102 protein-coding genes (1 of these 102 only partly in view) are annotated in these 112,368 nt (G+C 72.5%); 42 read left to right on the top strand and 60 right to left on the bottom strand.

The window, feature by feature from the left end:
• The 3 genes in view from ACBI99_RS21490 to ACBI99_RS21480 are tightly spaced (each overlapping or abutting the next) and all read right to left on the bottom strand, a layout consistent with a single transcriptional unit that may run on beyond the window.
• Nucleotides 1-883, bottom strand: the 5' portion of a protein-coding gene (locus tag ACBI99_RS21490; protein ID WP_219507323.1) for a M56 family metallopeptidase. It extends 68 nt beyond the left edge of the window; 883 of the gene's 951 nt are visible here — the first part of the coding sequence; it begins with the start codon at nt 881-883; its stop codon lies beyond the left edge, outside the window.
• Nucleotides 880-1,254 (bottom strand): BlaI/MecI/CopY family transcriptional regulator, encoded by a 375-nt coding sequence (locus tag ACBI99_RS21485; RefSeq protein WP_219507322.1) that lies wholly within the window; start codon nt 1,252-1,254, stop codon nt 880-882. Before ACBI99_RS21485 ends, ACBI99_RS21490 begins: the two co-directional genes overlap by 4 nt.
• Nucleotides 1,254-2,447 (bottom strand): NAD(P)/FAD-dependent oxidoreductase, encoded by a 1,194-nt coding sequence (locus tag ACBI99_RS21480; RefSeq protein WP_375073230.1) that lies wholly within the window; start codon nt 2,445-2,447, stop codon nt 1,254-1,256. The genes ACBI99_RS21485 and ACBI99_RS21480 overlap by 1 nt, the downstream gene beginning before the upstream one ends.
• Before the next feature lie 132 nt (nt 2,448-2,579).
• Between ACBI99_RS21480 and ACBI99_RS21475 the strand changes: the two genes are divergently transcribed.
• Nucleotides 2,580-2,789 (top strand): heavy-metal-associated domain-containing protein, encoded by a 210-nt coding sequence (locus ACBI99_RS21475; protein WP_219507321.1) that lies wholly within the window; start codon nt 2,580-2,582, stop codon nt 2,787-2,789.
• A 78-nt stretch (nt 2,790-2,867) separates the two neighbouring features.
• Here ACBI99_RS21475 and ACBI99_RS21470 read toward each other — a convergent pair whose 3' ends face one another.
• From ACBI99_RS21470 to ACBI99_RS21450, 5 genes are all read right to left on the bottom strand, one after another.
• Nucleotides 2,868-3,173 (bottom strand): hypothetical protein, encoded by a 306-nt coding sequence (locus tag ACBI99_RS21470; protein ID WP_375073229.1) that lies wholly within the window; start codon nt 3,171-3,173, stop codon nt 2,868-2,870.
• A gap of 127 nt (nt 3,174-3,300) precedes the next feature.
• Nucleotides 3,301-3,633, bottom strand: coding sequence for a cupin domain-containing protein (locus ACBI99_RS21465; RefSeq protein WP_219507319.1), 333 nt, complete (start codon nt 3,631-3,633; stop codon nt 3,301-3,303).
• 43 nt (nt 3,634-3,676) lie between these two features.
• A complete protein-coding gene (locus ACBI99_RS21460; RefSeq protein WP_219507318.1) occupies nt 3,677-4,063 on the bottom strand; it encodes a VOC family protein in 387 nt (128 codons plus the stop codon).
• Nucleotides 4,064-4,089: 26 nt separating this feature from the next.
• On the bottom strand, nt 4,090-5,304 hold the full coding sequence (locus ACBI99_RS21455) for an MFS transporter (protein ID WP_375073228.1): 1,215 nt from the start codon (nt 5,302-5,304) through the stop codon (nt 4,090-4,092).
• Complete coding sequence (locus ACBI99_RS21450; protein WP_219507317.1) at nt 5,301-6,530, bottom strand: MFS transporter; 1,230 nt, start codon at nt 6,528-6,530, stop codon at nt 5,301-5,303. The genes ACBI99_RS21455 and ACBI99_RS21450 overlap by 4 nt, the downstream gene beginning before the upstream one ends.
• Before the next feature lie 80 nt (nt 6,531-6,610).
• On the opposite strand from ACBI99_RS21450, the gene ACBI99_RS21445 reads away from it, so the two are divergent.
• The 7 genes from ACBI99_RS21445 to ACBI99_RS21415 all read left to right on the top strand — a co-directional run bounded on the left by ACBI99_RS21445 (nt 6,611) and on the right by ACBI99_RS21415 (nt 13,385).
• On the top strand, nt 6,611-7,504 hold the full coding sequence (locus tag ACBI99_RS21445; protein WP_219507316.1) for a LysR family transcriptional regulator: 894 nt from the start codon (nt 6,611-6,613) through the stop codon (nt 7,502-7,504).
• Nucleotides 7,505-7,517: 13 nt separating this feature from the next.
• On the top strand, nt 7,518-8,570 hold the full coding sequence (locus ACBI99_RS21440) for an ornithine cyclodeaminase family protein (RefSeq protein ID WP_375073226.1): 1,053 nt from the start codon (nt 7,518-7,520) through the stop codon (nt 8,568-8,570).
• A gap of 65 nt (nt 8,571-8,635) precedes the next feature.
• Nucleotides 8,636-9,010, top strand: coding sequence for a helix-turn-helix transcriptional regulator (locus ACBI99_RS21435; protein WP_246645267.1), 375 nt, complete (start codon nt 8,636-8,638; stop codon nt 9,008-9,010).
• 10 nt (nt 9,011-9,020) lie between these two features.
• Nucleotides 9,021-9,437 (top strand): VOC family protein, encoded by a 417-nt coding sequence (locus ACBI99_RS21430; RefSeq protein WP_219507313.1) that lies wholly within the window; start codon nt 9,021-9,023, stop codon nt 9,435-9,437.
• 132 nt (nt 9,438-9,569) lie between these two features.
• Nucleotides 9,570-11,711, top strand: a complete 2,142-nt coding sequence (locus ACBI99_RS21425; protein WP_375073224.1) for a glycogen debranching N-terminal domain-containing protein — start codon at nt 9,570-9,572, stop codon at nt 11,709-11,711.
• Nucleotides 11,712-11,755: 44 nt separating this feature from the next.
• Nucleotides 11,756-12,877, top strand: a complete 1,122-nt coding sequence (locus ACBI99_RS21420; RefSeq protein WP_357589835.1) for a glycosyltransferase family 4 protein — start codon at nt 11,756-11,758, stop codon at nt 12,875-12,877.
• A gap of 73 nt (nt 12,878-12,950) precedes the next feature.
• Nucleotides 12,951-13,385: a DUF2267 domain-containing protein gene (locus tag ACBI99_RS21415; RefSeq protein ID WP_364170867.1), complete on the top strand. Its 435-nt coding sequence runs from the start codon at nt 12,951-12,953 to the stop codon at nt 13,383-13,385.
• Between the two features lie 13 nt (nt 13,386-13,398).
• Here the strand turns inward: ACBI99_RS21415 and ACBI99_RS21410 are convergent, their stop codons facing one another.
• From ACBI99_RS21410 to ACBI99_RS21400, 3 genes are all read right to left on the bottom strand, one after another.
• A complete protein-coding gene (locus ACBI99_RS21410; RefSeq protein WP_375073222.1) occupies nt 13,399-13,983 on the bottom strand; it encodes a hypothetical protein in 585 nt (194 codons plus the stop codon).
• An 86-nt stretch (nt 13,984-14,069) separates the two neighbouring features.
• A complete protein-coding gene (locus ACBI99_RS21405) occupies nt 14,070-14,729 on the bottom strand; it encodes a lytic polysaccharide monooxygenase (protein WP_375073221.1) in 660 nt (219 codons plus the stop codon).
• Nucleotides 14,730-14,977: 248 nt separating this feature from the next.
• The gene (locus ACBI99_RS21400; protein WP_357589840.1) at nt 14,978-15,346 is read right to left on the bottom strand and encodes a peptidase inhibitor family I36 protein; all 369 of its coding nucleotides are present in this window, start codon (nt 15,344-15,346) and stop codon (nt 14,978-14,980) included.
• A 240-nt stretch (nt 15,347-15,586) separates the two neighbouring features.
• Between ACBI99_RS21400 and ACBI99_RS21395 the strand changes: the two genes are divergently transcribed.
• Complete coding sequence (locus tag ACBI99_RS21395; protein ID WP_375073220.1) at nt 15,587-17,980, top strand: glycoside hydrolase family 3 N-terminal domain-containing protein; 2,394 nt, start codon at nt 15,587-15,589, stop codon at nt 17,978-17,980.
• A 5-nt stretch (nt 17,981-17,985) separates the two neighbouring features.
• Here ACBI99_RS21395 and ACBI99_RS21390 read toward each other — a convergent pair whose 3' ends face one another.
• Nucleotides 17,986-22,173: a hypothetical protein gene (locus tag ACBI99_RS21390; protein WP_375073219.1), complete on the bottom strand. Its 4,188-nt coding sequence runs from the start codon at nt 22,171-22,173 to the stop codon at nt 17,986-17,988.
• A gap of 290 nt (nt 22,174-22,463) precedes the next feature.
• Here ACBI99_RS21390 and ACBI99_RS21385 point away from each other — a divergent pair, with 290 nt between their 5' ends.
• Nucleotides 22,464-22,631, top strand: a complete 168-nt coding sequence (locus ACBI99_RS21385; RefSeq protein WP_375073218.1) for a hypothetical protein — start codon at nt 22,464-22,466, stop codon at nt 22,629-22,631.
• Between the two features lie 245 nt (nt 22,632-22,876).
• Here ACBI99_RS21385 and ACBI99_RS21380 read toward each other — a convergent pair whose 3' ends face one another.
• The 3 genes from ACBI99_RS21380 to ACBI99_RS21370 form a co-directional block, all read right to left on the bottom strand.
• Nucleotides 22,877-23,386 (bottom strand): hypothetical protein, encoded by a 510-nt coding sequence (locus ACBI99_RS21380; RefSeq protein WP_219507299.1) that lies wholly within the window; start codon nt 23,384-23,386, stop codon nt 22,877-22,879.
• 556 nt (nt 23,387-23,942) lie between these two features.
• A complete protein-coding gene (locus ACBI99_RS21375; RefSeq protein WP_375073217.1) occupies nt 23,943-25,085 on the bottom strand; it encodes an acyltransferase in 1,143 nt (380 codons plus the stop codon).
• A gap of 274 nt (nt 25,086-25,359) precedes the next feature.
• Entirely contained in the window at nt 25,360-26,286 is a 927-nt protein-coding gene (locus tag ACBI99_RS21370; RefSeq protein ID WP_375073216.1) for an alpha/beta hydrolase, read from the bottom strand.
• A 282-nt stretch (nt 26,287-26,568) separates the two neighbouring features.
• Between ACBI99_RS21370 and ACBI99_RS21365 the strand changes: the two genes are divergently transcribed.
• Complete coding sequence (locus ACBI99_RS21365; RefSeq protein WP_375073215.1) at nt 26,569-27,675, top strand: serine hydrolase domain-containing protein; 1,107 nt, start codon at nt 26,569-26,571, stop codon at nt 27,673-27,675.
• A gap of 441 nt (nt 27,676-28,116) precedes the next feature.
• Nucleotides 28,117-29,193, top strand: a complete 1,077-nt coding sequence (gene manA / locus ACBI99_RS21360) for a mannose-6-phosphate isomerase, class I (RefSeq protein WP_375073214.1) — start codon at nt 28,117-28,119, stop codon at nt 29,191-29,193.
• Between the two features lie 329 nt (nt 29,194-29,522).
• Here manA and pcaC read toward each other — a convergent pair whose 3' ends face one another.
• From pcaC to ACBI99_RS21325, 7 genes are read right to left on the bottom strand one after another with little or no spacing between them, the layout of a single operon-like run.
• Complete coding sequence (gene pcaC / locus ACBI99_RS21355; RefSeq protein WP_357589856.1) at nt 29,523-30,635, bottom strand: 4-carboxymuconolactone decarboxylase; 1,113 nt, start codon at nt 30,633-30,635, stop codon at nt 29,523-29,525.
• Nucleotides 30,636-30,637: 2 nt separating this feature from the next.
• Nucleotides 30,638-31,843, bottom strand: a complete 1,206-nt coding sequence (gene pcaB, locus ACBI99_RS21350) for a 3-carboxy-cis,cis-muconate cycloisomerase (RefSeq protein WP_375073212.1) — start codon at nt 31,841-31,843, stop codon at nt 30,638-30,640.
• On the bottom strand, nt 31,830-32,366 hold the full coding sequence (pcaG, locus tag ACBI99_RS21345) for a protocatechuate 3,4-dioxygenase subunit alpha (RefSeq protein ID WP_357589860.1): 537 nt from the start codon (nt 32,364-32,366) through the stop codon (nt 31,830-31,832). Before pcaG ends, pcaB begins: the two co-directional genes overlap by 14 nt.
• Complete coding sequence (gene pcaH, locus ACBI99_RS21340) at nt 32,363-33,106, bottom strand: protocatechuate 3,4-dioxygenase subunit beta (protein WP_375073211.1); 744 nt, start codon at nt 33,104-33,106, stop codon at nt 32,363-32,365. Before pcaH ends, pcaG begins: the two co-directional genes overlap by 4 nt.
• Before the next feature lie 5 nt (nt 33,107-33,111).
• Nucleotides 33,112-34,257 carry a thiolase family protein gene (locus ACBI99_RS21335; RefSeq protein WP_375073209.1) on the bottom strand — a complete coding sequence of 382 codons (1,146 nt, stop codon included), beginning with the start codon at nt 34,255-34,257 and terminating at the stop codon, nt 33,112-33,114.
• The gene (locus tag ACBI99_RS21330; protein WP_219510499.1) at nt 34,254-34,883 is read right to left on the bottom strand and encodes a CoA transferase subunit B; all 630 of its coding nucleotides are present in this window, start codon (nt 34,881-34,883) and stop codon (nt 34,254-34,256) included. The genes ACBI99_RS21335 and ACBI99_RS21330 overlap by 4 nt, the downstream gene beginning before the upstream one ends.
• Entirely contained in the window at nt 34,880-35,632 is a 753-nt protein-coding gene (locus ACBI99_RS21325; protein WP_357589868.1) for a CoA transferase subunit A, read from the bottom strand. The genes ACBI99_RS21330 and ACBI99_RS21325 overlap by 4 nt, the downstream gene beginning before the upstream one ends.
• Nucleotides 35,633-35,742: 110 nt before the next feature.
• Between ACBI99_RS21325 and ACBI99_RS21320 the strand changes: the two genes are divergently transcribed.
• Together ACBI99_RS21320 and ACBI99_RS21315 are read left to right on the top strand one after the other, a co-directional pair.
• Complete coding sequence (locus ACBI99_RS21320; protein ID WP_375073207.1) at nt 35,743-37,221, top strand: IclR family transcriptional regulator C-terminal domain-containing protein; 1,479 nt, start codon at nt 35,743-35,745, stop codon at nt 37,219-37,221.
• 101 nt (nt 37,222-37,322) lie between these two features.
• Nucleotides 37,323-40,214: an endo-1,4-beta-xylanase gene (locus tag ACBI99_RS21315; RefSeq protein ID WP_375073205.1), complete on the top strand. Its 2,892-nt coding sequence runs from the start codon at nt 37,323-37,325 to the stop codon at nt 40,212-40,214.
• 31 nt (nt 40,215-40,245) lie between these two features.
• Here the strand turns inward: ACBI99_RS21315 and ACBI99_RS21310 are convergent, their stop codons facing one another.
• From ACBI99_RS21310 to ACBI99_RS21295, 4 genes are all read right to left on the bottom strand, one after another.
• Entirely contained in the window at nt 40,246-41,304 is a 1,059-nt protein-coding gene (locus ACBI99_RS21310) for a PP2C family protein-serine/threonine phosphatase (protein WP_375073203.1), read from the bottom strand.
• Nucleotides 41,305-41,469: 165 nt separating this feature from the next.
• Complete coding sequence (locus ACBI99_RS21305; protein ID WP_219510503.1) at nt 41,470-41,802, bottom strand: TraR/DksA C4-type zinc finger protein; 333 nt, start codon at nt 41,800-41,802, stop codon at nt 41,470-41,472.
• Nucleotides 41,799-42,089: a hypothetical protein gene (locus tag ACBI99_RS21300; protein WP_219510504.1), complete on the bottom strand. Its 291-nt coding sequence runs from the start codon at nt 42,087-42,089 to the stop codon at nt 41,799-41,801. The genes ACBI99_RS21305 and ACBI99_RS21300 overlap by 4 nt, the downstream gene beginning before the upstream one ends.
• Nucleotides 42,090-42,174: 85 nt before the next feature.
• Nucleotides 42,175-42,528: a hypothetical protein gene (locus ACBI99_RS21295; protein WP_219510505.1), complete on the bottom strand. Its 354-nt coding sequence runs from the start codon at nt 42,526-42,528 to the stop codon at nt 42,175-42,177.
• Nucleotides 42,529-42,646: 118 nt separating this feature from the next.
• On the opposite strand from ACBI99_RS21295, the gene ACBI99_RS21290 reads away from it, so the two are divergent.
• From ACBI99_RS21290 to ACBI99_RS21250, 9 genes are all read left to right on the top strand, one after another.
• Nucleotides 42,647-43,036 carry a hypothetical protein gene (locus tag ACBI99_RS21290; protein ID WP_219510506.1) on the top strand — a complete coding sequence of 130 codons (390 nt, stop codon included), beginning with the start codon at nt 42,647-42,649 and terminating at the stop codon, nt 43,034-43,036.
• Between the two features lie 42 nt (nt 43,037-43,078).
• Entirely contained in the window at nt 43,079-45,322 is a 2,244-nt protein-coding gene (gene secD, locus ACBI99_RS21285) for a protein translocase subunit SecD (RefSeq protein WP_375073201.1), read from the top strand.
• A 74-nt stretch (nt 45,323-45,396) separates the two neighbouring features.
• Nucleotides 45,397-46,629, top strand: a complete 1,233-nt coding sequence (locus tag ACBI99_RS21280; protein WP_308126024.1) for a PP2C family protein-serine/threonine phosphatase — start codon at nt 45,397-45,399, stop codon at nt 46,627-46,629.
• Nucleotides 46,626-47,528 (top strand): FRG domain-containing protein, encoded by a 903-nt coding sequence (locus tag ACBI99_RS21275; RefSeq protein WP_357589876.1) that lies wholly within the window; start codon nt 46,626-46,628, stop codon nt 47,526-47,528. The genes ACBI99_RS21280 and ACBI99_RS21275 overlap by 4 nt, the downstream gene beginning before the upstream one ends.
• Nucleotides 47,529-47,554: 26 nt before the next feature.
• A complete protein-coding gene (locus ACBI99_RS21270) occupies nt 47,555-48,721 on the top strand; it encodes a glutamate--cysteine ligase (RefSeq protein WP_246646183.1) in 1,167 nt (388 codons plus the stop codon).
• 1 nt (nt 48,722) lies between these two features.
• Nucleotides 48,723-50,498 carry an N-acetylglutaminylglutamine amidotransferase gene (locus ACBI99_RS21265; RefSeq protein ID WP_375073200.1) on the top strand — a complete coding sequence of 592 codons (1,776 nt, stop codon included), beginning with the start codon at nt 48,723-48,725 and terminating at the stop codon, nt 50,496-50,498.
• Entirely contained in the window at nt 50,495-52,486 is a 1,992-nt protein-coding gene (locus tag ACBI99_RS21260) for a S9 family peptidase (RefSeq protein ID WP_375073199.1), read from the top strand. The genes ACBI99_RS21265 and ACBI99_RS21260 overlap by 4 nt, the downstream gene beginning before the upstream one ends.
• A 177-nt stretch (nt 52,487-52,663) precedes the next feature.
• Complete coding sequence (locus ACBI99_RS21255; protein WP_375073198.1) at nt 52,664-52,960, top strand: hypothetical protein; 297 nt, start codon at nt 52,664-52,666, stop codon at nt 52,958-52,960.
• A 481-nt stretch (nt 52,961-53,441) separates the two neighbouring features.
• Nucleotides 53,442-53,909, top strand: coding sequence for a hypothetical protein (locus tag ACBI99_RS21250; RefSeq protein ID WP_219510511.1), 468 nt, complete (start codon nt 53,442-53,444; stop codon nt 53,907-53,909).
• A gap of 623 nt (nt 53,910-54,532) precedes the next feature.
• Here the strand turns inward: ACBI99_RS21250 and ACBI99_RS21245 are convergent.
• On the bottom strand, nt 54,533-55,084 hold the full coding sequence (locus ACBI99_RS21245; protein WP_375073197.1) for a tyrosine-type recombinase/integrase: 552 nt from the start codon (nt 55,082-55,084) through the stop codon (nt 54,533-54,535).
• 355 nt (nt 55,085-55,439) lie between these two features.
• On the opposite strand from ACBI99_RS21245, the gene hutH reads away from it, so the two are divergent.
• Nucleotides 55,440-57,068, top strand: a complete 1,629-nt coding sequence (hutH, locus tag ACBI99_RS21240) for a histidine ammonia-lyase (protein ID WP_219510513.1) — start codon at nt 55,440-55,442, stop codon at nt 57,066-57,068.
• A gap of 109 nt (nt 57,069-57,177) precedes the next feature.
• Here hutH and ACBI99_RS21235 read toward each other — a convergent pair whose 3' ends face one another.
• The 3 genes from ACBI99_RS21235 to ACBI99_RS21225 all read right to left on the bottom strand — a co-directional run bounded on the left by ACBI99_RS21235 (nt 57,178) and on the right by ACBI99_RS21225 (nt 59,476).
• The gene (locus ACBI99_RS21235; protein WP_357584970.1) at nt 57,178-57,690 is read right to left on the bottom strand and encodes a nitroreductase family protein; all 513 of its coding nucleotides are present in this window, start codon (nt 57,688-57,690) and stop codon (nt 57,178-57,180) included.
• Between the two features lie 84 nt (nt 57,691-57,774).
• Nucleotides 57,775-58,215 carry a DUF6196 family protein gene (locus tag ACBI99_RS21230; protein ID WP_219510516.1) on the bottom strand — a complete coding sequence of 147 codons (441 nt, stop codon included), beginning with the start codon at nt 58,213-58,215 and terminating at the stop codon, nt 57,775-57,777.
• 379 nt (nt 58,216-58,594) lie between these two features.
• Nucleotides 58,595-59,476 (bottom strand): LysR family transcriptional regulator, encoded by an 882-nt coding sequence (locus ACBI99_RS21225; protein WP_357584974.1) that lies wholly within the window; start codon nt 59,474-59,476, stop codon nt 58,595-58,597.
• 142 nt (nt 59,477-59,618) lie between these two features.
• On the opposite strand from ACBI99_RS21225, the gene ACBI99_RS21220 reads away from it, so the two are divergent.
• Nucleotides 59,619-60,590: a nitrilase-related carbon-nitrogen hydrolase gene (locus ACBI99_RS21220; RefSeq protein ID WP_375073196.1), complete on the top strand. Its 972-nt coding sequence runs from the start codon at nt 59,619-59,621 to the stop codon at nt 60,588-60,590.
• 138 nt (nt 60,591-60,728) lie between these two features.
• On the opposite strand, the gene ACBI99_RS21215 is transcribed toward ACBI99_RS21220, so the two are convergent.
• The 3 genes from ACBI99_RS21215 to ACBI99_RS21205 form a co-directional block, all read right to left on the bottom strand.
• Entirely contained in the window at nt 60,729-61,214 is a 486-nt protein-coding gene (locus ACBI99_RS21215; RefSeq protein WP_219510519.1) for a pyridoxamine 5'-phosphate oxidase family protein, read from the bottom strand.
• A gap of 148 nt (nt 61,215-61,362) precedes the next feature.
• Nucleotides 61,363-61,824 carry a nitroreductase family deazaflavin-dependent oxidoreductase gene (locus ACBI99_RS21210; RefSeq protein ID WP_375073193.1) on the bottom strand — a complete coding sequence of 154 codons (462 nt, stop codon included), beginning with the start codon at nt 61,822-61,824 and terminating at the stop codon, nt 61,363-61,365.
• 176 nt (nt 61,825-62,000) lie between these two features.
• A complete protein-coding gene (locus tag ACBI99_RS21205) occupies nt 62,001-62,762 on the bottom strand; it encodes an SDR family oxidoreductase (RefSeq protein ID WP_219510521.1) in 762 nt (253 codons plus the stop codon).
• A 144-nt stretch (nt 62,763-62,906) separates the two neighbouring features.
• Between ACBI99_RS21205 and ACBI99_RS21200 the strand changes: the two genes are divergently transcribed.
• Nucleotides 62,907-66,212, top strand: coding sequence for a BTAD domain-containing putative transcriptional regulator (locus ACBI99_RS21200; RefSeq protein WP_375073192.1), 3,306 nt, complete (start codon nt 62,907-62,909; stop codon nt 66,210-66,212).
• Between the two features lie 342 nt (nt 66,213-66,554).
• Here ACBI99_RS21200 and ACBI99_RS21195 read toward each other — a convergent pair whose 3' ends face one another.
• On the bottom strand, nt 66,555-67,427 hold the full coding sequence (locus ACBI99_RS21195; RefSeq protein WP_375073190.1) for an oxidoreductase: 873 nt from the start codon (nt 67,425-67,427) through the stop codon (nt 66,555-66,557).
• A 70-nt stretch (nt 67,428-67,497) separates the two neighbouring features.
• Nucleotides 67,498-68,250, bottom strand: a complete 753-nt coding sequence (locus ACBI99_RS21190) for an alpha/beta fold hydrolase (RefSeq protein ID WP_375073189.1) — start codon at nt 68,248-68,250, stop codon at nt 67,498-67,500.
• A gap of 95 nt (nt 68,251-68,345) precedes the next feature.
• Here ACBI99_RS21190 and ACBI99_RS21185 point away from each other — a divergent pair, with 95 nt between their 5' ends.
• On the top strand, nt 68,346-69,269 hold the full coding sequence (locus ACBI99_RS21185) for a LysR family transcriptional regulator (RefSeq protein ID WP_375073187.1): 924 nt from the start codon (nt 68,346-68,348) through the stop codon (nt 69,267-69,269).
• Nucleotides 69,270-69,548: 279 nt separating this feature from the next.
• On the opposite strand, the gene ACBI99_RS21180 is transcribed toward ACBI99_RS21185, so the two are convergent.
• Nucleotides 69,549-70,295: a TetR/AcrR family transcriptional regulator gene (locus ACBI99_RS21180; protein WP_357584985.1), complete on the bottom strand. Its 747-nt coding sequence runs from the start codon at nt 70,293-70,295 to the stop codon at nt 69,549-69,551.
• A 110-nt stretch (nt 70,296-70,405) separates the two neighbouring features.
• Here ACBI99_RS21180 and ACBI99_RS21175 point away from each other — a divergent pair, with 110 nt between their 5' ends.
• Nucleotides 70,406-71,299: an alpha/beta fold hydrolase gene (locus ACBI99_RS21175; protein ID WP_375073185.1), complete on the top strand. Its 894-nt coding sequence runs from the start codon at nt 70,406-70,408 to the stop codon at nt 71,297-71,299.
• 964 nt (nt 71,300-72,263) lie between these two features.
• Here ACBI99_RS21175 and ACBI99_RS21170 read toward each other — a convergent pair.
• Nucleotides 72,264-72,731 carry a DUF1772 domain-containing protein gene (locus ACBI99_RS21170; RefSeq protein WP_219510530.1) on the bottom strand — a complete coding sequence of 156 codons (468 nt, stop codon included), beginning with the start codon at nt 72,729-72,731 and terminating at the stop codon, nt 72,264-72,266.
• 92 nt (nt 72,732-72,823) lie between these two features.
• On the opposite strand from ACBI99_RS21170, the gene ACBI99_RS21165 reads away from it, so the two are divergent.
• The 3 genes from ACBI99_RS21165 to ACBI99_RS21155 all read left to right on the top strand — a co-directional run bounded on the left by ACBI99_RS21165 (nt 72,824) and on the right by ACBI99_RS21155 (nt 74,410).
• A complete protein-coding gene (locus ACBI99_RS21165) occupies nt 72,824-73,504 on the top strand; it encodes a TetR/AcrR family transcriptional regulator (protein WP_219510531.1) in 681 nt (226 codons plus the stop codon).
• Nucleotides 73,505-73,744: 240 nt separating this feature from the next.
• Nucleotides 73,745-73,969 (top strand): hypothetical protein, encoded by a 225-nt coding sequence (locus tag ACBI99_RS21160; protein ID WP_375073182.1) that lies wholly within the window; start codon nt 73,745-73,747, stop codon nt 73,967-73,969.
• Between the two features lie 69 nt (nt 73,970-74,038).
• Nucleotides 74,039-74,410, top strand: coding sequence for a cysteine hydrolase family protein (locus tag ACBI99_RS21155; protein ID WP_375073180.1), 372 nt, complete (start codon nt 74,039-74,041; stop codon nt 74,408-74,410).
• 132 nt (nt 74,411-74,542) lie between these two features.
• Here ACBI99_RS21155 and ACBI99_RS21150 read toward each other — a convergent pair whose 3' ends face one another.
• The 8 genes from ACBI99_RS21150 to ACBI99_RS21115 all read right to left on the bottom strand — a co-directional run bounded on the left by ACBI99_RS21150 (nt 74,543) and on the right by ACBI99_RS21115 (nt 83,934).
• Nucleotides 74,543-75,283: an enoyl-CoA hydratase/isomerase family protein gene (locus tag ACBI99_RS21150; protein WP_357584995.1), complete on the bottom strand. Its 741-nt coding sequence runs from the start codon at nt 75,281-75,283 to the stop codon at nt 74,543-74,545.
• 857 nt (nt 75,284-76,140) lie between these two features.
• The gene (locus ACBI99_RS21145) at nt 76,141-77,511 is read right to left on the bottom strand and encodes an alpha/beta hydrolase family protein (protein WP_375073178.1); all 1,371 of its coding nucleotides are present in this window, start codon (nt 77,509-77,511) and stop codon (nt 76,141-76,143) included.
• A gap of 250 nt (nt 77,512-77,761) precedes the next feature.
• Nucleotides 77,762-78,349: a helix-turn-helix transcriptional regulator gene (locus tag ACBI99_RS21140; protein ID WP_219517194.1), complete on the bottom strand. Its 588-nt coding sequence runs from the start codon at nt 78,347-78,349 to the stop codon at nt 77,762-77,764.
• A gap of 293 nt (nt 78,350-78,642) precedes the next feature.
• The gene (locus ACBI99_RS21135; protein WP_375073176.1) at nt 78,643-78,849 is read right to left on the bottom strand and encodes a hypothetical protein; all 207 of its coding nucleotides are present in this window, start codon (nt 78,847-78,849) and stop codon (nt 78,643-78,645) included.
• Between the two features lie 592 nt (nt 78,850-79,441).
• Nucleotides 79,442-80,803 (bottom strand): GH1 family beta-glucosidase, encoded by a 1,362-nt coding sequence (locus ACBI99_RS21130; RefSeq protein WP_375073174.1) that lies wholly within the window; start codon nt 80,801-80,803, stop codon nt 79,442-79,444.
• Nucleotides 80,800-81,651: a carbohydrate ABC transporter permease gene (locus ACBI99_RS21125; RefSeq protein WP_375073172.1), complete on the bottom strand. Its 852-nt coding sequence runs from the start codon at nt 81,649-81,651 to the stop codon at nt 80,800-80,802. Before ACBI99_RS21125 ends, ACBI99_RS21130 begins: the two co-directional genes overlap by 4 nt.
• Nucleotide 81,652: 1 nt before the next feature.
• Entirely contained in the window at nt 81,653-82,579 is a 927-nt protein-coding gene (locus tag ACBI99_RS21120; protein ID WP_375073170.1) for a carbohydrate ABC transporter permease, read from the bottom strand.
• 77 nt (nt 82,580-82,656) lie between these two features.
• Nucleotides 82,657-83,934: an ABC transporter substrate-binding protein gene (locus tag ACBI99_RS21115; RefSeq protein ID WP_357585005.1), complete on the bottom strand. Its 1,278-nt coding sequence runs from the start codon at nt 83,932-83,934 to the stop codon at nt 82,657-82,659.
• 248 nt (nt 83,935-84,182) lie between these two features.
• Between ACBI99_RS21115 and ACBI99_RS21110 the strand changes: the two genes are divergently transcribed.
• Entirely contained in the window at nt 84,183-85,187 is a 1,005-nt protein-coding gene (locus tag ACBI99_RS21110; protein WP_357585007.1) for a LacI family DNA-binding transcriptional regulator, read from the top strand.
• A gap of 95 nt (nt 85,188-85,282) precedes the next feature.
• The gene (locus tag ACBI99_RS21105) at nt 85,283-86,062 is read left to right on the top strand and encodes a hypothetical protein (protein WP_375073168.1); all 780 of its coding nucleotides are present in this window, start codon (nt 85,283-85,285) and stop codon (nt 86,060-86,062) included.
• Here ACBI99_RS21105 and ACBI99_RS21100 read toward each other — a convergent pair.
• The 3 genes from ACBI99_RS21100 to ACBI99_RS21090 form a co-directional block, all read right to left on the bottom strand.
• Entirely contained in the window at nt 86,059-86,481 is a 423-nt protein-coding gene (locus ACBI99_RS21100) for a DUF5955 family protein (protein ID WP_375073166.1), read from the bottom strand. The genes ACBI99_RS21105 and ACBI99_RS21100 overlap by 4 nt on opposite strands.
• On the bottom strand, nt 86,478-87,239 hold the full coding sequence (locus ACBI99_RS21095) for an FHA domain-containing protein (protein WP_357585013.1): 762 nt from the start codon (nt 87,237-87,239) through the stop codon (nt 86,478-86,480). Before ACBI99_RS21095 ends, ACBI99_RS21100 begins: the two co-directional genes overlap by 4 nt.
• A 147-nt stretch (nt 87,240-87,386) precedes the next feature.
• Nucleotides 87,387-87,986 carry a TetR family transcriptional regulator gene (locus tag ACBI99_RS21090; protein ID WP_357585015.1) on the bottom strand — a complete coding sequence of 200 codons (600 nt, stop codon included), beginning with the start codon at nt 87,984-87,986 and terminating at the stop codon, nt 87,387-87,389.
• A 54-nt stretch (nt 87,987-88,040) separates the two neighbouring features.
• On the opposite strand from ACBI99_RS21090, the gene ACBI99_RS21085 reads away from it, so the two are divergent.
• A complete protein-coding gene (locus ACBI99_RS21085; protein WP_357585017.1) occupies nt 88,041-88,508 on the top strand; it encodes a pyridoxamine 5'-phosphate oxidase family protein in 468 nt (155 codons plus the stop codon).
• 18 nt (nt 88,509-88,526) lie between these two features.
• On the opposite strand, the gene ACBI99_RS21080 is transcribed toward ACBI99_RS21085, so the two are convergent.
• The gene (locus ACBI99_RS21080; protein ID WP_357585019.1) at nt 88,527-89,288 is read right to left on the bottom strand and encodes an SDR family oxidoreductase; all 762 of its coding nucleotides are present in this window, start codon (nt 89,286-89,288) and stop codon (nt 88,527-88,529) included.
• A gap of 104 nt (nt 89,289-89,392) precedes the next feature.
• The gene (locus ACBI99_RS21075) at nt 89,393-90,256 is read right to left on the bottom strand and encodes an NAD(P)-dependent oxidoreductase (RefSeq protein WP_375073164.1); all 864 of its coding nucleotides are present in this window, start codon (nt 90,254-90,256) and stop codon (nt 89,393-89,395) included.
• Nucleotides 90,257-90,347: 91 nt separating this feature from the next.
• On the opposite strand from ACBI99_RS21075, the gene ACBI99_RS21070 reads away from it, so the two are divergent.
• Nucleotides 90,348-90,929 carry a TetR/AcrR family transcriptional regulator gene (locus tag ACBI99_RS21070; RefSeq protein ID WP_375073163.1) on the top strand — a complete coding sequence of 194 codons (582 nt, stop codon included), beginning with the start codon at nt 90,348-90,350 and terminating at the stop codon, nt 90,927-90,929.
• Between the two features lie 13 nt (nt 90,930-90,942).
• On the opposite strand, the gene ACBI99_RS21065 is transcribed toward ACBI99_RS21070, so the two are convergent.
• The 3 genes from ACBI99_RS21065 to ACBI99_RS21055 form a co-directional block, all read right to left on the bottom strand.
• Nucleotides 90,943-91,764 (bottom strand): alpha/beta fold hydrolase, encoded by an 822-nt coding sequence (locus tag ACBI99_RS21065; protein ID WP_375073161.1) that lies wholly within the window; start codon nt 91,762-91,764, stop codon nt 90,943-90,945.
• A gap of 28 nt (nt 91,765-91,792) precedes the next feature.
• Entirely contained in the window at nt 91,793-92,848 is a 1,056-nt protein-coding gene (locus tag ACBI99_RS21060; protein WP_375073159.1) for a hypothetical protein, read from the bottom strand.
• Nucleotides 92,849-92,961: 113 nt separating this feature from the next.
• A complete protein-coding gene (locus ACBI99_RS21055) occupies nt 92,962-94,590 on the bottom strand; it encodes a carboxylesterase/lipase family protein (RefSeq protein ID WP_375073158.1) in 1,629 nt (542 codons plus the stop codon).
• A gap of 94 nt (nt 94,591-94,684) precedes the next feature.
• Between ACBI99_RS21055 and ACBI99_RS21050 the strand changes: the two genes are divergently transcribed.
• The gene (locus ACBI99_RS21050) at nt 94,685-96,970 is read left to right on the top strand and encodes a HelD family protein (RefSeq protein WP_375073156.1); all 2,286 of its coding nucleotides are present in this window, start codon (nt 94,685-94,687) and stop codon (nt 96,968-96,970) included.
• Nucleotides 96,971-97,036: 66 nt separating this feature from the next.
• On the opposite strand, the gene ACBI99_RS21045 is transcribed toward ACBI99_RS21050, so the two are convergent.
• Nucleotides 97,037-97,483 (bottom strand): MarR family winged helix-turn-helix transcriptional regulator, encoded by a 447-nt coding sequence (locus tag ACBI99_RS21045; RefSeq protein WP_219517217.1) that lies wholly within the window; start codon nt 97,481-97,483, stop codon nt 97,037-97,039.
• A 108-nt stretch (nt 97,484-97,591) separates the two neighbouring features.
• On the opposite strand from ACBI99_RS21045, the gene ACBI99_RS21040 reads away from it, so the two are divergent.
• The 4 genes from ACBI99_RS21040 to ACBI99_RS21025 all read left to right on the top strand — a co-directional run bounded on the left by ACBI99_RS21040 (nt 97,592) and on the right by ACBI99_RS21025 (nt 104,324).
• On the top strand, nt 97,592-100,825 hold the full coding sequence (locus tag ACBI99_RS21040) for an efflux RND transporter permease subunit (protein WP_375073155.1): 3,234 nt from the start codon (nt 97,592-97,594) through the stop codon (nt 100,823-100,825).
• A gap of 118 nt (nt 100,826-100,943) precedes the next feature.
• The gene (gene purB, locus ACBI99_RS21035) at nt 100,944-102,374 is read left to right on the top strand and encodes an adenylosuccinate lyase (protein WP_219519078.1); all 1,431 of its coding nucleotides are present in this window, start codon (nt 100,944-100,946) and stop codon (nt 102,372-102,374) included.
• Between the two features lie 149 nt (nt 102,375-102,523).
• Entirely contained in the window at nt 102,524-103,162 is a 639-nt protein-coding gene (locus tag ACBI99_RS21030) for a GNAT family N-acetyltransferase (protein ID WP_375073154.1), read from the top strand.
• Nucleotides 103,163-103,265: 103 nt separating this feature from the next.
• Nucleotides 103,266-104,324 carry a DUF4037 domain-containing protein gene (locus ACBI99_RS21025; protein WP_375073153.1) on the top strand — a complete coding sequence of 353 codons (1,059 nt, stop codon included), beginning with the start codon at nt 103,266-103,268 and terminating at the stop codon, nt 104,322-104,324.
• Between the two features lie 29 nt (nt 104,325-104,353).
• Here the strand turns inward: ACBI99_RS21025 and ACBI99_RS21020 are convergent, their stop codons facing one another.
• From ACBI99_RS21020 to ACBI99_RS21010, 3 genes are read right to left on the bottom strand one after another with little or no spacing between them, the layout of a single operon-like run.
• Nucleotides 104,354-105,187, bottom strand: a complete 834-nt coding sequence (locus ACBI99_RS21020; protein WP_308126250.1) for an SRPBCC family protein — start codon at nt 105,185-105,187, stop codon at nt 104,354-104,356.
• Nucleotides 105,184-105,504 carry a helix-turn-helix transcriptional regulator gene (locus tag ACBI99_RS21015; protein ID WP_219519086.1) on the bottom strand — a complete coding sequence of 107 codons (321 nt, stop codon included), beginning with the start codon at nt 105,502-105,504 and terminating at the stop codon, nt 105,184-105,186. The genes ACBI99_RS21020 and ACBI99_RS21015 overlap by 4 nt, the downstream gene beginning before the upstream one ends.
• 40 nt (nt 105,505-105,544) lie before the next feature.
• The gene (locus tag ACBI99_RS21010) at nt 105,545-106,306 is read right to left on the bottom strand and encodes a MerR family transcriptional regulator (protein WP_357585039.1); all 762 of its coding nucleotides are present in this window, start codon (nt 106,304-106,306) and stop codon (nt 105,545-105,547) included.
• Nucleotides 106,307-106,371: 65 nt separating this feature from the next.
• On the opposite strand from ACBI99_RS21010, the gene ACBI99_RS21005 reads away from it, so the two are divergent.
• Nucleotides 106,372-107,229 carry a MerR family transcriptional regulator gene (locus tag ACBI99_RS21005; protein ID WP_375073152.1) on the top strand — a complete coding sequence of 286 codons (858 nt, stop codon included), beginning with the start codon at nt 106,372-106,374 and terminating at the stop codon, nt 107,227-107,229.
• Nucleotides 107,226-107,753 carry a GyrI-like domain-containing protein gene (locus tag ACBI99_RS21000; RefSeq protein ID WP_219519095.1) on the top strand — a complete coding sequence of 176 codons (528 nt, stop codon included), beginning with the start codon at nt 107,226-107,228 and terminating at the stop codon, nt 107,751-107,753. Before ACBI99_RS21005 ends, ACBI99_RS21000 begins: the two co-directional genes overlap by 4 nt.
• Nucleotides 107,754-107,772: 19 nt before the next feature.
• Here the strand turns inward: ACBI99_RS21000 and ACBI99_RS20995 are convergent, their stop codons facing one another.
• The 3 genes from ACBI99_RS20995 to ACBI99_RS20985 all read right to left on the bottom strand — a co-directional run bounded on the left by ACBI99_RS20995 (nt 107,773) and on the right by ACBI99_RS20985 (nt 112,100).
• Nucleotides 107,773-108,792, bottom strand: coding sequence for a tyrosine-type recombinase/integrase (locus ACBI99_RS20995; protein ID WP_219519098.1), 1,020 nt, complete (start codon nt 108,790-108,792; stop codon nt 107,773-107,775).
• 67 nt (nt 108,793-108,859) lie between these two features.
• Nucleotides 108,860-110,389 carry a UDP-N-acetylglucosamine 1-carboxyvinyltransferase gene (locus tag ACBI99_RS20990; protein WP_308126251.1) on the bottom strand — a complete coding sequence of 510 codons (1,530 nt, stop codon included), beginning with the start codon at nt 110,387-110,389 and terminating at the stop codon, nt 108,860-108,862.
• A 16-nt stretch (nt 110,390-110,405) separates the two neighbouring features.
• Nucleotides 110,406-112,100 carry an enoyl-CoA hydratase-related protein gene (locus ACBI99_RS20985; RefSeq protein ID WP_375073151.1) on the bottom strand — a complete coding sequence of 565 codons (1,695 nt, stop codon included), beginning with the start codon at nt 112,098-112,100 and terminating at the stop codon, nt 110,406-110,408.
• Nucleotides 112,101-112,368: the final 268 nt, after the last annotated feature.

Raw genomic sequence — 112,368 nt, 5'->3', positions numbered from 1 at the left:
TCGCGGGCCCGGCGAGCAGCAGCGTGACCGTCAGCCCCCCGGTGAGCCGCTCACGGCGGCCGAGCGGGGGCTGCGGGCTCAGCATGCGGCGGATCCGCAGCAGGGCCGTCTCGCCGCCCGCCCCCAGGGCGGCGGCGGGCGCCCGCCCGGTGGCGAGGCGGACCAGGGCGGCGGCCAGGTGGGCGCGCGGATGGCGGCGGGCGGCCACGTCGTCGGCCAGCAGCTCGACCAGCCGCGCTACTTCCGCCCGCGCCTCGGCGAACAGCGGCACCCGGGGGCAGGCCCGCGCGAACGTCTCGGCGGCGGCCAGCAGCAGATGGTGGCGGCCGCGCAGGTGCGCCCGCTCGTGCGCGAGCACGGCGGCGACCTGCTCGGGAGCCAGCGACCGCAGCGCGCCGGTGGTGATGACCGCCTGCCCCCTGCGGCCGGGCACGCAGTAGGCCAGGCGCTCGTCGTGGTCGACGACGAGCGCGCCGAGCCGGTTGTCGTGCCGCCCGAGCAGCGACAGCGCCTCGGCGTGCCGCGCCCGCTCCCGGCGCGCGCCCGCCAGGACGGCCCCGCCCGCGCACGAGCCCCACACCACCACGGACGTGGCGACGGCGAGCGCGGCCAGGACCCGCGCGAGGTCCGGGCGCGCGTCACCGGCGAACATGGCCGCGCAGATCTCCAGCCACCCGGCGAGCCCGTGACCCACCACCGGCCCCGGCACGGCGGCCGCGAACACCGCGAGCAGCGCGGACACGGGCACCGACCCGCAGGCGGCCAGCCACATCGCGATCGCCCGCCGGGGCGCCCGGTCGGCCCAGCCCGCCCGCCGCAGCAGCCGGGGCAGCGCCAGGGCCCCGGCGACGCAGTGGAGCGCGAGGATCACCGCGACGATCACGTGTCGCGTCCCCCCGGGGGGTATACCTGAAGGGCCGCCTCCAGGGCCTTGGCCTCCTCGGGCGTGAGCCGTTCGAGGAAGTGCACCAGCGTGGCGGCCCGGTTGCCGCTCCCGGCCAGCGACGCGCGCATGACCTCGGCGGTGTAGGCCTCCTTGGAGGAGACCACCTCGTAGACGTAGGCCCGGCCGACCGGCTCGCGGCGCAGCAGCCCCTTGGTGTGGAGCTTGTCCATCACGGTCATCACCGTCGTGTAGGCGATGGCGCGCTCCCGGCGCAGGTGGGCGAGCACGTCGCGGACCGTGGCGGGCTCGTTGGTGGCCCACAGATGATCCATGATCGTGGATTCGAGCTCTCCCAGACCCCGCGCCATCACCCCATGCTAGCGGCGAGCACCGACTCCAGCGGTTCGCCGGCCGCGACGGCCCGCTTGACCCGGACGAAGTCCCTCGGCGCGTCGACCCCGACCACGCCGACCAGCGTCCCGGCCCTGGCGAACGCGACGGCGAACCGGCCCTCCTCCGGGTCGCCGGCGGCCACGCGCGCCTCGTCCGCCAGGTGCGGCAGCCCGGCCGTCTGGACGGGGACGCCGTGCACGTGCGTCGCGAACGCGGGCAGCCCGGCGTAGGGCGTGGCGTCCTCCCTGCCGGCGAGCAGGTTCAGCGCGGCGGCGGCGCCCTGCTCGTTGGCGTTCGCCCAGTGCTCGACGCGGACGGACGCGCCCCCGTACCGGGCGTGCGGCCAGCGGGCGACGTCGCCTGCCGCCACCACGCCGTCGGCGCCGGCCGCGAACAGCGCCGCGTCGCACACCACCCCGTCGTCGAGCGTCAGCCCGCTGCCGCGCAGCCAGCCGGTCTCGGGGACCACGCCCGTCGCGGCGATCACCAGGTCGGCGGGGAGCGTGCGCCCGTCGTCCAGCCGCACCCCGCTCACCCGGCCGGCCCCCTCCAGGCCCGTCACGCGGCGGCCGGGGACGAGGTCCACGCCGTTGCTCCGGTGGTGGCCGGCCAGCCAGCGCGAGGCCAGGTCGCCCAGCACGCCGCTCATCGGGTACGGCGCCGCGTCGACGAGGGTGACCGCCAGGCCGAGCGAGCGGGCGGTGGAGGCGACCTCGCCGCCGATGAAGCCGCCGCCGACGACCACGACGTGGCGGTGCCCGGCGGCGAGCTCGGCGCGCAGGGCGAGGGCGTCCTCGACGGTGCGCAGCGTGTGGACGCCCTCGAGGGCGCCGGGCAGCGGGCGCGGCCGGGCGCCGGTGGCGATGACGAGCCCGTCGTAGCGGACCTGCGTGCCGTCGTCCAGGGTGACGAGCCGGCCGGCCGTGTCCAGCCGCATCGCGTTGCGGCCCCGCAGCCAGCGCTCGCCCAGCTCCTCGGCGCCGGGCAGGGTGATCTCGTCGTCGCCCCTGAGCATGCTCTTGGACAGCGGCGGCCGGTTGTAGGGCAGGTGGCGCTCCGCGCCGACGACGACGATCTCGCCCGCGAAGCCGGCGCCGCGAAGGGTCTGCACGGCACGGAGCCCGGCCAGTGACGCGCCCACGACCGTGATGGTGTTCAACGTTGTCATGCCGGGGACTATATACCGGGAGGGGGTATGAGCCATACCCCTGCGGGGTTGGGGTTGCGCCGACGCGCATCGTGCCGTAGGTTCAACCCGGCGATACCCGATGGGGGTATCCGGGACCGAAGGGGAGTCGGCATGAGCAGCAGCATCTACACCGTGAGCGGGATGACGTGCGGCGGCTGCGCGGGCACGGTGAAGACCGAACTGGGCAAGATCTCCGGCGTCACCGCCGTGGACATCGAGCTGGCGACCGGCCGGGTGACCGTGACGGGCGACGGGCCCGTGGACGAGGCCCTGGTGCGCGACGCCGTCGAAGGGGCGGGCTACGAGCTCACCGCCGTCTGACCTGCGGGGCGAGCGCGGGCGGCCACCGGTTGGGTGTGGCCGCCCGCGCCCCTTTCCCGGGCGCCGGCCTCTGGGGCGTCAGCGCGTCTGGACGCGGAGGGAGATGATCGTGCCGGGCGGGATGGTGGCGGACGAGACGGCCCCGGGGGAGACCCACGGGCCGACGTTGTAGACGTAGCCGACGGCGGGGTTGACGTGCAGGACGGTGATCGCCACCTGGTGCTGGCCGGTGCCGCCGGTGCAGTGGCTGCTGGCCGTGGATCCGTTCACGCTGGTGGTGCAGCCGGTGGGCACGGCGTGCGCCGCCGGGGCGAGGCCCGCGAACAGCGCGGTGGTGAGCAGGGTGACCGCGGGAAGGCCGGTGGCCCACTTCCTGGATGGCACGAGGACGCCTCCTGATGGGGGTGCGGGGGGTGCGCGAATCTTCTTTTAGGAAACTTTCCTAAGCGAAAGATAGCCGCGCCCGCCCCGGCGTCAACCCCCGCGATCGATCAGCGCGCCCCCGGGGGGATCAGGGCAGCTTGGCGACGGTCAGCAGGACCGCGGAGTCCTCCAGCGCCTCCAGGTCGTGGCGGGCGTCCGGCACGATGAGCAGGTCGCCCGTGCGCCCCTCCCACGACTGCGCCCCGGCCGACATGCGGACCCGGCCGTGCAGCACGTGCACCGTCGCCTCGCCGGGATTCTCGTGCTCCGCGAGCCGCGCGCCCTGCCGCAGGGCGATGACCGTCTGGCGCAGCACCTTCTCGTGCCCGCCGTAGACCGTGCCGGCCGCGTGACCGGCGGTGGTGCCGGCCGCCCGGTCGGCTTGCTGACGGGCCAGGGCGACGAGCGAGATCTTCTGCATGCCGCCATTATCGCAACCCGCCCCGCCGCCGCCCGGGCGCGGCTCAGCGCTCGGCGTCCTGCGGGTACCAGCGCAGCTCGACGGTGTTGCCGTCGGGGTCGAGCACGTACACCGACTGCGCGGTGCCGCGCGCGCCGAACCGGGGGACCGGCCCCTCCAGCACGGTGAAGACACCGGAGTCGATCACCTCCTGCCAGTCCAGCGGCTCCACCACGAGGCAGAGGTGGTCCACGTTGGACTCACCGCGCGGCTTGGCCACCAGGTCGATGATGGTGGACTCGCTGACCCGCACCGACGGGAACGGCGCCCTGCCCGCCCGCCACTCCTCGACCCGCACCTGTGCCAGGCCGAGCGTCCCCGCGTAGAACTCCAGGGACCGCTCGACGTCGGCGACGTTGAGCACCAGGTGGTCGAAGTCCTTCACGCGCATCTCGTTCTCCCGTTCTCTCAGGTGGATCACTCGCCGGCGGTCAGCACGTCCTCGCGGGCGGCGGGCGCCTTCCCGCGGCCGGTGCCGAGTGTGAGGAGCAGCGAGGCCGCTGTCAACGCGACCCCGAACCACACCACGCCGGCGACGCCCAGCCGGTCGGCGAACAGCCCGCCGAACAGCGCGCCGAGCGCGATGGAGGTGTTGTACGACATCGTGTTGAGCGACATCGCCGCCTCGAAGGTGTCCGGCGCGGCGGCCTGCGTCATGTTGACCTGGCACAGCTGCACCACGCCGAACGAGACGCCCCACAGGACCAGCGCGACGACCGCGCCGACCGGCCCGTCCCCGATCGCGAGCAGCAGGAGCAGCGACCCGACGAGCCCCGCGCAGCCCGCGACGAAGCTGCCGCGCAGGCTCCTGGTCACCGTGTAGCCGGCGATGAAGTTGCCCGCCGCGCCGCCCGCGCCGTAGACCATGAGCACCGCGGTGACGAAGAACGGCGTCGCCGACGCCGCCTCCTCCAGGTAGGGGCGCACGAACGTGTACGCGCCGAAGTGGCCCAGCACGAACAGCATCACGGTCACCAGCACCAGCCGCAGCGGCACGTTCCTGAGCGGCAGCCCGAAGACCTCCCGCACCGAGACGGCGTTCGCCGACGGCAGCGACGGGATCAGGGCGACGACCGCGACGAGCACCAGCGCGCTCAGCCCCGCCCAGATGAGGAACGTGGTCCGCCAGTCCGTGAGGCTCTCCAGCACCGTCCCCAGCGGGATGCCGACGACCGCGGCGATCGAGATGCCGGACATGACGATCGCCGCCGCCCGGCTCGCCTGCCGCTCCGGGACCAGCCGCATCGCCATGCTCACCCCGATGGCCCAGAACACGCCGCTGGCGAAGCCCATGACCAGCCGCGTCACCAGCACCAGCGGGTAGTTCGGCGAGATCGACGTGACCAGGTTGCCCGCCACCAGGATCACCAGCAGCACCGACAGCAGCACCCGCCGGTTGACCCGCCTGGTCCACGCCACGATGAACGGCACGCCCAGCCCGGCCGAGACGCCGTACAACGTGACCATCAGCCCCGCGACGCCCACGGAGATGGCCAGGCTCGCGCTCACCGGGGTGAGCAGCCCGACGGGCATCAGCTCCGTGGTGAGGAAGACGAACAGGCTCGCGGTGATCGCGGCCACCCCCAGCCAGCCTCGCAGGGCCGAAGGGGACGGCGTTTGCGCAAAAGTCATGATTCTTCCTTGTCATCGATCCAACGTCGTGCGGAAAGGCGTTCCAGCGCCCACACCGCGAAGGTCGCGGCCGACAGGGCGCCGCCCAGCAGGCTCACGCCGGTCCAGCCGGCCGCGGTCCAGGCCGCGGAGCCGAGCGCCGACCCGGCCGCGCCGCCGAGGAAGAACGCGGTCATGAAGGCGGAGTTGAGCCGGTTGCGGCTCTCGGGGCGGAGCGCGTAGACGACGTGCTGGCCGGCGTTCAGCACCGCCTGCTGGGCCATCGTCAGCAGGAGCACCCCGGCGACCAGCCACCCCGCCGACACCGGGCCGCGGCCGATCAGCGCCCACGACAGCGCCAGCACCGCCGCGCCGATCCCGCTGACCCGCTGCACCCACCCCCGGTCGGCCAGCCGGCCCGCGATCGGCGTGACGATCACCCCGGCGACCCCGGCCAGCCCGAACAGGCCGATCCCCGCCTCGCTCCAGCCGTACGGCGGGCCGGACAGCAGGAACGTGACCGCCGTCCACAGCGCGCTGAACGCGGCGAACGACAGCGCGCCCATCGCCGCCCGCAGGCGCAGCGCCGGCTCGTCGCGGAACAGCGCGACCGTCGAGCGCAGCAGCGCCGGGTACGACAGCCCGATCGGGGTGTGCAGACGCGGCAGGAAACGCCACAGCAGCACGGCCACGACCGCCACCAGCACCGCGTTCACCCAGTAGATCGTCCGCCAGCCGCCCAGCTCGGACAGCGTGCCGGAGACCGTACGGGCCAGCAGGCCGCCGAGCAGCAGCCCCGCCATCACCGTGCCCACGACCCGGCCCCGCTCGGCCGGCGCCGCCAGCGTGGCCGCGTACGGGACCACGACCTGCGCGGCCACGGACGCGAGCGCCGTCAACGCGGTGCCCGCCAGCAGCACCGGGGCGCTCGTCGCGAGCGCCGACACCACCAGGAACACCGCCGTGGCCGCGAACAGCACCACCGCCAGCCGGCGGCGCTCCACCAGGTCGCCCAGCGGCACCAGCAGGATCAGCCCCAGCGCGTAGCCGCCCTGCGCGGCCGTCACGACCAGCGCCGCCGTCGTGGCGTCCAGCCCCAGCTCCCGCCCGATCACGTCGAGCAGCGGCTGGGCGAAGTAGTTGCCGGCGACCGACAGCCCGGTGGCGACCGACATCAGCAGCAGCAGCCCGCGGCCCAGCCGGGCGGGAGCCTCCCCCGGGGGCGCGTGCCGCGCGGTTTCCGTCATGCCTCAAGGGTGGGGGAGCACCGATCAATGAGTCCAACACATAGTTTTCATAGAGATCGATCGTGATGCATCATGGATCGGTGGAACTGCAGCAGCTGAGATACGTCGTCGCCGTCGCCGAGACGAACAACTTCACCCGCGCCGCCGAGCGCTGCCGCGTCGTGCAGTCGGCGCTCAGCCACCAGATCGCCGCCCTCGAACGCGAGCTCGGCGCCCGGCTGTTCGAGCGGACCAGCCGCCGCGTCCGGCTGACGGCCGCCGGGGAGGCGTTCCTGCCCGAGGCCCGCCAGTGCCTGGAGGCCGCCGACCGCGCGCGGGCCGAGGTCGCCGCCGCCGGCGGCGAGATCCGCGGGCGGCTCGCCGTCGGCGCCATCCCCACCGTCGCCGCCGTCGACCTGCCCGTCGCCCTGCGCGACTACCGCCGCCGCCACCCCCGCGTGCACATCACGCTCATCTCCGCCGGCAGCGAGGACCTCATCGAACGCGTCCGCCGCGGCGGCGTCGACGTCGCCTTCCTCGGCCTGCCGCCCACCACCGAACCCAAGGGCGTGCGCAGCCGCCCGCTCGGCGGCGGCGAGCTCGTCGCCGTCGTCGCCCCCGGCCACCCCCTGGCCGGCGGCGAGGCCGACCTGCGCGCCCTGGCGGGCGAGCCGTTCATCGACTTCCGCGCCGGCCACGCCGGCCGCCAGCAGTCCGACGACGCCTTCGCCGCCGCCGGCGTACGGCGTGAGGTGCCGTTCGAGGTCTCGTCCGGCGACTTCATGGCCGACCTCGTACGGCAGGGCCTCGGCGTCGGCATGCTGCCCGCCGCCTACGCGCCCCGGTTCGCCGATCTGGGCGTCATCCGGCTGCGTGACGCGCCCACGCGGGTCGAGCACCTGATCTGGGACACCCGGCCGTCACCCGCCGCCGCGGCCTTCCTCGACCTCGTCCGCGAGACCCGGCCCGAGCGGGAGGAGACCGGGGCGGGCTGAGATCATCGACCGCATGACCCGGATCCTCACCCGCCGCGACCTGACCGCCCTGCTCGACCCCGCGGCCTGCCTCGAAGCCCTGCGCGACGGCTTCACCCGCGGCGACGCGGCCGTCCCCGGGCAGCGGATCCGCACCGACCTGCCGTTCCCCGGCACCGCCACCGCGCTCGTTCCCGGGCTGCTGCCGGGGATCGACGCCTACACGGTGAAGGTCAACGCCAAGTTCCCCGCCGCCACGCCCGCGCTGCGCGGGGTCATCTGCCTGCACAGCGGCCACGACGGCGAGCTGCTGGCGCTGCTGGACTCGGCGACGGTCACCGCCTGGCGCACCGGGCTGGCCGCCGCGCTCGGCACCCACACCCTGGCCGCCGATCCCGGGGGAGAGGCGGTCGTCGGCGTCATCGGCGCGGGGGCCCAGGCCGACCTCATGGTCACCGGCCTGCGCCGGCTCCGCCGCGTGACCAAGCTCCTCGTCCACGACACCGACGAGCCCCGCGCCCACGCCTTCGCCGCCCGCCACGCCGGCGCCCCCGCCCACTCCGCCCCCGACTCCGCCGCCACCCCCAACGCCGGCGGCCCCGCCCGCCCCGGGGCCGGAGCCGCTCACCCCGGCGGGTTGGCGGTCGAGGTGGCCGGGTCGGCGGGGGAGGTGGCCGAGCGGGCGGGGATCGTGCTGCTCGCGACCTGGTCGCGGGCCCCGCTGCTCCGCCTGGCCGACACGCGGCCGGGTCAGCACCTCACCAGCCTGGGCGCCGACGAGCCCGGCAAGTGCGAGCTGGCCGCCGACGTGCTGGAGGCCGCGCTGGTGGCCGTGGACGACCGGGAGCTGGCCGCCGCCATGGGCGCCCTGGCCGCGGCCGGTCTCCCGGCGGAGGCCGCCGACGCCACCCTCGGCGAGATCCTGCGCGGCGAGCACCCCGGCCGCACCGACCCGGAAGCGCGCACCGTCTACGCCCCGGTGGGCCTGCCGTGGCAGGACCTGGCCCTGTCCTGGCTCGCCTACCAGGAGGCCGGACGCCGCGGGATCGGCCTGGAGGTGGACCTTTTGGACACCCCCACCGGCTGACCTTGTGGGATGCTGGTGGGGTGACGCTGGAGGACCTGGTCCGGCTGCGCCGGGCCCGCGACGCGATGGACCGCGACTACGCCGAGCCGCTCGACGTGCAGGCGCTGGCCCGCGTCGCCCTCATGTCGCCCGGCCACTTCTCGCGCAGCTTCCGCGCGGCCTTCGGCGAGACGCCCTACAGCTACCTGATGACGCGCCGGATCGAGCGGGCCAAGGCGCTGCTGCGGCGGGGCGACCTGACGGTGACGGAGGTCTGCTTCGCCGTCGGCTGTACGTCGCTGGGCTCGTTCAGCTCGCGGTTCACCGAGCTGGTCGGCGAGACGCCGAGCGCCTACCGCGCCCGCGCCCACGACGAGGGCGCCGCCATCCCGGCCTGCGTGGCGAAGATCTACACCCGCCCGATCCGAAACGCCGATTCGAAGCGCACCTCCCGCCCGTAGTGTGGCAGGCATGGACATCAGGCTTTCGCAGTGCTTCATCGCCGTCGACGACCACGACAAGGCGCTGGCGTTCTACCGCGACGCCCTCGGCCTGGAGGTCCGCGCCGACGTGGAGTTCGAGGGGATGCGCTGGGTGACCGTGGGCGCGGCGTCGCAGCCGGGCGTCGACATCGTGCTCGAACCGGCCGTCACCGACCCCGGCGCCTCGCCCGCCGACCGGGAGGCCATCGCCGCCCTGCTGGCCAAGGGCCTGCTGCGTGCCGCGATCTTCGAGACCGACGACTGCGACGCCATGTTCGAGCGGGTCCGCGCGGCGGGCGGCGAGGTGCTGCAGGAGCCGGTCGACCAGCCGTACGGGGTCCGCGACTGCGCCTTCCGCGACCCGGCGGGCAACCTGGTGCGCGTCAATCAGCCGCTCGCCCGCTGACCCCGGGCGCCCCGCCGTAGCGCCTGCCGTATTGCCGGTATTTGCGCAGGTCATGGCAATGGTTCCGCCTGTGCCGCGTGGCCCGTCCGAGCGTGGGTAACGTGCCTGCGCAGGAGCGGAGGGGGCACGAGGGTGAACGCGTGGACCTTTGAGGGGCAGCCGGGGGCGCTGGGCGACACGGTGACGCTGGTCGAGGGGCCGTCGTTCTGCGTGTGCTCCCGGGGCGGCGACATCCTGCCGGGCCAGGCGCAGGGCGTCTACCACGCCGACACGCGGCTGCTGTCGTGGCTGGAGCTGCGGGTGGACGACGTGCCCGTCGAGGCGCTCCAGGTGATCCCGTCGGAGCCGTACCACGCCACGTTCCTCGGCAAGGCCGGGCCGCGCCCGGGGCGGGTGGAGAGCACGCTGCTGGTGGTGCGCGACCGCTACGTCGGCGGCGGCCTGCGCGAGGACCTGACGCTGCGCAACCTGTCGGACGAGCCGATCGGCTGCGCAGTCTCCGTCAACCTGGGCTCCGACGTGGCCGACCTGTTCGAGGTGAAGGCCGAACGGGTGCGCCACGCCACCGACGTGGAGATGACGCCGCAGGGGGCGGGGCTGCACATCTTCTCGGCGAGCCGGGCGCGCGGCGCCAGGGTCGTGGTGGAGCCCGCGGACGTGGGGGTGACGGCGGCGCCGGGGCTGCTGGCCTTCCGCGTGGTCGTCCCCGCGCGGGGGGAGTGGCGGGCCACGATCCTCGTCAACCCGATCATCGAAGGGGTGGAGACGTCGGCCTGGTTCCCCGCCAGCCACGCGATCGAGCACGCCGGCCCGGCCAGGCGGCTGGCCGACTGGACCCGCCGAGGCCCGGCCCTGCGCACCGCGAACAAGGGCCTCAACGAGGTGCTGCGCCGCTCCCGCCAGGACCTCGGCAGCCTGCGGCTGTTCGACCCGGACCATCCCGAGGACCCGCCGGCGATCGCCGCGGGAGCGCCCTGGTACATGACGCTGTTCGGCCGCGACTCGCTGCTGACCTCGTGGATGTCGCTGCCGCTCGACCAGTCCCTCGCGCTCGGCACGCTGCGCAGGCTCGCCCGCCTCCAGGGCGCCAAGGTCGACCCGCTGACCGAGGAGGAGCCCGGCAAGATCATGCACGAGCTGCGCTTCGGCGTGGGCGGCGGCGTCCCCGCGGACGGCGGCCAGGCGTACTACGGCTCCGTCGACGCCACCCCGCTGTTCGTCATGCTGCTGGGCGAGCTGCGCCGCTGGGGCCTGCATCCCGACGCCGTCGAGGAGCTGCTGCCGCACGCCGACGCCGCGCTCGGCTGGATCGAGCGCTACGGCGGCCCCGACGGCCTGCTCTGGTACCAGCGCAAGACCGACCACGGGCTGATCAACCAGGGCTGGAAGGACTCCTTCGACGGCATCACCTTCGCCGACGGGACCGTCGCCCGCCCGCCGATCGCGCTGGCCGAGGTGCAGGGGTACGTGTACGCCGCGCACGTCGCCCGCGCCCACTTCGCCAACGCCTTCGGTGACGCCGAGACCGAGCGGCGCTGCCTGGAGCGGGCCGACGAGATCCGCGTCCGGTTCAACGAGCGCTTCTGGCTGCCCGGCCGCGGCTACTACGCGATGGGGCTCGACGGCGCCGGGCAGCCCATCGACGGGCTCGGCTCCAACATGGGCCACTGCCTGTGGACCGGCATCGTCGACGAGGACCGGGCCGCGTCGGTGGCCGCGCACCTGATGTCGCCGGAGATGTTCACCGGCTACGGCGTGCGCACGCTGGCCTCCTCGATGGGCGCCTACAACCCGATGAGCTACCACAACGGCTCGGTGTGGCCGCACGACAGCGCGATCGTCGCCGCCGGGCTGATGAGCTACGGCTTCACCGAGGAGGCCCAGCGGCTGGCCGCCGGGCTGCTCGACGCCGCCCAGGAGCTCGGCGGCCGGCTGCCGGAGCTGTTCTGCGGCTTCGACCGGTCGGAGTTCGCCCAGCCGGTGCCGTTCCCCACCTCCTGCTCGCCGCAGGCGTGGGCGGCGGCGGCCCCGATCCACCTGGTGCGCTGCCTGCTGCGGCTGGACCCGTGGATCCCGGCCGGCAAGATCTGGATCGCCCCGGCCTTCCCCGAGGGCCTGGGCGACGTGCGCATCTCCGGGCTGCCCATCGCGGGGGCGCGCCTGGACATCGAGACCGCGGACGGCGGCCGGTCCGCCACCGTCACCGGCCTGCCGGACGGCATCGAGCTGATCGGCGAGCCGCGTCCACCCATCAGCACCGTGTGCAGGCGCTGACCTGGGGTAGCACTCAGCGCAGCCTTGCGGGGAGGGGGCTCGGCATGGGCTCATTGATCGATCTCGCGCCACAGCGGGTGCGGTGGCGCGCGGGTACGGCGGCGGGTCTGCGCATCGTGATGGTCGCGCCGCCGTGGCAGGAGGTGCCCCCGAAGGCGTACGGCGGCATCGAGGCGATGCTGGCCGACCTGATCACCGGCCTGGCCGGGCGCGGCCACGACGTGACGCTGATCGCCGCCGGCCGCGGCGGCGTGCCCGCGCGCTTCCTGCGCACCTACCGGGAGCCGCCGTCGGCGCGGATCGGCACCGTGCTGCCGGAGGTGCTGCACGCGGCCTGCGCCCAGCGGATGCTGTCGGCGCTCGAGGCCGACGTGGTGCACGACCACTCGCTCACCGGGCCGCTGACGGCCGCCGCCCGCGCGATTCCCACCGTGGTCACCTGCCACACCCGCTCCGACGGCGAGTACGGCGAGTACTACCAGGCGCTCGGCAGCCCGCTCGTGGCGATCTCCCACGCCCAGCGGGCGCTCGCGCCCGACCTGAACTGGGCCGGGACCGTGCACAACGCCCTGGACACGGGCTCGTTCCCGTACCGCGAGAGGAAGCAGGAGTGGGTGCTGTGGCTCGGCCGCTTCGGCGACGACAAGGGCGCGCACCTGGCGATCGACGCCGCCCGCGCGGCCGGGCGGCGCATCGTGCTGGCCGGCAAGCTCACCGAGGAGGTCGAGCGGGCCTACTTCGACGAGCACGTGCGCCCCAGGCTCGGCCCGGACGCCGTCTACGTCGGCGAGGCGGACGCCGCGCACAAGCGTGAGCTGCTGGCCGCCGCCCGCTGCCTGGTCTTCCCCATCCAGTGGGAGGAGCCGTTCGGCATGGTGGTGATCGAGGCGATGGCGTGCGGCACGCCGGTGGTGGCGCTGGCCCGGGGCTCGGTACCGGAGCTGGTCGTCGACCGCGTCACCGGTTTCGTGCTCGGCTCGCCGGAGGAGCTGCCCGCCGCCATCGAGGCGGCCGGGTCGCTCGACCCGGGCGACTGCCGCCGGCACGTGGAGCGGGCGTTCGGCGTCGGCGTGATGGTCGACGGGTACGAGCGCGTCTACCGGCGGATCCTGCGCTCGGCCACCGGCGGGCGGCCCGACCCGTACAAGAACCTGACCTCGGGCTAGCGTCACGCCCGATTTGTAGTGGTTTGTCGTTTTCGGTCGACGGGTAGCCGACCCAGGAGGGTGAGGAGGAGCCATGAGACACGACGAGTTCATCGGACAGGTACAGGCCCGCGCCCACCTCGGCGGGCGCGACAAGGCCGAACGCGCCAGCCGGGCGACGCTGGAGACCCTGGGCGAACGCGTCCCGGAGGGCCTGGCGGACAAGCTCGCCGCCCAGCTGCCCCACGAGATCGGCGAGAACCTGCGGCGCACCGAGGTCTACGGCGGCCTCGGCACCGGCGAGCACTTCGGCCGCCACGAATTCGTCCAGCGCGTCGCCGCCAGGGCGGGCGTCGACGAGCCCCGCGCCCTCTACCTCGCGCGGGTGGTGCTGGAGGTGACCGGCCAGGCGACGCAGGGCGGCATCATGAACAAGGTGCGCGACAGCCTCCCCGAGGACCTGCGCGACCTCGTCACCTCGGGCAGCCAGGGCGCCATCCACCACGGCGCCACCCATCACGGCGGCTGACGCGGCGCGGCCCTCAGGCCGTCGCCACCCACGGCAGGTCACCGGCCGGTATGTGCAACCGCGCGGCCTCAGGCCGTGCGGTCTCAGGTGCGGTCCCAGGCGTGTTCCCGGGTTGGGCGCCTTCGGTCTGTACGGGGCCGGTCCGTACGGGGTCCGTCCTCATGGTGCCGGGCCGCAGCGGGTCCGGCTGTTCGGGTGAGGCGACGCAGCGCCAGCACAGGGCCGGGCCGTCGGGCGGCACCGGGTGCCCGCAACTGCGGCACGCGCCGCCGCCGCACCCGCCGCAGGCCCCCACCTCGGCGCCCGTCGCGTCCCGGGGCGGGGTGCAGCCGTCGAGGCAGCGGACCAGGCCCATCTCCCGGTCGCTGAGGATGCGCCGCAGGTCCTCGTGATGGATCGGCTGCAGCGCGGCCAGCAGATCGGCGAGCGCGGCGTGGATGTAGGCCACGGCCTGCTGCAGCTCCTCGCGGTCGGTGGCGGGCGCGGGCGCGAACCCGAGCTGCCCGGTCAGCGTGCGCAGCCGGGCGCCGAAGCGCGCGCACTCGCCGATGACGCACGCCGCCATGTCGACCGGCTCCTGCGGCGGGTGATCAGTCATGTACCCACAGTAAGACGGGCGTCCCGGTTTCGCCGCGTATGACGCGCTGGCCCGGGACGCCCGGCTGACACCAGACGTAGGCGTCGTCAGAAGGTGACGTCGCTGCAGATGTAGTACGTCTGGTCCATGTGGGAGGCCTTCCACACCGTGTAGATCACGTGGCGGCCGGTGCGGCCGGAGGCGCTCAGGTTGCTGATGACGTAGTTCTGGCTGGGCGCGTAGCGGGGCGTCTCACGGATGAGCTCCAGGTGGTTCCAGCCGAGGGGCGTGGTCGTGGCGTCGTAGCCCTGGCGGGTGATGTAGACGCGGATGTAGTCGGCGCCGTGGCTGGCCTGGTCGTACAGGTTGATGGTGAAGGTGCCGCCGAGGCTCGTCGTCTTCCACGGGCCGGGCGTGTCGAGGGACCGGTAGCGGGCGCCCTCGGTGAGGCCGCCGCTGCACAGCTGGCCGTTGGGGACGGCGGCCTGGTGGTTGCCGCCGACGTTGTTGCGGTAGAGCCCGTTCCAGTTCCACATGGCGTTGGGGTTGTCCTGCCAGGCCTGCCAGCACATCGGGTCCTGCTGCTGCATGGCCGGGTTCTGGAAGTCGGAGCCCCAGCGCTGCCAGCAGCCGTAGTTGCGCGAGGCGGGATCGACGACCGATCCGTGCGCCGAGGCGCCGCCGGCGAGGGGGACGACGTTGAGCAGGGCTACGGACAGCAGCACGACTGCGGCGCGCAGGGCCCAGTGAGTCTTGCCGTGGGGCATGGTGGCGGTCTCCGTGTTCCGGTCAGGGGGTTCCGGGGGAGCGCTCCCGCGTGGGTTGAGGGGGACGCTATCTGACCGCAGTGCTGTCAACAACTGACTGACCCTGTAAGCAACCTGCCGGCCGGCCGTGATCAGCGGGGCGAGCAGCGGAAAGGCGTACGGCGATCCGGTTGAAAGTTTCACCGTCCGCCGGCCCGGAGACGGCGGAGCCCCCGCCCGGGCGGGCGGGGGCTCCGGAGAGGGTCGGATCAGGACTCGGGCGGGACGTAGCAGGACGGGCCGTTCGGGCCGCCGAAGCGGACGCCGTCGAAGAAGTCGCGGTAGTCGATGTAGAAGTTGCCCTTGCCGCCGGCGCTGGTGGTGGCGGTGCAGCCGCCCCAGTTCGCCTCGGAGTAGAGGTGGACCCTGGTGCTCGTCCGGTTCCAGTCGGACTTGGCGCGGTCGGCCATGCCCAGGACGGCCAGGTCGGGCGTGTCGCTGGTGATCTGGATGATGTCACCGGTGCCGTCGAGGCCGGAGAACATGCAGTAGTTCCCCACCTGGCACCGGTCGTACCCTTCGGCAGCCTGGGCGGGAGCGCTCATCAGGGAGGCCATCGCGAAAGCCGCGATCGGCACAGCCAGCAATTGAAGCTTCTTGCCCACCATTCCTCCATGGGTGAAACTTTTCTTCGGAACGGCTCGAACATACCTCGCCCGATCTTGCGCGGGAAGGGGTGATCGTCCGCTAATTCCGCCGCGTGAAAATTTCACCGCGACCGCCCTGGTGGGAGGCCATGCGGGTGCTCCGATGATGGCGGCAGCCGGTCGGGACGGCCTACCGTGGGAGCGCTCCCAACTACTGAGGAGGCGGAGGCCGTGCGCATCCACCGGGCCGTCGTGACCCTGCTCGTCGCCGCCGGCATGGCGGTCCCCACCGCCGCCGATCCCCCCTACAAGGACCCCGCGCTGCCCGTCGCCACCCGGGTCGCCGACCTCATGTCCCGCATGTCGCTCGACGAGAAGCTCGGCCAGATGACCCAGGCCGAACGCGGCTCCGTCAGCGCCGCCGACATCACCGCCTACCGGCTCGGCTCCGTCCTGTCCGGCGGCGGCTCCGCGCCCTCGCCCAACACCGCCGCCTCCTGGGCCGACATGTACGACAGGTTCCAGAACGCCGCCCTCGCCACCCCGCTCGGCATCCCCATCCTGTACGGGGTCGACGCCGTGCACGGGCACAACAACGTCCACGGCGCCACGATCTTCCCGCACAACGCCGGACTCGGCGCCACCCGCGACCCCGCCCTCGTCGAACGCATCGGCCGGGCCGTCGCCGAGGAGGTCACCGGCACCGGCGTCGACTGGAACTTCGCCCCCTGCCTCTGCGTCGCCCGCGACGACCGGTGGGGCAGGACGTACGAGTCCTTCGGCGAGACGCCCGAACTGCCCGCCGCGATGGCCACGCTCGTCACCGGCCTGCAGGACGGCCCCGCCTCCGTGCTCGCCACCGCCAAGCACTACCTCGGCGACGGCGGCACCGCGGGCGGCGACGACCAGGGCGACACCCGGCTGAGCGAGAGCGAGCTGCGGGCCGTGCACCTGCCGCCCTTCGAGGCCGCGATCGCCCGCGGCGTCGGCTCCGTCATGATCTCCTTCAGCAGCTGGAACGGCGTCAAGGTGCACGGCCACCAGTACCTGATCACCACCGTGCTCAAGGGCGAGCTCGGCTTCTCCGGATTCGTCGTGTCCGACTGGAACGGCGTCGACCAGATCGACGGCGCCCCCGGCCTGTCCGCCCAGGACGTGCGCACCGCGATCAACGCCGGGATCGACATGGTGATGGCCCCCACCGACTGGCGGCGCTTCATCGACCTGCTGCGCGCCGAGACCCAGGCCGGACGGGTCCCGCAGACGCGGATCGACGACGCCGTACGCCGCGTCCTCACCAAGAAGTTCGAGCAGGGCCTGTTCGAGAAGCCCCTCACCGACCGGTCCTACACCGCCACCGTCGGCAGCGCCGCCCACCGCGCCCTGGCCCGCGAGGCCGTCGCCAAGTCCCAGGTCGTGCTCAAGAACAGCGGCGGCGTGCTGCCGCTGCCCCGCGACGGCCGGATCTTCGTCGCCGGCAAGAGCGCCGACGACATCGGCTACCAGAGCGGCGGCTGGACCATCTCCTGGCAGGGCTCGCCCGGCGACATCACCCCCGGCACCACGATCCTGGACGGCATCAGGGACACCGGCGCCACCGTCGCCTACAGCCGCGACGGCCGCGGCGTCGACGGCTCCTACGACGTCGCCGTCGCCGTCGTCGGCGAGCCCCCGTACGCCGAGGGTGACGGCGACCGGCCCGGCGGCCTCGGCCTGGACTCCGAAGACCTCAACACGATCGCCACCCTGCGCGCCGCCGGCGTCCCGGTCGTCGTCGTGCTCGTCTCCGGCCGCCCGCTCGACGTCGCCGCGCACCTGTCCGGCTGGGACGGCCTCGTCGCCGCCTGGCTCCCCGGCACCGAGGGGAACGGCGTCGCCGACGTTCTGTTCGGCGCCGTCCAGCCCACCGGCAAACTGCCGTTCACGTGGATGAGCAGCTCCTCCCAGCAGCCCATCAACGCCGGCGACGGCAAGACACCGCTGTTCCCGTACGGGTTCGGCCTCACCTACGAGCCGGCCGGCGAGGACACCGACCCGCCCACCGCCCCCGGCGCTCCCTCCGCCTCCGCCGTCACCTCCTCCTCGGCCACCCTCACCTGGGCCGCCTCCACCGACGACGTGGCGGTGACCGCGTACGACGTGGTGCGCGTCCAGGGCGCCGCCGAGACGACCGTGGCCACCACCGCCGCCGCCACGGCCACCCTCACCGGACTCGCCCCCGCCACCGCCCACACCTTCGCCGTCTACGCCCGCGACGCCGCCGGCAACCGATCACCCCGCTCCGCCACGGTCACCGTCACCACCGCACCCTCGGGAGGCGGCGGCTGCTCGGTCACCCCGGCCGTGCAGAGCCAGTGGGACACCGGCTACGTCGTCCAGGCGAACGTCACCAACACCGGCACCGCCCCGCTCAACGGCTGGAGCGTCACCCTCACCCTGCCGCCCGGCCACCGCCTCACCGGCCACTGGAACGCCGTCCCCACCACCAGCGGGCAGACGGTCACCCTGCGCAACGCCGCGCACAACGCCACGCTCGGCCCGGGCGCGACCACGTCGTTCGGCTTCCAGGCCACCCGCCCCTCCGCCGACCCCGCCCTGCCCTCCGCCTACACCTGCGCCCCCTGACCCGGCTACCCGCCGCAGGGCGGGTCGTAGTCCAGGACCGGGGACACGTACTTCCTCCACAGCTCCGGCGTCATCGCGTGACCCGTCGACCCACACAGGAGCGCGAACGCGCGCTCCGGGTCGGCCTGCCAGAGCCGTACGGTGCCGTCCTGGCCGCCGCTGACGAGCACGTCGCCGCGCGGGCTGAACAGGACGGCGTTGACCGCGCCGTTGTGGCCCGTGACCGGGAGCCCGTGGGCGGAGGCGGCGGCGGGGGCGGAGGTGTCCCAGAGCCGGATCTGGCCGACCGCGCCGCTGGCGAGCAGCCTGCCGTCCGGGGCGAAGCTCACGCTGGAGACCACGCCGCCGGCGGGCAGCGGCCCCCCGACGGACTTCGGGGAGCCCGGCCGCGACAGGTCCCACAACCGGACCAGGTTGTCCCCGCCGCCGACGGCCAGCAGCGAGCGGGCGCTGACGTCCAGGGAGATGAGCGTCTGGTTCGTGGCCACCTGACCGGCCAGCGCGGGAACGGCTCCGTCGCCCGTCCGCCAGACGTGGACGGTGCCGAACACCTCGCTGCTGTAGACGTACGGCCCCCGGGGCGCGGCCGTCATGCTCTTGATCGGCAGCGGCTGCGCGCGCAGCTCACCCCCGAGCGCGGTGGGGCGGGCCGGGTCGCTCACGTCCCAGGCGCGCAGCGTGCCGGAGTAGCCGCCCTGGAGATCCATCGAGGCGGCGGCCAGGGTGTGCCCGGTGGCGTCGAAGGCCAGCGCGGAGATCATGGTGAGCTGCCTGCCGGGCGCCTCACCGAGATCCACCGGACGGGCCGGCGCGGAGACGTCCCACAGCCGTACGGAGCCGCCGCGGTTGCCCGTGGCCAGGATCGTCTTCCCGGACGTGCCCGGCCCTTGCCTGATCGCCAGCGCCTCCACGACGAACAAGGACTGCGGAAGCGCGCCGACCGGGGCCAGGCGCGCCGGGTCGGAGACGTCCCAGAGCGTGACGTGGAACCCGGAGGCCACCGCGAGCAGGCGGCCGTCGCCCGTGGTCGCCAGCGCGTTGACGGTCAGGCCGCCGCCCGTGACGGCCAGGGCCGGGGGCAGGGGCCAGAGCCGTACGGTGCTGTCGCCGCTGGCGCTGGCCAGCCTGCTTCCCGTGGCGTCGAACGCCAGGCTGCTGACGACGCTGGTGTGCCCGCGCAGCGGCGGGCCGAGCGTCCTGGCATGGGCCGGGGAGCCGGTGTTCCAGAGGTAGATGCTGCCCGAGTTGTCGCCGGAGGCCAGCACGCGCCCGTCGGGGCTGAAGGCGACCGCGCTCACCGTGGTCGACAGGAACAGGGTGTTGCTCACCTTCGGCCGCTTCCGGTCCGCGAGATCCCAGAGCAGCACACGGTTGTCGCCTCCGGCGGTGGCCATCACGTGCCCGTCAGGGGCGAACGCGACCTGGTGCACGACGCCTGCGTGCCCGCCCAGCTCGCCGCCCAGCGGGGCGGGCCGGGCCGGATCGGCCACGTCCCACAGCCGGGTCAGCAGCCTGCGCCGATCGCCCGGGCCGGTGCCCCCGGTGACCACGAGCGTGGCCCCGTCCGGGCTGAACGCGACGGACGTGACGCCCTCGCGCTCCCGGGACAGCACCGTGCTCAGCCGCCGGGGCCGCCGAGGATCCGCGACGTCCCACAGCTGCACGGTGCTGGCCGTGGTGCCGGGGGTGTCCGCCCTGGTGCCGAGGGCCAGGGTCCGTCCGTCGGGACCGAACCTCAGGCTCACCACCATGCCCTCCGACACGGTCACCGGGTCCGACAGCGCCACCGGGCGCCGGGGATCGGAGACGTCCAGGAGCCGGATGGTGCCGTCGGAGCCGCCGCGCGCCAGCAGGTCGCCTTCCGGGCTGTAGGCGAGCTGCTGCACGAAGACCCGCTCACCGGCGCTGAGCTCCTCGGTCAGCGGGGCCGGGCGGGCCGGGTCGGAGACGTTCCAGAGCCGCAGCCGCCTGGAGCCGGTCGCCAGGGTGCCGTCCCGGCCGAAGGCGACCACAGGGGAATGGGGGTAGTGGCCCGGCAGCGCGGTGGAGAGCACGGAACCCGCCTCCGTCATCAGCCGGGTGCGCAGGGCGGGCGTCGGCCGCATCCGATACGCGGTCAGGTCGAGCTGCGCGGCCAGCTCACCGTTGGTCTCACGCTGACGGTCGGCCTCCGCCGCGACCCGTTCGAAGATCGCGTTGTCGCGTTCGGCGACGGCGGCGCTCTGCTTGTCGAGGGCGAACACGGCCAGCCCCGAGGCGATCAGCGCGAGCACGCACACCGTGGCCACCGCCGCGCGCCGGATCCGGCGGCTGCGCCGCTCGTGCCGTTCGGAGGCGTCGACGAACTGCCTGACGAGGGGCGTGACCTCCGCGCGGCTCGCCGCCGCCGCCCAGCCGCGGGCCAGCTCCAGCCTGCTGCCCCGGTACAGGGCGGTGACGTCCTTGCGCCGGCCGCGTTCCCAGGCGACGGCTGCGTCCTCCACCTCCTGGCGGATCAGGGCGTTCGTCCCCTTCTCGCCCCGGCCGATCCAGTCGTCACGCAGCTTCGGCCAGGCCCACAGCAGCGCCTCATGGGTGATCTCGACGGTGACCGAGCCGCCCGCCCGCTCCACCCCCTGGCTGAGCAGCCGGGCGCGGGTGAACCGCTCGGCCGCTTCCTGCGCGCCCGCCGGGTCGGCGGCGGCCAGCATGAGGTCTTCCTGGGTCCGGCGGCGGCTGGTGACCTCGCCGTTCTCGCCGACCCTGACCAGAGCCAGGAACAGCGTCCGCGCCGCCTCCCGGGCGGCCGGTGACAGCTCCCCGAACTCCTCCTCCGCGCTGGCCGCGACCGCGCCGTCGATGCCGCCGGACGCGTGGTAGCCCTCCAGGGTCAGGGCATCGCCCTTACGGTTCAGCCACGTCACCCACAACGCGTGCGCGAGCAGCGGCAACCGCTCCGCCCTGTACGCGCCCTCGTACGGGCCCGCCGCGCCACGCAGGTCGCGCAGGATGACGTCGACCACGCCGGGCGCGAGCGACAGGCCGCTCCGCCTGGCCGGCTCCGTCACGGCCCGGCGCACCTCGTCGCCCGTCATCGCGCCGATGAACACCTGATGGTTCGCCAGCACGTCACGAAGATGGGAGAAGCCGGCGCACGAGCCGTAGAAGTCCGCGCGCAGCCCGTAGAGTCCCAGCGCGACAGGCTCCTCGGCGGCGGGCTGCTGGGCGGCGGGCTGCTGGGCGTCGGGCTGTTCGGCGCGGGGCTGCTGGGCGTCGGGCTGCTCCACGCCGGGCCGCTCCTCGCCGGGCCGCTCGGCGCGGGGCGCCGCCGTCGCGGTCAGGCGGGCGAGGGCGGCCACGAACCGGCGCCGCACCGACTCGTCCGGGCACAGCGTGAACAGCTCCTCCAGCTGGTCGACGACCAGGACGATCCTGCCGCCGGGCGGGAGCTTGAGCCGCTCGCGTATCAGAGCCGCCGGCCCGGCGGAGCCCTCCTCCAGCGCCGTCGCGACCCGCGCCTCCTCGGCCCCCGTCAGTGCCGCGAGCTTCGCCACGAGCTCCCCGAACGGATCGGCCGTGGGGGTGAGCACCAGTCGCGGCCAGTGCCGGGAGCCGGGCAGTTGCCCCCTGGCCAGCGCCGGAAGCACCCCGGCGTGCAGCAGCGACGACTTGCCCGCGCCCGAGGGCGCCACGACGGCCAGCGGGCTGCGGTCGGCAAGACACCGTTCGAGCCGGTCCATGACCCTGCTGACCAGCGCCTCCCGCCCGAAGAACCACTCGGCCTCGTCCCCGGTGAACGCGCGCAGCCCCGGGTACGGGCACGTTTCCCCCGCCGCCGGACGAAGCCCCGGTCGCTCCTGCACGCCGGCGGCGCGGGCCTGCTCCCAGCGCTTCTTCCACAGCTCGTGCTGGCTGCGCCACCAGGCGTGCCTCAGCTCGTAGGCGGGCGGGCTGCCGGCATGCTCCAGCAGCACACGGACCAGCGTCCACAACGGCACGAAATCCTGGGCGGCGCTGCCCCGGGTGAGCCAGTCGCTGACCGTCTGCGGGGTCAGCCTCGCCGCCGCCCGCTGTGCGATGAGCAGCTCGTTGGCCCGGTCGATCACGTCCCGGCGCCGCAGCCCCGGGGCACGCTCCCGGGCCGCCTCCTCCAGCGCCTTCAACGCCTCCCGCAACACCGCCCGCGCGGCAGGCAACTCCCCATCACCCGCCATACACGCAACCCCCCACGACGACCGCCCATCCGGTGGGTCCTGCCGGTCCGGTGGGTCCTGCCGGTCCGGCCCATCCGGCCCATCCGGCCCATCCGGTCGGTCCGGCCCATCTGGCCCATCCGGCGCGTCCGGACCGTCCGGCCGGACGGGCGCCGGAAGTGGCTCTGACCTGGGCCGGAAGGCTCCTCATCCGGCCCGTCCGGGAACCGTTGGCCGGATGCCGCCCCCACGATGAACTGGCACCCACCGCAGCCGATCCTCCGGCTGCCGAGCGCGGGAGGGACACCTCGATGAACCCTGCGGAATGGATGCTGGTGCCGATCGTCAGCCTGGCGTGCGTGGCCACGGCCGCCGTCCTCATGGTCTGGGTGGCCACCCGGGGATGCGCCTCGGCCGACCGCGCCCGCATCCTGCGAGCGATCGCCGAGGTGATCCGCGCGGTGTGGGGCAGGCGATGACACGCCAGGGCCGCGCGACAGCGACCCGTGAAACTGACGTCCAGCGTCAGACCACCCTTCGCCGACGACCCGGGCGACACCGCCGGCACCGAGATCTCCCGCAACCTTGATCACCACAAGGCAGGAAAATCGTAATGCACCGATCACACCCCGTGAGATGGAACGGCCGAACTGGCCTCACCCCCGCAGCTTCGGCCCGCATGTTCGCGGGCACGGCGGCACATCGGTGGGAGCGGGGGCAGGGATCAGCCGCCGGGGCCGGTCGGGTTCAGCGGCGCCATGTCACCGTGGCTCGGCAGGTCACCACGCTCCACCGGGGCCGGCGGCGGTGACGGCGTGCCCTCGGTGACGACCGGACGGGCGCCCTCGGCGGCCTCCCGCAGCACCGCACGGTCGACCCGCTCCACGTCGCCGATCAGCCGAAGGTGATGACGTTCGCCGACGGCCACGTACTCGTGCCTGCCCTCGTGCACCGCGTACCAGCCGTCGCCGTCCCGCTCGCACGTGCCCACGCACCGGTACGGGCCTCGGTCGACGCGCAACTCCACCTGCCCGCCCTCGGCCGAGGTGTAGAACGCGCCGAACCCCTTCTCGTTCACCACGCCGATCGACTGCTCGGCCAGCTCGTACCCGGGCAGCTCCACCAGGTAGATGAGATCCGGCGCCACCCCCTGCCCGAGCACCCGGTCCATCGTGGGGCCGCTCAACGCCGCCCCCTGCCCGCAAGCCGCCGTCACCAGGAGCAGCAACAGCACGGGAACCCATCGGCGCGACACACCCCGCAGTCTCCCCGCCCGACGACCAGACCGCCATCCTCCGTACGACCTTGTAATCAAATGCACAACCCAGGCGAAACCTCACCCCGGAAGGCGTCTCACCCCTGGGAGCGGGTCTGAGCGCGGGAAGGGGCCTCACCGCAACGGGGTGTTACCTCCAGGCGGAACCTCACCCCGAAAGGAGTGCCACCCCCGGAAGAAATCTGAGCGCGGGAAGGGGCCTTACCCCGACGGGGTCTTACCCCCCGGGCGGGGCCTCACCCCTCGGGCGGGGCCTCACCCCCCGGGAGGGGCCTGAGCGCCGGAAGGGGCCTCACGCGACGGGGTCTTACCAACAGACGGGGCCTCGCCCCCGGAGGGGCCAGCGCAGGGAGGGGCGTTACCCCGGGCGGGGCGCTATCCCGGGCGGGCCTTACCCCCCGATGGGGCCGTACCCCCGACGGGCCCGTACCCCGGAGGAGTCATACCCCCGGCGGGGCCTGTACCCCGGAGGAGCCAAACCCCCGGCGGGGCCTCACCTCGGGAGGGTGCGGCCTCAGCCTGGGCGGGTGCGGCGTCGGCGGGGCGGGCGGCGGCGCTCGTACGCGTGAAAGGCCAGCACGCACACCGCCAGTGCCGCCGCGAACGCCGGCAGCCACGCGACCCGCCACGCCACCCACCCGAACCCGTCCGGCACGGTGTGCAGCCCGGTCACCGCCGTCCCGGACTTCAGCGCAACGGCGGTGACCGCGATCATCGCCGTCTGATGCCACAGGAAGATCGTCATCGCGCCCAGGTTCACCAGCGCCACCCCCGCCCAGAGGCGCGGTCTTCGCAGCGCCCGCCGTAACGGCCCGGCCAGCAGCATCGTCGCCCCGCACTGCGCCAGCCCGAACGCGACCGCCGCCAGCGAAGGCGGGTCCAGGTTGGACACCGCCGCCCCCGGAACCCCCACCATCGCCGCCGGATACCCACCCCACCCGACCAGCCCCGCGGCCACCACCGCCCCGCCCGCCAGCAGCCCCCACCCGGCCGCCCGCCCGCGTGGCCGCCCCTGCGCCCAGGCCGCTCCCAGGCAGTACGGGACCAGCCACCCGCAGATCACGTTGACCCCTTCGGCCCACCCGGGCGCGGGATCGTTCAGGCCGTAGCGGACGAGGTCGCTCAGCGCTACGGCGGCGAGCGGCCACCACGGGCTGAGCCGGGCGGCAAGCGGCGTCAGCGCCGTCAGCAGCGCGAGCACCAGCAGGAACCACAGCGGCGACCACACCAGCTTGACCAGCGCCCACACGGTGTCCTGGTCGGCCCCGGCGGCGAGCATCGCGACGGCCGCCACCGCCCACACCGCCGCCACCACGACGACCGGCCGCGACAGCCGGGCCAGCCGAGGCCCCAGCCACTGCGTGTACGTGCCGCCCGCAGCGCGCGCCCGCACGTAGCCCTGGGTGCTCACGCGGCCCGCCACCAGGAAGAACACCGCCAGCGTCTGCAGCAGCCAGGTCAGCGGAGTGAGCTCCGGCAGCTGCTTGAGCGGGCTCGTCACCCGCAGCGTCCCGCTGTCGGCCACCACAGCGGTCACCAGCCAGTGCCCGAGCACCACCCCCAGGATCGCCAGCGCCCGCAACGCGTCGACCCCCCGGTCACGATCGGCCGGGGTGGCGTCGGCGATCCGCCGCACGAACCCTCGCGCCGGAGGCACACCGCCGCCCCCGCCACGGCTCTCACGACGGCCGGCCGAGGCGTCCTTGGCGACCCGTGGGACAAGCCCAAGCGTCCGCCGCCGCGCCGAGCCCGCGGCCGGCCCGCCAAGACGACGGCCTCCGGAGATCGGCGTCCCACCCTGCCGCCCGGACCGTCGGCCGGCAACAGGCGCACTTCCCGATGGGGGTGGAGACTGCGGGGTGGAGACGGAGAGGCCCGCTGGTGCCGGGGACCGGGTGCTCGCAGGCGGCAGGGCCGGGCGGGCTGGGAGGTCAGGCACGGGGAGCCTCGCCGGTGACGATGCGGGCGATGTTCGCCAGCGACACGGACCCCGCCTTGAGGTAATCGCTGTGACCCCCGTCGCCCGCCGCGAACACGCGGGCGCCGAACCCGGGCGTGACCGGGTCGGGGCCGAAGCCGAACGGGACGGGCAGGTGCGGGACGCGGCCGATCCAGTCGCCGCCGCCCCGGCCGGCCCACACGGTGGCCCGGGTGCGCAGATCCGTGACGTCGTCGGCTCCCGCGCCTGGGCTGCCGTAGAGGACGAGGTGGGCGACCTCCAGCCCGGGCGCCGCCCGCCCGCACACCACGGCGCCGTACGAGTGGCACAGCAGCGAGATCGTCGTGCCGGGTTTGACCCCCGCCAGCTTCCGCACGAACGTCCGCAACGCCGGTGCGGCTTCGTCGGCCAGGGCGGTGGTCAGGGTGTCGAGGCTGACGGTCCGGGGCGTCGCGTAGCCGAGCCAGGTGACCACGGCCCCGCCGTCGCCGAGCGCCTCCGCCAGTCGCCTCGCGCCGCCGCGCAGCAGCCCGTACTTGTCGAGGCTGGTGTCGGCGCCGGGCACCACCACGGCGATCCGCCGGGCGGCGGCCAGATCGCCGAACACCTCGACGACCCGGCCGCCGTCGCGCCCGTCGAAGGACAGGAACCGCCGTCCAGGATCCGCCATGACCCGCAGCGCCGCGGCCCGGCGCCGGTCGCCGTGGGCGGCGGCGGTGCGCTCGGCCGCCAGCACCTCCCGCCGGCCGGCGGCGTAGCGGGCCGCCAGACCCGCCGCGGTCGCGGTGAGCGGCGGCAGCGCGGCCGGGACGGGCGCGGGCACCGCGGACGGCCGGGCGGCGCCCGGCACCGGCACGGCTATGGCGGCGCCGACCAGCGCGGTGAGCAGAGGGCGGCGGATCCTGTTGACGTCGATCACGCCCACGACGTTGCCGCAGACCGGCCTCCCTCCACATCGGACCGTGGGTCCATTCCGGGGAGCCCCCGGCAGACCCAGGTAGTAAGACCGTGGTTCGATACACCGGCCCCGGCCAGGGGATTCGACCCTGACGGGGGCCCAGCCGGTGGAGGCCGTGCCGCCTCTGGGACTCGGGCCGGGCGACCACTGAGCGGTCCCCGGGGTCCGGCGCCCGCCCCTCGGACGGGATTGTCGGGGGGCTCCGGTAACGTCCCTGGTCCTGGCAAAGGGAGGAAGCCGATCATGAGTGAGTTGCAGGAGCAGGTCCAGGCGGCCGTCGACGACCTCGTCGAGTCGGGCGCCGAGCAGGGTGTCCAGGTCGCCGTCTACCGCGACGGCGAGCTGGTCGCCGACGCCGTCGCCGGGCTGGCCGACCCGGCCACCGGCAGGGCGGTCACGTCCGCCACGCCGTTCTACAACTTCTCCATCGGCAAGGGCGCCACCGCCGCCGTGGCCCACGTGCTCGCCGAGCGGGGACTGTTCACGTACGACACGCCCGTCGTGGAGCTGTGGCCCGAGTTCGGCGCCCACGGCAAGGAGGGCGTGACCGTGCGCCACGTGCTGACGCACTCGGCGGGGTTGCCCGGCGTGCCGCTCGACAGCACGCCCGAGGACATGTGCGACTGGGACAAGATGGTCGCCGCGCTGGAGGACGCCGAGTTGTGGTGGGAGCCCGGCACCCAGGTCGGCTACCACGCCTACACGTTCGGCTACCTCGTGGGCGAGATCGTCCGCCGGGCCACCGGCAAGCCGATCTCCCAAGTGCTGCTGGAGGAGGTCGCGGGGCCGCTCGGCGTGGGCGACGAGCTCTACTTCGGCATGCCGCGCGCCGAGCATGGCAGGCTGGCCGTGCTGGAGGACGCGCCCATGGACATGTCGGCCTTCGGTGACATGCCTGACGATCTGCCGATGTTCAAGGCGGGGCCGATGTCGCTGTTCCCGACCGCCGCGCTCGGCAGCCGGGAGGACTACCTCACCGCCGACATCCCGGCCGGAGGCAAGACGACCGCCCGCGCGATCGCCCGCCTCTACGCCGCGCTGCTCGGCGACGTCGACGGCGTGCGGCTGATCAGCCCCGAACGGCTGCGCGAGGTCACCACGGTGACGGCCAGCGGCCCCGACGCGGTGTTCGGCAACCCGTCGGCCTGGGGGCTCGGCTACGCCGTCGGCCACCCGGCGTCCACCGCCGAGCAGACGCCGACCTGGTTCGGCATGGCCGGAGCGGGCGGCAGCGCCGCCTACGCCGACACGGCCACCGGCACCGTCATCGCCCTGACCAAGAACCGCCTGACCGCCGACTTCGCCGCCTACGAGCGCATCAGCGAGATCGTCACCAAGACGACCTCCTGACCCTGCGACGGGGCGGCGTGTGCGGCCCGCGCGCTGAGCCACCCGGCGGCCGGGCGTCGTACGCGCGTGTCGTCGCCCGGGGGCGCGACTCCCCGGACGGTGTGGCCCGTGGGCGTGTGACCCCGTGAGGGGCGACCCAGCGGAGCGTGTGCCACGTCGCCCGGGGGGTACGCGACCCCGGGGCGGCATGACTTGGGGCCGCGCGTGACCCCGTGGTGCGTGACCGACGGCGCGCGGGGCGGAACCCGCGCGAGGCGAAACGCGTACGGGGCGGAACCTGCGGCGGGCGGAACGCGTACGGGAGGAGAATCTGCACGTGGGCGCCCCCGCGGTGGGCGGGGTGGGGTGGGGCGCGGTACGGTCCCTGTTGACCTCGCGCGCATCCGGGCGAGACGGGTGCGCGCGCGTGAAGCACGAGCCGGCACCGCCCGAGGAGTTCGCGTGTATTTGCTGACCAACCCCGTCAAGGACTATCCCTGGGGATCCCGTACGGACCTGGCCGGGCTCACCGGCAGGCCCGTGCCCTCTCCCGGTCCCGAGGCGGAGATGTGGCTCGGCGCCCATCCATCGGGCTCGTCGGTGCTGGCCGAGGAGGGGCGCAGCCTGGCCGACGCGGTCGCCGCCGACCCCGCCGGGATGCTCGGAGAGGCGGCGCTCGGCCGGTTCGGGGAGCGGCTGCCGTACCTGATGAAGCTCATCGCCGTCGAGGCGCCGCTGTCGCTGCAGGTGCACCCGTCGGCGGAGCAGGCGGCCGACGGGCACGGCCGCGGCGTCTACGGCGACCCGTGGCCCAAGCCGGAGCTGATCCGGGCGCTGACGCCGTTCACCGCGCTGGCCGGGTTCCGCGACAGTGAGCAGTCGGCCATGCTCATCGACCGGCTGGGCGTGCGCGGGCTGAAGGACGTGGTGGCGCTGCTGTCGGCGGGGTCGCCGCTGGAGGCGCTGGCCGCGCTGCTGGCCGCGGGTGACGTGGCCGAGCAGGCCGGGTGGTCCGCCTCGGCGGTTCACCAGCCGGACTACGCGCTGGTGGCGCGGCTCGCGCGGCAGTACCCGGGCGACCCGGCCTGCCTGGCGCCGCTGCTGCTCCAGCGGCACGAACTGGAGCCCGGGCAGGCGCTCTTCCTGGAGGCGGGCGTGCTGCACTGCTACCTCAGGGGCTTCGGGGTGGAGATCATGGGCAGCTCCGACAACGTCATGCGCGCCGGGCTGACGTCCAAGCCGCTCAACGTGCCGGAGCTGCTGCACATCACCCATCCGGCGCGGGTGCCGCACCCTCTGGAGGCGGGCGCGGACGGCGTCTACGCCACGTCGGCGGAGGAGTTCCGGCTGCGGCAGCTCACCGGCGGCGAGTGGCGGCTCGCGGGCGGCTCGCCGCGCATCGTGCTGTGCACGGACGGGTCCGTGACGGTCGGCGGGCGGCGGCTGGTCGCGGGCGAGTCGGTGTTCCTCCCGGCCGCCGACGGCGACGTGGTGGCGCACGCCAACGGCCTCGCCTTCTGCGCCGAGCCCGCCCTCTGACCGCTCCAGCAGCTCCGGCAGCTCCAGCCGGACAGCGCCGCGGGGCGAGACGAGAACGAGCTCGTCCCGCCCCGCGCGTCCACGAGCGGAGGCGAGCGGGCGCGGTCAGCAAGGGCGGTCGATGACGAACGCCGGCGGGTTCGACCCGGGCGGCTCGGGTGAGCTTCGCACGCAGCGGGAGCCCGTCGGCGACGACTGGATCGTCTGGGAGGCGGAGGAGTCCTCCGTGAGCCTGGACTGATCCGCCTGCTGGTCACCGGCGAGCGCTTCGACCGGAACCCCGTCTACGGCGGCCCGCGTGACGACGTCACCCCCAAGGGGGTGGGCGGTCAGGTGGGTTCGGTGAGGACGCGCTGGGCGACGGCGAAGGCGGCGTTGGCCGCCGGGACGCCGCAGTAGATCGCTGTCTGCAGCAGCACCTCGCCGATCTCGTCCGGCGTCAGCCCGTTGCGCAGCGCCGCCCGCACGTGCATGGCCAGCTCCTCCAGGTGGCCGTGGGCGACGAGCGCGGTGAGGGTGATGCAGCTGCGGGTGCGGCGGTCGAGGCCGGGGCGCGTCCAGATCTCGCCCCACGCGTAGCGGGTGATCAGGTCCTGGAAGTCCCGGGTGAAGCCGGTGGTGCGGGCGATCGCCCGGTCGACGTGCGCGTCGCCGAGCACTTCGCGCCGCACCCGCATACCGGGCCCGGTGGACCCAGTGGACCCGGCGGGCACGGCAGGCAGGTGGGTGAGCAGTGCGGCGGTGACGGCCTCGGGCCGGTCGGCGGTGGCCAGGTGGGCCGCGCCGGGAACCTCCACGAGCGTCGCGTCCGCGATGCCGTCGGCGAGCAGCCGGGCGTGCTCCGGCGGCGTCGCCGGGTCCTGCCGCCCGGCCAGCACCAGCGTGGGGACGGCGATCCGCCCGAGCTCGCCGCGTACGTCGTAGCCGGCCAGCGCGTCGCAGCAGGCGGCGTACGCCTCCGGGTCGGCCCCGGCCAGGTCGTCCAGCAGCCCCTGGTCGGGAGGCCCGGCGAACCAGCGCCGGGCGGTGGCCTCCAGCAGCGGCCCGGTGCCCTGCTCCCGCACCAGGGCCGCCCGGTCGCGCCACCCCTGCGGCTCGCCGAAGCGGGCCGACGAGCACACCAGGGCCAGCGACCGCACCCTGCCGGGATGGCCGATCGCCAGGGTGGCGCCGATCGCCCCGCCGATGGACACGCCCGCGTAGTGGAAGCTCTCCCACCCCTGGCCGGCGGCCGTGCGGACGACGAGCGCGGCCAGGTCGTCCATCGTGCGGGCGTCCTGGCGGGGCGAGCCGCCGTGGCCGGGCAGCTCGTACCTGAGCACGCGGAACGTGCGCGCCAGCGCGGCCACCTGCGGCTGCCACACCTTCGCCGAGGTGCCCAGCGAGGGGCCGAGCACCAGCGGCTCGCCGCCCTCGGGGCCGTCGAGCGTGTACTGCAGCAAGATCACTCCTCTTCCAGCGCCCTGTCGACCAGCGCGCCCGCCGACCCGGGCGCGCGGTCCAGGGGGTGTACGTCGGGCACGCGCAGGTTGGCGCGCATGCGCTCGGGGTGCACGCGCAGGTCGGCGACCAGCTCGGCGGCGTCGCGGGAGGCTCCGGCCACCAGGCGGATCGTCTCGCGCAGCGGCTGCCATTCGGCGTGCCAGGCCCCGGCGGGGCGTTCGTCCTCGGCGGCGAGGGAGCCGTACAGGATCGACGCCAGCGCGGGCGCCTGACGCGCGGCGGCGGCGATCATGGTGGCGCGTACCGGGTTGTGCTTGTGCGGCATGGACGACGAGCCGCCGCCGACGCCTTCCGACAGCTCGCCGATCTCGGTGCGTGACAGCACCAGCACGTCCGCCGCGACCTTGCCGAGCGCGCCCGCCGTGAACGCCAGTGCCCCGGCCAGGTCGGCGACCGGCGTCCGCAGCACGTGCCAGGGGAGCGGCGGCTCGGCCAGCCCCACCTCCCGGGCGAACCGGGCCACCAGCAGCAACCCGACGTCCGGCCGGCCGGCGTCCTGCGGGTGGAAGGCGGCCAGGGTGCCGGCGGCGCCGCCGAGCTGGGCCGGGAGGGCCTCGCGGGCGGCGCGCAGGCGGTGGCGGGCGTCGGCGGCGAGCTTGCGCCAGCCGGCCGCCTTGAGTCCGAACGTGGTGGGCACCGCCTGCTGGGTGAGGGTGCGCGCGGCCATGACCGTGTCGCGGTGGGCCGCCGCGAGCGCGCCCAGCCCGGCGATCACCCGGCCGAGGTCGGCCAGGACGGGGCCGAGCGCGCGGGAGGCCGTCAGCATGAGGGCGGTGTCGAGGATGTCCTGGCTGGTGGCGCCCCGGTGGACGTGTTCGCCGTGCGGGTGGGCGGCCCGGCGCAGGTCCTCGACGAGCGGGATGACGGGGTTGCCGCCGGAGCGGGCGCGTACGACGAGCGAGGGCAGGTCGAAGGCGGCGGCGCGGGCGGCGGCGGTGACGGCGTCGGCGGCCGGGGCCGGGACCAGCCCGAGCGCGGCCTGCGCCCGGGTGAGCGCGGCCTCGGCGTCGAGCATGGCTCCCAGCAGCGCCGCGTCACCGGTCGCCGCCACCGCCGCCCGCATCGGCGCCAGCAGCCCGAGATCCGCGCCCGGATCGTCCCCATACCCCGGGGAGCCGTCAGCCGAAGTCCCGTCAGCCGAAGTCAAGGAAGACCGTCTCCTTCTCGCCCTGCAGGTGGATGTCGAACCGGTGGACGCCCTCCCGCTCCCGGACCGCCATCAGCGTGTGGCGCCGCTGCGGGGGCACCGTGTCCAGGAACGGGTCCTGCCCGAAATAGATCCTGGTGAACAGGTGGTGCAGCAGCCCGCGGGCGAACACGCACACGCTGATGTACCCGTTGCCGGGCATGACCGTGCGCAGCGTCCAGCGGCCGTCGGCGTCGGTGGCGACGCGGCCGAAGCCGGTGAAGTCGACGCCGTGCCTGCCGATGACGCTCCCGTCGACGGGGTCGCGCCGCAGCGTGCCGGGCGCGCCGCGCAGCTCGCCGGAGGCGTCGGCCTGCCAGAACTCCAGCAGCGCGTCGGGCACCGGGTCCCCGGCGCCGTCGTGGACGTACCCGTGGACGGTGATCCCGGCCGGGTCGGAGGGTGCGGCGAGGTCGCCGCCGCCGGGGAAGGGCAGCGCGTAGCCGTAGAACGGGCCGACGGTCTGCGAGGGGGTGGGGTTCATCGGCCTTCCTCCATCCAGGTCGCGGCGGGCCCGTCGAGCACGATGTCCCACCGGTAGCCGAGCGACCACTCCGGCTGGGACAGCTCGTGCGCGTAGGCGGCGACGAGCCGCTGCCGGGCGCGCTCGTCGGTCACCGAGTTGAGGATCGGGTCGTACGGGAAGAGCGGGTCGCCGGGGAAGTACATCTGCGTGACGAGCCGCTGCGTGAACGCCACGCCGAACAGCGAGAAGTGGATGTGCGCCGGACGCCAGGCGTTGACGTGGTTGCGCCACGGGTACGCGCCGGGCTTGATCGTGGTGAACGCGTAGCGGCCCTCGTCGTCGGTGAGGCAGCGGCCGACGCCGGTGAAGTTCGGGTCGAGCGGCGCGGGGTGGTCGTCGCGCTGGTGCCGGTAGCGGCCGGAGGCGTTGGCCTGCCACACCTCGACGAGCTGGCCGCGCACGGGCCTGCCGTCGCGGTCGAGCACCCGGCCCTGGACGGTGATGCGCTCGCCGAGGGGCTCGCCGAGGTGCTGCCTGGTGAGGTCGGCGTCGAGGGCGGTGACGTCGGTGACGCCGAACACCGGGCCGCTCAGCTCGGCCGCGTCGGGGTCCTTGACGGAGATCAGCGGCTGCTTGGGGTGGCGCAGCACGCTGCTGCGGTAGGGGGCGAAGTCACGGTCGGGGTGGCCGCTGGGGGGCCCGGCGGGGGCCTCGCGCAGCTCACGGTCGATGTCGGCCTGCGTGAGGGGCTGGGTCATGTCGCTCACCTTTCGAGGACGACGGCCAGGCCCTGGCCGACGCCGATGCAGAGGGTGGCCAGGCCGGTGCCCGATCCGGCGGCGGCCAGCCGGTGGGCGACGGCGCCGGTGACGCGGGCGCCGGAGGCGCCGAGGGGGTGGCCGAGGGCGATCGCGCCGCCGGAGGGGTTGACGATCGCCGGGTCGAGGTCCGGCATGAGCGCGAGGCAGCCGAGCGCCTGGGCGGCGAACGCCTCGTTCAGCTCGGCGGTGGCCAGGTCGCCGGCGTCCTTGCCGGCCTTGGCCAGGGCCCGGCGGCTCGCTTCGACGGGGCCGAGACCGAACAGGCGGGGTTCGAGCGCGCTGGCGGCGGTGGCGGTGATGCGGGCGAGCGGTTCGCGGCCGCGCAGCCCGTCCTCGTCGGTGAGCAGCAGGGCCGCCGCGCCGTCGCTGAGCGGCGAGGAGTTGCCGGCGGTGACGGTGCCGCCCGCGCGGAAGGCGGGCTTGAGCCGGGCCAGGGCCTCGGGCGAGGTGTCGTCGCGGATGCCCTCGTCGCGGTCGAGCCCGGCGATCGGCACGATCTCCCGTTCGAACGACGCCGCGGCGGCCTTGCGGTGGCTGGCCAGCGCGAACGCGTCCTGCTCGGTCCGGCCGATGCCCTGCTGATCGGCGATGAGCTCGGCGCCCTCGCCGAGCGGGACGGTGTGCTCGGCGGGCATCGCCGGGTTGACCAGCCGCCAGCCGAGCGTGGTCGACACGAGCTCCTGCGGCCCGGCGGGGAAGGCCCGCTCGGGCTTGGGCAGCACCCAGGGGGCGCGGGTCATCGACTCGACGCCGCCCGCGATCACTGTGGAGGCGTCGCCGAGGGCGATCATCCGGTACGCCTGGATGACGGCCTCCATGCCGGAGCCGCACAGCCGGTTGACGGTCACGCCGGGCGTGGTCACGGGCAGCCCGGCCAGCAGCGCGGCCATCCGGGCGACGTTGCGGTTCTCCTCGCCGGCGCCGTTGGCGTTGCCGAGCACCACCTCGTCGGCGCTCTCCTGCCCGGTCCGCTCGGCCAGCGCCCTGACGGCGTGCGCCGCCAGGTCGTCGGGGCGGATCCCGGACAGCGCGCCGCCGTGGCGCCCGAACGGCGTGCGGACGGCGTCCACCACGTAGACGGTCCTCATACGCTCACCTCCGCGTCCGTACGGTCCAGCAGTTCGGCCACGCTCACGCCCGGCGCGGTCTCCACCAGGGCCAGCCCGTCGCCGGTGACGTCGAGGACGCCCAGGTCGGTGATGATCCGGTGCACGCAGCGGCTGCCGGTCAGCGGCAGCGAGCACTCGGTGACGATCTTCGGCGAGCCGTCCTTGGCCGTGTGGTCCATGATGACGACGACCCTGCGGGCGCCGTGCACCAGGTCCATCGCCCCGCCCATGCCCTTGACGAGCCTGCCGGGCACCATCCAGTTGGCCAGGTCGCCGCGGGCCGACACCTGCATGGCGCCGAGGACGGCCACGTCGATGTGGCCGCCGCGGATCATGCCGAACGACAGCGCGGAGTCGAAGAACGACGCGCCGGGCCGCACGGTGACCGTCTCCTTGCCCGCGTTGATCAGGTCGGGGTCGACGGCGTCGGGCGCGGGGTAGGGGCCGACGCCGAGGACGCCGTTCTCCGAGTGCAGGACCACGTCGACGTCCGGCGGCAGGAAGGACGGGATGCGGGTGGGCAGCCCGATGCCGAGGTTGACGTAGTCGCCGTCGCGCAGCTCGGCCGCCGCGCGGGCGACCATCTCGTCACGGCTCCAGCTCATGAGGTGACCGTCCGCTTCTCGATGCCCTTGTCGGCGGCCTGTTCGGGGGTGAGGGGCACGACCCGCTGGACGAAGACGCCCGGCAGGTGCACCTCGTCGGGGTCGAGCTCGGTCAGCTCCTCGACCTCGGCGATCGTGACGCGGCCGGCCATCGCGGCCAGCGGGTTGAAGTTGCGCGCGGACTTGGCGAACACCAGGTTGCCGTGCCGGTCGCCCCTGGCCGCGCGCACCAGCGCGTAGTCGGTGGTGATCGCGCGTTCGAGCACGTACGGGACGCCGTCGAACTCGCGGACCTCCTTGGGCGGCGAGGCGACGGCCACCGACCCGTCGGGGGCGTGGCGCAGCGGCAGGCCGCCGTCGGCGACGGGGGTGCCGACGCCGGCGGGCGTGTAGAAGGCGGGGATGCCGGCGCCGCCCGCGCGCAGCCGCTCGGCGAGGCTGCCCTGCGGGGTCAGCTCGACCTCGAGCTCGCCGCCCAGGTACTGGCGGGCGAACTCCTTGTTGTCGCCGATGTAGGAGGCGGTGACGCGGGCGATGCGGCGGGCCGCGAGCAGCAGGCCGAGCCCGCCGCCGTCGACGCCGCAGTTGTTGGACACGACGCTGACGCCGCTCACGCCGCGGTCGTAGAGGGCCTGGATCAGCACGCTGGGGATGCCGCTGAGGCCGAAGCCGCCGACGGCGAACGACGCGCCGTCGCGCACGTCGGCCAGCGCCTCCTCGGCCGTGGCGATCACCTTGTCTCTCCGCACGGGACTCCGTTCGGGTGTTCGCTAGATGAACTTAAGTTCACTATCGTGGACGAGTATGCGCACCCGGGGGCGTTCCTGTCAAAGTGCCTCCAACGATCGAGGAGTGGTGGATGGAACCGGCTGGAACCCTGGAACGCGGGCTCGCCGTGCTGCGCGTGCTGGCCGCCGAGCCGAGGCGGACGCGCGCCACCGACCTGGTGCGCGTCACCGGCCTGGCCCGCTCCACGGTCGACCGCGTGCTGTCCACGCTGGCCCGCCTCGGCTACGTGCGGATGGAGGAGCGCGACGTGCTGCTCGCGCCGCCGCTGATGGAGCTGGGGGAGGCGTACCTGACGGCGAGCGGCCTGCCCGCCGCGCTCGGCCCGCACGCCGAGCGGCTGGCCGGCGAGCTGGAGGAGTCGGTGTCACTGTCCGTGCGCGACGGCGACGGGGTGCGCTTCGTCGGGCAGCACACCCGGCGGCGCACGATGTCGGTCGCCTTCCGGGTGGGCGACCTGCTGCCCGCCGGGCGCTGCGCCGCCGGGCTGGTCTTCCTCGACCCCCGGGCGCCGTACACGGTGGACGACCAGCTCATCGAGCCGGGGCTGATCGCGGTCGCGATGCCCGTGCGCGGCCCCGGCGGCGAGGTGGCGTGCGCGCTCAGCGTCGTCAGCCACACCAGCAGGCACACCGCCGCCGGGCTGGCCGAGCACGCGCTGCCGAGCATGCGGGCGACGGCGGCGCGGATGGAGGCGGCGCTGGCCGAGCAGACCGGGCCGCCGCCGCCCGCCGGTCCGCCCCCGGGCGCCGCCGATCCCACGCGCGCGGTCAAGGACGAGCTGGGCGCCGGCTACCTGCAGTCGCTGGCGCGCGGGCTGGCCGTGCTGGCCGCGTTCGGGACGGGGCCCGGCGGGCTGAGCCTGGCCGCCGTCGCCAAGATCACCGGCCTGCCGCGCGCCACCGCCCGCCGCGCACTGCTCACGCTCGAACGGCTCGGCTACGTGGCCGAGCGCGAGGGCCGCTTCACGCCACTGCCGAAGGTGCTGGAGCTGGGCTACGCGCACCTGTCCGGCCGCACGCTGGGCGAGATCGTCCAGCCGCACCTGGCCGACCTGGTCGCGCGCGTGCGCCAGTCGGCGTCCGTCGCGGTGCTGTCGGGCGACGACGTCCTGTACGTGGCGCGCGTGCCCACGGTGAGCATCATGAGCGTCGACATCACCGTCGGCACCCGCTTCCCCGCCTACGCGACCTCGATGGGCCGGGTGCTGCTGGCCGGGCTGCCGGAGGAGAGCCTGGCCGCGATCGCGCCGCCCCGGCGGCTGACCCGGCACACCGTCGCCTCGCCCGGGGAGCTGGCCGAGGCGGTGCGCCGGGCGGCCAAGGACGGCTACGCCCTCGTCGACCAGGAGCTGGAGGAGGGCGTGCGGTCGATCGCGGTGCCGGTGCGCGGGCGGGACGGCCGGGTCGTCGCGGCCGTCAACGTCGCCACCCACGCCAGCCGCGCCACCCCCGCCGACCTGGTCCGCGACCTGCTGCCCGCGCTCACCGAGGCGGCCGCCAGGATGGAGGCCGACCTGGCCCACGTGCGGGCGCCCTCGTCCTGGCGCTGAACGGGCGGGGTTGTACCGCCGCACCGGTCCCTCTATAGTCTGGCTGACACTATCGGCCAATCGCCGAAACTTTCGTCGGGGGACGGGATCGAGGAGCCCCCATGCGCCGCGTGATCGCCGCCCTCCTGTGCCTGCTGATCGGCCTGCTGCCCCTGCCCGCCCTGGCCGCGGAGACCGCGTACGGCTTCGAGGACGGCACCGCCCAGGGCTGGCAGCCGCGCGGCGACGGCGTCACCGTCACCGCGACCGGCGCCGCCGCGCACACCGGAACCGCCGCCCTGCACGTCGCCGGCCGCACCCAGAACTGGCACGGCGCGTCGCTGCCCGACCCGTTCGAGCCGGGCGTCCTCCACACGGTCACCGCCTACGCCCGGCTGGTGAGCGGCGGCCCCGCCGCCGTGTCGCTGACCGTCCAGCGCACGCCTTCGGGCGGCGAGACCACGTACGAGACCGTGGCGTCGGCCACCGTCACCGGCGACGGCTGGACGCTCCTGTCCGGCGCCTACACCCTCCCCCCGTCCTCCACCGGCGTGCAGCTGTACGCCGAGAGCGCCGACGCGGGCGCCGCCTTCTACCTCGACGACATCACGCTCACCGCGCTGACCGACCCGGCCCGCACGCCGATCAGCACCGGCTTCGAGGACGGCACCACCCAGGGCTGGGCCTCCCGGGGCGGCGCCACCCTGGCGGCCACCGCCGAGGCCGCCCACGCCGGGACCCGTGGCCTGGCCGTCACCGGCAGGTCCGCCTCCTGGGACGGCCCCGCCATCGACGTGCTCGGCAGGATGGCCAAGGGCGACAAGTACGCCCTGTCCGTCTGGGTGCGCGGCACCGGCAAGCTCGGCCTGTCGATCGAGCGGCGCTCCGGCGACGCCGTCAGCTACGAGCGGATCGTCGCGCCCGCCGACGCGGGGGAGTGGACCCGCCTCCAGGGCACCTACACGCTCGCCCACGACGCCGACTTCCTCAGCGTGTACGTCGAGTCCGCCGACGGCGCCGACCCCTTCCACCTGGACGACTTCACGCTGGCCTACGTCGAGCCCAAGCCGATCGAGACCGGCATCCCCGCCCTGAAGGACGCCGTGCCCTTCACCCTGGGCACCGCCTTCGGCCCGGCCGAGACCTACGGCGAGCACGCCAAGCTCCTCACCAGGCACTTCAGCGGCCTCACCCCCGGCAACGACCTCAAATGGGACGCCCTGCAGCCCGCCGAAGGACAGTTCGCCTTCGCCCAGGCCGACGCCCTCGTCGACTTCGCCGCCGCGCGCGGCATGACCGTCCGGGGCCACACGCTGGCCTGGCACAGCCAGACCCCCGCCTGGGTGTTCGAGGGCGCCGACAAGGCGACGCTGCTGGCCCGGCTGGAGACCCACGTGCGCACCGTGGTCGGCCGCTACAAGGGCAGGATCGCCGCCTGGGACGTCGTCAACGAGGTCGTCGACGAGAACCGGCCCGACGGCCTGCGCCGCTCGCCCTGGTTCGAGATCGCCGGGCTGGACTTCATCAGGACCGCCTTCCGCGTCGCCCGCGAGACCGACCCGGACGCCAAGCTGTTCATCAACGACTACAACACCGAGTTCCCGCGCAAGCGCGAAGCCCTCTACGACCTGGTCAAGCGGCTGCGCGCCGAAGGGGTGCCGATCGACGGCGTCGGCCACCAGCTCCACCTCAACATCGAGCAGCCGCCCGCCTCCCACGTCGAGGACACGATCGAGCGCTTCGCCGGCCTGGGCGTCGACCAGCACGTCACCGAGCTCGACGTGAGCGTCTACACCGACTTCGTCTCCTCCTACGACCCGATCCCGCCCGAGCTGCTGGTCGCGCAGGGCCACCGCTACAAGGAGCTGTTCGACGTGTTCCGGCGCCAGGCCGGCCGGCTCGGCTCGGTGACCATCTGGGGCAAGTCCGACGACGTGAGCTGGCTGCGCTCGTTCCCCATCACCCGGCCGAACGCGCCGCTGCCCTTCGACGACGACCTCCAGGCCAAGCCCGCCTACTGGGGCATCGCCGACCCGTCGAAGCTGCCCCCGCTCGTCCGGAGCCTGGAGGCGCCCGCCGCCGAACCCCGGGTCGACGGGATGCGGGAGCTCGCCTGGGACCTGCTGCCCGACACGCCCGTCGCCCGCGTCGGCGACGTCTCGGCCGGCTGGCAGGCCCGCTCGTCCGAGCGCGGCCTGTACGTGCTCGCCGAGGTGGAGGACGCCTCCCGCGACCGTTCCGACCGGGTGACGTTCACGCTGGGCGGCACCCCGTACACCGTCTGGCGGGACGGGCGGCACGGCGGCGGCTTCCGCGCGGCGGCCCGGCCCACCCGCGACGGCTACCGCGTCGAGGCGCTGCTGCCCTCACGCGCCGCCGACATCGAGGTCGAGGCCGGCGAGGCCGTGTGGACGGGCAGGCTGACGTTCACCCCGCCGGTCGGGCACACCACGGCGGCGCGCGGCGAGCCCGTGGTCGACGGCGTCGTGGACGCCGCCTGGGCGCGGGCGCCGCGCGTGCGCACCGCCACCCGGATCGAGGGCGCGTCCGGCGCGCAGGCACGGGTGCGCTCGCTGTGGCACGGCGACACGCTGTACGTGCTCGCCGAGGTGAGCGACGCCGAGCTGAGCGAGCAGCCGCCCGACCCGTGGGCGCAGGACTCCGTCGAGATCTTCGTCGACCCGGGCAACAACAAGACCAAGGGCTACGACGATGACGACGGCCAGTATCGGATCAGCTTCACCGGCAGGCAGACGGTCGGCGGGACGTTCGACGCCTTCGCCGTCAAGGACAACCTGACCGGCGCGGCCCGGACCGTGCCCGGCGGCTACGTCGTCGAGGCGGCGATCAGGCTGCCCACGGTGACGTTGCGCGAGGGCACGCTGCTCGGCTTCGACGTCCAGGTCAACGACGCCACGGGCGCCGTCAGGACCGGCGCCGCCACCTGGAACGACGCCACCGGGCGCGGCTACGTGGACACCAGCCACTGGGGGGTGCTGCGCCTGACCCGGTAACGAATCTACTTTGTAAAGGCGCCGGGCCGGTTCAGCCGGGGTGACGCCGGATCAGCAGCATCGCGGCGTCGTCGAGCAGCGGCCCGCCGGTGTGCTCGATGAGGTCGCCGCGCAGCGCGTCGAGCGCGGCCTGCGGATCGGGCGCGGTCAGCAGCCCGGCGGCCCGCTCGGTCAGCGGGTAGAACGCGCCGCCGTGGTCGCGCGCCTCCACGACCCCGTCGGTGAACAGCAGGATCTGGTCGCCCTCGCCGAACGGCACCCGGTACGGCTTGGGCCGGTCGGCCGCCAGCGAGCCGAGGCCCAGCGGCAGCCCGTCCTGCGGCGGCTCGGCCACGGTGATGCGGCCGCCGCCCAGCAGCAGCGGCGCCGGGTGGCCGCAGTTGAGCAGCGAGATCTCCGCCTCGTGCACCTCGGCGAGGATCGCGGTGACGAACATCTCGCCGCTCAGGTGGCGGGCCAGGCTCGCCTCCAGCCGTTCGCCGACGCCGGCCAGCTCGGCCTCGTCGTAGGCGGCCTCGCGGAAGGCGCCCAGCACCCAGGCGGCCGTCTCCACCGCGCTGAGCCCCTTGCCCTGCACGTCGCCGATGAGCAGCCGCACGCCGTGCGGGGTCGTCACCACCTCGTACAGGTCGCCGCCGATGCGCGCCTCGGCCGCGGCCGAGGTGTAGGACAGCGCCACCCGCAGGTCGGCGGCGCGGCGCGGCACCGGCCGCAGCAGCACCCGCTGCGCGGCCTCGGCCACCATCCGCACGTTGGCCAGCTCCCGCTCGCGGCGCAGCCGCAGGTGGCTGGCGAGCATGCTGGCCGCGGTGACGCCGACGATGGTGGCGACGGTGATCGGGTTCTGCCGTTTGAACAGCAGGTCGTTGTAGAGCGACAGCAGCACGCAGATGACGAGCGCGACGGCGCCCACCATCGCGGTGCGGCGCACGCTGCCCGACACCGAGGCGAACGTCGGCCCCAGGGTGAGCAGCGGCAGGAAGCCCAGCGACGGGCCGGCCAGCACGTCGATCACGGCGACGGCCAGCATCACCGCGAACGGCAGCCGGCGCAGCACGCGCTGCGAGGTCTCGTTCCGAGCAGGCTGCACAACCCTCCCACCCGCCGCGTTGGGTTATCGGCCATAGAAACATCAATAGTTAACAAGATTCAAGCATTTCCGGGCGTGCCGCGTGCCCGGAAATGCCGCGCCGCGCCGCGTACAGGGAGAATCCCGTACGCGACGCGGGGGCCGGCGGGGGTCGGCCGGCGCGTGTCAGCGCGTTTCGCGGGTCTGGCGGCACGGCACGCAGTGCCGGGTGAGCGGCCGGATCTTCAGCCGCTCGAACGGGATCGACGTGCCGCAACCGTCGCACCGGCCGTAGGAGCGGTCGGCGAGCCGGTCCAGCGTGGCGTGGATGCCGGCGATGGTCCGCTCGGTGGCGGCCAGGTCGGCGAGCACGCTCTGGCGGGAGCCGTCGTCGGTGCCGGTGCTCTCCACCAGCTCCCGCAGTTCGTCGAGGCGGGAGGTGCGCCACATCAGCTGCGCGCGCAGGTCCTGGGCGATGGCCTGGACCTGGACGTCACTGAGCGTGCTGTTGTCTGTCATGGGTGTCCCTTGAGTGTGTGGAGGTCGCCGCCGCAGGTCGCGCAGTACGGCTCCTGAGGCGACCGCAGCAGAGCCTCGAACGGGATGAAGGCGCTGCACCGCCGGCAGGTGCCGTACAGGCCGCGATCCATCCGCTCGATCGCGGCCTCGAGGGCGGCGACCGTCCGGGCGCGCGGCCCTTCGACGGCGCGGGCGGTGGCGAGCCGTTGCTCCAGCAGTTCGCGGAGTTCTTCGAGGCGAGCCAGGTGCTGGGTGTAGTCCTGCATGAGTGTCTGCAATGAAGCCATGAGGCGTCGCTCCTAGCCAGAGATATGCCGACGGCTCCCCTGCGCCGCCCGGCTCACGGACCTGGCGAGGGGAGGGAGAGGACCTCTAGGCGGGCGGCGGGCTGCGCGACCCGGCGGCGCGATGGCCGGGCTGCTGGGGACCTCGGATGGCGGCCGACCCCGACTGCGGCCACACCAGGGCCGGCGTCTCGGGCGTCTCGGCGCGGTGACGGTCGGGCCACGGGCGCGGCAGGTGCTCGGCCCTGACGGGCGGCTGCGGCGGCGTGGCCAGCTCCGACACCTCCGCGCCCGCGGGCATGACGCCGGTGACGACGTCGTGCTGCGAGGGCGTGGCGCCGGCCCACGTGGGGGTGGCGGCGACGACCAGGATGGCGAGCAGCACGACGTGCACCGCCGCTTTGAACGCGGCGGAGACACGGGTGGTGCTCCAGGTCGCCATGAGGCCGACCATAGCCCACTTTCCTGGGAAGGGCACCGGCCCGGGCCCGCGCCTTCCCTCTCCTGGTGCCGGTTCAGGCTACGGTGTGAGGGCCACCATCACAGGAGAGGAGAGTGCCGTGCGGTCCAGACTGCCCGCTGCGCTGCTCCTGCTGCTGTCGTGGTTCCTGCCGGCGACCGGCCACGCCCAGCTCACGATCGCCGCCGCGGCCGATCCGGCCGCTGTCTCCGCCGGTCAGGCGGCCGCCGCGGGCGACCCGGGGCAGGCTGAGGGGCAGCACGAGGGCCAGCACGGCGCCCGCCGTTCGCCCTACCAGCCGCCCACCGCCTACTCCTGGACGGCCTCCTACGACGCGACGGGCGGTCAGGGGCCGGTCGTCCTGCCCGCCGACGCGCAGGCGCCGGGGCGGCCGCGGGCGGACGTGGTGCGCCGGGCCGGCGCCGCCGAGCCCGTGGTGCTGCTGACGGCCGCCACACCGGCGCGGGCCCCTCCCTCCACAGGGCTGTAGAAGGCTCTTTTCCCGAAATTTTTCAGCCTGTGGAGGCTTCCCATGTCACGTGCGCCCTTGTGGCGTGCGCTGGCGGCACTGGCCGTCATCGCGACCTCGATGGTCCTGGCCATCACCTCAGCGCCGCGCCTGGGGCTCGACCTGCGCGGCGGCACCCAGCTCGTGTTCGAGACGAAGGACACGGCCACCGTCAAGGCCGACTCCGACGCCACCGACCGCGCGCTGGACGTGCTGCGACGCCGCGCCGACGCGCTCGGCGTCGTCGATCCCACGCTGGTCCGCTCCGGCGAGAAGCGGATCATCGTCGAGCTGCCCGGCCTGCTCGACCCGCAGCAGGCGGCCGACGTCATCGGCCGCACCGCCCAGCTCGCCTTCCACTCGGTGGAGGGCGTCGCCGAGCAGGGCGACAAGGACGCGCTGCCCGACGAGGGCGGCCAGCTGCTCAAGCTCGGCCCGGTCGCCATCAGCGGCGACGGCGTCACCGACGCGGCCGCGCGCAGCGATCCCCAGCTCGGCCCCGGCTGGTTCGTCACCGTCGACTTCCGTGACGCCGGCGCCTGGCAGAAACTGACCGGGCAGGCGGCCTGCAGCCCGGCGGGCGACCCGAAGCGCCGGGTCGCGATCGTGCTCGACAAGGAGATCATCTCCTCGCCGCAGCTCGACCCGTCGGTGCCGTGCAACATCGGCATCCCCGGCGGATCCACCCAGATCACCGGCTCGTTCACGCACGAGGAGGCCCGTGAGCTGTCGGTGCTGATCAAGGGCGGCGCGCTGCCCGTGCCGCTGGAGCTCGTCGAGCAGCGCACGGTCGGCCCGACGCTCGGCGCCGACGCGATCGAGGCCAGCGCCAAGGCCGCGATCGCGGGTCTCATCATGACGACGCTGTTCATCGTCATCGTCTACCGGCTCGTCGGCCTGCTCGCCGCCATCGCGCTCGCCTGTTACGGGCTGATCTCGTACGCGGCGCTGGTGGCGATGGGCGCCACGTTCACGCTGCCCGGCCTGGCCGGTTTCGTGCTGGCGATCGGCATGGCGGTGGACGCCAACGTGCTCGTGTTCGAGCGCGCCAGGGAGGAGTACGGGCAGGCGCCGCAGCGGGGCCTGAAGTCGGCGCTGGCCCTGGGCTTCAAGAACGCCTGGAGCGCGATCGCCGACTCCAACATCACCACGCTGATCGCCGCCGGGCTGCTGTTCTGGCTGGCGTCGGGCCCGGTCAAGGGGTTCGGCGTGACGCTCGGCATCGGTGTGCTGGCCTCGCTGGTGTCGGCCATGCTCATCACCCGGGTGCTCACCCAGCTCGTCATCGGCCGGGTCAAGCCGCGCGTGTCGGGCCTGGGCTCCATCGGCCGGGTCCGCACCTGGCTCACCGAGCGCAACCCGCAGGTCATGGCCGGCAGGAAGCTGTGGCTGGCGATCGCCGGCGGCCTCGCCGTGGTGGCGCTGGCCGGGCTGTTCGCCCGCGGGCTGAACTTCGGCGTGGAGTTCACCGGCGGCCGGGTCGTGGAGTTCGCCACGACCAAGCCGATCGGCGCCGACGCCGCCCGCGAGGCCGTCGCCAAGGCCGGGTTCCCGCAGGCGGTGGTGCAGTCGTCCGGTGACGGCGTCCTCGTCCGCGCCGGGCAGATGGGCATCGCCGACGTGGCCAAGATCGAGGCCGCGCTGGAGGGCCAGGCGGGCGAGGTGTCCAAGCGGCGCGACGAGTTCATCGGGCCGAGCCTCGGGGAGGAGCTGCGCCGCAACGCGCTCATCGCGCTGGCCGTGGCCGTGGCCGCGCAGCTCGCGTACCTGGCGTTCCGCTTCCGCTGGACGTTCGGCACCGCCGCGGTGCTGGCGCTGCTGGTGGACGTGTCGCTGGTGATCGGCCTGTTCGCGTGGATGGGCAAGCCGATCGACGGCGTGTTCCTGGCCGCGATGCTCACCGTCGTCGGCTACTCGGTCAACGACAAGGTGGTGGTCTTCGACCGGGTCAGGGAGCTGTGGGCGGTCAACCGGAAGGCGCCGCTGGCCGACGCGGTCAACGGCGCGATCCTGCAGACGATGCCGCGTACGGTCAACACCGGTATCGGCGCGCTGTTCATTCTGGTGGCGCTGGCCGTGTTCGGCGGCGACTCGCTGCGCGACTTCGCGATCGCGCTGGTGACGGGCGTCATCGTGGGCACGCTGTCGTCGTCGTTCGTGGCCGGCCCGCTGTCGATCATGCTGGCCCGGTTCGACCGCAAGCCGCCGCCCGAGCCGGCCAAGCCGCGCAAGGCCCGCACGCGCGAGGGAACCGGCGCCGTCCTGTAACGCCGGGGCTGTCAATAAATGTTTTGTACGGCGTTGAGCTGCTGAAATGGCTTGGCCGTCAATAATGACATTTTGTGAACAGCCCTTGCGGGGACATGCTCGCCGGTCTGCTGGAGGCCGGGCAGGAGGCGACGCTGGAGCACCTGCCCGGCCTGGTGGACCGGTACGCCCGCCGGGCCGGCATCCGGCAGTGCCTGATCTACCTGGCCGACCTCCAGCAGAACACGCTGCGGCTGCTCGCCGAGAACGGCGGCGTGGCCGGTCCGGGCCCCGATGACAAGCCCCCCGCCGAGCTGCGCATCGACGCCACCTACGGCGGGCGGGCCTTCCAGGAGGTCCGCATCCTGCGCAAGCCCGGCGAGGGGGGCCTCGACTGCTGGTGGGTGCCGCTGCTGAACGGCGCCGAGCGGCTGGGCGTGCTGCGCGTCCTGCTGGGCGGCGGCCGGCCGGTCGAGGAGGCCGACGTGCGGGCGCTGTCGGCGATGGTCGCGCTGCTCGTGGTCAGCAAACGCTCCTACAGCGACTGCTACCCCAGGCTGGTGCGCTCACGGCCGATGAACGTGGCCGCCGAGATGCTGTGGCACCTGATGCCGCCGCTGACGTTCGCCAACGCCGAAGTGACGGTCGCCGGGGTGCTCGAGCCCGCCTACGAGATCGGCGGCGACGCCTTCGACTACGCCGTGGCCGACGACGTCGTGCACCTGGCCATCTTCGACGCCATGGGCCACGACGTGGCCGCCGGCCTGGCCGCGAACCTGGCGCTGGCCACCTGCCGCAACCTGCGCCGCCACGGCGCCGACCTGGCCGGCAACGGCGAGGGCATCGAGAACCTGCTGCTGCGCGAGTTCGGGGAGGCCGCCCGGTTCGTCACCGCGATCATGGCCGACTTCGACCTGCGCACCGGCATGCTCACCTGGGTCAACCGCGGCCACCACCCGCCCGTGCTCATCCGGGGCGGACGCTGGGTGACGGCGCTGGAGTGCCCGCCCACGCCGCCGCTCGGCCTGGGCCTCGGCCTGCCCGTCACCGTCTGCCGCGAACAGCTCGAACCCGGCGACCGGCTGCTCCTGTACACCGACGGCATCGTCGAGGCGGGCAGCAACCAGGGCGAGGAGTTCGGCGTGGCCCGGTTCGTGGACTTCATCCTGCGGCACTGCGCGGCCCGCCTGCCGGTGCCCGAGACGCTGCGCCGCCTCATCAAGGACGTGCTGGACCACCATGACGGCCAGTTGCAGGACGACGCGACCGTGCTGCTCACCGAGTGGCACGGCCGGGTGGGCACCTGCCCGGTCAAGGGCGAGCCGTGAACGGGCCCCGCATGGCCGGGGCGGAGGAGGGCAGCGGGGCGGGGATGAAGACCGATGTGGTGTCGTCCTGGCGGGAGCTCGACGACGCGATCGCCGAGGCCAGCAGGCCGCGTGACACCGGGCACGCGCATTCCTCCATGGTCTTCCGCGGCCTGGCCCGCGCCTCGTACACGCACGTGTCGAGCCTGTCGCGGCTGCGCGGCGACTACGCCGCGCTGGAACCGCACCTGGTGCGCAACTTCCGCAAGTACGCCCACCGGCGGCGGCCCGGCCCGGCCGTGTGGGACTGGCTGGCGCTCGGCCAGCACCACGGGCTGCCCACCCGGCTGCTCGACTGGACGTTCTCGCCGCTGGTCGCGCTGCACTTCGCCACCGCGTCCTGGCCGCGGGACGACGCCGTCCTGCTCGGCGTCGACTGCCACGGCGCGCACCGGCTGCTGCCCGAGCCGCTGCGCGCCGAGCTCGACCGGGAGGGCGCGCTGCTGTTCACCACCGAGATGCTGGCCACCGTCGCGGGCGACCTGCCGAGCTTCGACCGGCTGTCCGGCGAGCCGTTCGTCGCCTTCTTCGAACCGCCGTCGCTGGACGAACGCGTGGTCAACCAGTCGTCGGTGCTGTCGGTGACGTCCCGGCCCGAGTTCCAGGTGCAGGAGTGGCTGGAGGACCATCCCGAGCTGTGGCGGGCCTGGACGCTCCCGCCCGCGGTCAAGGCGGAGGTCCGCGAACGGCTCGACCAGGCCGGCGTCACCGAACGCGTGCTGCTGCCCGGCCTGGACGGGCTCGCCGCCTGGCTGCGCCGCTACTACACCCCCGGCACCGCCGAGGACGACACGCAGGGCGGCGCCTCCATGTCCGGCGCGGACGCCGACCGGCAGGAAGAGGGCCGGATGGGCGGCTGACGTGCGAAGGCCCGATTTCTGGATAGATGACCCGTCAAACGTTCGAGCGTGGGGGAGTGGTGGCCATGGCGGAGTCGCGGATCGCGGTCGGGGTCGAGGAGGAGTTCCACATCGTCGACACGCGCACGCGGCAACTCGTCTCCCGCTCCGTGCTCCTGCTCGACATGCTGCCCGACGACCGCTTCACCGAGGAGCTGCAACGCTCCACCGTGGAGGCCAACAGCCGGCCCTGCCACGCCCTGGAGGACCTGGCCCGCGACCTCGGCGCGATGCGCCGCACCGCCATCGCCGCCGCCGAGGAGGTCGGCCTGGGCATCGTCGCCGCCGGGAGCGTGCCGCTGGCCGACCTGGACCAGATGAAGATCTCGCCCGAGGCCCGCTACGAGCGCATGCTCGACGACTACCAGGTCCTCACCCGCGAGCAGCTCATCTGCGGCACCCAGGTGCACGCCGAGCTCGCCGACCGCGACCTCGCGATCGCCGTCGCGCACCGGCTCGCGCCCTGGCTGCCGCCGCTGCTCGCGCTCAGCGCCAGCTCCCCGTACTGGCTCGGCGCCGACACCGGCTACGCCAGCTACCGCACGCTCGTGTGGGAACGCTGGCCCACCACCGGGCCGATGGCCCGCTTCGGCTCGGCCGCCGAGTACGAGGAGATGCTCGCCGAGCTGATCCGGTCCGGCGTGATCAGCGACGCCGGCATGATCTACTACGACATCCGCCCGTCCGCCCACGTGCCCACCGTCGAGCTGCGCATCTGCGACTCCTGCCCGCGCATCGACGACATCGTGCTGATCGCCGGCCTGTTCCGGGCCCTGGTCGCCAGGGAGCTGGCCGAGATCGGCGACGACCCCGACCGTGAGGTGCCGCTGGACCCGGTACGCGCCGCGCGCTGGCAGGCCGCCCGCTCCGGCCTCGAGGGCGAGCTCGTCGACCCCGTCGAAGGCGTGCCCGCCCCGGCCGCCGACGTGGTCACCCGCCTGGTCGCCGCGCTGCGCCCGCACCTGGAGGCGGCCGGCGACTGGGAACTCGTCTCCGCCCTGGCCGCCGACGCCCTCGGCCGGGGCGGCTCGGCCCAGCGCCAGCGGCGCGCCTTCGCCCGCCGCGGCTCCCACGCCGACGTCGTCGACCTGCTGCTGGAGGAGACCAGACCCGGAGGCTGGACCACCGGCCGCGGCTACCCGTCGGCGGCCTGACGTGTGCGGGCTGAGCGGCGAGATCCGCTTCGACGGGCACAAGGCCGACCTCGGCGCCGTCGGCCGCATGACCGAGGCCATGCACGAGCGCGGCCCCGACGGCTCCGGCCTGTGGTCACGCGGCCCGATCGCGCTCGGGCACCGCCGCCTGAAGATCATCGACCTGTCCGAGAAGGCCGCCCAGCCCATGGTCGACGCCGAACTCGGCCTGGCGGCGGTCTTCAACGGCTGCCTCTACAACTACCGCGAACTGCGCGACGAACTGCGCCGCGCCGGCTACCGGTTCTTCTCCGGCTCCGACACCGAGGTTCTGGTCAAGGCCTACCACCGGTGGGGGCCCGCGTGCGTGGACCGCTTCGCCGGCATGTTCGCCTTCGCCGTCGCCGAGCGCGCCGGCGGCCGGCTCACGCTAGCCCGCGACCGGCTCGGCGTCAAACCGCTCTACCTCGCCGCCGACGGCCGCCGCCTGCGCTTCGCCTCCACGCTGCCCGCCCTGCTCGCCACCGGCGGCGTCGACACCGCCATCGACCGGACCGCGCTGCACCACTACATGACCTTCCACTCGCTGGTGCCCGGCGAGCGCACCATCCTGGCCGGAGTCCGCAAGCTCCCGGCGGCCACCGTACGCACCTACGAGGCCGACGGGACCGTCACCGAACGGCGCTACTGGGAGCCCGACCACACGCCGGCCGACCGGCCCCCGCACGCCGGGGAGTGGCGCGAGGCCGTCCTGGAGTCGCTGCGCACCGCCGTGCGGCGGCGGATGGTCGCCGACGTGCCCGTGGGCGTGCTGCTGTCCGGCGGGCTGGACTCCAGCCTCATCGTCGCCCTGCTCGCCGAGGAGGGACAGTCCGGGCTGGCCACGTTCAGCATCGGCTTCGAGTCCGCCGCAGGCGAGAGCGGCGACGAGTTCGCCTACTCCGACCTGGTGGCGCAGCGGTTCGGCACCGACCACCACCGCATCCGCGTGCCCGGCTCCGCGCTGCTGTCCGGGATCGAACGGGCGGTTGCGGCGATGAGCGAGCCCATGGTCAGCCACGACTGCGTCGCCTTCCACCTGCTGTCCGGCGAGGTGTCCCGGCACGTCAAGGTCGTGCAGTCCGGGCAGGGCGCCGACGAGGTGTTCGCCGGCTACGACTGGTTCCCGCCGCTGGCCGGGGTGCCCCGCGAACAGGCGGCGGACACGTACCTGGCCGCCTTCAGGGACCGCCCGCACGACGAGCTGGCGCGCGTCCTCGCGCCCGAGCACCTCGTCGAGCGCGACGTCAGCGGCGAGTTCGTCCGCAGCCACCTGGACCGGCCCGGCGCGGCGACCGCGCTCGACGCGGTGCTGCGCCTGGAGACCACCGCGATGCTCGCCGACGACCCCGTCAAACGCGTCGACAACATGACGATGGCGCACGGGCTGGAGGCGCGCACGCCCTTCCTCGACCACGAACTCGTCGAACTCGCCGCCGCCTGCCCCGCCGGGCTCAAACTCGCCGGCGGCGGCAAGGGCGTGCTCAAGGACGCCGCCCGCAAGCTGCTGCCCGCCGAGGTCGTGGACCGGCCCAAGGGCTACTTCCCGGTGCCCGCCGTCCGCCACCCCGACGGGCCGCTCCTTGACCTGCTACGCGACGCGATGACCAGCCAGGCGGCGCGCTCACGCGGGCTGTTCCGGCGCGAGTACGTCGACGGGCTGCTCGCCGACCCCGGCCGCGACCGGGCCGCCACCGGCGTCAACACGCTGTGGCAGGTCGGGCTGCTGGAACTATGGCTGCAAGCGCACGGCATGTGACCCACCTCCCGTGGTCCTGCTGGGCGCCCGCCCCGGCCCCGGACCGCTCGGCGGTCGTCTACGGCAGCGACCGCGACGGCACGCCGCGCGCCTGGACCCGGCCCGCGCGCGGCGAGCCCCGGCCCGTCCCCACCGGCCCCCACCCCGTCGTCGACGTGCACTGGGCGCCGACCGGGGCGCGGCTGGCCGTCCTGCTCGCCCCCGGCGGCGGCGAGCACACCGAGGTCTGGACCGTACGGCCGGACGGCGGCGACCTGCGGCCCCTCGCCGCGCCCCCGGGAGGGTCGGCGGTGTTCATCCGATGGACCGAACGCGGCGAGGACCTGCTGGTCGCCGAGACCCACGCCGGCGGGCGCACCGACGCGGTCATCGTCGACGCCGCCACCGGCGGACGCCAGATCGTCGCCTCCGGCCCGCTGCTGCGGCCCGCCGCCGTCAGCCGCGACCACGCCACCGTCCTGCTGCGGCACGGGCCCCGCGGGGCGCGCCGCATGTCGGTGCGGCACGCGGGGGGCGGTGAGCACGAACTGCTCGCGGGGCTGCCGGGGACGACCGACTACGGCATCCTCGCCCCGGACGGGCACACGGCCTACCTGCTCACCGACGCCGGCCGCGACCGCACCGCCCTGGTGGCCGTCCACGGCGACGGCCTGTGGCAGGCCTCCGACGAGGGCCCCTGGCAGGGCACCCTCGGCGGCCCCGATGGTGGACCCGGTGGCGGCCCAGGTGGCGGCCCAGGTGGCGGCCCAGGTGGCGGCTCTGGCGGTGGCCTCTGGGCGGGCTCGGGCGGGGGCCTCCGGCACGGCTCCGGCGGCGCTCTCCTGCGTGGTTCGGATGGCGGTCTTTGGCAGGGTTCGGGTCGAGGGCTACGGCGGGGGCTGGGGGAGCCGGAGGTGCTGGCGGAGCGGGCGGACGCGGAGCTGGACCAGTTCGCGCTCAGCGCCGACGGCCGGCACGCCGTCCTGGTGTGGAACGAGCACGGCCGCTCCCGCCTGGAGCTCCTCGACCCGCGCACCGGGCTCACCGTCCCGCTGCCCGGGCTGCCCGCCGACGTCGTCACCTCCGTCCGCGTCTCCCTGGACGGCGGCGTGGCCGTGCTCGCCGCCGAAGGCCCCGCCCAGCCGTCCCAGGTGTACGCGTGCGACCTGCAGACCGGCGCGTACGAGCACGTCGCGGGCGCCGGACGCCTGCCGGAAGCGGTCGAGGCCGAGCCGGTGCGCTTCCCGGCCCGCGACGGCCTCGGCCTGGCCGCCTGGCTGTATCGCCCCGCACGGGCCCGGGGCGCCGCGCCGTACGTCGTCCACCTGCACGGCGGCCCCGAGGACCAGGAACGGCCCACGTACAACCCGCTCTACCAGCATCTTCTCGCTCACGGCATCGGCGTGTTCGCGCCGAACGTGCGCGGCTCCGGCGGCTACGGGCGCGCCTTCCGTGAGGCCGACGACCGCGAGCGCCGCTTCCGCGCCGTCGACGACGTGGCCGACTGCGTCGCCGAGCTCGTCCGGCTGGGCGCCGCCGACCCGTCCCGGATCGCCTGCATGGGCTGGTCGTACGGCGGTTATCTCACGCTCGCCGCCCTGGTCGCCCATCCCGCGCTGTTCCGCGCCGGGGTCGAGGTGTGCGGCATGGCCGACTTCGCCACCTTCTACGAACGCACCGACCCGTGGGTCGCGGCGGCGGCCGTCCGCGAGTACGGCCATCCCGAGACCGACCGGGACCTGCTGCGCGCCCTGTCGCCGCTGCGCGCCTTCGACCGGCTGCGCGCCCCGCTCCTGGTCGTGCACGGCCGCCACGACACCAACGTCCCCTTCCACCAGGCCGAACAGGTGCTGGCCGCCGCCGCGGCGCTCGGCCTGCCCTGTGACAGCCTGCTGTTCGACGACGAGGGGCATCACATCCGGCAGGTCGCCAACCGGGTCGCGTTCATCAGCAAGGTCACCGGCTGGCTCGAACACCAGCTCCTTGGCTCCTTCGCGGACCGCGCCTGACCGCGACCCTCCCTTGCGGTGACCCGTGACACCCCTTCACCTCCGGGAGGACCCATGCGCACCTTCACAATCGACTTCCAGGCCGCCCCCGACGACCTGCGCCGCCGATTGCGCGACACCCGCTGCCCCGACGCTGTCACCTCTCACGAGTGGTAGGCCGGGCCGCCGCCCTCGTCCATGCGCAGGCTGGTGACGTACTGGCTCGACGGCTACGACTGGCGCGCCTCCGGCTCCCCTCGCACGAACGCCTGCTGGTCCACCCCACCCCACCGCGGCATGTCCGTCCGGGTACTGACCGCTGATGACGTCATCGGTCTGCACCGGATGCGGCGCGCCATCAGGCACGTACCGTCCCATGCCGCCGATGCGCTGGACGGTCTCCGCAATGCGATCAACGAGGCCAGGAGCGTCGTCGGCCACTGCATCCGAATCCGGGAATCATGTCGGGCCTGCCTTTCGCCGGGGCGAACCTGATCTCCCCCTTACCGAAAAGCCCGGCGGACGTGCCGACTCGAGCGCCTGTCTTTGCACCCGCTGAGATTGTGAGCGGAGCGAAAACGAGTTTCTCCAGATAGACGGACATGATGATCCTGGTGTGCGGCCAAGGGTCCTCTTGGTAGACGTCACCAGGAGCGAGTCCGGCGGCCACGTCGGAGCCGTTGATCCAACCATGACGACCACAGAGAACGCATGGCCGGGAGCATTGGTGCCGCAGAGGCAATCCTTCGTCGGCCCCATGGCAGCGGAGCACTCCTTCCCAGCTCCTGTCGATCCCACCAGGCCGGGTCGGCCGTCGAGCTGGACCGACCAGCACAGGGAGCCGGCCCCGTTGGGAGTTCCTGGAAGACCCGTGTCAATGGCCCCAGAACAACCGCGGTGCAATCCCCCCAGCGGGGGAGCCACCTGGCTCCCAGGCGTGAGGCGCGTCCCCCGTGGCACCGCCATGATCGAGGGCATGAGATCAACGTGGTTCGGAATCGCCGCTCTGACCCCGTACATCGCCATGAAGACCTACTGGGCCTTCGGCGGGAACGCCGGCCGACCGGCCGGCGACCTGGGGGCGGAGATGCTGGCCAACGGCGCGCCCGAGGCCCTGGTCTGGCTGGAACGCCACGGGATCGACTTCACCGCTCTGGGCGCCCTCGGGGGCGTGCTCTTCCTGGTCGCGCTGGCCCGCCCGTGGGGCGAACGGCTGCCGCGCCGGCTGCTGCTGGTCCCGGGATGGGCAGGAGCCTTGATCCTCACCCCCTACGGCACCGCCACCTTGATCGCCTCGGCCGTGGGCTTCAGGGCCGTCGAGGAAGGCTGGTCGCCCTGGGTCGGTTACGTGGGCGGACTGGCCTTCGCGGGCCTCGGATTGGCCCTCGCATTGGGCACCCGCTCCTATCAGCGCCGTACCCGCCCCGCTCCTGTTCTGGCATAAGTCCATCCAGCAGCACTTTCCATGGCCGCTCACCTGGAGACCCGCTGCTGCATCGGGAGCGATCTCTAAGAGCGCCTAACGCACTCAAGTGAGGCGCCGCCAGCAGATGAGCGCGCAGGCCAGCTTGAGGAAGGCCTCGTGGATGGCGGCACTCACCTTTCAGCGGATACGCAGGCGGCGGAAGCGTGCAACAGGGGCGCTGATCGCTGAGGCGCGCCTCCACCAGCCCGACACCACCTCATCCGCACCCGATTAGGACAGTAGACACGGATGGCTCGCCTTCGACAGCTTTATACGGAGTGTAGAGGACTGCGGACAGGAACGCTGTCCCACTTCGGAAAACGACATGGAGGTAGTCGTCGTCGCGCACCACAGAAGTGTTTCAGGCGGCTATATGTTTGCACTGACCTATGAAACAGCGTTCGCCTTCTACGCGTCCGGCTGTAAGTGGTGTTTCATAGGTGTTCGCTCTTGAATCACCTCACCGACCCGCCCGACCGGGTGTGGCATTTTACGGGTGTGATGCTGGGTGAGCATCGCGAGTATGTGACAGCCCGACGGTCCGCACTCTCGGGCCGAGATGGAGAAGATCTTCTTCCTCGACAACGAGGACATGGCCCTGATCATGGGGCATCGCGGCCGGCGCATCCGGTGCGGCTGGAGGTGCCGAACGAGGTCCTGGACGTTGTCGCCGGCCAGTTGGGGGTCGGCGAACGCTGCGAGCGAGCCTGGGTTCGCGACCACGCCGGCCGCGAACCCAGGCGAGGATCGGTCGGCAGTGGCGCCACTGGTGCGTAGCGTGCGGTCATCAGGTGAGAGTCGTGGTCCAGGATCCGGCGAACGACCTCTTGGGGCACGTCTCGGTTGATCAACATGGTGCCGAAAGTGTGGCGCCACTGGTGCGGGGTGAGGTGAACAGGCCGGCCGTACTCGTCTTGGATGTCACAGCGTTCCAGCGAGCGATGCAGCGCCCTGCGGTAGGTAGTGCTGAGTATCGGACGGATGCCCTCGAGGCTGTCATGGGAGCCTTGCTCTCGACGCAAGTTCGGGCGATCCCGGTCGGGGATTCCCCCGGTCCGCGAACCTGTCGTCAAATAGTTCCGGTCCAGCGGGCCGGGACGTCTTCGCCCCCGACGCGGTGCCAAGGTGGATGTTCTCCCGCGAGACGCCAGCATGTCCGAAGCCCGATATGGCATAGTTGCGCCCCTAATGACGATCTCGATAGCGGGGATCGGCGTGGGGGCATCGTGGGGAACTGTCCATCAGGGCCAGGCCGGGCAGCAGCCGGTCGCGCCGCCCGACGGGCGCGTTCAGGTCGCAGGCGGTCACCATGGCGCGCAGCGCGTCGATGGTGATGGGTGGTGCCTCGCGCTGGCCGCGGTCGCCCGATTCGGCGCGCCGGCGTTTGTGGGCGCGTAGCGCCGGACGGGCCGGCTCGGTGGCCGGCGCGGGTGGGTCTCACGTGCGGTCCGGGTGACGGTTCACTGTTGATCTGGACTCGTGTAAGAAGAGCTGGCACATTGGTCAAGCATGACGATCATGATCGATGGAGAGAGCCTGACCGCGCCCGAGGTCGTACGGGTGGCCCGCCGCGACGAGTATGCCCCTGGCGAGGAGGTTGCGCTGGCATCGGCAGCGCGGGAGCGGCTGAGCCGGGCTCGGGCCTACATCGAAGCGCACTGGATGCATGATGAGGCACCGTTGATGTACGGCTTCAACACGGGAGTCGGGCTGTTCAAGGATCGACGGGTGCCGGTTGCCGAAATGGAGCTCTACCAGCACCAGCTGATCAAGGCGCATGCGGTCGGTGTCGGGGAACCCTATGAGGAGGATGTGGTCCGGGCCACCATGCTGTTACGGGCGAACGCCTTCGCGGCCGGTTTCTCCGGGCCCACCGTCGCTGTCGTCGACCGGCTGCTGGACTTTGTCAACCGGAACCTGCACCCGGTGATCCCGTGCAAGGGTTCGGTGGGTGCGTCCGGAGATCTTGCGCCGTTGGCGTACATGGCTGCTGCCCTCAGCGGCTTTCACGAGGCGCGGATCGAATACCAGGGCGAGTCGCTGTCCGCGCGGGAGGCGATCGCCGCCGCCGGGCTCGCTGTGGACATGAGGCTGGGCGCCAAGGACGCCGCGGCCCTGCTCAACGGCTGCACCGTCTCGCTGGCTCTGGGGGTGTTGGCCGCACACGATGCACGATCTGTTGTGCAGGCTGCCGACATCGCCCTGGCCATGAGTCTGGAGGCGATGCGTGGTGAGCTGGCGGCCTTTCAGCCACCGGTGCACCAGGCCAGGCCGCATCCGGGTCAACAGCGCACCGCCCGCAACGTGCTCAGGATGGCAGGCGATTCGCGACGCTGCTCACCGTCGGCGCGGCAGGTGGTCTTTCCGGATGAGAATCGGGCGGAGGGTCAAGCGGCGCCGCCGCGAATTCAGGACGTCTATTCGTTCCGGTGTGCTCCGCAGGTGCACGGGCCCGTACGTGATGCGCTCGACTATGCCGATCGGGTTCTGGGCGTCGAGATCAACTCGGCGACCGACAACCCGCTGATGTTCGCTAGCGGTGATGACTACCAGGTCATCTCGGGGGGCAACTTTCACGGGCAGTCGCTGGCCCAGGTCATGGACCTCATGGCCATTGCCCTGACGGATCTCGGGTCCATCAGTGAGCGTCGCCTTGCCCGCCTCATCGAACCCACCATGAGCTATGGCCTGCCACGCAACCTCAACGCCGGACTCCCAGGCGTCAACACCGGCTATGCGGCCATGCAATGCTCCATGTCCGCCCTGGTGATGGAGAACCGCACGCTGGCCACGCCCGGCTCGATCGATTCCATTCCTGGTAAGGGCAACGCGGAAGACCACGTCTCCAACTCCACCTGGTGCGCCAGAAAAACCCGCACCATCGTGGCCAACGTCGAACAGATCGTCGCCGTCGAGATGCTGATGGCCGCCCAGGCACTGTCACTGGTCGAACCGCAGGCCGCCGCATTCCCCCTCGGCACGGGAACCCAGGCCGCGCTGAAGGTGATCCGCGCCGCCATCCCGCCGGCCCTCCACGGTGACCGATGGTTCGAGACGGAGATGGCGACCGCCCTCGACCTCCTACGATCCGGCACCATCTCCAAGGCCGTCCAAGCGGCTGTCGGGCCACTGGAATGATCAACCGCAGCACCGTTGCCCGGCCGCCGTACAGCGATCGTTGTCCTGGGTTGTTGATCCCTTCTTGCAGCGCAGAAAGATGGGATCTTGTCAGGCACATGAGGCCGGCTCAGCCGGTCGGATCAGTGATCTCGGTCACGAGTGCGGCCAGGGGCAGGCGGCCGGTGGGGATGGCGGACTTGCCGGTCGGGGCAGGGGCTGGGTGGCCCAGGCATACAGCGGTACGCACTCGCCAGGGCGGTGTGAGCCGGCAGATCCGGCCGGCCAGGTCGGCGTTGGTGGCGGGGAAGAACGATACGGGGCAGCTCCCCAGGCCCTGCAGGTGGGCGGCGAGCATCATGTTCTGCGCGGCGCGGCCCGCGTCGAACTGGGCGTCCTCACCGCCGGCGTCCTCGTCGACGGCCAGGGCGATCACGACCGGCGCCGTGGCGAGGTGCGCGGCGTAGGCGCCCAGGCCCGAAAGCCGGCGGCGGACTGCACCGCTGCGTACGACCACGAACCTCCACGGCTGCCGGTTACGGGCCGAGCCGGCCCAGCGGCCGGCTTCCAGCACCTGGCGCAGTTCCTCGTCGCTGACGGGTGCCGTGGTGAACCACCGGCTCGCCCGCAGGGACGTCAGCATCGACACATCGGAGTGGGGCGGCACATCCATCACGGTCCTGAACGCGGGCGGACGGGACATCCGGGGGCCGGTGCCGCTGGTTGATCAACCCTGGGCAAGGCGCAGCGCCCGAACGATCACTACGGCCTCCGCCAGGAGGTCGACCGGGCAGCCCCAGTAGTCATAGATGCCGCCCCGAGCTCGGTTGCTGCCGCAGATGACGAACACACCGGTCCCCAACTCGGCTTTGAGGTGGCCGGCCAGCCAGCCGACGAAGCCGCTGTTGTCGAGTTCGGCCGGGAAATGGAAGGAGAAGATCCCGAAGTGCTCGACGTCTGCGACTCCGGGGCGCAGCGGGACCAGCCGGCTCCAGCTCTCGCTGTCACGCACCACGGCCAAGGTGTCAGCGGTGAGTGCCGGCGGGCGGTCGGCGGGGAACTCCTCGAAGCACCACACACCATCGTGCACGGTGAGATCCGCCATCGTGATCACGCGGCGGAGGCGCTCATGAGTCTGTTCCGGAGTCTCCCTGCTGACGCTGACCATGGAACGAGACCTCCGATTCGTTTACCGTGACCCGACTCGATCAGCGGACGCACGCGATCCTCCCACGGCCCGCCGGACGTGACGCCCCCGGCTCAGGCAGGGTTGGTAACCCGGGTCGCCTCGCCGCCCAAAGGCGTCCGGAGGCAGATCCTGCTCTTCGGGCTGAGAGGCAAGTATGAGCTGAGGCAAAGGTCTGATGGCCACGGTCCTGGCCGGAACGGCCGGTGTCACGGCTGTTCAGAGGCCGTCCCTCCGCACACGGAGAGCGCCGCGCGAGAAGGAGCCACGAGCCGGGGCCGGGCAGGCAGGCGCGCTACAGCGTGCAGCGTCGCGGCGGCCATCTTTCGTCATCCATCTGACGCGTGGCCACACCTGCGTCTCATCGAGCCGAGCCATCGCGGACGAGGTCGAGAAAGCTCGCGACCAACGGCGGAAGATGACCGGGATTCCAGACCGCGGCGATGCGCCACTCCGCTGCCGGATGCCGGAGCGGCGTGATCATGATCGGCGAGGGAGCGATGCGGGCGGCGCTCGCCGGGACGAACGCGGCGTCGCTCCCGGCAGCCACGAGCGCCAGCACGGTCTGCAGGTCATGCGCCTCCTGGACGATGCTGGGCCGGGCCCCGACGGCGGTGCAGAAGCGGTTGATCTGACGTGCCAGTCCTGGGCCTCTGGCTGTCACCAACTGGACGAAATCCCGGCGATCCACCCAGCGTGAGATGTCTGCCGGGTCAGGCGGAGGGGGATCTCCATGATCGGCCGAGGCGAGCGCAAGGCGGTCGGTCCCCAGGATCAGCCGCCCCCAGCCGTCCTCGTCGGGAAGGCGGACGAAGCCAACGTCCAGTTCGTCAGCGCGAAGCCTGTCGAGCTGCTCCTGGGAGGACATGTCCTCCAGCGTGACGTACGCGTCGGGACGGCTGCGCCGGAAGGCCGCCACCAGGCGCGGAGTCAGGTCGATGCTGGAGAGCCCGAAGCCGACCGACAGTCTGCCGATCTCGCCGCCGGCCATCCTGGCCATCCGCACGGCCAAGGCGTCGGCCCGTCGCACCAGATCCTGCGCCTCCGGCAGCAGGGCCGCTCCCAGCTCGGTCGGTGTGGCGCCGTGGCGCCCGCGGTGGAACAACCGGCCCCCGACCTGCGCCTCCAGGGACTGGATCTGCTTCGTCAGCGTGGGCTGCGTCACCAGGAGCAGCCGGGCGGCGCGCCCGTAGTTGCGCTGCTCGGCCACGGTGAGAAAGGCGCGGAGCAGACCGATGTCCATTCGTTCATCCTATGGAACGCCATAAAACATTCATTGGACGCATCGGAGTCTCGTGCGATGTCCTGGTGTCCTGAACGGGTGACGGGAGGCCATGATGGAGCAGCCAGGCCAGGCGAACGGCGACGGGTTGAGATGCGCGAGCGTGCAGTTCGAGCACCGGCCGGATGACAAGGCCTACAACCTGGGCCGGGTCGAACACTACGTGCGGGAGGCCGTCGGCGGTGGGGCGCACCTCGTCGCCTTTCCGGAGATGTGCTTGCTGGGCTACTGGCACCTGCGCCGGCATTCGGCCGAGCGGCTGCGCGAGCTGGCCGAGCCGTTGACGGGGCCATCCGTCGGCCGCGTACGCGATCTGGCGGTGGAGCGCGGTGTGGCTGTGGGTGTGGGGTTCCTGGAGGCCGGCGAGCAGGGGCGGCTGTTCAACAGCTATGCCGTATGCCTGCCGGACGGGCAGGTCCACCGGCACCGCAAGCTGCACGCCTTCGAACACGAGGCGATCAGCAGCGGCGATGCCTACACCGTCTTCGACACTCCGTGGGGCGTACGCGCGGGCATCCTGATCTGCTGGGACAACAACCTGGTCGAGAACGTACGGGCGACCGCACTGATGGGTGCCTCCGTGCTCATCGCGCCGCACCAGACCGGCGGCACCGCCTCCCGCAGCCCACATGGCATGCGGCCCATCCCTGCGGAGCTCTGGCACCGCAGGCACCACGACCCCGAAGCGATCGAAGCGGAGCTGCGCGGACCGAACGGACGCGAGTGGCTGATGCGCTGGCTGCCCGCCCGGGCCCACGACAACGGCCTGTTCGTCGTGTTCAGCAATGGTGTCGGGGAGGACGATGACGAGATCCGCACCGGCAACGCGATGATCCTCGACCCCTATGGCCGCGTCCTCGCCGAGACCTGGGCCGCCGCTGATGCCATGGTCGCTGCCGACCTCGACCTGAGCCTGCTGCCCTTGTCCACCGGACGACGCTGGCTGCAGGGCCGGCGTCCCGAACTGTACGACATCCTCACCCGCCGGTTCGGCGACGAGCGCGATCCGCGCACCGCGCGCTTCGCCGCCGATCCAGTGCCCATCCTCCGCGTCCCGCGATCTGACCGGAGCTGATCGGCCACCGCTCAGCGAAGCCCGTGACGGCGTCCTGGACCTGTGGTCGGGCGCCCCATGACGAGGAGCTTGATCATGTCATGGGGGAGGACTGACGACGAGCCCGACCGGGGCGGCTCGGTGGTGTCTTCAGGTCGTTCAGCGTTTCCCTGGCGCGTACCAGAGTCTGCCGGGCAGGTTGCCGCGTCTGATCACTTGCACGCGCCACGGCTCCAGCCGCAGGACGTGCAGTTTCGGGTCTTCCGGGTCGCGCCAGAAGTTGCCCAGGTTGTAGCCCGCCCCCTGGGGGCTCGTACGCCGGTAAAGGTCCCAGACGTGGCGCTTGGTCTCCAGGTCGTCGACCCAGGTGGCGACGGTGTCGATGCTCACCGCGTTCTGCCGCGGCGTCCAGTAGGAGAACGTGCTGTGCGGGTTGCCCGCCAGGTGGGCGGCCTTGACAGGTGTCTTGTAGGTGGCGAGCCAGCCCAGTGGCAGGCCGTCGACGCTCTCCCAGACGGGGATCAGCACCCGTGCACGGGGTCGTCCCTTCTGGTCGACCGTCGTCATGGTCGCATACACGATGTCGCCGATGTAGGTGTCGAACTCATCCTTGATCTCGTCGAACGACGCCACGTGGTTGGTCATCGTTGTCTCCTTGCTGCTCGAACGATTGCGGGGGCGGATCCTTGGGCCGGTTCGGGACGCGACGGGGGTGCGCAGGCGGAAGGCCATGACGACCGTCCTGGCCATGGGGTCGGGAGATCCGTCCGCACTGAGTCACGTCCGTGGGTTCCTACAGCGGGTGTGGATCTGTCTGCCTTGGTCTGATGGGTTCCAGGACGACCACGGGGATCTTCCTACGGCTCCTGGCCTCGTAGGTTCGGTAGACCGGCGCGAGCTCGGTCATCATGCGCCAGAGCCGCTCCCGCTCCGGCCCTTCGGCGGTACGCGCCCTGGCGGTGAACCGCTCGCCGAGGATCTGCACGCCGACCTCCGGGTTGGCCACCACGTTGAGGTACCAACCGGGATGCGTGTGGGTGATGGCCGAGCCGGACGCCACCAGCACGTAGCGGCCGTCGTCCTCGCCGAAGAACAGTCCCGTGCGCAGCCACCGGCCCGACTTGCGTCCCTTGACGGTGAGGACGAGGTTGGTCACCCCTCCTTCCAGGTAGCCGTCGCGGCCGTCCGTGGCCAGATAGCGGCGCACGTGCTCGGCGACTGACGGGTCAGGGCTGTCCGCGGCGTCGTCCCACATCAGCGGCCTCCCTCGGTGCTGCCCCGGACGGGCTCGGCGCCGACCGCGGGCTCACGCCTGGCCGGATGGACGGGGATCGTGAAGGTGTCGAAATCGATGCTCATGGTCGTGACCTTTCTGTTCACGGGCCGCCGTCCTGCCCGTGGGCGGGGCGGCGGCTGGTGGCGGGGGTCGGCTCAGTGGGCGCCGCTGAGGCCCTGAGCGAAGCCGCCGTCGACCGGGAGTTCGACATTGGTGGTGAAGGTCGCGTCGGCGGCCAGGAAGAGCGCGGCGGCGGCGACCTCCTCGACGGTGCCGTTGCGCTTGAGCGGAGTGGTCTGGCTGCCCTGCAGCTCGAACTCACGGCGTTCCTCCTCGCTCAGCCCGGCGACGCCCATGGTGGGGGTCTTGATGTAGCCGGGGGCGACGGAGTTGACGCGGATCTTGCGGGGCAGGAGCTCGGCCGCCAGGACGTGGGAGACCGCGCGCACCGCTTCCTTGGAGCCGGAGTAGGCGCTCAGCCCGGGGAAGATCAGGTCGTTGGCGACGGTGGTGAAGACGATCGCCCCGCCGTCGTTGATCAGCGGTGACAGGCTCTGCACGGTGAAGAAGGCGCCCTTGGCGTTGACGGCGAAGTGCCGGTCCCAGGAGTCCTCGGTGACCTCCTCCAGCGTCTGCACCTCGGCGATGCCGTGGTTGACGAAGAGGTAGTCGATGCGGCCGAGCTTGTCCCGCACGGTGTCGCCGAGCGCGCGGATGTCGGCCATGCTGGCCGCGTCGGAGCGCACGACGTGCGCGGAGTCCGGCTTGAGCTCGGTGCGCGCCTGCTCGATCTTCGTCTCGTTGCGGCCCGTGAGGACGACCTCGGCGCCGCCCTCCAGGAGCGCCTGGACGATGGCCAGGCCCATTCCGTGAGTGCCGCCCGTGACGACGGCCTTCTTGCCTGCGAACCTGCTCATGGTGACTCCCTGGTCAAACGTTCGGGTGGGTGCCGGTCCGACCGGCACACCAGAGCGTGCGGGACCGGGCTCGCGGTTTTCTCTCGGTCTGCTTGCGGTGGGCTGACAGGCCAGGCAGGGGCGACGTGGCCGTACGGTGAGTCCATGCGTTTCGGGGTGCTGGGTCCGCTCGCCGTCTGGTCGGCGGACGGCGAACTCGTGGTGGTGCCCGAGTCGAAGGTGCGCGCACTGCTCGCGGCGTTGCTGACGTCCTGGGGGCAGGTGGTCTCCGCCGACCGGCTCGTGGACGAACTGTGGGGGGACGCGGCGCCGGCGAATCCCACAGGCGCCCTGCAGACCCTGGTGTCGCGGTTGCGGCGGGCACTTGGCCGGTCCGGGAAACAGGAGCTGGTGCTACGCCGGGGACCCGGCTACGTCCTCGACGTGGCGGACGACGCGGTGGACGCGGGCCGGTTCAGCGCGCTCACCACGCGCGCCCGTGCCATCGCCGACCCCCGCGAGCGTGCCGGGCTTCTCACCGAGGCGCTGGCACTGTGGCGCGGTCCCGCCTTCGCGGACTTCATCGACGAGGACTTCACGCGCGCAGCCGTCACGCGCCTGGAGGAGCAGCGCCTGCTGGCCTTGGAGGAGCAGGCCGAGGCCCGCCTCGAACTGGGCGAGCACAGCCTTCTCGCCGGGGAACTCGGCGACCTGACCGCCCGCCACCCACTGCGGGAGCGGCTGCGCGCGGCACACATGCGCGCCCTGTACGGCGCGGGCCGGGCCAGCGAGGCCCTGGACAGCTACCAGGATCTACGCCGCCGGCTGGAGGAGGAGCTGGGCCTTGAGCCGGGCCCCGAACTGGCGGCCCTGCAGCAGGAGGTCCTGCGACAGGACCCGGCTCTGCGGGCCGTCCCGCCACCCGCGCCCGCACCGCGCCGCCACAACAACCTGCCCACCCCGGCCACCGGCCTGATCGGACGGTCGAAGCCCGTGGAGCGGATCCGCGCCCTGATCGCGGCAGGCCGCGTAGTGACGTTGACCGGCCCCGGCGGGGTCGGCAAGACCCGCCTGGCGGTAGAGGTGGCCTCCGGCCTGACCGATTCGTACGCCGACGGCGTCTGGCTCGTGGAGCTCGCCTCGCAGGCCTTCTCCACCGGACCCGGCACCTCGGCCACGGAAGACGAACTGGCCGAGGTAGTGGCCACGACGCTGGGAATCCGGGACGACGCCCATCCTGGCCCCCTGCCGGGCAGGCGGCCGCACACACTGCTCGACCGGCTGTCCGACGCGCTCCGCTCCCAGCGCCTGCTGCTGGTCCTGGACAACTGCGAGCACGTCATCGAGGCCGCCGCCGACCTGGTCCAGGCGCTGCTGCGCAACGCCCCGTACGTACGGATCCTGGCCACCAGCCAGGAGCCGCTGAGCGTTCCGGGAGAGTGGGTCTGGACAGTGCCCCCGCTCGATCTGCCCCCGCCCGACCTGCCCGGGAGCTCGGCCGGCCTGGCGGTGCTGCGCGCGTCGAGCGCGGTGCGGTTGTTCCTCGAGCGTGCCGCCGCAGCCTCCCCCGGCTTCGAGCTCACCGAGGACAACGCCCAGGCGATCGTCTCCATCTGCCGCCGGCTCGACGGGATTCCGCTGGCCCTGGAGCTGGCGTCCACCCGGGTACGAGTGCTCGGCGTGCATGAGCTGGCCAGGCGCCTGGACGACCGGTTCCGGCTGCTCACCGGCGGCCACCGGGGCGCCCCCGCGCGGCAGCAGACCTTGCGCGCGATGATCGACTGGAGCTGGGAACTGCTCACCGCGGCCGAGCAGGCGGTACTGCGCCGGCTCGCCGTCCACTCCGACGGCTGCACCCTGGAGGCCGCCGAGGCCGTATGCGCCGGCGCCGGCGTGAAGCCCGCGGAGGTCCTGGACCTGCTGACCCGCCTGGTCGACCGCTCCCTCGTGCTGGTCGCCCACGAGGCGGACGGCCCTCGGTACCGGCTGCTCGAATCGGTCTCGGCGTACCTCCTGGAGCGGCTGCGGGAATCCGAGCACGAGCGGGTGCGCCGCGCCCACGCGCACTACTACGCGGCGTTCGCCGAGCGGGCCGACCCCCTACTGCGCGGCGCCAACCAGCAGCACGGGCTGCGCCGCCTGGACGCCGAGACCGCCAACCTCCGCAGCGCCCTCGACAGCGCCGCCGCCGACGGCGACGCTCATCTGATGCGTCGGCTCGTCCACGCGATGACCTGGTACTGGTTCCTGCGCGGCCGTCTCAGCGAGGCCAACCGCTACCTCGCCCTGGCCCTCGCCCAGCCGCAGGATCCTCCCGGACCCGACGCGGGCACGCCGGACCCGGCGGAGGGCGCCACCGCCGATCGGGTGCCGGACCGGTCGGGCACCGTGGCCTGGCAGACCGGGATGAGCCTGCTTTCCGGCGCCCCCGACGGGCCGGCACGCCACAGCCGCGCCGTCCTGGAGGTGTACGAGGGCATCCGCGACCCGCGCGAACGGACCAGGGCGGGCTGGCTGCTCGGCTTCGCGCTCACCCGGTTCGGAGAATTCGCGGTGGGCGAGGAACTGCTGAACCGGGTGCTGACCGGGTCTCGCGCGCTCGGCGACCGCTGGGCGCTCGCGGCCGGGCTCAGCGCCCGGGGGATGCAGACGTACGTGTGCGGCGATCTCAAGGCTTCCCGGCGCGAGGCCGAGGAGAGCCTCGCGCTCTTCCGCGAGATCGGCGACCGGTGGGGGCAGTCGCAGGCCATGGCCGTGCTCGGGCGGGTGGCGGAGATCGAGGGGGACTATCCGCAGGCCGGCCGCCTGCACCGGGAGGGACTGCAGATCACTGAGGACCTGGGACTGTGGACCGACGCCTCGATGCGCTGGTCCGAACTCGGCAGGATCTCCCTGTTGACCGGCGACCACGCCAGGGCGGAGGAGTTCCACGAGCGAGGCCGGCGTCTTGCCGTCGAGCAGGGGGACCAGCCGGCCGAGGAGTTCGCCGAGATCGGGCTCGCCTTGGGGGCGCGTCGGCAGGGTCAGTTCGATCGGGCGGAGTCGTACCTGCGCCGCTGGCTGGAGTGGAACCGGCAGTTCGACGCGGAGTACGGTGCGGCGCTGATCCTGGCCGAGCTCGGCTTCATCGCGGAACTGCGCGGGGACACGGAGACGGCACGAGCGCTGCACCTGCAAGGGCTGGCCGCGGCCCGGGACACCGGCGATCCCCGGGCCGTCGCCCTGGCCCGGGAAGGGCTCGCCGGGGCGTGGGCCCTCGCCGGAGACCATGTGCGGGCCGCGCGCCTGCTGGGCGCCGCGGCCGCGGCCCGCGCCTCGGCGGGCGCCCCGCTGCCGGCGGCCGAGCGTGGCGACGTGGACCGGATCACCGCCGCGCTCAAGGCAGCGCTGGGAGACGCAGGCTTCGAGGCCGCATTCGACCAGGGGCCGGCCCTGGGCCCGGACGCCGACGCGGAGGGGCTCGACGCGTGAGATGGATGACCCGCCAGGCAAGGGAGCCTACTGACCGCCGCCGCTCGAACCGTCACCTCCCTCGTGCTACCCGGCCGCCGCCACCTGCGGAGCCCCTCGCGCTGACGATGGCCGAGCAGGGCCCCTCCCAAGGCAGACACGCGAAAGCCGCTCGCGCCTGTACCGCTTCAGGCTCGTAGACCTGTTCTGAGCTGGTGTTTCTTGGGACCGGCTTGGCTGCTCGGTGGCGGCGATCTTGCCCGGACGGCGCCTGGAGGTCGTCATGGACGTCGTGGACAGCAGTTGCGGCGCTACAGCCCCGGAAGTCGTGAAGCCACGGCGCCAGTTGGTCAGACCGGCCGCTCAGGCGGTGGGCAGGGGAAACTTGACATGGGTGAGGAGTTCGGAAACCTCCCAGAGCTTTCGCGCGGTGTCATCGTCGAGGGCTTCACCGGACAGTTCTTCGAGGGCGGCGGGGCCGCGTACCCCGAACCGGCTGGGGCCGGAGAAGCTGGCGCCGGGGACGTTGCCGACGGTGGCCAGCAGGGTCGGCCGGGCCCCGCCTTCGGCGCTTTGGGCCAGGAGCCGCGTTCCCAGTGCGAGGGTGTGGTCAAGGATCCGCCGGCCGGTGGTCATGGTGAATCCGGTGGCTGCCCAGCCGGGATGCGCTGCCGTGGCCAGGATCGGTGAGCCGGCCCTGTCCAGGCGGCGCTGCAGCTCTCGGGTGAACAGCAGGTTGGCCAGCTTGGTCTGTCCGTAGGCGCCGAACGGCCGGTAGGGCCGTCGTTGCCACTGCAGGTCCTCGAAGTCGATGTGCGCGTTGCGGTAGTTGGTGGAGGACACGGTGATCACCCGCCTGGCGATCTGGCTCAGGAGCAGATTCGTCAGTGCGAAGTGTCCGAGATGGTTGACGCCGAGCTGGCTCTCGAAGCCGTCGGCGGTGTGCTGCAGGGTATGGGTCATGGAACCGGCGTTGTTGATCAGATAGTCGATGGGGCCGTCCACCGTGCGGGCGAACTCACGCACGGAGGCCAGCGACCCGAGGTCGAGCGGGCGTGACTCGGTGAGGCCGCCAATCTCGGCGGCGGCCGCGCGCCCGCGGGTCTGGTCGCGCACGGCGAGAATGACCCGGGCGCCCTTCGCCGCCAGTGCGGCAGCGGTGGCCTTGCCGATGCCGCTGCTGCCGCCGGTGATGATGACGGTCCGGCCGGTCTGCTCGGGGATGTGCATGGTCATGAGGTGAGGGCGATCTTTCCGTGATCGGGTTGCGCGGTGGTCAAGATCAATGGTTTCCGGAGGTGCCGCTTCACAGGCTGTCCCAGAAGTCCGACAGCATGCGGGCGGACCGGGCCGGGTCCTGCAGCATCCACCAGTGACCGAGCCCGTCGAGGTCGACGGCACGGGCGCCGGCGCGCTGGGCGGCCCGGTGGCGGAGGGCAACGCTGCCGGCAGTGAGGTCGTCGGTGGCCACGGGAACCAGGCCGGGCCGGGCCGCTGCGGCTGCCAGATCGCGCCCGCGTTCGGCCAGCATGTTCTCGGGCACCGAGCGGTACAGCGACAGAATGGCTCTGCCCATCTCGGGGCCCTGCCCGAGCGCCACCTGGCCGGCCGCCGGCTCCGGGATGCCCCACGAGATCATGCGCGCCGTCCGTTCCGCGGCGTCTCCCGAGAAGGTGTCCTCGATGTGGCGTTCCCCGTCCCCTGGTGTCTGCCAGGTCTTTGCGATCTCATGCCACGTGAAGCCCGCTTCGTACCCGCCGATGGTGTCGCTGGTCCAGCTGCGCACCAGGTCGGGACGGGCCATCGCGACTTCCAGCACGTAACCGCCGCCGAAGTCGTGACCGACCAGGTCCACCGGGGTGCCGAGCCGCGACAGCTCGTCAATGAGCCAGTCCCGGTAGTCCAGGAAGGTGGCACCGAAGTCCGCAGGAAGTGCGGCGCCGAAGCCCGGAGGTGAGAGCCGGACGACGTCCTGCCGCCGGGGCTTCGGCAGCTTGCTGATCAGAGGGGTCCAGACCGCAGAGGTCACCGGGACGCCGTGGACAAAGACAATGGTCATGCCAGGTATGACACCACCGTGCCGGCGTAGGCGTCCAAGTCCTGTATTGCACCTCGTGATGCAAGAACTGCATAACGGGGGACTAGCCTGAGGACATGCTTCCCGATCTGGACCTACGACTGGTCCGGTACTTCACGGTCGTCGCCGAGCAGCTGAACTTCGCCCGAGCGGCCGAGGAACTGCGTGTCGCCCAGCCCTCCCTGAGCCGCCAGATCCAGCGCCTGGAGAACACTCTCGGCGTGCGTCTACTGGAACGCACCACCCAGGGCAGCCGCCTTACCGCCGCGGGCGCGGCCTTCCTGCCCCAGGCACAGCAACTGCTGCACGGCGCCCAGCAGGCGGTCCGGACCGCCCGGGCCGCGGCGCCGGCGCGCACGATCACCATCGGGTACGCCGACGATCTCGTCATCACATCCGCCGTGCGCGACCTGCGCCATCGCTGTCCCGACGCCCACGTCCGCACTCGTCACCTCGGCTCACAGGACGCCTCCATGCTGCTGGAGCGGCAGGTCGACGTCCTGGTCACCCGCACGCCGCTGCCCATCCCGGCCGAGGAACTGGAGGTGACGGTCCTGTACTCCGAGGCCCGCGTCCTGCTCGTGCCCACCTCGCACCGCCTCGCCGGGAAAGAGGCGGTCACGGCCGACGACATCGCCGCGGAACCACTCGTGGGCTGCACCGGGATGGGCGTCGTATGGACCACCTTCTGGCGGCTCGAACCCCGATCGGACAGCGAACCCGCCCCGGTGGGTCCTACCTTGGCCGAGACCTACGAGGACAAACTCGAGGCCATCGCCGACGGCACCGCCATCGCCATCGTCCCGGCCGGCGACCGGCGCCACACCCTGCGCCCCGGCCTGGTCACCGTTGCGCTCGACGGGATCGAGCCTTGCCAGATCGTCGTAGCCACCCGGACCGCAGACACGAACCCACTCGTCACGGAGTTCGTGCGATCCGCGAAGAATCTCCTGGCCGGTCCCATCACCAGCGTTGCGACTCCTTCCGCCCTTTCTGCGTAGCGTTGTCCTGACCGATGGGAGGGCCTCGGGCGGCTTTGATCGCCTGGCCGATCGTGACCGCGTTGATCCCGAGCAGGTCACACAGCACTTTCTGCGGGCGGATCGGCCCCCGGGGAGGATCGGACCGGATCTTGGCGCTGTAGGGACCAAGAGTCACGTCGATGAGCCCAAATCGCGTTGGTCTGCGCGAGTCCTTGCCGGTCGACTCGGGCCGCCGACGGATGCCGTCGTTCACCTGCGCCGCAGCTGTGTCAGCAGGCCAGCGATCGTAGGGGTTCGCTAGGCGCGGTCGATGAGCACCTGGACGCCGTCGAGGATGCGATCAAGGCCGAAGTCGAGGGGATCGAGCTCGGCGGAGGTGAATGCGCCGTCGGCGATCGCCTTGGTCAGGGCGGGGAAGCGATCGCTGTGGCGGTTGAGCAGCTCGCTGGTCAGGCGGCCCCATTCACGGTTGTGGTCCTCGTCGAAGTCGGCCCGTTGCTGGGCGAGGCTGCGTACCTGCCCGGCGACCAGGAGGAAGACCTGGTGGCGTTGGCCGGCGGTCAGGCCGGTCGGTTCCAGGGCGGCCAGTGCGGCGTCCATCCAGGCGAGCTGGTGGGGGCCCATGATCTGCCGGCGCATGGCGGTGGCGGCCAGCAGCCAGGGATGGGCCTGGTAGACCTCCCACTGGAGGTGGGCCCACGCGGAAAGCCGAGCTCGCCAGCCGGAGCCGACGGCCGACAGGTCGGGAGGCTCGGCGAGGACGGCTTCGACCATCAACTCGACGAGTTCGGTCTTGCCGGGCACGTAGCGGTACAGGGCCATGGCCGAGACGCCGAATTCGGTGGCGACCTTGTTCATCGAGACGGTCTCCAGCCCTTCGGCGTCGGCGAGGGTCACGGCGGCCTGGGCGATGCGCTGGGGGGTGAGGCTGGGCTTGGGGCCGCGGGCGGGTTGGTCCTGTTCGCCCCACAGCAGCGCGATGCCTGTCGGCAGGTCGCGCGCCTTCTTGTCCTTGTTCTCGCGCGGCTTGGCTGCCCTGGCCATGGTCGCTCCCCTTGATGAGGTCGTTCGCGGACGTTGGTTGACACCCTCCCACAACTGTATATAGCGTAAACACGCTTGTTATCACTATAAACAGTTTAAGGAAGTAACAGATGCTGGGCGTCGCTATCGCCGCAACCGCCACCGCTGTCATCGCCGTACCCGCCGCCGGCCTGCTCGGCTACCGCCGGCTCAGGCGCACCGCCCACGCCGAACGGCTACGCATCACCAGCCCGTACGGCATCGAGGAATCCGGGTTCGTCCGCATCGGCGGCATCGACCAGTGGATCACCATCCGCGGCGAAGACCACCGCAACCCGGTGATCCTGGAACTCCACGGCGGCCCCGGCGCCACCAACCTGATCTTCGCCTCGCGCACCCGCGTCTGGGAGCGGCACTTCACCATCGTGCGGTGGGACATGCGCGGCGCAGGCAAGACCTTCGCTCGCGGCGGCCCCGACGGACAGGGCGACCTGAGCCTGCGGCGACTCGAGTGCGACGCCCTGGAGGTCACCCACCACGTCCGTGCCCGGCTCGGCGTCGGCAAAGTCGTGCTGCTCGGCTGCTCCTTCGGCTCCTTCGTCGGGCTGCGCCTGGCCCGCAACCACCCGGAGCTGTACTCCGCCTATGTGGGCACCGACCAGAACATCAACGCCGGCGGCCGCGACCACACCGCCTACCGCGCGCTGCTGGACCGGCTTGGCACGGCCGGCAAGCGCAAGGAACTGGCCGCCGTCACCGCGATGGGCCCGGACAAGTCGGCCTGGCGCGTCGAGGACTGGTCACAGTACAACAAGCACACCGTCGGCTCCGACCCGCTCACCTTCGACACCATCAAGACCGTCGTGGTCGGCTCCCTGCTGTCCTCGCCCCTGCACTCCCTGCGCGAACTGCCCGCCTACACCAAGGCCATGAGCTTCTCCCAGCGCGTCACGCCCGAGTCCGCGACCATCGACGAATGGGCCGAAGGCACCACGTTCGCCATCCCGACCAATTCCTCGACCTGATGCTCACCAAGGTCCGGCCCCTGCTCACCAGCCAACCGATCCCCCGGTGAAGCGCCACACCCCTGACCATCACCAACCCGTCGGCCCGGCCACTTGGACAACGTCGTACTACTTCGACTGCAGGCTGAACCCATTCGACGGCCGCGGCGAGCGCGGCGGCCTCCCCACTCAGGGCGAGACCGGACGGTCGGCCATCGCGTCCAGCCGGTCGATCGCCTGCTGCCTCGGCAGGTCGGCGCCCTCAGATAGGCCGCGCTGTAGCCGTCCTCGCCAAGATGCCTGATCAGGGCACGGATCTCGGGGTCTCCATGATCGAGCGCCCCTTTGATCCTTTCGCTCATCCTCAGCGCGTGCGCCGCGCCCTTCGGATCACCCTCCAGCGCGAGCAGCCTGCCCAGCCACTCGCAGACGCTGGCGAGGTGACCGGGGTTGCCGTAGGCGAACGCGCCCCACACCGCCGAGGAAGCAGCTCGCGCGCCCGCGCGGTCTCGCCCTCGGCGAGCAGGAGGGACACTCGCTCACCCGCGATCAGCCCCCGGACGACCTCCTCTTGCATGGGCACCCGGTGAATGAGCGTCTGGAGCCGGTCCAATGTCTGATGGACCTGCTGGTACTCTCCGGAGCCGCGCAGGACCGCCGCCCTGCGCGGCAAGTCCTTCTGCTGGCAGCATGGGTTTCAGCGTCACCCGGCGCCACGCTTATGTCAGCCAGGGCTGACCCATGGACCGCAAGCCTGGGGAGCGGCGGTACATGCATGGTATGCCGCCGATATGCGAGGTAGCCGTCACTGCCACTGCCAGGACAGATCGCGAAGTGTCACTGGAGTACTTGTCCCCTTCGACGCCTCGCCGACGGTCACAGATCTGGAACCCACCGGCACCGAACGGTCGACGCCGGACCGCTCGCTCACGCCAAGGGGGCACCACCCCCAAATTCGGAAGGTCGGCTTGCCGGTTTCAGGGTCTTAGCCGCGATCGATGGCCTGGGCGGTGAGCAGGCAGGCGAACGCCGCGACGGCGAGTACTGTCCGGACGAGGTGCAGGTTGAGCCACCGCTGACGGATCTCGTGCCAGTCGGCGGGCAGTTTGTCCGGGTTCCAGGTGTCCACGACGCGGTTGAGGGGCTCCAGGCCCGTCAGGGTGAGGGCGACCGTGAGGATCACCAGGAGCAGGGCCGCCGAACTGAGGCCGAGGGTGAGCCATCCGCGGGGCCACGACAGGGCCGACGTGACGAGCGTCGCCGCGATGCCAGTCAGGAGGAGCGGCGGCATCGCGCGCCCGTAGTCGACGTTGAGCGCCTGCCAGTAGCGGACGTACGCGGGCCCGGGCAAGCTGCCCACGGACGGCGCGAGCACCACGAACAGGACCCCGCCCGCGTACAGGCCGACCAGTGACAGTGCGACCGTTCTGGACGCGGTGAGAGCCAGGGACACCGTACGCCTCCCGGGAAACGAAGTATTGAAGAGAATCAAACCTTTTCATTAGATGTTCATCCAGTCAATATATTCTGAGACCATAGTCACCGATGACTGAGCAGAGGAAGCGGCGCCGCTACTCCAGCGCCCTGCGCCAGGAACACGCCCAGGCCACGCGACAGAAGATCGCGACGGCGGCGGGGGAGTTGATGGTCGCCAAGGGCTACGCCGACACCACCATGGCCGAAGTGGCGCGCGAGGCCGGCGTGGCTGTTCAGACGCTGTATTCGTCCTGCCCGGGTGGCAAACCCTCACTGGCCAAGCTCGTCTACGACATCACCCTGGCCGGGGACGCCCGGTCGCTGGCGCAGAGCGACCGTCCCGCGATCGAGGCGATCCTCGACGAGCCGGATCCGGTGCGCAAGCTGGCCCTGTACGCCGCCATGGCGACCGCGATCCTCCGGCGTATCAAGCCCGTGCACCGCGTCCTGCGAGCGGCCGCCGCCGCGTCCCCGGCCGACGCGGGACTCCAGGACGTGCTGGTCGGCATCGAACGGGAAAGGCTGACCGGAAGCCGTGGGCCGGCCGAGCACCTCCACGCCCTCGGAGCGTTGCGCCGCGGACTCCCGCCGGGCCGGGCGGCCGAGCAGATCTACGTCCTCACCTCGACGGAGAACTTCGAGAAGCTGACTGAGGTGTGCGGGTGGAGCGAATCCGAGTACGAGGAGTGGCTCGCCGCCATGCTCGCGGCGGCCCTGCTCGAACATCCAGGGCGCGCCGACGCCCGCTGATGTGGGGACCGGCCGCGGCTCATCCTGGGCGTGACCGCCCATCCGCTCGGCGCCTGGACGGCCCAGCAGGCCCGCGACCCACTCATGGACCTCGGTGACCGGGATCAGATCCGCCCGCTTCCTCACCCGCGACCGCGATACCGAATTCACCGCTGCCTTCGACGCCCGCCCGCACGCCGCGGGCAACTGCTATGCCGAGCGGTGGGTGTGCGCACCGTACGGGCCGAGTGCACCGACCGCATGTTGATCTACAGAGAGGGGTGCCTGCGCTCGCTGCCGGCCGAGTACGCCGATCACTACAGCGGCCACCCGATCACGATGAGGCAGGCGCATCATCCCGAACAGGCTGAGATCGCCTTGACGGAGGTGATGGCCGCCCTCAGCGACCCGATCCGCGTCGGGCTGGTGCGGGTGCCTGCCGCCGGACGCGAACGCGGCTGGGGAGAGCTGCGGGCGCCGGCCTGACGCGCACCCGGCAGGGAGGGGACCCGCTGCTACGTGGCCTTGCGCCGGCGGATCTGCAGGCGAGGCATCGTGGACAATTATCCCTTCGCCGCCAAGGTGATCCCCGCTGTGGAAGAGGTTCTTCCCGCGGCCAGGGCCGCCGGGATCCCGGTGATCTTCATTCGTTTCGGGCTCCGGGGCTCAGGGCTTGACGTGGCAGCGGGGAACCAGTTGATCAGGGGCCTGCATGGGGCGGGGACGCTGTTCCACGAAGAGTCTCCCGAGACGCTCGTGCATTCGCGCATCGAGCCGTTGCCGGGCGAGGCCGTCGTTCTCAAGCGCAGGGCCAGCGCGTTCGCGGCGACCGACCTCGATCGCCTGCTGCGCGCCCAGCGCGTCGACTCGATCGTGCTGACCGGCGTCGCGACCGGGGCGGTGCGTCTTCCCGGCCAAGGGTGCTGACGTCCTCACCGCCCACGAGTGGACCGCTCGCCTGTGATCGTCCGCCAGGGGTGGCGGTCAAGGGAGACGTAGGGCGCCGATAGAGGCACGGCCAAGGCAGTCGCTGTGTCGCTGACTAGGGAGGGAGCCACATCAGCGGGACTGGCGCAGGGAGTCGAGATAGTCGCGCAGACTCTGAGCAGTGCGCTCCGAGCTCCAGATTTTCAGTACGTGGGGCTCGTCCTGGGGTTGGGCGGCGGCGATGCGGTCGCGGGCCGGCCGGTGGAGTTGGAGCTTGGACAGGGCGTACACCTCGGGCGGGACGGCGGACAGTTCTTCGGCCCGTCGCAGTGCCGCGGTGAGTAGATGCCCGGGCTCGATGATCTCGTGTACCAGACCGATCGCGGCGGCCTCACCGGCATTCAGCCGATCGTTTCGCAGCATCAGCGTGTCCAGTGCCGGGCCCAGAGCATGGCGCATGATCTCCAGCGGGACCGTTGGGAACGGCACTCCGGCGGCGAGTTCGGTGAGCCCGATCGTGCCGGCCGACATCAGCCGCAGGTCGCAGGCGGCCGCCAGCACGCAGCCGCCAGCCAGGGCATGACCGTTCACGGCGGCCACGACGGGTTTGGGATGCTCGAACAGGGCGAGCATCGCACGGCTCAGTGCTGGCAGGAACTTCTCGATGTACTGGACGCCGCCTTCCACAATGCGTTTCAGGTTCACACCCGCGCAGAAGGACCGCCCGCTGCCAGTCAGGACGATGGCGTGGGCGCCTTCGACGGCGGCGAGGGCCTCAGGAAGAGCGGTGAGCAACTCCAGATCCAACGCGTTCACCGGCCCGCGGGCCAGCGTGAGTACGGCGATGCCTTGGTGGTCGGTTACGTCGATCATTGAGTCACCTCTTGAGTTCGCCGCATTGCCGGTGCGCTGGGGACGGTGCGCTGGGGAACGCGCAGCCCGACGATCACCTTGTGTGTCGCGTCCTCGGAGCGGTGCAACTGGCCCCACGAGGTAGGTACCGTGGGTGGATCTTAGGCGGCCTCGGTGGTGAGTGCCAACGCCGTATTGTCGGTCGGGGCAACTCGGTGAGGCGGCCGATGACCTTGACGCGGCGGCGCGTCTCGCCGAAGGTGAGCTTTCCATGAAGTAGGAAGGCCAGGTAGAGGCCCATCAGCACGCCGCCGGGGCACGGCATGCGCCACCGGCCCATCCCGCCAATGGCGTAGATCGCGGAATGGGCAATCAGCGCGAAGCGAACGGCCGTTTCCGTATGGGGACAGCCCGTATTTCTGGCGATTCCGAAAGGCCACCAAGAAGGTCTCCGCCGCGACGTCGTCGGCCGCTGTCGGCCCGAGACGGGCGGAGGCATAGCGGTGGATGACGTGGAAGTGCCTGCGGAAGATCTCCGCGAACCTCTCAGGATCGAGCAGAGATCGATCAATCACCTCGGAATCCGACACCTCGTGGGCGCTTGTTGTCGCGGCCTCAACCGCAAGAGGATCGTTCATGCACCAGGACGCCTTCCGGAAGGGAGTAAGGGACCGCTGTTATTGCCCGGGGCCCCTGACTTCTTCACGAAATCATCCAAATTCCTGCAGTCCTCGCGATGTCCTGGCAGGGCCGCAGGCCGGGGACTCCTTCCCGGGCGTGAGGCCCGCGGCGACGACGTCGATCAGCAGGTCGAGGACTTTCGCGCGGGCGCCGCCGGTTCTGGCGGCCTCGTCCTCCGAGCCGGGGCGGAAAGGGGCCTAAGGGATGATGAGTCCCCAGAACAGGGCCCAGGGCACGAACGCCAGCCCGGCCACCAGCAGCAGCCAGAGCCGGACCCGCCCCTCAGGGGCCGGCGCGATGTCCTGCACGGCGGCGCGGCTCGCGCCCTTGGCTCCGTGGGCCGGGCGGCGGCGGGTGCGCCACGCGGTGACGGCGGTCGTGATCCCGGCCGCGACCACGGTCACGGCGAGAAGCTGGAGCAGCAGCCAGGGCACCGGCCGGCCGAGCACGACCGGCCCGATCACGGTCGCGCCGGTCAGGGCGAGGACACCGACGTAGCCGAGGAAGCCCAGCGTCGTCGCCGCCAGCGCGGCGACGAACACGCGGGCGGGCCGGGCGGCCACGGGGACGCCCCGGCGCCCGCGCACCCGGCGTACGAGGGCCGCGACGGGATGGCCGAGGCAGGCGAGCGCGAAGAGCGTGAGCGCCACCGGCTGCCACCAGGGCGCCTCGTACCAGGCGAGCGGCCCGTCCACCGGCTCGCTCACCCGCGCCCGCGCCTGGGCCGCCGGGATGCTGACGCTGGACGGCGGCGCGCCACCGGCCTGAGACTCGATCCAGGCCGTCTCCAGTTCGGCGTAGCTCGCCGGCAACAGGTCGGGCCGGTCGAAACCGTCGTCACGGGTACCGTTGAGGTTGTGGCGCACGCCGTCGATGAACCGGATCGTGTGGTGCTCGTTGCCGCCCCTGGCCAGCGCCGCCGCGATGATCTTCGCGCTCTCGGCGGGCACCGCCTCCCTGTCCAGGGTGCCCCACACCGCGAGGACCGGCTGGCGTATCCGCTCCCACTCCCGTACGGGATCGTGCTCCGCCTCCGCGAACAGCCCGGCGGCCACAGCGTAACGGGTGAACCGCCATGGCAGCGCCGTGACGAGCGACCCCCGCACACCCGCGTGCGCGAGCCGCTCGCCGTACGCCCACGCCTGCTGCCTGGCGGGAGTCGTGCCGACCGCCCCCGCGACGATCAGGAAGGCGACCTGCGGCGAGCGCACCGCCGCGACGGGCGCCACCCAGGCCCCCTCCGACAGGCCCCAGATTCCCACCCTGTGCGGATCGACCTCGGGCCGGGCACGCAGGGTGCGCACGGCGGCGAGCGCGTCGGCCGCCAGCATCCCGTAGTCGCGCCGCACGGGGGAGTAGCCCTCGGTGCGCTTGTCGTAGATCAGGGCCACGACGCCGCGCCTGGCGTACGCCTCGGCCTCGTCCCGGAATTCGTCCCTGGTGACCGGTCCCGCGCCGTGCACCATGACGATGGCGGGGCGCCGGCCCTTGGCCTGCGGCGGGGCGACGACCGTCCCGTGCAGGGTCACGCCGCCGGCGCCGGTGAAGGTGACCTCACTGCTGCGCACGTCCCGCGTCCCGGCGTCGGCGGCAGCGCTCCCCGGCCCGGGAGGTAACCCGGGGAGCAGTACGGCGGCGAGAAGGGCGACCGTGAACGCGGTCCCGCGGCATCTTGAGTTGCGTAGGAGCAGCATGAGCTGCTCTCCTTTCTCTGGGAGTTCGCACACGTAGAGACACGCCCTTCGCGGGCGTGGTGATGCGGTTTCCGTTCCTGGGCCGCCGGGCTGGCACCCGGCGGCCCGGACTCACACGTCCCGGCTAGCCCTCGTCACGGTCCTCGTCGCCGGGCGGTTCAGGGAAGGCCAGCAGCCGCGCGAGCACGACCCGCGCGCCCTCCGGCGTCTCCTCCGGCGGGCGCTTGTAGCGGTAGATCAGCTTCACGTACGCCTCGAGGAACTCGCCCAGCTCCTCGGCCGTGAGCGTGATCGCCGAGCGGGACCAGGCGAGGGCATCGGCCCACTCTCCCATCTCCCCGCGCTGGAGCTGGAAGCGGGTCAGCTGCTCCAACTCCTCGGCGAGGTCGAGGCGGCTGATCTCCTCCGCCACCGCGCGCATCTCGGGCGACTGCCTGCTGTATGGCGGGAGCCTGCGATCGGCCGGGACGTGCCGCCACCATCTTTCTCGCCCCCGCGACAGCTCGGGGACCTCTTCGATGAAGCCGTGCCTGGCCATCTGACGGAGGTGGTAGCTGGTCAGCCCACTGCTCTCGCCCAAGGCGCGGGCGAGTGTCGTGGAGGTGGCCGGGCCATGTCTGAGCTGCCGTTCGATGCGCTGCCGCATGGGGTGGGCCAGCAGCTTCAGCGCCTCGACGTCGGTGATCTCCTGCCGGGCGGGCGAGTCTGACATGGGGACACCGTACGGTGTGCAAAGACTCTTTGCAAATAGTCTTTGTAAGACTACGGGTACGTGGGTGGTGCTACTACGTGTGGGCCAGCACGCGGTTGTAGAGCCAGCGTCGGCCCGGCCGGCAGCAGTCCGCCCGCCACGTCTGCTTTCCGGGAACGCCGCGCACCACTACCGGTGGAGTCGCGCATTGAAGTGTCGCCAGTTGCCGTTCCGCAGAACCCGGTGGTGACGTTCGGAGTACGCGGCGGGCGTTACGTCCTCCAGTGAGCGGGCATCGGGTGTGGCCGGAGCTGTCAAGGTTGGGCGGTCGGGATCGGCTCGGCCCGCTGCCTCTCATGCGTCTTGACATGGGAGGCGTCCAGGAACAGGTGGTGCAGCACGACGTTCGCCAGGTCGCGGCGGCACCAGGAGTCGTCCGCGGCCACGATGGCCTGGCAGATCGTGGAGATCGTCGATTTGGGCAGGGCAGCCTCGGGCCGCGCACCTACGAGGGAGTCCACTCGAAATGAATCTACTTTGTAAAGGGCCCCGTATCGGTCATGCTGAAACGACCTTGACCATCGAGGACACCGACAGGACCCTCCGGCCACCACGAAGACGATCGCCCGGTTCGCCGTTCGAAGGCGGCATCCGCAGAAGGCCTTCTCCTGAAATCGCGCGGGACACGAATGTCAGGGCGCTGGCGTACCTTCCACACCGTGATCTCTTATGTGACCGGCGACGCGACCCATCCCCACGGCCAGGGACCAAAGGTCATCAGCCACGTGTGCAACGACGTCGGCAGCCGGAAGCCGGCTACCGAGCCGGTATCGCGGTCACGGTCTACGACCTGCCCTGACCGTGTGGCTTCACGGAGGCCCAGTCCCATGCAACCCTTTGGCGTACCAGGGCGCGATACTGTCATCCACCGGACCTACCGAAGATCACCTCCCGAGCCGGATCTGCCGCACGGGTCCTGAGACCTGACGGAACAAGCCACCGGACCTGGTGCGGCGGGGGCCGCGTCGCGCCGTACGGGCAGATGCCCTGCCAGGCGCACTCCCGTGGGGCGGTGCTCATGCTGAGGAGGTGCCGGGCCGGTCGCCGGGGTGTTCACTCCTGGTTCCTGATGAACTCGCGCAGCCAGTGGAAGCTCGCCTTCTCCGTGCGGACCTGGGTCTCGTAGTCGACGTGGACGAGCCCGAACCGGGCGGCGTACCCGCGGGCCCACTCGAAGTTGTCCAGCAGCGACCAGCAGAAGTAGCCGCGCACGTCCACGCCGTCGGCCATCGCGGTGCGGATGGCGGCCAGGTGGTCGCGCAGGAAGCCGACCCGGCCGGTGTCGTCGAGGGTTCCGTCGTCGCCGTAGCCGTTCTCCGTGATGAAGATCGGCGGCAGCGCCGGATAGCGCCGGGCCAGGCCGAGCAGGGTCTCGTGGAGCCCGTGCGGCTCCATCGGCCAGCCCAGCCCGCTGGTCGCAGCCCCGTCCGGGGTGACGCTGCGCACGCCCAGGTCGAAGGCGGAGCGCAGTGCGGGGTCCGCCTGCTGGTACGGGGCCGCGGCGGCGTGGATGCGGTAGTAGTAGTTGACCCCCAGGAAGTCCAGCGGGGCGCCGATGACGTCCAGGTCGCCCTCGCGGCGGAAGGAGAAGTCGCTGATCGCGCCGAAGACCTCCGCCATGTCGGAGGCGTAGGCGCCGAGCAGCAGCGGGTCGGTGAACTGCCGGTTGACCAGCAGGTCCATCTTGCGCGCTGCCTCCGCGTCGGCGGCCGAGCCGGTCGCGGGCACGGTGGGCGACATGTTGAGCGTGATGCCGACCTGCTGTCCCGGCCGTGCCCGCGCCCGTAGCCTGGCCACCGCGAGGCCGTGGCCCAGCAGCAGGTGGTGGGCGGCGGCGAGCGCGCCGTGTCCCTCGCGGGCGCCGGGCGCGTGGCGGCCTTCGGCGTAGCCGACGATGGACGAGCAGTACGGCTCGTTCAGCGTGATCCACTGTGTCACCGTGTCGCCCAGCGCCTCGTGCGCGACCTCGGCGTAGTCGGCGAAGCGTGCGGCGGTGTCGCGGGCGCGCCAGCCGCCGCGGTCCTCCAGCGCCTGGGGCAGGTCCCAGTGGTAGAGGGTGACGTACGGCTCGATGCCGCGCTCGCGCAGGGTGTCGGCGAGCTTCCGGTAGAAGTCGAGGCCGCGCTGGTTCACCCGGCCGTCGCCGTCGGGCATGATCCTGGGCCAGGCCAGCGAGAAGCGGTAGGCCCCGGCGCCGAGCCGGTCCATCAGCTCCACGTCCTGCGGCCAGCGGTGGTAGAAGTCGCAGGCGTGCTCGCCGCTGTCGCCTCCGGCCACGGCGCCGGGGACGCGGCAGAACGTGTCCCAGATGGAGGGCCCGCGCCCGTCGGCGGCCACGGCGCCCTCGATCTGGTAGGCGGCGGTGGCCGTGCCCCACACGAATCCAGGGGGAAAGGCGGTACGTTCCCGGTTCATCCCTTGATCGCTCCTGACATGATTCCCCCAATGATCTGACGGCCCAGCGCGGCGAAGACGGCCACGATCGGCACGATGGCGAGCACGGTGCCGGTGAGCACGAGCGCGTAGTCGGTGGTGTAGCCGCTGGCCAGGCTGGAGAGCGCGACCTGGACGGTCGGGTTCTCCGGGGTGAGGACGACCAGCGGCCAGAAGAAGTCGTTCCAGGCCTGCATGAAGGTGAACAGCCCGAGCACGGCGGCGGCCGGGCGGGCGGCGGGCAGCACGACGTGCCAGAACAGCCGCAGCGTGCTGCATCCGTCGATGCGCCCGGCCTCCAGCAGTTCGTCGGGGATGGCGCTGGAGAGGTACTGGGTCATGAGGAACACGCCGAACGCGGTGACCAGGCCGGGCACGATCACCGCCTCGAGCCTGCCGGTCCAGCCGAGCTCCGCCATGAGGATGTACAGCGGGATGATGCCGAGCTGCTGCGGCACGGTGGTGGTGGCGATGGCCATGACGAGCAGCACGTTGCGCCCGCGGAAGCGCAGCTTGGCGAAGGCGAAGCCGGCCAGCGTGGAGAACAGCACGACCGAGACGGTGACCGAGCTGGAGACGAGGACGGAGTTGAGCATCGCCTGCCCGAACGCGGTGGTGTCGAAGACCCGGGCGATGTTCTCGAACAGGTGGCCGCCGGGGGTGAGGACCGGCGGGACGCTGGCGATGGCGTCGTTGTCGTGGGAGGCCACGACCAGCGACCAGTAGACGGGGAACAGCGAGCCGAGCAGGACGGCGATGAGCGCGGCGTAGGTCCAGAACCCCGCTCCTTGGGGATGGAAGCGGCGTCGGACGGTGGTGACGGCGGCCATGTCAGCTGCTCCTGATCCTGCGCGTGATGGCGAAGTTGACGAGCGCCATGACCACGATGATCATGCAGAGGGTCCAGGCGATCGCCGAGGCGTAGCCGAACTCGTACAGGCTGAAGCCCTGCTCGTAGAGGTAGAGGCCGACGGTCTGGAACTGGCGGTCCGAGCCGCCGGTCGGGTTGCCGGTGCCGGCCTGGAACAGCAGCGGTTCGGCGATGATCTGGAAGCCGCCGATGGTGGACACGACGGCGGTGAAGATGATCGTGGGGCGGAGCATCGGCACGGTGATCTTCCGGAACTGGGTGAACTGGCTCGCGCCGTCCAGCCGGGCCGCCTCGTACAGGTCCTCGGGGATGGTCTGCATGGCGGCCAGGTAGATGAGGGCGTTGTAGCCGGTCCACCGCCAGATGACGATCAGCGAGATCGCGACGTGCGACGAGAGCGTGCCGGCCTGCCAGTCGATCGGATCCAGGCCCACCAGTTCGAGAGCCCAGTTCACCATGCCGAAGTCGCGGCCGAAGAGCTGGGCGAAGATGATCGTGACCGCGACGATCGAGGTCACGTTGGGCAGCAGCACGCCCATCCTGAACAGCGTGCGGGCGCGCAGCCTGCGGTTGAGCATGTGCGCGATGAACAGCGCGGCCAGCAGCTGGGGCACGGTGGACAACAGCCAGATGCTGACGGTGTTGAACAGCGCGTTCCAGAAGTAGTCGTCGGCCAGCAGGTCGGCGTAGTTGGCCAGGCCCACCCACTCGTGGGCCGGGTCCAGCAGGTTCCAGTCGGTGAGGGAGACGTAGGCGGTGTACAGCAGCGGGAACATGCCCACCAGGCCGAACAGCAGGAAGAACGGCGCGATGTACAGGTACGGCGAGCCCTTGACGTCGAGCTGGTAGGCCCAGCGGCGCCGGGGCCCTGATCTGGCGGAGGTCATGGTGGCTCCTCGGGGGGCGGGTGGTGACGGCGGGCCCTGACCGCCCGCCGTTACCGGCTTTCACAGGTCGGCGCGCGTCACTTGCTGATGCGCTCGACGTCCCCGAGCATCTGCGTCCACGCCTCGGCGCCGTCCTGCTTGCCCTCCTCCACGCGGTTGATCGCGTCGCGGATGGCCGTCTGGATGTCGCCGGCCCTCGGGCCCTGGTACTGCGGCTTGAGGTTGCGGGCGGCGGTGGTGAAGATCTGGCCGATCGGCGCGTCGTTGAAGAACTCGTGCTTGAGCCCCGTCACCTCGGGCTTGTCGTACGTGGCCACGGTCGAGGGCAGAATGCCGTGCTTGGTGAACACCTCGATCTGCTGTTCGGGCGCCGTCAGCCAGGCGATCAGCGCCACGGCCTCCTTCGTGTGCTTGCCCTGGGCGGGGACGGTCAGGTACGAGCCGCCCCAGTTGCCGCCGCCGCCCGGGATGGCGGCCACGTCCCACTGCCCGGCGAAGGCCTTGCCCTGGTCCTGGATCTTGGCGAGCATCCAGGCGGGGCAGGCGATGGTGGCGAACTGGCTCTTGGCGAAGCCGGTGTTCCAGGCGGGCGAGCTGCCGACGAGCTTGGCCGACTGGCCTTCGGCCACGGCCTCGAGCACCTGGTCGTAGGCGGAGCGGATGGCCGGGTTGGTGGCGACCACGACGTTGTCCTGGGTGTCGTAGTAGCCGGTCTCCATCTGGCCGACCATCGCGTTGAACACCTGGGGGCCGCCGTCGAAGAACGCGGCGCCTTCGGGCTTCTTGGCGGTGTAGCGCTTGCCGGTCTCGAAGTAGGACGTCCAGTCGGGCCAGAGCTCGGCGACCTTGTCACGGTCGGTGGGCAGCCCGGCCTTCTCGAACAGGTCGCGGCGGTAGCACATGGCCAGGCCGCCGACGTCGGTGCCGTAGCCGATCTGGGCTCCCGACTTGGCCAGCGACGCCTCCCACTTCCACGGCAGCCAGCGGTCCTTGAGCTGGTCGGCGCCGTGCTGGCGCAGGTCGGCGAAGTGCTGGGGCTGGTTCCTGAACTGGGCGATGAAGCCGGTGTCGATCGCCTCGACGTCGGCGGCGCCGCTGCGGGTGGCCAGGTGCGCCGCGAGGTTGCGGTGGTGGTCGTTGTACGCCGACGTCCTTTCGACGATCTTGATGTTGGGGTGGGCGGCCTCGTACTTGGCGTAGAGCTCCTTGAAGCCCATGTTCCCGAACAGGTTGAGCGTCAGTGTGATCTTGCCGTCGGTCGGCGTGGAGCCGGCGGAGGGGGAGCCGCCGCAACCGGCGGCGAGCATGCCGATGACCAGCGCTCCGGCGGCGAGACGGGTTCGTCCTGCAGACACCTGGGACTCCTTCGAGGGGAGAGAAAGGGTGACTGCGAGATGCGATGAAGGCCGAGCCCCGCGGCAACGGTGCGGCATCGGCCTGTTAGAGCGTCATCTCACATACTGCTGCCACCCTCTGTCAAGTCACAGAAACGTCACGTGTCGGAAATCGACGGTGATTGATTGACAGGGGATGGACCCTCACATAGGTTTCATGCAACCGGTTACATGAAACCGGTTTCAGCGAGATGCGATAGCGTACGTCCGTGGCAACGATTCGAGAGCTGGCGCGCCTTTGCGGGGTGTCACCGGCGACTGTCTCCCGCGTGTTCAACAACCCCGAGGTGGTGAACGCCCAGACCCGCGAGCTGATCCTCAGCACCGCGGCACGCATCGGATACCTGCCCAACGAGTCGGCCCGCACCCTGGCCACCAAGAGATCCCACATGGTGGGCCTCATCTGGGACACCGACCACCGCCGCCCCGGCTGGCGGCACCCGTTCTTCCAAGAGATCCTCATCGGGCTGAAGACCGCGCTGAGCGAGCGCGGCTACCACCTGCTCATGCTCGCCACCAGCGAGGACGGCACGCCCGACAGCTTTCTCCGCGCCGTGCGCAGGCACAACCTCGACGGCGTGGTCTTCATAGACAACGGCAGAGCCGACCCCTCGCTCCAGCCGCTGGCGGAGTCGGAGGTGCCCTGCGTCTCCCTCGACCGGCCCGTACGGGGACCGTGGACCACCTACGTGACCTCCGACAACGTGGGCGGGGCCCGTGAGGCGGTCCGCCACCTGCACGCGATCGGGCGCCGGGCCATCGCCACCATCACCGGCCCGGCCGGCACCAGGCCGGGCGCCGAGCGGCTGCGCGGCTACCTGGACGAACTGGCCGCGCTCGGCCTGGCGCACCGGCCGGAACTGGTCGTCGAGGGCGACTTCTACCTGTCCGGCGGCTACACCGCGATGCGCGCCCTGCTGGAGCTGGAGGAGCGGCCCGACGCGGTGTTCGCCGCGGGCGACGAGATGGCGATCGGCGCGCTGCGGGCCGTGACCGAGGCGGGGCTGAAGGTGCCCGAGGACATCGCGCTGGTCGGGTTCGACGACATCGAGCTGGCCGCTCTGGTGCCGCCGGGGCTGACCACCGTGGCCCAGGACAAGGCGGGCTTCGGGACGGCGGCGGCCGCGGCGGTCATCACGATGATCAACGAAGGCGCCACCCCTGCCCCGCGGATCCTGCCGACCTCCCTGGTCGTCCGGGGCTCCACCGGGTAGACCTCGGGCGGGCGGCCGTCATCTCTGCGATGGGGAAGGGTCGTGAGGCCCAAGATCACCGGTAGGGTTCGCCGGGAAGCGAAGGAGCCCGTGACGTGTCACCCTCAGCCCCGTTGGCCTGGCCGGCGGCCATCGCCGCCGCGAGCTACCCCACCTGGGACACCTGGAAGAGCTGGTTCGACCGGTCCTCCCTGTACGCGGCGGCCAGTCTTTACGAGGAGAGCGACGCGAGCGATTACGACGGGGGCTTCACCGAGGGCGTCATCCGCTGCGTACGCCCGTACGACGCGATCGACCGCTCGCCGTTCCTGCCGTTGCGCGACGACCTCGCCACGCTCACCGAGCTCGCGATCATCTGGGCCGTGCCGGTGGTGGCCGTGCTGGTCGCCCTCGTGCGGCGGCGTTCGGCGACGGCGGGACCGCGTGCCGCCGGGGTGCTGGCGCTGGTCGCGCTCGCCCGGCCGCTCTCGGCCGACTACCGGGGGGACGGCATCTGCTCCGGCTCGCTGCCGGTGTTCGGCGCAGAGTGGTTCGGGGCGTTGCCGGGCGGCTGGGGGCTCTGGGAGTTGTGCCTGCTGGTGGCGGCCCTGCTGGTGTTGCTCGCCTCCGGCTCCCCGGCGCCGCCGGTCCCGGGGCGGCGCGCGGCGGCGGCGGTCCTGGACGCCCTGGTGGTGTGGGGGCTGGTGGCCCTGGCCCCGCTCCTCACCGGGGACGACTCCCTGCGCGCCGGCCTGCTGAGCCTGCTCCGGTTCGACGACCTCCGCGACGACCCCGCCCGGCTGCTGGTGCTCGTGCTGCCGGCCGGCTACCTCCTGTGGCGGCAGGCCCGGCGGCGTAAAGGGGGGTTGGATCGCCTTGACGGACCGGCGTCCTAGAGGCCGAGGAGGGAGAGGGCCTGGTGGCCGGCGGGGCCGAGCCAGGTGGCGATGGCGGTGATGGCCTGGATGACCGCGAGACCCGCTCCGGCGAGCGCTCCGGCATGTTCGAGGGTGGTGGTGAACGCCTGGAGGTGGCGGCCCATGCGGCCGGGGTCGGGGGAGGGCTGGGCGGCTTCGTGCTCCAGCGCGGTCAGCTCGGTCTCGGCGGTGCGGTGTTCGGCGGGGGTGAGCCGCAGCTCGTCCAGGGCGCGGCGCAGGGTGTCGAGGTCGGCGCGGAGGGCCGTTGCGGGGTCGGTGGCGGGGCCGGTGCGCAGGTCGCGGCCGGCGATCTGCTGGTGGCCGTGGATGTTCAGGTTGCCGCTGCCGGCGTTGACCGGGCCGCGTACGTCGCCGAACCGGAAGGTTTCCCCGCTCATCGGGCGCCGCCTCTCTGCCGCCGCCGCCCTTTACGGGGCTCGGTTCTTTTGCGAGCGGCTTTCGCCATGGACAGGCCGAGGGCGGCGAGCAGTCCGCCGCCGAGGAACAGCGCGAATCCGGCGGGCGCCGACGGTATTCCGGCCACCAATTCCTGTGCGAAAGGGTCGTCGAGGAGATTTCCGGAGAATCCGCTGAAGATGACGCCGGCGAAAAGCGCGAATCCCAGAAGTGACACGCACGCGCCGAGGACGGCGATGCCGCGCCCGGGGCCGCGTCCCTGGAACACCTCGTCCCACGGGTCGTAGTCGTCGGTGACGTGGACGGTGTCGCCGTAGATGTCGCGCCCGGCGATCTGCTGCCTGCCGCCCGCGTTGAGGTGGCCGCTGCCGGCGTTGACCGGCCCGGCCACGTCGCCGAAGCGGTAGCCGTACTCCGGCTCGGGCTCTTCGGCCTGCATGAACCGCAGCGTGGCGAAGCCGATGCGGACCTGGTCGCCGTCGCGCAGCACGTGGCCGGAGGTGAGCTTGCGGCCGTTGACCCAGGTGCCGTTGAGCGAGCCGAGATCGCTGATCACGGTGCGGCGGCCGTCGTTGTCGATGGAGGCGTGGCGACGGCTGACCCCGTCGCAGTCCAGCTGGATGCCGGCGCCGTGGGCGCTGCCGATCTCGGTGTGACCGGTGAAGATTTCGAAACTCGCGCCCGCCATCGGCCGGCTGGTGACGACCAGGCATGGCTGAACAGCGTCATTGTAGGACATATGCACCCCCTTTTGCGGTCAGCGCGATAAGCTTCCAGCCCGCAAATACTGCGTCGACAGTATTCGGGAGGTAACAATAACCTACTCCCCGGCTCAACAACCCATTCGATAAATCCCCTTTTATCGGTTAATAGTGGGAAATGTCGATCAGGCTTTCCCGTCATCCGCCACGTACGGCCGCAGGGTCGCGGCCAGGTCGTCGCGCAGGGCGGCGGCCAGGGTGCCGTCGCCGGACAGCGCCCACACGATGAGCGTCCCGTTGTAGGTGACCTGCACGGCGCGCGACAGCGCCGCCACGTCGGTGCCGGCGGCGAGCTCGCCCGCGGTGACGGCGTCGGCGAGCAGGGTGGCGATCTCCTGCCGCATCCGCCGGGCGTGCTCGGCGGCGTGCTCGCGGAAGCCGGGGTCGGTCAGGTCGAGCTGCAGGAAGCCGAGGCTGCGGGCGAGCTCGTGGGGCGTGGCGACGCCAGAGGCGAGCGCCTCCAGGGCGGCGTGCAGGGCGGCCAGTGGCGCCGGGTGCTCGTCCCTGGCCCGCTCGAAGGGGGCGGCGACGGTGCGTGCGGAGTGGGCGGCGACGGCGAGCAGCAGCCCGCGTTTGGAGCCGAACCGCTGCACGAGCGTGGCCGCCGCCAGCCCGGCCTCGCGGGCGGCCGCGGCCAGCGTGAAGCCCTGCGCCCCGTGCCGGCCGATGGCCCGGGCGGCCGCCTCGAGGATCGCCTCGTCGCTGGTCGTGCGGGGTCTGGCCATGCCGCTCCTTCGTGCAGGTTTGTAAATGAGCATACATTTACTAATGTGGTGCGCATGACTTCATGGACCGATGTCGAAGCCGCGGCTCCCGAGCTGGCCGCGAAGGTGCGGCGGCTGCTGGAGGCCCAGCAGCACAAGGTGCTGGCCACACTGCGCGCGGACGGGTCGCCCCGGGTGAGCGGCACCGAGACGCAGTTCCGCGACGGCGAGCTGTGGATGGGGTCGATGCCCGGCGCGGTCAAGGCGCTCGACCTGCGCCGCGACCCGCGCATGGCGCTGCACGTCGCCACGCCGCCCGAGCCACCGGGCGGCGGCGTCTGGGAGGGCGACGCGAAGCTCGCCGGGCGGGCCCAGGAGATCACCGACGAGGCGACGCTGGCGGCGTTCGAGCTGCCGGGCACCGGCTCGCACCTGTTCAGGATCGAGGTGACGGAGATGGCCCTGACCCGGGTGGAGGGCGACGAGCTGGTCATCGACATGTGGCACCCGGGCAGGGGCGTCCGCCAGGTCCGGCGTAAGTGATCTACTTTGTGAAGGCGGTCAGTGAACGGAGAACCCGCCGTCCACGTACAGCATCTGCCCGGTGACGAACGCCGAGGCGTCACCGGCGAGGAACACGGCGGCGCCGGCGAAGTCGGCGGGCACGCCGTTGCGGCGGGTCATGTGGCGGGCGGCGAGCTGTTCGACGCGGCCGGGGACGGCCTGGGCCGGCTCGGTGAGCGGGGTGAGCACGAAGCCGGGGATGATCGTGTTGACGCACACGCCGCGCGGCGACCACGCCTCGGCCTGGGAGCGGGTCAGGCCGCCGATGGCGGCCTTGGCGGCGCCGTAGACGCCGCTGTCGCCGAACGCGCTGACGGTCTGCTGGGAGCCGATGTTGATGATGCGGCCCCAGCCGCGTTCGGCCATGCGGGGGCCGTAGTGCTGGCCGAGCAGGTACGGGGCGGTCAGGTTGACGGCGATCGTCTGGTCGTAGTCGTCCTCGGTGAGCTCGGCCATGGGCTTGCGGATGTTGTTGGCGGCGTCGTTGACCAGGATGTCGATCTGCCCGGCCTGCTCGCACACGCGGCGGACGGCGGCGCGCTCGCCCAGGTCGGCGCTGATGGCGGTGGCGCGGACGCCGTGGCCGGCGAGCCGGTCGAGGGCCTTGTCCAGTTCGGGCTGCCTGCGGGCGACGATGACGAGCTCGGCGCCGGCCCGGCCGAGGGCCTCGGCGATCTCGTAGCCGATGCCGGAGCTGCCGCCGGTGACCAGGGCCCGGCGGCCGTCGAGGGAGAACAGCGCACGCAAGTAGTCGGACATGGCCGAAGAAGCTAGCACGGCGCCCGCGCCGGACCGCCGGGCGGGGCGGGCGAGCGCTGTGAATCTACTTTGTAAAGGCACCCGGCCGGTGCGGCGAGCCGCGATCAACCCTTCTGGACGACCTCGACGAGGCTGGTGAGGCTGTCCTGGTCGCGGCCGGCGGCGACGCCGCGACGGAAGAGGTCCAGGGTGGCCGCGGGGAGCGAGGCGTCGACGCCGGACTCCTCGGCGGTGCGCACCACGTGTTCGAGGCTGGCCACGGCCATGGAGAGCGTCTCCACGTCGCCCGCGTGGTTGCCGGCGTCGATGCGGGGCGCGTAGAACTCCAGGAAGTAGCGGAAGTCGGCGGTCTTGAGGGCGTGCGGCAGGAAGTCCTGCGCCGAGATGCCGTTGGCCTGCGCCAGCGCCTGTCCGTGCAGGTAGCCGGTCAGGCCGATCCAGAACATGTCGATGCCGATCTGGTAGTACAGGGCGGCCAGTCCGGGGTCCTCGCCGAGGTGGTCGATGCCGGTGAGCGTCTCGAGGGTGGCCCGGTGGGTCTCGATCGCCGCCGCGGGGCCGCTGTAGTAGGTCATGGCGCCGGGGGTGCCGATGCCGGGCGGGGGGACCTGGACGCCGCCGGTGAGCTGGACGGCGCCGTGGCGGGCGAGCCAGGCGGCCGCCTCGCGGGCGCGGGCGGGGGTGTCGGAGGTGAGGTTGGCGACGGTACGTCCGGCCAGGGCGGCGGGGGCCTGTTCGAGGATGGCGTACACGGCGGTGTAGTCGGTCAGGCTGAGCACGACGAGGTCGCTGGCCCGCAGCGCGTCCTCGACGGTGGGGGCGAGGCGGGCGCCGCGGGCGACGAGGGCGCCGGCCTTGGCGGGGGTGCGGTTCCAGACGGTGAGGTCGTAGCCCCGGTCGAGGTAGGTGGTGGCCATGGCGTGGCCCATGGGGCCCAGGCCGATCACGGTCACGGACGTGGCGGTCATGAAGGACTCCTCCGGCTAAAACGAACGTTCTATTCAACGTGGAGGACCCTAGCACGGCTAAAACGAACGTTCTACTCAGTAGGATGGCGGCATGACGACGACGCACGAGCTCGGCACCCGGGAGCGGATCGTCCGGGCCACCTCCCGGCTGATGCAGCGGCGGGGCTACGAGGCGACCGGGCTGAAGCAGATCTCCCAGGAGGCGCGGGCCACGCTCGGCTCCGTCTACCACTTCTTCCCCGGCGGCAAGGCGGAGCTGGCGGTCGCGGCGGTGCGCCACGGCGACGAGGAGTTCGCCGCCTTCCTGCGTGAGGTCCTGGACGAGGCGGACGACCCGGCGCAGGCGATGATCGTGTGCGCCGAACGCCTGGCGCAGGGGCTCAGCGACTCCGGCTGGCTGGACGGGTGCCCGATCACCACGACCGCGCTGGAGAGCTCCGGGCGGGTGCCCGACATCCAGCGCGCCGCCGACGAGGCGTTCGCCCACTGGCGTGCCGTGGTGGCGGCCAGGCTGCGCCGGTCGGGGTTCGCCGGTGACGTGGCGGCCGACCTCGCGCACACGGTGGTCAACACGCTGGAAGGCGCCGAGATGTCCGCGCAGGTGTCGCAGAGCCGGACGCCGCTGCTCGTGGCGGGCAGGCACCTGGCCCGGCTGATCGACTCCTACCGCTGAGGCGCCCTGCCGGTCAGTAGGCGGGCAGCCAGGTGGTGAGCGCCGTCATCAGCAGGTCGGGGGCCACGTCGTGGTCCTGGCCGGGCAGCTCGCGCAGCGTGGCGTCGGGCAGCACGGCGGCCAGCGCCGTGGCGGCCCCGGCGAGCCAGGGCTCGCTCGCGCCGCCGTACATGACGAGGGCGGGGACGCCGACGCCGGCGAAGCGGTCCAGGGCGGCCGGGTCGCCGCTCTGGGTGTCGCCCATGACGGCGGCGTCGTGGGCGAGTGAGGGCGCGAGCCGTTCCATGCCGGCCCAGAACGGTTCGGCGCGCATCGGAGCGACGGCCTCGGCGGGGAACCCGGCGGCCTCGGCGAAGAACTGGGCGAGCGCGTCGCCGGGGCGGCCTTCGGCCAGGGCCCGCTGGAGGCGTTCGCGGTAGCCGGGGCCGAGCGGCGGGCGCGCGCCGTTGACGACGAACGGCGGCTCCCACAGGGCGAGCGCGGTGATCGGCAGCCCGGCGCGTACGGCTTCCAGGGCCAGGACGGCGCCGGAGGACAGGCCGAGCACGGCGGCCTTGCCCCCGGCCAGGTCGATGAGGGCGGCGACGTCGGCGATCTCGGCCGCGACGGCGTCGGCGGCGGGCAGGGCGGGGCCGGCGGGGCCGCTGGCGCCGCGCCCGCGCCGGTCGTAGGTGATGACGGTGTGCCGGTCGGTCAGGGAGCGGGCGAGGATGCCCTCGGTGGGGTGGGAGTCGCGGTGCGCGAGGGCGCCGTTGACGACGAGCAGGGCGGGGCCGGAGCCGATCATCGTGCAGGCGATGGGGGTGCCGTCGGCGGAGGTGACGGTGTCGTTCACGGAGGGTCTGTCCTCTCGGCGGGGCGCTTCAGCGGGGTGGTTCGATGAGGGCGCCGGCGCGGAGGCAGGCGGCGAGGGCGCGGGGGTCTCCCGTGCGGGTGTAGACCTCGGCCGCGGTGTCGGTGAACTTGATGACGTGCTCGTCGGCGTGCGCGACGGCCCGCTCCACCACGTCGGCGGCCCCGTCGGAGTCGGTGGGTGCGCCGGGCAGCGTCTCGGCCGGGGCTGGGCGCGCGGGGGCGTAGGCGGAGAAGATCGCGGCGGTGGTGGTCCAGATCGCGGTCAGGCTGGGCTTCCACAGCTGGTGCGGGAGCGCGGGCAGCGCGTGCAGGACGGCGTTGGGGGCGGTGGCGGTGTGGACGAGCAGGACGGGCGCGCCGTGGCCGTGGGTGAGGTAGCGCAGGGTGGCCGCGGTGACGAGGTCGGCCAGGCGGGCGCGTACGTCGTCGGGGGTGGCGGCGGGGCGCAGCGCGGTGACCGTGGCGTCCCAGCCGGGCAGGCGGGGAAGCTGCCCGAGCCGGTCGGCGACGTAGCCGCTCTGGTCGGGGATGCGGGGCAGGGCGTCCAGGGCGGCGTGCGGGTCGAGCGTCCCGGAGGGGCGGCCGACGGCGGGCACGGGCTGGGAGCGGGCGGCCCAGAAGGCGAGGCCGTGGGCGAGTTCGCCGAGCGGGGCGGGGCCTTCGGCGCCGGCCAGGAGCGCGCGGGTGGCGTGGCCGACCCTGATGACGCCGTGGGTGGTGCCGGCCAGGACGCCGGGCAGCAGGCGGGCCCACCAGGTGGCGAGCACGTCGCGCCAGGGCTGTTCGGCCAGCAGGCGGGTGAAGTACGCGGTCCAGTCGCCGACGCGCCGCCCGTCGCCGAGCGCTTCGGCCCAGGTGGCGTCGTCGATGTCGGCGGTGCGGCCGGGCAGGTCGTCGAGCCGGTCGAGGTAGCCGGTCATCCAGCGGTCCACGCGGTCGGCGTGGCCTCGGCGCACGAGCACTTCGACGGCCATCGGGCCGTGGTTGGTGAGCTGGTTCTCGCCCCATTCGGGGCCGGTGCGGTGGAATCGTGCGTAGGCCTCGTTCAGTACGTCGCCGGCCACGGTGATCTCCTTCGTCCTCGTCCGGGTTCGTGGAGATCAGTATGTGCCGGGGTGGTGGTGCGGGGCATGCGTGGTTGCCACGGATTCACCACGCATGCCCACTGATCGGCCGCCTACGGGCGATGTGCCAGGCGGTCCCAGAAGGCCAGGTTGTGGAGGGCGTCCTGGTCGTAGGCGCCGACGCCGCCGGGGCCCGGGGCCAGGCGATGGACGTGCCCGGCGCGTACGGGCTTCCAGCGCGGCAGGCCGGGAGCGTTGGGGTCGCCGGTCGCGGCGAAGCGCGACCAGTACGCGATCATCAGGTCGCCGAGCTCGCGCTGCTCGCGGGTGAGCGGGGCCCCGGGGAACAGGAACGACAGTTCCGATCCGTGCGAGGCGAGCGGCTCCACGCCGCCGGGAAGGGGGAAGATCGGCGGCGCGGTGCGGTCGGCGAACGCGTAGGAGTAGACCGGGGTGTGCTCGCTGAGCAGGCGGTCGCTAACTCGGCCGGCCCAGGCCCAGTCGAGATCGCTCATGATCGCCGCCACGGCCTGCGCGGGCCGCCCGCGGGACGGGTACTCGGCCGCGATCGCCGCGGCGTCGTCGCCGAAGAGGTCCCGCAGGCCCTGCTGGTATTCCTGCTCGGTGAGACCGGGGAAGATCAGCGAGGTGAACAGCGTCCCCTCGTCACGGGTGATGCCGGTGAGGATCGGCACGCGGTGGAAGCGGCCCTGTGCGAACACGGTGGCGGGATCGGCGGGCAGCACGGCGTTGCCGTAGCCGGGGAGGGGGAGCGGCTGCTGCGCGAGGAGCTGTGAGACGGGCTTGCGGCGCAGGCAGGCGACGGCTGTCTTCGGGTCGGTGCAGCCGAGCGCGGTGGCGATGGTGGCGCCGTGCGCCTCGTGGGCGGTCTTGGGCACCCACATGGGGAGGTCCATGACCGGCCTCAGGCGGCTGCCGGTGAAGGCGGTCTGGGAGCAGAACGTGCTCTGGGTGATCGCCCGGTGGAAGAGGCCGGCGGCGGTGGGCGACGCCAGGTGGGCGCAGACCGAGTGCGCTCCGGCGGACTCCCCGAACAGCGTGACGTTGCGCGGGTCGCCGCCGAAGGCCGCGGCGTTGCGCTGGACCCAGCGCAGGGCGGCCTGCTGGTCCTCCAGCCCGTAGGCCCCGCCGCCCGCCAGTCCGGGATGACCGAAGAAGCCGAACACGCCCAGCCGGTAGTTGACGGTGACCACCACGACGTCGCCGCGCGTGGCCAGGCGGGTGGCGTCGTAGTCGCTGCCGGCTCCCTTGGTCAGGCTGCCGCCGTGCAGCCAGACCATGACGGGCCTGGGGCTGCGCGCGGTGGCCGGGCGCGGGGCGCTAACGTCGAGGTACAGGCAGTCCTCGCTGTCGCTGGCCGGCAGTCCCCACAGGTCCGTGGACTGGGCGCATCTGTCACCGGGGCGTGTCGCGTCGCGGACCCCACGCCAGGCGGGCGCCGGCTGGGGCGACCGCCAGCGCAGGTCGCCGACGGGGGAGCGGCGTAGGGGATGCCCCGGAAGGTCCGGTGGTCGCGGGCGGTCTCGCCTCGCACCAGGCCCGTGTCGGTCCGGACGACGTCCCGTGGGGCCGCGTCCGCCGGCGCGGTGCCCGCCATGACGAAGGCCAAGCTCAGCACGGCTGCGCCGAGAGTACGTTTCAAGGTCATGCCGCGAGCCTAGGGATGGCGGCTCGGCGGGGTAATGGCGGTGAATCCCGGCCCGGGGTGCACCTGGATACACCGTCGGGCTTGCCGCGGACGCACGGGAACGGGTAGGCTCGACTGCTCAGAACGGCGACAGCCCACAAAGCCTCCTGTTAGGAGTGTATCACAGAATGGCGAATCGTCAAGATGCTCTTGCGGAAGCCCTTGACACCGAGCAGGGTGTCGTCTCGGCGCTCTACGCCAGGCTGGACGAGGCCCGCCGGCGGACGGCGGAGCTGCTGCGCGACGTGTACGGGCGTGACGCGGGCGGGTCGCGGCAGGCCAGGGTGGAGCGCGAGGCGCTGGCGGCCGAGCAGGCGCGCCGGCTGGCGCAGCTCAACGCGGTCGAGCGCGGCCTGTGTTTCGGCCGGGTCGACGACCGGGCGGGGCGCACGACGTACGTGGGGCGGATCGGGCTGCGCGACGAGGAGCACGAGTCGGTGCTGATCGACTGGCGGGCGCCCGCGGCCCGCGCGTTCTACCTGGCGACGGCGACCGATCCGGGCGGGCTGGTGCGGCGCCGTCATCTGCACACGCGGGACCGCACCGTCGTGGGGCTGGACGACGAGGTGTTCGACCTGGAGGGGATGAGCGACGGCGACCGGCGGTCGCTGGTGGGCGAGGCGGCGCTGCTGGCGGCGCTGCGCCGGGGCCGGACGGGCCGGATGGGCGACGTGGTGGCGACGATCCAGACCGAGCAGGACCGGGTGATCCGCTCGTCGCTGCAGGGCGCGCTGGTGGTGCAGGGCGGGCCGGGCACGGGCAAGACGGTGGCGGCGCTGCACCGGGCCGCCTACCTGCTCTACACCCACCGCGACACGCTGGAGCGGCGCGGCGTGCTGGTGGTGGGGCCGAACGCGATGTTCCTGCGCTACATCAGCCAGGTGCTGCCGGCGCTGGGCGAGACGCAGGTGGTGATGGCGACGCTCGGCGAGCTGTTCCCGGGCGTGCGGGCGACGGCCGCCGACGCGCCGCGCGCGGCGGCGGTCAAGGGTGACGCGCGGATGGCGGAGCTGGTCGCGGCGGCGGTCCGCGACCGGCAGCGGGTGCCGGACGGCGACCTGGAGGTGGTGGCCGACGGGCTGACGCTGCGGGTGCCGGGCGAGGTGTGCCGGCGGCTGCGCGAGCGGGCGCGGGCGGTGCGGCTGCCGCACAACATGGCGCGCAAGCTGTACGTGACCGAGCTGCTGAAGGAGCTGGCCCTGGCCGAGGCGCGGGCGCTGGAGGCGGGGCTGCGGCTGGCGGAGATGGAGCTGGAGGATCCGGAGCTGCACGAGCCGCTGGACCTGGAGCGTGACCTGGACGAGGTGGACGTGGCGCTGGCCTCGCGGCGGCTGTGGGCCGAACCGGCGGTGCGGCGGGCGGTCGACGCGCTGTGGCCGGAGCTGACGCCGCAGCGGCTGGTCGCGGAGCTGCTGTCCTCGCCGGCGACGTTGCGGGCGCTGGCGCCGGCGGGGCTGGACTGGCGGGCGCTGGTGCGCCCGCGCGAGGCGGGGTGGACGGTGGGTGACGTGCCGCTGCTGGACGAGGCGGCCGAGCTGCTGGGGCGCGACGACTCGGCCGAGCGGGTGGCGGGCCGGGCGGCGCTGGAGGAGCGGCGTGAGCAGGAGCTGTACGCCTACGAGGTGCTGGCGACGACGGGCCTGCTGGACGAGGGCGTGTTCAACGAGGCGGCGATGCTGGCCGACCGGCATGACGGCGGCGGTGACGATCTGACGACGGCGGACCGGGCGGCGGCCGACCGGACGTGGGCGTACGGGCACGTGATCGTCGACGAGGCGCAGGAGCTGTCGGCGATGGCGTGGCGGATGGTGATGCGGCGGGTTCCGGCCAGGTCGCTGACGGTGGTGGGCGACATCGCGCAGACGGGGTCGGCGGCGGGCGCGCGTTCGTGGGGTGACGTGCTGGATCCTCATCTGGCGGGCCGGTGGCGGGTGGAGCGGCTGGAGGTGAACTACCGGACGCCGGCGCAGATCATGCGGGTGGCGGCGCGGGTGCTGCGGGCGATCGATCCGGGGCTGCGGCCGCCGGAGTCGGTGCGCGAGGGTGACGCGCCGCCGCGGGCGGTGCGGTGCGGCCTGGCGGGGGTGCCGGCGCTGGCGGCCGAGGAGCTGGCGGCGATCGGCGAGGGCCGGGTGGGCGTGCTCGTGCCCGACGCGCTGCGGGAGCGGGCCGGGGAGCTGTTCCCGGGCGGCGACCTGGACGCGCCGGTGGTGGCGCTGACGGTGACGCAGGCCAAGGGACTGGAGTTCGACGCGGTCGTGGTGGTGGATCCGGCGGGCATCGCGGGGCAGTCGCCGATGGGGTTGCGGGACCTGTATGTGGCGCTGACGCGGGCGACGCGGCGGCTCACGGTGGCCTACGAGGGCGATCTGCCGGAGGTGCTGTCCGGCCTGACCGAGAAATCTACATTGTAAAGGACGTGGGCTCGGGCGATTCCAAGGAATCGCCCGAGCAGAACAACCGATCGACGACGGGGAGTCTCACTCTTTGTAGAGCTTCTCGGCGACCTCGCGCAGGCGGGTGGTGACGTGGTCGAGGCAGCGCAGCGTCTCGGTGTCGAGGTGCTCCATGATGCGCCGGTACTGCCGCAGCCCGACGTTGTTGATCTCCTCGACGAGCTTGGCGCCGGCCTCGGTGAGTTCGACGCGGCGTACGCGGCGGTCGTGGGGGTCCTCGTGGCGGCTGACGAGCCCGTGGGCGACGAGGCGGTCGACGAGGCCGGTGACGGTGGCGAGGGCGACGCCGAGGTGGTGAGCGAGGTCCTGGCCGGTGGCGGAGCCGTTGACGGCGACCAGCATGATCACCTTGAGCTGGCGCATGGTGAGGTTGGAGGTGAACAGGGGGGATTTGTGCTGGGCGAAGACTCGGCCGAGGCCGCGCTGGGTGTCGGAGATCCGCTGGATCAGGTCTTCGCGTTCGTCGTTCACATACACCTCTCGGTTCCTGAGAAGGTTATCAGGAAAGTCATGTAGGGCTAAATATTCGTATCAGGCGAAGTGTTAGTCTCGGGGCGAACTCTTGAAGGGGACACCTCCATGACCGCACTCGCCCGGTTGAGCCTTGCCAACCGCAGCCTTGTGATATTGATCGCGGTCGTGCTCAGCGCCTTCGGCGCGTTCACGATCCCGCAGCTGAAGCAGCAGTTGCTGCCGTCCTTGTCCTTTCCCGGCGCGTTCGTGGTGGCGCCGTATCCGGGTGCTTCTCCGGAGATCGTGGAGGAGCAGGTCACCGAGCCGCTGGAGGATGCGTTCCAGGGGCTGGCCGGGATGGAGTCGATGACGTCGACGTCGAAGGAGGGCCTGGCGCAGATCCAGGTGGCTTTCGCGTTCGGGACGGACATCGAGCAGTCGGTGAGCAAGATGCAGCAGGCGGTGAGCCGGGTGCAGAGCCGGCTGCCGGCTGATGTGGAGCCGCAGGTGGTGGCGGGTAACACCGATGACCTGCCGGTGCTGGTGCTGGCGGTGGGTGACGGCGGGGATCCGCGGGCGATGGCGGACAAGCTGCGTCAGGTGATGGTGCCGGAGCTGCAGGCGGTCGAGGGTGTGCGGGAGGCCGAGGTCACGGGTACGCGTGACGAGGTCGTGACGATCACGCCGGATGTGAAGAAGATGGCGCTGGCCGGGGTGTCGGCGGCGCAGATCCCCGAGGTGCTGCGGGCGAACGGGACGCCGATCCCGGCGGGCACGCTGGTCGATGACGGCAAGTCGCTGACGGTGCAGGTGGGGTCGCGGGTCGATTCGCTGGCGGAGCTGAAGGGGTTGTATCTGACGCCGGCTCAGCCGCAGGCGCAGCCGGGTCAGGTCCAGCAGGGACAGCAGGGTCAGGCGCGTCCTGGTCAAGGTCAGCCGCAGGCCCAGCAGCAGGCACGGCAGGGTCAGCCGCAGGCGGTGGCGCAGCCCCGGCCGTTGAAGCCGGTGCGGCTGGGTGATGTGGCGACGGTGGAGCGCGGCCTGGCCGACGCGACGACGATCACGCGTACGGACGGCAAGACGAGCCTGGGCGTGTCGGTGACGATGACGCCGGACGGCAACGCGGTGGCGATCTCGCACGAGGTGCGGGAGAAGCTGCCGGAGCTGACGCGGGCGCTGGGTGACAGTTCGGACACCGCGGTGGAGGTGGTGTTCGATCAGGCTCCGTACGTGGAGGAGTCGATCGAGAACCTGACGACCGAGGGCGTGCTGGGCCTGGTGTTCGCGGTGCTGGTCATCCTGGTGTTCCTGTTGTCGGTGCGTTCGACGCTGGTGACGGCGGTGTCGATCCCGCTGTCGGTGGTGATCGCGCTGCTGGTGCTGTGGGCGGGTGATTACTCGCTGAACATGCTGACGCTGGGCGCGTTGACGATCGCGGTGGGCCGGGTGGTCGACGACTCGATCGTGGTGCTGGAGAACATCAAGCGTCATCTGGGTTATGGGGAGGCGAAGCTGTCGGCGATCCTCGCGGGTGTGCGCGAGGTGGCGGGGGCGGTGACGGCCTCGACGTTGACGACGGTGGCGGTGTTCGTGCCGATCGCGGTCGTGGGCGGCATGGTGGGTGAGTTGTTCAGCCCGTTCGCGATCACGGTGTCGGTGGCGTTGCTGGCGTCGCTGGTGGTGTCGCTGACGGTGGTGCCGGTGCTGGCGTTCTGGTTCCTGAAGGCGCCGTCGTTGTCTCCTGAGGAGGCGCGTAAGCAGCGTGAGGTGGCCGAGGCCAAGGAGCGGCGCAGCCTGTTGCAGCGGGCGTATCTGCCGGTGTTGCGGTTCGCGACGCGGTTCAAGCTGGTGACGGTGCTGATCGGTGTGGCGGTGTTCGTCGGCACGATGGGGCTGGCGGGTGGTCTGCAGACGAACTTCCTGGATTCGTCGGGGCAGAATTCGGTGTCGTTGAGCCAGCGGATGCCGGTGGGCACGGATCTCAGGACGACGGACGAGGCCGCGGCGAAGGTGGAGGACGTGCTCTCCGGTCTGGAGGGTGTGGAGTCGTACCAGGTGACCGTGGGTGGCGGCAACGCGATGATGGGCGGGGCCGGGGGTGGCGCGGATCGGGCGTCGTACTCGGTGACGCTGGCCGAGGGCGTGGACGCGCCGGCGGTGGAGCAGGCGTTGCGTGAGCGGCTGGCGTCGGTGTCGGGGATCGGTGAGGTGACGGTCGGCGCCGCGGGTGCGGGGGGTTTCTCCTCCGACGGGGTCGAGGTGATCGTGCGGGCGCCGGACGAGCAGGCGTTGCGGTCGGCGGCGGACGCGGTGGCGTCGGCGATGGGTGAGGTCGCGGGTCTGCGTGATGTGTCGTCGAACCTGGAGTCGTCGGCGCCTCGGATCGAGGTGCGGGTGGACCGTGAGGAGGCGGCCGAGCGTGGTCTGTCGGAGGCGGCGGTGGGTCAGGCGGTGGCGCAGGCGTTCCGGGGCGCGCCGCTGGGTCAGCTGACGCTGGACGGGCGGGCGAGTGATCTGGTGCTGCGGGGCGGTGACGCGCCGGAGGACGTGAAGGCGGTGGAGGATCTGCGGTTGCCGACGGCGGCGGGTCTGGTGAAGCTGTCGTCGGTGGCCGAGGTGGAGCGGGTCGCGGGTCCGACGCAGGTGACGCGGATCGACGGTGAGCGGTCGGCGACGGTGTCGGCGAAGGCGACGGCTACTGATCTGGGCAGTGTGACGCAGGCGTTGACGGAGAAGCTGGACGGTCTGGGGTTGTCGGCGGGTGCGTCGTACGAGATCGGGGGCGCGTCGGCGGATCAGCAGGAGGCGTTCGCGGATCTGGGGCTGGCGATGCTGGCGGCGATCGCGATCGTGTTCATGATCATGGTGGCGACGTTCCGGAGTTTCGTGCAGCCGTTGATCCTGCTGGTGTCGGTGCCGTTCGCGGCGACGGGCGCGGTGGGGTTGCTGGTGGCGACGGACACGGCGATGGGTGTGCCGGCGTTGATCGGCATGTTGATGCTGATCGGCATCGTGGTGACGAACGCGATCGTGCTCATCGACCTGATCAACCAGTATCGGGATCAGGGGATGGGTGTGGTGGAGGCGGTCATCGAGGGCGGCCGGCAGCGGTTGCGGCCGATCCTGATGACGGCGGTGGCGACGATCTGCGCGTTGACGCCGATGGCGTTGGGTGTGACGGGGTCGGGCGGGTTCATCTCGCAGCCGCTGGCGATCGTGGTGATCGGCGGGCTGGTGACGTCGACGTTGCTGACGCTGGTGCTGGTGCCGACGCTGTACACGATGGTGGAGCGGGCCAAGGAGCGGTTGCGGCGCTCGCCGCAGGAGCCTAAGGCGGGCAAGGTGCTGGAGCCGGCCTGACCTGCTGGCCTGGGCCGGTGGTGTGTGGCGGGCGTCTTCCCTGGGGTGGGGAGGCGCCCGCCGGCGTTGGGCGGGGGGTGGGGTGCGGGGCGGGGGGTGGTGAATACACTTGTCCAACGTGACTTCGAAGCCTCGTATCCCTGATGTTCTCGCCGCTCGTTACGCTTCGCCGGAGCTGGCGCGCCTGTGGTCTCCCGAGTACAAGGTGGTGGCGGAGCGGCGGCTGTGGCTGGCGGTGCTGCGGGCTCAGGCGGAGCTGGGGGTGGCGGTTCCGGAGGGGGCGCTCGATGATTACGAGAAGGTCGTCGAGCGGGTGGATCTGGAGTCGATCGCGGCGCGGGAGCGGGTGACGCGCCACGACGTGAAGGCGCGGATCGAGGAGTTCAACGCGCTGGCCGGGCACGAGCAGGTGCACAAGGGCATGACGTCGCGTGATCTGACGGAGAACGTGGAGCAGTTGCAGGTGCGCGACAGCCTGCTGCTGGTGCGTGATCGGGTGGTGGCGTTGCTGGCGCGGCTGGCGGAGCTGGCGGCCGGGCATGAGGCGACGGTGATGGCGGGGCGTTCGCACAATGTGGCGGCGCAGGCGACGACGCTGGGCAAGCGGTTCGCGTCGGCGGCCGATGAGCTGCTGGTGGCGTATCGGCGGCTGGAGGAGCTGCTGGCGCGTTATCCGCTGCGGGGGATCAAGGGGCCGGTGGGGACGGCTCAGGACATGCTGGATCTGCTGGGCGGTGACGAGGGGGCGCTGGCGGAGCTGGAGGGCCGGGTGGCGGCTCATCTGGGGTTCGCGCACCGGTTCACGAGTGTGGGGCAGGTCTATCCGCGGTCGCTGGACTTCGAGGTGGTGACGGCGCTGGTGCAGCTGGCGGCGGCGCCGTCGTCGCTGGCCAAGACGATCCGGTTGATGGCCGGGCACGAGCTGGTGACGGAGGGGTTCAAGGAGGGGCAGGTGGGCTCCTCGGCGATGCCGCACAAGATGAACACGCGCTCGTGTGAGCGGGTGAACGGGCTGACGGTGGTGTTGCGGGGTTACGCCTCGATGGTGGGTGAGCTGGCGGGTGACCAGTGGAACGAGGGGGACGTGTCGTGTTCGGTGGTGCGCCGGGTGGCGTTGCCGGATGCGTTCTTCGCCTTCGACGGGCTGGTGGAGACGATGTTGACGGTGCTGGAGGAGTTCGGCGCGTTCCCGGCGGTGGTGTCGGCGGAGCTGGATCGGTATCTGCCGTTCCTGGCGACGACGAAGATGCTGATGGCGGCGGTGCGTGCGGGGGTGGGGCGTGAGCAGGCGCATGAGCTGATCAAGGAGCATGCGGTGGCGTCGGCGCTGGCGATGCGGTCGCGGGGGGCGGCCAATGAGCTGCTGGATCGGCTGGGGGCTGATGAGCGGTTCCCGTTGGATCGGGCGGCGCTGGAGGGGTTGCTGGCGGATCGGGTGTCGTTCACGGGGGCGGCGGCGGGTCAGGTGGCGTCGGTGGTGCGGCAGGTGGGTGAGGTGGTGGCGGCTCGTCCGGAGGCGGCGGCTTATCGGCCGGGCGCGATCCTGTGACGTCGGTGTCGCCGGCTTTCGTGCGCGGGGGTGTGCGGGAGCTGGGGTCGCCGGCTGAGGTGCGTGCGGCGTGCGGGGATGACGATCTGCTGGTGTGGGCGGCTCAGCGGCTGGAGGGCGGGGCTCGGGCGTGGGCTCTGGGTGATGCGGTGGTGGCGTCGGCTCCGGCGATCTCGCGGCGGGACCGGCTGGTGGTGTGGGCGGGTCCGGGGCCGGCGTCTTCGGTGGCGGCGGTGCGGCTGGTGCGGTTCGCGCTGGCCGAGCTGGGGCCGTCCTATCGTCCGCTGGGTGAGCGGGAACTGGTGTCGCGGGTGGTGGCGGAGCTGGACGGGGTGGAGGTGTCGGGGGCGTTCTCGTGGATGAGCCTGCCCGGCGGCCCGGTCCCGTACGACGACGCGGGTGGCCCGGAGGTGGGCTGGCTGGGGGGCGCGGCGGAGGGTGAGGTGGCGGCGCTGCTGGCCGGGCACGCGCCCGACTCGTACGCGGTGCCGGGTGTGGCCGGGGTGCGGCGGTGGGCGGGGGTGCGGATCGGCGGGGAGCTGGCGGCGGTGGCGGCCGATGCGTGGTCGGCGCCGTCGGTGGGGCTGCTGGCGGGGGTGGCGACGGTGGCGAGCCGGCGCGGGCGGGGGCTGGCCGAGCGGGTGTGCCGGTGGGTGTCGCGGGAGCTGGTGGCCGAGCACGGGCGGGCGGCGCTGATGGTGGACGACGACAACGCGGCGGCTCTGTCGGTGTACGGGCGGATCGGGTACGTGCGCCGCCCGGTGCTGGCCGCCCACGTGGCTGCCTGAACCCTCCGGGGTGCGGTCCGGGTCGAAAATTAATTCGGGTGAGGTTGCGGGTGGCGTCAGGCACAGTGGACGCGTGATGACCGATTTTGTGCCTGGTATCGAATTGTCCCGTGCCTTCTATCGGGAGGCGGTGGCGCCGCTGCTGGCGGGTGTGCGGCACAGTGCGGCGCTGGTGGGGCCCGGGTCGGAGGTGCTGGCCTTCGACACGGGCCGTTCGGCTGATCATGATTGGGGGCCTCGGGTGCTGGTGTTCGTGCCCGAGGGGCTGGTGGGTGAGGTGGAGGCGGCGGTGACGCGCCGGCTGCCGGAGTGTTTCGGCGGGTTTCCCACGGTGTTCGACTATCACGGTGAGGTGCGGCCGGGGGTGGTGGTGGCGGATCTGGGGGAGTGGCTGCGGGGGCAGCTCGGGTTCGATCCGCGTGGCGGGGTGTCGGTGCTGGACTGGCTGTCTGTGCCGTGGCAGCGGCTGGCGGAGGTGACGTGCGGTGAGGTGTTCCACGACGGCCTGCCCTCCGGCGGGCCGGGTGGCGGGCGGCCGGATGGCGGGCGGCCGGATGAAGGCGGGCTGGAGGCGGTGCGGCGGACGCTGCGCTGGTATCCGCGTGACGTGTGGCGCTACGTGCTGGCCTGCCAGTGGCGGCGCATCGCGCAGGAGGAGGCGTTCCCCGGCCGGTGCGGCGAGGTCGGCGACGAGCTGGGATCGGCGGTCGTGGGGGCGCGGCTGGCGCGGGAGGTGATGCGGCTGGCGCTGCTGCTGCGCCGCCGCTATCCCCCGTACGCCAAATGGCTCGGCAGCGCCCTGGCGCGGCTGCCCGGGTCGGTGGAGCTGGGCGAGTCGCTGGGGGCGGCGCTGGCGGCGCGGTCGTGGCGGGAGCGGCAGGAGGGCCTGTCGTCGGCGTATTCGCGGCTGGCGGCGCTGCAGAACCGGGCGGGGCTGGCGGTGCGGCTGGACGAGCGGGTGCGGGCCTTCCATGATCGGCCGTTCGAGGTGATCGGGGGTGACCGGTTCGCCGAGGCGCTGCTGGGTCAGGTGGCCGATCCGGTGGTCAGGGCGCTGCCCTTGACGGGGTGCGTCGACCAGTTGTCGGATTCGACGGATCTGCTGATGGCGCCGGGGCGGGCGCGGGCGGTGACGGCGGCCGCGCTCGGCCTGGGCGCCTGAGGCTCCCGTAGCCCTGTCCGGTGCGCCGGTCAGGGGGCGAGGGTGGCGGCGAGCTCCTCGGTGCGGGCGCGCCAGGCGGGCAGCGTGGCGCGCAGGGCGGCGGCCTGGCCGGTGCCGGTGAGGACGAGGCGGGCGCCGTGGCCGGTGCCTTCGGCCAGTTCCCAGCGGATGACGCCGCCGGCGCTCTCGTACTCGCTCTCGCTGTCGTGCTCGAGCTCGTATTCGAGGAGTTTGCCGGGCTCGACGCGGGTGACGGGGCCGGCGGGGACGCCGCCGGCGGTGAACGGGGCGGGCGGCGGCGCGCCGGGGGTGGCCCGGCCGCCGTCGAGGGCGGCCCACACGTCGGCGGCCGGGCGGGTGAGCTGGCGTTCGATCCGCAGGACGGCGCCGCCGTCGCCGGTCTCTTCCACGGTGCCGGGGACGAGGCCGAGGATGGCGACGTAGTCCTCGTGCAGGCGGCCGGGGGCGGGCGGGGTGAAGGGGCGGCCGTCGAGGTGGGCGGCGAGCGCGGCGGCGCAGGTGTGCCAGCCGGAGGCGAAGCTCGCGGCGCCGAAGCGGTCGCCGAAGGTGTGGGTGAGTTCCAGGACGCAGCCGTCGCCGTCGGGGTGGATCTCCCAGCGGAGCTCGTCCTCCCCCCAGGTGTGGGCGAACACGTGGGGCGGGCGCAGCTCGACGACGCGCCCGTCGGGGCCGAAGCCGTAGCTGACGCGGTCGCCGTCGATGCTCATCTCGGCCGGGAACCAGTGCCGCAGGTGGGCGGGCTCGGTGATGGCGCGCCACACCTTGGCGGGCGGGTGGGGCAGGCGGCGTTGCATGCGTAGTTCGGTGCGGCCGTCGGGGCGGGTGGTCAGGTGCTCGTTCACGGCTCCTCCGGAGGGTCGTCGGGCATGGTGTCCAGGTGGTGTTCGAGCCGGTCGAGGCTGCCGGCCCACAGTCGCCGGTAGGGGGTGAGCCAGGCGTCGATCTCGGCCAGCGGCTGGGGGCGCAGCTCGTACCAGCGGCGCTGGGCGTCCTTGCGGACGGTGACGAGGCCGGCCTGGCGCAGGGCGCGCAGGTGCTTGGAGGTGCCGGGCTGGGTGAGGCCGAGGCGCTGGGTGAGCTCGCCGACCAGGCGCGGGCGCTCCAGCAGCAGGTCGAGGATCTGCCGCCGGGCCGGTTCCGCCAGAACGTCGAAACGCATGCTTCATACTCTACCGGTTATATACCGGGATGGGAATGTATCAGGGGGAGTGCCGGTCCGCGTTCGCCGCGATCGCCTCCCGCACGTACCCCGCCAGCCCCGGCGTCACCTCGTCGTAGGCCGCCGTGAACCGCGGATCCGACACGTACAGCTCACCCAGGCACCGGTGGATGTCGTACGTGCACGTGTAGAACCACCGGCAGATGTGCAGCCGATGCCGCTCGGCCAGATCCATCGCCCGCACCCCGCCCGCCGGCAGCCCGCCGGTGAACGCCGCCGCCAGCTCCACGCCGATCGCCTCCGCCTCCGCCTTCAGCTCCACCCAGTCGCCCTTGGTGTAGGAGGCCACGCGGCGGCGGCTCTCGGCGTAGGCGTCGGTGCCGCCCCAGCGCCGCTCCACCTCCGCCTCATGGTCCTCCGGCCGGAACCGGCCGAACACCTCCAGCCGCTCCCGCGGCGTCAGCGCGATCCCGAGGGAACGCGCCTCGATCGCCCGCTCCACCGCCGCGATCACCTCCCGCAGCCGCTCCGACTTGCGCGACAGCAGCTCGTGCTGGCGGCGCAACTGCGTCACCTCGTCCACCTGCGGATCGTCGAGGATGACGGCGATCTCCTCCAGCGGAAAGCCCAGCTCCCGGTAGAGCAGCACCTGCTGCAGCCGCACCAGGTCGTCGTCGGTGTAGCGCCGGTAGCCCGCCGCCGTGCGCTCACCCGGGCACAACAACCCGATCTCGTCGTAGTGGTGCAGGGTGCGCACGGTCACCCCCGCGAGCCGGGACACCTGGCCGACAGACAGACTCATGCCCTCCAGCATGAACCCTCACGTGGCGTGAGAGGCAAGTGGACTCTCCCCCCGCCGGAGAGTCCATGCTGGGGGACGTGGACGAGGACCTGCTGCCGATCGGGCAGTTCGCCCGGCTCAGCCGCCTGAGCGTCAAGCAACTGCGGCACTACGACGAGCTGGGCCTGCTGGAGCCGGCATACGTGGACGGCGACACCGGCTACCGCTACTACCGGCCGTCGCAGGCGCGCACCGCGCTGTCGATCGGGCTGCTGCGCTCGCTCGACGTGCCGCTGCCCGCCGTGGGCGAGGTGCTGGCCGGCCGGCCCGGCGCCCTGGAGTCGGTACGGGACGCCCTGGAGAGCGAGCTGGCCCGCAGACGCCAGGCCCTGGCGGCGCTGGAACGCGTCATGGCCGAAGGGCTGCCCGAGCCGCCGGTGCGGGTCGTCGAGGAGCCCGCGCACCGGGCCGCCGTGGTGCGCGAGCCCGCCGACGGCCCTGAGGGCATCGGCGCCGCCACCTCGGCCGCCGTCGCCCGCCTCATGGCCGCCCGCCACGCGAGCGGCCCGTCCGGTGGGCCAGGTGGTGGGCCAGGTGGTGGGCCAGGTGGTGGGCAGGTGCGGCTGATCGGCCTGTTCCCCGCCGACCTCGGCGACGTCGTCGACGTGGCCGTCGCGCTCGTCCTGGACCCCGGCGACCCCTGGGAGGAACCCCCCGCCGGGGTGCGCACCGAGGTGCTGCCCGGCGGCACGTTCGCCATGGCCACCCACGTCGGCCCGTACGGGCAGATCGCCCTCACCGCGCACGCCGTGCTCGCCTGGTGCGCCGAACGGCGGCTGCGGGCCCGCGGCCCGATCCGCGAAGTGTACGTCTCCGACCCGGCGGTGACGCCGCCGGAGCGGCTCGTCACCCATCTGATGATCGCCCTGCAGGAGGAACGATGAACGACACCCCCGAACGCGTCACCCTCGGCCCGCTCGTCTGCCTGAGCGTCACCGGGCTCGGCGAGCCCGGCGGCAGCGAGCACACCACCGCGATCGGCGCCCTGTACGCGGTCGCCGCCGGCCTGGGCGGCCCCGCCGGCCCGCTGGAAGGACTGTGGTGGGCCGAGGACGAACGGCCACCGCTGCAGGTGCCGCGCGAACTGTGGCGCTGGCACCTGCTGCTGCCCCTGCCCGGCATGCCGGAGCCGGGACTGCTGGAGAGCGCCCGCGAACAGGCCCGCCCCTCCGGCGCCGCCGTCGACCGGGTGCGCGTGAGCGTGCACACCGAGGGGGAGTGCGTGCAGCTGACGCACGAGGGCCCCTTCAGCGAGGAGCACCGCACGCTGGCCGTCATGGACGCCTACATGACCGCCCACCACCTGGTGCCCAACGGCCCCCACCACGAGATCTACCTGACGCCGCTGGACGACCCCCGGCCCCGCACCCTGCTGCGCCAGCCGGTCCGCAAGGACAGCCCCCTGTGACGGAAGCGCCCCGCGGGCCTCACCGCTCGCGGGGCTCGCGCAGCAGCGGGTGGGCGCGCATCGCCACCTCCAGCTCGCCCGGCAGCTCGTCACGGTAGCGGCCCAGCGTGGACAGGTCACTGTGCCCCAGCACCCGCCGCACCGCGTCCATGTCGACCGCGTCGGCCAGCAGATGCGTCGCCGTGGTGTGCCGCAGCCCGTGCGGCGTCACCGACCGCGCCCGGTCCGGGTCGACCTGCCGCCGCACCCGGTCGATCACCGCCTGCACGTCGCCACGCGCCAGCCGCCGCCCCCGCCACGACAGCAGCAGCGCCTTGTCGGCCGACTCCGGCCGCCCCCGCTCCAGATAGACCTCCAGCACGTGCGCCACGTCACGGGGGAGCGGCACGTCCCGGGTGCGGCCGCCCTTGCCGAAGATCCGCCAGTAACGCACCCCGTCGTTGGTGAAGAAATCCTCCACGTTGGCGCCCACCAGCTCCGACACGCGTGGCCCCAGCGTCGTCAGCAGCAGCACGATCAGCGCGTCACGCACCTCCGTGCGCTGATCACGCCGCCGGCCCGGCCGGGGCGCCGCCTCGCCCAGCTCCCGCGCCGCCCCGATCAGCCCCTGCGCCTGCTCACGCGTCAATGCCCGCCGCTCGGGCCGCAGCCCGCCCCGCTCGCGCGCCGTCACCGTCGCCGACGCCATCGGATCCAGCTGCACCCACCCGGCCCGCGCCGCGTGCTTGAACAACGCCGACACCGACCGGCGAAAGCGCGCCTGCGACGAGGCCGACTGGCGGGCTCCCGGCTCCGGCGCGCTGCGCCGCCCGTCAGGCTTGCGCGCGAACGCCAGCAGGATCGCGTCGACGTCCTCACCCGTCAGATCGTCGAGCACCGTCCGCGCGCCGGCCAGCTCCACCAGCGTCGCCACATCGCGCGCGTACACCTCCGCCGTCGAGGCCGAAAGCGCCCCCGTCAGCGTCCGCGCCCGCACCAGCTCCACATAGCGATCAGCCGCCTCCGCCACCGTGACCCGGTCGAGCTCCGCAGGCCGCACCGTCCCCCCTCACCCCTTCGGGAAAGATCCATCCAAGGAGAGACGGTAGCGGCCGCCACCGACGAAATCAGATGTCGCGGAACGTCTCGATCCGCGCCCCCAGCGCGTTCAGCCGCTCGGCCAGATCCTCGTAACCACGGTTGATCACGTACACGTTGCGCAGCACCGACGTGCCCTCGGCCGCCATCATCGCCAGCAGCACCACCACCGCCGGCCGCAGCGCCGGCGGGCACATCATCTCCGCCGACCGCCACCGCGTCGGCCCCTCCACCAGCACCCGGTGCGGGTCCAGCAGCTTGACCGACGCGCCCAGCCGCGTCAGCTCCGTCAGGTAGATCGCCCGGTTGTCGTAGACCCAGTCGTGGATGAGCGTCGAACCCTGCGCCGAGGCGGCGATCGCCGCGAAGAACGGCACGTTGTCGATGTTCAGCCCCGGGAAAGGCATCGGGTGGATCTTGTCGATGGGGGAGACGAGCTTGGACGGCCGCACCGTCAGATCCACCAGCCGGGTGCGGCCGTTGGCCGCCGGGTACTCCGCCCCCCGGTCGTGGTCGAGCCCCATCTCCTCCAGGACCGCCAGCTCGATCTCCAGGAACTCCACCGGCACCCGGCAGATCGTCAGCTCCGACGACGTCACCACCGCCGCCGCCAGCAGGCTCATCGCCTCGACCGGGTCCTCCGACGGCGAGTAGTCGACGTCACGCTCGATCGAGGCGACCCCGTGCACCGTCAGCGTCGTCGTGCCGATGCCCTCGACCCGCACGCCGAGCTGCTCCAGGAAGAAGCACAGATCCTGCACCATGTAGTTGGACGAGGCGTTGCGGATCACCGTCACCCCGTCGTGCCGCGCCGCCGCCAGCAGCGCGTTCTCCGTGACCGTGTCGCCGCGCTCGGTCAGCACGATCGCCCGCGACGGCGACACCCCCCGGTCCACCCGCGCGTGGTAGAAGCCGCCGGTCGCGGTGATGTCGAGGCCGAAGTGCCGCAGCGCCGACATGTGCGGCTGCACCGTGCGCGTGCCCAGGTCGCAGCCGCCCGCGTACGGGATGCGGAACTGGTCGGTGCGGTGCATGAGCGGCCCGAGGAACATGATGACGCTGCGCGTGCGCCGCGCCGCCTCGGTGTCCATCGACTCCAGCTCCAGCCGGGCCGGAGGGACGATCTCCAGGTCGCTGCCCTCGTTGATCCACCGCGCCCGCACCCCGATCGAGGCGAGCACCTCCAGGATCCGGTAGACCTCCTCGATCCGCGCCACCTTGCGCAGGATGGTGCGGCCCGAGTTGAGCAGCGACGCGCACAGCAGCGCCACGCACGCGTTCTTGGACGTCTTCACCTCGATGCTGCCCGACAGGCGGCGCCCGCCCACGACCCGCAGATGCATCGGCCCCGCGTAGCCGAGCGACACGATCTCGCTGTCGAGCGCCTCGCCGATCCGCGCAATCATCTCAAGACTGATGTTCTGGTTGCCGCGCTCGATCCGGTTGACCGCGCTCTGGCTCGTCGCCAGCGCATCGGCCAGCTGCAGCTGTGTCCAACCACGATGCTGGCGAGCATCCCGGATCAGCCGGCCGATCCGCACAAGGTAATCGTCTGCCACAACCCCACAACCTATCTCACATATGAGATGCCCCCGGGAGCGACGTGCCGGACAGTTCACGATGAACCGCCAGATGCGGTGGTGTGCGGTCAGCCTTCCGCTTGTGCACGAAAGCCTCCCGCGCCTGCCGGAACCCCGACCTGTCGTCGAACATGTCCCGGCTCATCTCCGCCAGCTCCTCCACCCGGTAGGCCTCCAGCGGCCTGCGCCGCTCGTCGGCATCCCTGGCCGCCTGTTTGGCCGCCAGCAACCGTCCATACCCGGGATCGGCCGCGAGTCTCTCCGCGTACTCCAGCACCGACCGCTCGAACGCCTGCCGCGACCCCGCCATCGCCCGGTCGGCCAGCCCCAGCTCCACCGCCTCCCGCGCCCCGATCGGCAGCGCCTCACCCGTCAGCCGCGCCGCCTCCCGCGCACCCACCCGCCGCACCAGCGTGTACGTCCACAACTCGCTGCCGAACAGCCCCATCGTCCGGTAATGCGGATTGAGCACCACACCCTCACGCACGATCACCCGGTCGGCGCCCAGCCCCATCATCACCCCGCCCGCGCCCGCGTTGCCGCCCACCGACGTCACCACCAGCTGGCCCGTGCACCACACCAGCTCACGGCACACCTGGTTGATCGCGTTGATGTTCGTCCACGCCTCCAGCTCCGGATGCGGCGCCGCCTCGATCACGTTCAGATGGATGCCGTTGGAGAACACCTCACCACCACGCAGCACCAGCACCCGCGTGTCCTGCGCCGCCGCGTACCGCAACGCCGCCGCCAGCCGCCGGCACTGGTCGGTCGACATCGCCCCGTTGTAGAAGTCGAAGCTCACCACCCCGACCCCGTCGCCCCGGTCATAGGTGATCTCGCTGTAGCCCGGGCGCTCCTGCGCCTCCGCCACCCGCTCACCCAGCACCGACACCGCCGGCAGCTTGACCGCGCCCGGCTCCTCCGCGCGCAGATGCCCCACCCACACCGACCCGTCGCCGGTGTGCACGAGCACCGCCCCCTCACGCCGGCCCGCGACCGTCCCCGGAGTCCCCGCCAGCGCCGGACCCGGATACACGTCGAACACCCGCACCCGCATCCCGCACAGCTCCGCCAGGCCGCCCGGCGACCCGTCGGCCGCCCGCACCCGGCGCACCACCTCCGCCGTCGGCTCCGCCCACGACACCTCCCGGTCCGCCCGCCGCATCGCCGGCCGCAGCCTGCCCACGACCTCCGGCCGCGCGTAGTCCAGCGGCTCCGGCACGAACGCCGGGTCACCCGCCTTCGCCGCCACCTCCAGCACCAGCTCCACCGCCGCGTCCGCCACCGGCCCGTTGTACAGCGCCGACTTGCGCGGCGGCCCCGCCGGCACCGGGAATATCCGGTACGCCCAGATCGGGCCCGCGTCCATCTCCTCGACCGCCTGCAACGCCGTCACACCCCACTCGGCGGCCCCCTCGAGGATCGCCCAGTCCAGCGACGACGGCCCCCGGTCCCCGGGCGGACCCGGATGGATGATCACCGTCCGCTGCCCCCGCCACAGCTCGGCCGGCACCTTCTCCTTCAGGAACGGGCAGATCACCAGATCCGGCTTGGCCAGCTGGACGGCCTCCAGCATCACCTCCGGCGACAACGCCAGCTCCACGCTGACGTCATGACCGGCCCGGCGCAGCTCCAGCCAGGCACGCTGGGTCAGGCCGTTGAACGAGGAGCACAGCAGCAGGATGCGCAAGGGGGGATCCTCCGGACGATGTCGTTTTATGGCGGCCCCATATGGGACGTTCGTGCATCGATGCTGACATGGTCCGGCAAGCAATGATGACAAATCCCAGCAGAACACCACGATGGCGGAGGTGATTTCTACCCATATGTCGGGATTTTTCTTCGGTTGGAGGCCCAACCCCCACCCACCCCCGCTGACCGAAACCCCCCACCCTCCGTCCCGCACCCCGCACACACCGCCGCCGGGGGAGAGGGCAGCCCACCGCCACGATCACCCC

Source organism: Nonomuraea sp. ATR24, assembly GCF_041950485.1.
GTDB classification, from domain to species: domain Bacteria; phylum Actinomycetota; class Actinomycetes; order Streptosporangiales; family Streptosporangiaceae; genus Nonomuraea; species Nonomuraea ceibae.
This window is presented reverse-complemented; position numbering and strand designations above follow the sequence as displayed.

Excerpts from the sequence above, each read along its gene's own strand:
- ACBI99_RS21270 (WP_246646183.1), top strand. The coding sequence starts at position 47,555 with ATGACCCGTCAAACGTTCGAGCGTGGGGGAGTGGTGGCCATGGCGGAG.
- ACBI99_RS21125 (WP_375073172.1), bottom strand. The coding sequence starts at position 81,651 with ATGGCCGCCGTCACCACCGTCCGACGCCGCTTCCATCCCCAAGGAGCG.
- ACBI99_RS21365 (WP_375073215.1), top strand. The coding sequence starts at position 26,569 with ATGAGTGAGTTGCAGGAGCAGGTCCAGGCGGCCGTCGACGACCTCGTC.
- ACBI99_RS21180 (WP_357584985.1), bottom strand. The coding sequence starts at position 70,295 with ATGGCCAGGGCAGCCAAGCCGCGCGAGAACAAGGACAAGAAGGCGCGC.
- ACBI99_RS21160 (WP_375073182.1), top strand. The coding sequence starts at position 73,745 with ATGTTGATCTACAGAGAGGGGTGCCTGCGCTCGCTGCCGGCCGAGTAC.
- ACBI99_RS21415 (WP_364170867.1), top strand. The coding sequence starts at position 12,951 with ATGAGACACGACGAGTTCATCGGACAGGTACAGGCCCGCGCCCACCTC.
- ACBI99_RS21050 (WP_375073156.1), top strand. The coding sequence starts at position 94,685 with ATGGCGAATCGTCAAGATGCTCTTGCGGAAGCCCTTGACACCGAGCAG.
- ACBI99_RS21080 (WP_357585019.1), bottom strand. The coding sequence starts at position 89,288 with ATGTCCGACTACTTGCGTGCGCTGTTCTCCCTCGACGGCCGCCGGGCC.
- ACBI99_RS21335 (WP_375073209.1), bottom strand. The coding sequence starts at position 34,257 with ATGAGGACCGTCTACGTGGTGGACGCCGTCCGCACGCCGTTCGGGCGC.
- ACBI99_RS21100 (WP_375073166.1), bottom strand. The coding sequence starts at position 86,481 with ATGAGCGGGGAAACCTTCCGGTTCGGCGACGTACGCGGCCCGGTCAAC.
- ACBI99_RS21215 (WP_219510519.1), bottom strand. The coding sequence starts at position 61,214 with ATGACCAACCACGTGGCGTCGTTCGACGAGATCAAGGATGAGTTCGAC.
- ACBI99_RS21175 (WP_375073185.1), top strand. The coding sequence starts at position 70,406 with ATGCTGGGCGTCGCTATCGCCGCAACCGCCACCGCTGTCATCGCCGTA.
- pcaG (WP_357589860.1), bottom strand. The coding sequence starts at position 32,366 with ATGAACCCCACCCCCTCGCAGACCGTCGGCCCGTTCTACGGCTACGCG.
- ACBI99_RS21405 (WP_375073221.1), bottom strand. The coding sequence starts at position 14,729 with ATGCCCCACGGCAAGACTCACTGGGCCCTGCGCGCCGCAGTCGTGCTG.
- ACBI99_RS21225 (WP_357584974.1), bottom strand. The coding sequence starts at position 59,476 with ATGGACATCGGTCTGCTCCGCGCCTTTCTCACCGTGGCCGAGCAGCGC.
- hutH (WP_219510513.1), top strand. The coding sequence starts at position 55,440 with ATGACGATCATGATCGATGGAGAGAGCCTGACCGCGCCCGAGGTCGTA.
- ACBI99_RS21305 (WP_219510503.1), bottom strand. The coding sequence starts at position 41,802 with ATGACAGACAACAGCACGCTCAGTGACGTCCAGGTCCAGGCCATCGCC.
- ACBI99_RS21070 (WP_375073163.1), top strand. The coding sequence starts at position 90,348 with ATGACGACGACGCACGAGCTCGGCACCCGGGAGCGGATCGTCCGGGCC.
- secD (WP_375073201.1), top strand. The coding sequence starts at position 43,079 with ATGTCACGTGCGCCCTTGTGGCGTGCGCTGGCGGCACTGGCCGTCATC.
- ACBI99_RS21230 (WP_219510516.1), bottom strand. The coding sequence starts at position 58,215 with ATGGTCAGCGTCAGCAGGGAGACTCCGGAACAGACTCATGAGCGCCTC.
- ACBI99_RS21205 (WP_219510521.1), bottom strand. The coding sequence starts at position 62,762 with ATGAGCAGGTTCGCAGGCAAGAAGGCCGTCGTCACGGGCGGCACTCAC.
- ACBI99_RS21315 (WP_375073205.1), top strand. The coding sequence starts at position 37,323 with ATGCGCCGCGTGATCGCCGCCCTCCTGTGCCTGCTGATCGGCCTGCTG.
- ACBI99_RS21040 (WP_375073155.1), top strand. The coding sequence starts at position 97,592 with ATGACCGCACTCGCCCGGTTGAGCCTTGCCAACCGCAGCCTTGTGATA.
- ACBI99_RS21090 (WP_357585015.1), bottom strand. The coding sequence starts at position 87,986 with ATGGCCAGACCCCGCACGACCAGCGACGAGGCGATCCTCGAGGCGGCC.
- ACBI99_RS21410 (WP_375073222.1), bottom strand. The coding sequence starts at position 13,983 with ATGACTGATCACCCGCCGCAGGAGCCGGTCGACATGGCGGCGTGCGTC.
- ACBI99_RS21075 (WP_375073164.1), bottom strand. The coding sequence starts at position 90,256 with ATGACCGCCACGTCCGTGACCGTGATCGGCCTGGGCCCCATGGGCCAC.
- ACBI99_RS21475 (WP_219507321.1), top strand. The coding sequence starts at position 2,580 with ATGAGCAGCAGCATCTACACCGTGAGCGGGATGACGTGCGGCGGCTGC.
- ACBI99_RS21390 (WP_375073219.1), bottom strand. The coding sequence starts at position 22,173 with ATGGCGGGTGATGGGGAGTTGCCTGCCGCGCGGGCGGTGTTGCGGGAG.
- ACBI99_RS21485 (WP_219507322.1), bottom strand. The coding sequence starts at position 1,254 with ATGGCGCGGGGTCTGGGAGAGCTCGAATCCACGATCATGGATCATCTG.
- ACBI99_RS21385 (WP_375073218.1), top strand. The coding sequence starts at position 22,464 with ATGAACCCTGCGGAATGGATGCTGGTGCCGATCGTCAGCCTGGCGTGC.
- ACBI99_RS21330 (WP_219510499.1), bottom strand. The coding sequence starts at position 34,883 with ATGAGCTGGAGCCGTGACGAGATGGTCGCCCGCGCGGCGGCCGAGCTG.
- ACBI99_RS21255 (WP_375073198.1), top strand. The coding sequence starts at position 52,664 with ATGCGCAGGCTGGTGACGTACTGGCTCGACGGCTACGACTGGCGCGCC.
- ACBI99_RS21120 (WP_375073170.1), bottom strand. The coding sequence starts at position 82,579 with ATGACCTCCGCCAGATCAGGGCCCCGGCGCCGCTGGGCCTACCAGCTC.
- pcaH (WP_375073211.1), bottom strand. The coding sequence starts at position 33,106 with ATGACCCAGCCCCTCACGCAGGCCGACATCGACCGTGAGCTGCGCGAG.
- ACBI99_RS21085 (WP_357585017.1), top strand. The coding sequence starts at position 88,041 with ATGACTTCATGGACCGATGTCGAAGCCGCGGCTCCCGAGCTGGCCGCG.
- ACBI99_RS21185 (WP_375073187.1), top strand. The coding sequence starts at position 68,346 with ATGCTTCCCGATCTGGACCTACGACTGGTCCGGTACTTCACGGTCGTC.
- ACBI99_RS21190 (WP_375073189.1), bottom strand. The coding sequence starts at position 68,250 with ATGACCATTGTCTTTGTCCACGGCGTCCCGGTGACCTCTGCGGTCTGG.
- ACBI99_RS21430 (WP_219507313.1), top strand. The coding sequence starts at position 9,021 with ATGGACATCAGGCTTTCGCAGTGCTTCATCGCCGTCGACGACCACGAC.
- ACBI99_RS21440 (WP_375073226.1), top strand. The coding sequence starts at position 7,518 with ATGACCCGGATCCTCACCCGCCGCGACCTGACCGCCCTGCTCGACCCC.
- ACBI99_RS21420 (WP_357589835.1), top strand. The coding sequence starts at position 11,756 with ATGGGCTCATTGATCGATCTCGCGCCACAGCGGGTGCGGTGGCGCGCG.
- ACBI99_RS21165 (WP_219510531.1), top strand. The coding sequence starts at position 72,824 with ATGACTGAGCAGAGGAAGCGGCGCCGCTACTCCAGCGCCCTGCGCCAG.
- ACBI99_RS21300 (WP_219510504.1), bottom strand. The coding sequence starts at position 42,089 with ATGGCTTCATTGCAGACACTCATGCAGGACTACACCCAGCACCTGGCT.
- ACBI99_RS21320 (WP_375073207.1), top strand. The coding sequence starts at position 35,743 with ATGGAACCGGCTGGAACCCTGGAACGCGGGCTCGCCGTGCTGCGCGTG.
- ACBI99_RS21150 (WP_357584995.1), bottom strand. The coding sequence starts at position 75,283 with ATGATCGACGTAACCGACCACCAAGGCATCGCCGTACTCACGCTGGCC.
- ACBI99_RS21480 (WP_375073230.1), bottom strand. The coding sequence starts at position 2,447 with ATGACAACGTTGAACACCATCACGGTCGTGGGCGCGTCACTGGCCGGG.
- ACBI99_RS21455 (WP_375073228.1), bottom strand. The coding sequence starts at position 5,304 with ATGACTTTTGCGCAAACGCCGTCCCCTTCGGCCCTGCGAGGCTGGCTG.
- ACBI99_RS21130 (WP_375073174.1), bottom strand. The coding sequence starts at position 80,803 with ATGAACCGGGAACGTACCGCCTTTCCCCCTGGATTCGTGTGGGGCACG.
- ACBI99_RS21200 (WP_375073192.1), top strand. The coding sequence starts at position 62,907 with ATGCGTTTCGGGGTGCTGGGTCCGCTCGCCGTCTGGTCGGCGGACGGC.
- ACBI99_RS21015 (WP_219519086.1), bottom strand. The coding sequence starts at position 105,504 with ATGCGTTTCGACGTTCTGGCGGAACCGGCCCGGCGGCAGATCCTCGAC.
- ACBI99_RS21010 (WP_357585039.1), bottom strand. The coding sequence starts at position 106,306 with ATGAGTCTGTCTGTCGGCCAGGTGTCCCGGCTCGCGGGGGTGACCGTG.
- ACBI99_RS21250 (WP_219510511.1), top strand. The coding sequence starts at position 53,442 with ATGAGATCAACGTGGTTCGGAATCGCCGCTCTGACCCCGTACATCGCC.
- ACBI99_RS21210 (WP_375073193.1), bottom strand. The coding sequence starts at position 61,824 with ATGTGGGACGACGCCGCGGACAGCCCTGACCCGTCAGTCGCCGAGCAC.
- ACBI99_RS21295 (WP_219510505.1), bottom strand. The coding sequence starts at position 42,528 with ATGGCGACCTGGAGCACCACCCGTGTCTCCGCCGCGTTCAAAGCGGCG.
- ACBI99_RS21465 (WP_219507319.1), bottom strand. The coding sequence starts at position 3,633 with ATGCAGAAGATCTCGCTCGTCGCCCTGGCCCGTCAGCAAGCCGACCGG.
- ACBI99_RS21435 (WP_246645267.1), top strand. The coding sequence starts at position 8,636 with ATGGACCGCGACTACGCCGAGCCGCTCGACGTGCAGGCGCTGGCCCGC.
- ACBI99_RS21195 (WP_375073190.1), bottom strand. The coding sequence starts at position 67,427 with ATGACCATGCACATCCCCGAGCAGACCGGCCGGACCGTCATCATCACC.
- ACBI99_RS21235 (WP_357584970.1), bottom strand. The coding sequence starts at position 57,690 with ATGCTGACGTCCCTGCGGGCGAGCCGGTGGTTCACCACGGCACCCGTC.
- ACBI99_RS21095 (WP_357585013.1), bottom strand. The coding sequence starts at position 87,239 with ATGTCCTACAATGACGCTGTTCAGCCATGCCTGGTCGTCACCAGCCGG.
- ACBI99_RS21245 (WP_375073197.1), bottom strand. The coding sequence starts at position 55,084 with ATGCTGGCGTCTCGCGGGAGAACATCCACCTTGGCACCGCGTCGGGGG.
- ACBI99_RS21005 (WP_375073152.1), top strand. The coding sequence starts at position 106,372 with ATGCTGGGGGACGTGGACGAGGACCTGCTGCCGATCGGGCAGTTCGCC.
- ACBI99_RS21460 (WP_219507318.1), bottom strand. The coding sequence starts at position 4,063 with ATGCGCGTGAAGGACTTCGACCACCTGGTGCTCAACGTCGCCGACGTC.
- ACBI99_RS21140 (WP_219517194.1), bottom strand. The coding sequence starts at position 78,349 with ATGTCAGACTCGCCCGCCCGGCAGGAGATCACCGACGTCGAGGCGCTG.
- ACBI99_RS21000 (WP_219519095.1), top strand. The coding sequence starts at position 107,226 with ATGAACGACACCCCCGAACGCGTCACCCTCGGCCCGCTCGTCTGCCTG.
- ACBI99_RS21450 (WP_219507317.1), bottom strand. The coding sequence starts at position 6,530 with ATGACGGAAACCGCGCGGCACGCGCCCCCGGGGGAGGCTCCCGCCCGG.